This window comes from Pedobacter ghigonis (assembly GCF_903166585.1).
Taxonomy (GTDB): domain Bacteria; phylum Bacteroidota; class Bacteroidia; order Sphingobacteriales; family Sphingobacteriaceae; genus Pedobacter; species Pedobacter ghigonis.
Genome location: NZ_CAESCM010000004.1, coordinates 173,015 through 288,357, shown reverse-complemented (window position 1 = coordinate 288,357; position 115,343 = coordinate 173,015). Strand labels below are relative to the sequence as shown.

The window sequence follows — 115,343 nt, the reverse complement described above, 5'->3', positions numbered from 1 at the left end:
AATGGCTCATGGTTAATAGCCAATAGTTCAAGTCCATCATCCATCCCCCCATCCTCTAGTACACCGCGTTCTCTCCGCTTAAATTATGCCATACGCCATCGTCGCCTTTAAAATCCAGTTTGAGGCTAGTATTGGTGCCTTTTAAGGCATAAATACTTAGCGGATGATAACCTGCTTCAAGGCTAACTGTTTTTTCAATTTCCTTACCGCTGGTATAACCAAAATCGGCATCAAGCAGGTTAATCTGGTGCAGCTTTACAAAAGCTTTGCCTTGTGTACTCAGCCTAAAGGTATAAGTGCCTTTTTTATCGATCTTTAACAGGCTTTGATATTGAACCAGTCCCTTATTTTTAGCCGTAATGGTAGCTAAAGATTGAACTATTCCGCTTGCTGCGGGCTTCGATTGGTTTGAAACCGACACATAATGGAAGATGCCCGGGAAGAACGACCATTTTAAGCCTGGTTTAGTACTTTTAGGCATTTGTATGCCTGGAATGGCGATGCTATCATAAGGGCGTTTCGCTTCCTGATCCATCATGCGCGATTGTAGTGCCCTGTTACGGAGCTGGTTCTGTAGCCCGCTTAAATCTGCGTGTTTAGCCAGGTTATTGGTCTGTTTAGGGTCTTTAACCACATTGTAGATTTCAAAATCGTCGGCTGCCGATTTAATGTTGTAGCGCACACCAACTAAATCGCCAATTCTCACCATCTGCATCTGGTTTCGTTTGCGGCTGGCATGGTTAGCTTCGAACTGACTAAAAGCGGGGGTACTGCCCGATTCGAAATACTCTACATATACATTGCCTGCTATTTGTTTGCCCGCATTGGTTAAAGCCGGCACCAGCGATACGCCGGTAACCCGCGCCGGAATGGGCGCGCCTGCAGCATCTGCAAAAGTGGGTAACCAATCTGATAGCATAGAGGGGGTATTCACCACTTTGCCAGCAGGGATGCGTTTAGGCCAGGCAATTACCGAAGGCATACGCAAACCACCTTCCCAGCAATCGCGTTTTATGCCATCAAAAGGACCATAGCTCTCAAAAAAGGTAGGGTGGTTAGGCACATATTGCTTAGGCAGGTACGATTCTATCGATGGCCCATTATCAGAGGTAAACACGATAATGGTATTGTCGGCAATTTTAAGGTCTGATAGTAAGGCACGGATATCACCTATTGCATCGTCCAATCGCCTTACAGCCGTTGCGTATCTTTTATAGGTATCTGGCCAGGGCTTATTTGGGGTAGCCGGATCGCGGTCATCATCGTAAGTGGCATTTGCATAATCGGGATGGGTATAGCTATCTACCGTGCCCGAAGCCGAATTAATCATGTTTCCTTTCTGGTTAAGCCATTGCAAACCGCCGTTCAGGCCGCCTCCTTTGGGGTAACTTTGTGTGGGTAGCTCCAATACGGCATGTGGTGCATCGTATGCCAGGTACATAAAGAAAGGTTGTTTAGCCTGATGCTGCTTTTCAAAGCCAATAATATAATCTTTGGCTTTTGCGGTCCAAAGGTCGGTGGTGTAGCATTTCTGCAAATCTGCCGATACCTCACTGTAATTGTCCCAAACTTCTTTTTTACCGCGGTAAACGCCTTCAACGGGGTAGTGCTCGTGGCCATCGGCATGGCGCATATAACCATAGTACTGATCGAAACCTCTTTTTAATGGGTGGGCAGGCCAGTTGGGACGCTGCTTTTCGTCAGTTCCCTGCAAGCCCCATTTCCCAATGGCTACAGTGGCATAACCGGCATCTTTGAGTACAGTGGCCATGGTGTGGTTGTTTTCGAGGGCCTTATCAAACTGATTATCCCTGATGTGGGCATTGCCCTGGTTTACTCCTGTAAGCAATGAGGCCCGCGAAGGTGCACAAACCGGTGCATTGGCATATTGTTGACTAAGCACTGCTCCTGCCCTTGCCATGGCATCGAGGTTAGGCGTAACTAAAGCCGGCAGGTTTTTATCTTTCTGGTTCTGGAAAAGGACACCGAGGTCGCCATAGCCCAAATCATCAACCAATACATAGATGATGTTTGGCTTTTGCTGGGCTTTTACTGCCGAAAGTGATAGTGTGCACCCCAAGATCAGGAAGGTGTATCTGAGGACGTTTCTTTTGCTGCTTTTCATAAGGTAGGATCGGGATTATATTGGTTTGAGGTATTCGAACAACAGGAGCCTTTAGCAAGCTCCTGTTGTTGGGTAATTATATCTGAGGCTGTTATTTCCAGCCCGGGTTCTGTACAATTTTAGGGTTAAGCACGATTTGATTAGATGGAATAGGATAAAGGTAATAATAATCGGGAAAAGTGCCCGGAGGTACTCCTAAATAAGAAATATAGCCTGCCGATGCTCCGTTCTGGATGGGTATAATGCTATTGGCTGGTACATCCACACCTTTGGTGAGGTAACGGCCTAGTTTTTCTTTCATGGCATATTCCATTTTTTTCCACCTGCGCAGGTCATCAAACCTGAAACCTTCACCTACCAGTTCTACCGCCCTTTCGCGTCTGATCTCCCACAAAACAGGGTTTATGCTTTGGTCGCGGGTAGGGTCGGCTACTATTGCGCTTAAATTTAAGGCGGCTACGGCCCCTCTGGCCCTCAGTTTATTGATGGTTGCATCTGCTACGGCCTGACTAAACGTGCCCAGTTCGTAAGTAGCCTCTGCATGGTTGGCCAAAATCTCGCCCATTCTAAACAGCGGACAATCGCTAATGTCTTGTCCTTGCGCATCCTGTACTTGCTGGTTGTAATATTTATAAAACCTGTAACCTGTATAGGTAACCGAGTAAGGCTGTCCGTTCGGAAAATCTACGTAGTGTGGTTCTTGTCTTACCACAAAACCATTCCAGTTGCGGGTTGGCAATGTTTTATGTGTGCCATCCGAAATGGCCTGCATTAAACCGAAGTACGAAGTATCAACCGGGTTAGTGGTATAGGTAAAAGTAAGGCTGGGTGGATTGGTATTTACATTAAAGGGCGGCGGTACGCAGTAGTACAAACGCCTGTCTCTGTTCCTGAATTCGGTAAAAGGCGATTTATCTCCCTGAAACAGTGGGCTTGTAAAACGGGTTTCGCCATCTTTCATTAAAAACATATCTGCAGCGGCTTTAGTCAGATCGTAACGGCCCGATGAATTGCGGGTTTGGGTAGACTGGCTGTGGGTAATCTGATTGGCTACATAGGCTTTGTACAGGATAATTCCAGGCGCTCCTGCTAACGATACGCTGTTAAAATCGAGGTCGTAGTTGGTGTTCAGTGTGGGGTAAGTGACCATTAGTTTGGTAGAAGCATCTACACTGGCCTGTAAATAGGTGTTGGCACCACCTAAACCGTGGTATTTACGCCAGGTACCTTCCCTTAAGCCAAAGCGCGAAAGGAGTGCCCTAACTGCATGCACGTTAATGGTGTTATCGCCATCACCGTTTTTTAAGTTTGCTTCGGCGTATTGCAGGTCTTTTAAAATGTTGGTCGCTACCACATCTCTTGCACTGCGTGGCAGGGTCAGTTCTTCCGATTTATCGTTTAAAGCATGTTCGGTGTAAGGCACATCGCCATACAGGTTAAGGAGGGTAATGTAATTGTAAGCCCTGAAAAAATAGCCTATGCAACGCCAGTGATCTTTGTCGGCAGCATTTAATGTAGACTGATCGATATTATCCAGCATCAGGTTAATGGTGCGGATATTGGCATAAGGCCTCGAGTACGAATCGGAAGAGGAGGGAATGGTAACCTGTTGCCAGATCCATTGCGACTGCCCGTTCGGATTTGCACGTGCAAACATATCGCTGTTTAGCTCATCTTCCAGCATATCGTTGGTGTAGCCATTAAAAGCATTGTAAAACTGCCACGAATAGGTTAAAAAGCCATTGTAATCAGAAAGGGTATTCTCGAGGGTTAGCTGGCCCTCGGGTTTAAGCGCTAACTTATTGCAACCCATTATTGCGACTAAAATGCCGCATAACATCAGGTGCTTAATATGGGTTAGTGATATGATAGGAGTTTTCATAATTTTTTCTTTAAGTTTTGTACCTTGTTTATTCGTTTTCACCGGCATTAAAAGCTAATGTTGGCACCAAAACTATATTTCTTAATAAAGGGATAAATACCACCGCTGCCCAGGTTCGTTGCTTCTGCATCCAGTCCTTCTGGCAGATGATCGAAGGTAAACAGGTTCTCGCCCGAGAAGAAGATTCTGGCCTTCATCTTATCCTTTAACCATTTGGCTGGGAGTGTATATCCTAACGAAACATTTTTTAATCGGATATAAGCGCCGTTCGATAAGTATTTGGTTTGTACCATCCGGCTGGTGCCGGTATTGCCCGATGCATTCGAATATGATCTCGGATAAAAAGCATTGGTGTTGGTGGGTGTCCAGTAATCGAGTTGATGGGCATAAATACCGCTAAACTGATCAAGGTAAGGGAAATAAACCTGGTTGCTGATCCAGATGTCGCGCTTGCCTACTCCGTTAATGAAGAAAGAGAAATCGAAATTTTTATAGGCGGCATTTCCATTAAAGCCAAACTGGAACCTGCGGTTGTTGTTACCAATAATGCTGCGGTCGCCGGGGTTGGCCAGGGTATTGTTGCCTGTAAAAATGGTACCATCGTTATTTAAATCAACAAAGCGAATGTCGCCCGGGTTTTGATTCACCCCACGGTAAGGCGCTATGCCTGGTAGCAGTGTTCCGTTTTGCAGGTTGGCATTAAGCGTTCCGGCGGCAAAATCGCCTGTTCCGAAGTAGCCCTGGGTAACGTAGCCCCATATGTCGCCAATTTTCTGCCCAATAAAATAATTGGAGATGGTTCCGTCGGCATTAAAATTCAGTAGGCCGCTCGGGTTATTGTAATTGGTAATATAAGCCTGATTATTAGAAACATTAAAGTTAACCGAGTATTTGAATTCGTTTATCTTATCGTTCCAGCCCAGATTAAGTTCCCAGCCTTTCACCTTTAAATCGGCCACGTTTTGTAAAGGGGCAGCAGTACCCAATATGGCCGGTAGCTCATTGCTCGGTGCCAGCATGCCCAGTGTTTTACGGATATAGGCATCGAACGATCCGGTTAAGCGGTTGTTGAAGAAACCAAAATCGAGCCCGATGTTTGAGGTTTGTACGCGCTCCCAGGTAAAGCTGGCACTTACCAGCGCAGGTGGCGGTACGGTTACGCGCAATACACCGGTTACGGGATCTATCCAGGTAGAGTTGGCTGGCGAAGAAGCCGGGATGTATGGGTAATAATTCTGATCTCCATTGGATTTTAACACCACCTGGTTACCAATCTCTCCGTAAGAAGCCCTTAGTTTTAGCGCTGTAACCGTTGTTTTGATGTTTTTCATAAACGATTCGCCCATGATATTCCAGCCGGCAGAGAAGGAAGGGAAAAATCCAAAGCGGCTACCTGAGGGGAAGCGTGAGGAACCATCGTAACGCCCTGTGGCTTCGAACAAATAACGGCCATCGTAATTGTAGTTTATACGGCCAAAGTAACCCGAAACCGCAAACGAAGAAAAAGCATCGGCACTTGTAATGTTGCCCGTACTGCCCGAAATGGATGGCGAGCTTTGGCTGATTACCCCTAACCTGGTTACCTCAAAGTTGTTTTCGGTGTTTTTCTCCTGGTTGGTACCCAGTACTGCATCGAAGTTATGTTTTTGCCCAAATACGGTACTGTAATTGGCATAAACGTTTACTGCATTGTAGTTTACGCCATTGTTGTAGCGGTTATAGCTCGAGTTTACACTAATGGGCGATACGGTAAAGTTTAGCGGATTAATGTACTGGTTTACAGTAGTTTGTATCGTGCGGTTGGTGTTAATCTGGTTAAAAGTGTATTCGGCGTTCAGTTTAAGGCCGGTAGTAATGTTGTATTGTAATTTACCAAATAACCTTAAGTTGTTGTCTTTATTAATGTTATAAGGTTCTTTCTCTAAAATATTATTGGGGGTATTGTAGGGTAGAGACGAGCCGTTTGGCGCAATGCCGTAGCCTGTTGGTGCATAAGGACCAAATGTAATGGCATTATAAAAAAGGCCGTTGTAATCTCTGGGTGTGTTTCTAACCGAGTTGTGATAGAGCACGTTAATGCTGGCAATTAATTTCGAGGTTAGGTTGGTATTCAGGTAGGCGTTCAGGTTATAACGGGTAAAAGCATCAGATTTGGTGGCTATAATCCCATCCTGGTTGGTATAACCGGTTGATACCCTGAAATTCGATTTTTCAGAGCCTCCGCTAAACGAGAGGTTGTGCAGCTGCTCAAATCCGCCCGGCATAAAAGACTGGTACAGGTCGCTCTGCGCCAAAGGATACTGAATACCGCCCTGGGTGGCAATGCCTGATGCCGGAAACTGACCGGGGTTTTGTTCGTACTGTTGCAATAAGCCCTGCCAGGTGCTAACATTTTGCCCTGCCCAGTAAGAGGTGGTACCAAAATCGCTCAAGGCCTGCACAAATTCGCTTACCGTTGTTTTTTGTGGCAAAGTACTTGGAGTGGTAGTGGCCAGGTTACCCGAATATTCGAATTTAATGGGTTGGTTGCGGCCGCCTTGCTTGGTGGTAATTAATATTACTCCAAATGCTGCACGGGCACCATAAATAGACGATGCCGATGCATCTTTGAGCACCGTTACCGAAGCAATGTCTTTGGGGTTAATATCATCCATATCCATGGCCACATTATCAACCAATACCAGCGGCGAGCCACCGTTAATGGAGGTAAAGCCCCTGATGTTTAAATTGCTTCGTACGCCCGGCTGACCACTGTTGGTAGTAACCTGTAAGCCTGGCGATGCACCTTGTAAAATCTGCGAAGTGCTGGTTACCGGCCGGTCGCCCAGTATTTCGTCCATTTTAACTGTAGCTACTGCACCGGTTAAATTTACTTTTTTCTGTGTACCAAAGCCCACTACCACTACATCTTGCAGGATACTGTTTTCTTCTTTCAGCTTAGCAGTAATGGTAATCTGCTCTCCGGCTTTAAGGCTGTATCCACTCATGGTTTGGGTTTCGTAACCTATCGAGCGGATAATGAAGCTGTAGGAGCCAGCAGGTAATGCTTTAAACTGAAAAATACCATCCGGATCGGTCTGTGTATTGAGTAATGCCCCTCCGTTCAGGTTTTTGGCCGAAACCGATACACCGGGTAGCGGGAGGTTCTTTTCGTCGGTAACGAGGCCTTTCACGGTAGTGGTTTGCTGCGCAAAAACGGGGTGACCTGTTAGCAAACAGAGCAGTAAAATGGCCCCTGCAATGAGCGGATGTTTAATTTTGGAATAGTTGATTTTCATGTTTTTGTTATTTGGTTTTTTTGGCAATACAAATCCTGCACAGTATTGCTGCGGGATGGTGATTCGGCATTTCGGGCATGGCCTGATCTTCAGTCAGGACGATAAGCCCCTTGCCCGGTTTAAAGCATGGTGGAGTGCTGTTGGCCTGTAGGGCAGTTTGTGGTTAGTAAGTGTAACAGTTTCTCATAATCTTTTTGGTTGGTTATTGTACTTAACAGTGGGGCAGATCAACCGTGCACAGTCTCTCTGCTATTTTTATCACCGGGTAATAATATATTCGTTATCATTTGGCCTGATCAGTTTAAGCCCGTTCACTTTCACAATATTCTCCAGAATATGCTGTATCGAATCAGACTGATCAAAACTGCCAATGTAATACATCTTTTCAAAATCGTCGTTGGCGTACTGTATGTGTACGTTATAGGTACTGGCCAGCTGATCAAAAACATCCGAAAGGTTCACTTTATCAAATACAAGCAGGTGCTGTTGTTGCTTAGCCATCTTTGCCTGTTGCCGGCTTAAATCAAATGAAGCCTTTAATTTGTTATAAGTAAGCTTATCGCCCGGATACAAATAATAACTCCGTTTGCCTGTTTGGTCCTTTCCATGTTGTTTTACTACCACTTTCCCTTCAAACAGTTCAACCATCGTTTCGGGAGCGTTTGGTAGGGCAGTTACTTTAAACTCTGTGCCCAGTGCTGTGGTGGCCAATTCACCGCTGTAAACAGTAAAAGGCTTGGTTTTATCCTTCGCCACTTTAAATACTGCCACCCCTTCCAGTAAAATATCGCGCCTGCTGTGCTGAAAAGGTTCATCGTATTCCAGTTTAGCTCCGGGTGCTAAGGCCACGATAGAGCCATCGGCAAGCCTCAGCTCCTTAACCCTGCCGGTGCTGTTTTGCAGCATTATGTGCCTAAAGGTACTGGCCACTTGCTGCTGAGGCGGCGTAACCGGCTCGTGGCGGGTAAAAAATACCGACGCAAAAAAAACCAGGCCCGCTACAATGGCTGCGGCAATACCGTATTTTATAAAAGCATAACTGCGCAGGGGCTTTAAGGCAGGCGGTTTAATGGCCAGCCATATCTCCTCCCAAAATGCGGCAGTTTTATCGTCGTGCTCAATTTCCCTGTTCCATTCGCTTTCGCTTAAATACTCATCCAGTATAGCCGGATTGGCATTTAGGTAATCGGCAACCGCCTGCGCTTCTGCGGGGCTGCATTGTTTCAGGAAAAATTGCTCAATCAGTTCTGCTGTTACGGGCATCATATCAATTTGTTATCAGGTAATACGCGGTAAAAGGAGAAAGTCCTCCACCTGGTCGATTTTTTTTGAAAAAAAATTAACGCAGCATCAAAATCACAAGGAATAGCGGTAAAGGGAAGTCGCTGCGGAGCTTTTTAAGGGCTTTGGCCAAATGGTTATCTACGGCTTTTTCGGTAATCCCCAGTTGGGCTGCCACCTCCTTGTAGCTGTATCCTTCCAGTTTATGCAGCTCGAATACTTTTTTGCGCAGCTGTGGCATTTCATTCAGGATTTGCTGCATGCGGCGCTTCGTATCAAACTCCATCGACTGGTAATTCGGTTCGCCTGGTGCCTCGCCTGTACTCTCGATACTCACTTGATTGGCCTTTTGCTTGTTGGCTTTTCTAATGTAATCAATCAGTACGGTACGGGCGATGTGAAACAATTGCTGATCGAGCGAATAAGCAGCGTTTAAGGTGTGGCGGTATTGCCATAGTTTTAAAAAGGTGGTTTGCAGTAAATCTTTCGCATCTTCTTCTGAGGCAGTACGGCGAAGGAAATAATAGTAGCCCTTGCTCCGCCATTTCAGGTAAGCTTGCTCAAAGGCATCTTCATCCCCGCGTTTTATATCTGCAATCAGGCTTAGAGGGTTCACTGGGTTATTGGTTCACTGGTTCATTCGTCATTGGTTCATTAGGAGGGTATGGTTTATTGGTTCAGTAGTTCATTTGTCATTCGTTCATTAGGGAGCATAGTTCAATAGTTCATTTTTCTATCCTCCATTTCCCATTTTCCCTATTCCACCATGCTTCCTCCATTTTCCCTCCTCTCCCGACCTGATTTAAAGGTACAATTTATATCTTATTTATTACAAAGGCCTGTTGTTATTGGTTTTTAACGGACTGCCGTGGCGAACAATTTGCCGGCTTCAACTGTCTGAATAATATCCAAAAACATAAAATTAGGACCACACAAGAAGTTGCTAACCTATTGGTAAAGCTATGCCGTGAAGGCAAAAACGATCAGGCCATCGACGAACTGTATGCCGATGATATTGTAAGCCACGAGCCCAAAGGTTCGCCGATGGAACTTACCGAAGGTAAAGCCGCCGTAAAGGATAAAACCCTGGGTTGGGAAGAAAGCGTACAGGAAATCCACAGCGCCACCTGCTGCGACCCTATTGTTGCCGAACATCATTTTTCGTTAGTAATGGATATCGATGCTACCTATAAAGAACATGGCCGCATTAAAATGAGTGAAATAGCTGTTTACGAAGTTAAAGATGGTAAAATTGTAGCCGACGAATTCTTTTACCGAATGGGGTAAATGGGGAAAGTGTTTACGAATTGGTGCACTTTAAGAGCGGAAGGAAACATTGGAGGTGTTTCCTTTTTTTATAGGGTCGCCAAATATTGCTTGACGATTTTCACCTAACTACGCAACCAATAGTCACGTTCAATATATTGTAATTCACTAATGGAAGATCTGACAATTAATTCTGTTTGGGATGCTCATGTTTTCAAAAAATGAAACGTTTAAATAGTTAATATGCTTAGAGGAATACGGCTTTTAATGTTGAATAGCTAAAGAGATGAATGTATGAATAAATTGGCTTAGGAGAACCTGAGTTAAGATATGATTTTTGGGATATTGTTTATACTTGACGATTGCTTGCATTGGCTAAAAGGAGACGCTGAAACACCCGTCCGACCGACCGGGTGTTTTAGGCTGGCGTCGATTTGAAGGGCAACAATTGAGAGCCTGAACTAAACAAAAAAAGGTTAGTTCTTCCCATAAAAGGATGAACTAACCTCATTGCAATTGCTAGTATACTTTAATAATCTACATGATAATCTTTCGGGAAGGGTTTTGCAGCCCAGGCCTTTTTTGCGGTCCAGTCGGCAGCGGGTGCAGCCCAAAACTCATCGCTGGCGGGTAATCCCAGAGGCAGGAATGAGAGTGTAGCCATATACAAACTACCTGTAGAGGTATAATAATCGGCTATCTCGGGGTCGTGACCACAAAAACCAAGCTGTAACCAGCCTTTGGCATCGAAAGTACCGGGCACATCGTATAAATTCTGTTTTACTTTGGTCAGGGCCGAACGTACCTGTGCCGGTGTAATGGTATCTGGCAGTTTATGCATCAACGCCGCCTGACTTAATGCCTGAAAAGCACCTGTGCGGTATGTAATGGACCGGCCAATAGGCGGATAGGTGCCTTCTGGCGAAATCATCCGCTCCTGACCTACCACATAACGTTGCATGCGTTTTAAAGCCAGGTCGTAACGCTCTTGTTTTACCAGTTTCTTGTCCAGCATAATGGACAAAGTATCAACCATCATCGGGTGAATCACGAATGAGTTATAGTAATCGAAAGCCAGGTTAGGTCCGTCGCCATACCAGCCATCTCCTTTGTACCAGCCGGTAAGCGCATCTACGCCTTCATTGAGGCGGGCCTCATCGTGCTGCTCGCCAATGGAAAGTAAAAAGGCTTCGGTAATAGAACCAAACAGCAACCAGTTATTTTTAAAAGGCTTACGGTTGCGCAACGATTTAAAAGCGGCCACAATGGCCTGTTTGGTTTCGGCTTTTAATGGTTCCCACAGGGCTTTAGGTGCCCTTAAAAAGGTTTGGGCCAGATAGGCTGCATCTACAATGGGCTGGTAATCTTTACTGAAATTCAGTTTATCCGGACTGTTGGCTGCAAAGCAATTATCTAAACCCTGAACAGCCTGTAAACGTACTTTTTTCCTTAAGGTACCTTCTGCAGTCTCATCGTCGGGCAGGGCAAGCCAGGGTGCGATACCCGCGTAAGTACGGCCTACTGCCTCCAAGTACGATACTGTTGGTGAGCGCGAATCGAATTTGGGCGCGGTAATTAAAGGCATGTTTTTAACCAGGGTTCCACTGGCCAGATTGGAAACCACCGGACTGGCAATTTTATATAAAAGTTTGTACCAGTATTCGCGGTCGTTTTTTAAGCGTGCAGACATTTCGCTGCTTGTAGCCGAGAGTACCGTTTTCGGATTCACTATTCCGAATACTCCGGTTAAGGATAAAGCTCCTATAAATTTTCTTCTTTCCATATTGTGGGTTATAAATACCAGTTTTTATAGCGCATCAGCGCCTCAAGATAGTAATAATCGGCGTAGCTTAAGGGCACATCGATTTCCGATTTAAGCGGCAGGGCCCCGGTGCTGTGCATCAGCAGGAATCCTCCGTTTTGGCCTGGTTTGGCACTATAAGCTTCGGAAGAAAGCGAAATGATCATTTTCCTTGCTTCGCCCACAAATAATTTTTGCTCGCTTTTGCTGCTGTACTGCCCCAGTTCTAATAAGGCCGAGGCAATAACGGCTGCGGCAGAAGCATCGCGGTAGGTATTCGGGATTCCGGGAGCGTTAAAATCCCAGTAAGGTACCTGATCGGCAGGCATATTGGGGTTATCGATGATAAAACGGGCAATGTTTTTGGCCTGTTCTAAATAGCGTTTGTTTTTGGTGAAACGGTACATCATGGCATAACCATACAGGGCCCAACCCTGACCACGGCTCCAGGCCGATTCGTCGGATGCCCCCTGAGCAGTTCCTTTTTTCAATACTTTACCGGTGGTCATATCGTAATCTACCACGTGGTACGAACTGTAATCGGAGCGGAAATGGTTTTTCAATGAAGTATCGGCATGGTTAATGGCGATTTCCTTGTATTTCGGGTCGCCACCATGATCGCTTACCCAGGCCAATAGCTCGAGGTTCATAAGGTTATCGATAATTACAGGGCCTTTCCACAGTTTGTTGCTGTTCCACGATTGGATCACCTTTGCGCCCGGGCGGTAACGCGTAACCAGCGAAGCGGCTGCTGTATCGATAGTGGGTTTGTACTCGGGCTTGCCGGTAATGCGGTATGCGTTGCCAAAACTGCAGAACATCATAAAACCTAAATCGTGGTTTCCGGTGTAATGCTTTTCTTTTTCGAGTATGGCGAGGCGTTTTTCGGCTTCTTTGAGGGTTGCCTGGTCGTTGGTGTATTCGTAAATGTAAAGGAGTGAGCCGGGATAAAATCCACTGCACCACCATTGCGTATCGCTGGTTTCGAGCCGGTTACTTTTGGCATAAAAAGTTTTCGGCATGCGGTTGTCGGGTGTGTTTTTAGCCAGAAGCTGATATTGTTTTTGAGCAAATTTAAACTGCTTATCAATCAGGCTTTTCATCGCTTCCTTCTCATCAGCAGCCTGCTGGGCAGGGGCCATTGCCACCGAAGCCAGTAAACAGATGCTGAACAGTAGTCTCTTCATAGTTTAGGTATTTTTTAATTAGGGTTAAGCCCGGTTGCGGGCTTTTTATATTGGTTTTGGCAAAATTGTGCTTTTGCAGGTTCAAAAAAGACGAAAATCCTAAGGGATCGGGTAGAAAATTCTAAAGGGAAGGGTGCTTTGGTAACGTTTTGGATATACCCTGAGATTGTGATTCTTTTCTCGCTTTGTCATGCTGAGCGTAGCGAAGCATCTCTACTATCGAGAGGTGATCCCCCCTCCCAGATCGTCATTGCGAAGCCGGGCTGTGTGAGCTGAAGCAATCTTATTATTAGCGATCGCATTAAGATTGCTTTCCGGATTAAGCGGGACAGGCTGTCGCTCCTCCTCGCAATGACGTGTATTCCGATAAGGAGTCCTTTTTCCGATCGTCCTTCACGCGTATGCGGGAACCCTAATTCTTTGGCTACTGTTTGCATAACCCTTTTTCGACTCGCCGCCGTCGAAGCGCTCTTATCTTGTTTGCGTTATTTATGGAGAGACCCTGAAACAAGTTCAGGGTGACGATGAAGGTTGTGGAGTAAGGTCGCGTTAATAGATTCCTCGGTTCCGCTGCGCTTCTCTTGGAATGACGGATTTTCTTATACCTAATGCCGAAATTAAAAAATCACTTTAATCACACTATTCCCATTCCCTTCAACAGCTTTCAATTCACCATCAAATACAATCTTCAGGCATTCTTTATTCTGTTTCCAGTTTAAAGGCTCGTTGGTATCGGCCATTAATACGGCTTTAATTTCGAGCATCGCCGTATTTAACGATCTAATAATCAGTTCGCCACTGAGCGATTCTTTTAAATGGATCTGCAGCTCATCGGCCTTGCCCGAATAGAAAATAATGGGCTCGAGCATCCTGATGTCGACAGCGTTTTTTAAAGGGTTTGAAAGGCGGTTATGGGTGTTTTGGGACGGCATATGCTGAGGCTTATTTAGAATGGGAAATGGTCACCGATTAAATGGTAACGTAAAGGGCTTCAATTGTGGGCTTTGCCGGCCTATAAGTGAGCACAACGGTTGGCCCACTTATCCCGGCTATTGATCAACTAACTCTTTTCTTGTTTGGTATGGCTGTGCTGTTTTGCCGGGCTAAGCCACTGGCCAATAAATTACAACCATTTGTATTGATCAAATTTGGTGTATTATCCACGAAAAAAAGACGAAGATTCTAAAAGAAAGGGTAGAAAAATCCGTAATATCGTGGTAAAATCCTTCGATAACACTCAGGAAAGCAATCATCTTCCTATATTTATTGGATAGCTAACTAACTTGAACCTACAAAATTGAATATGAGATGTGATAAGCCTGTTAGGCTGTTGCTTGGCCTGTTAATTTCCCTGACTTTTTTTTCGGCGAAGGGCCAGCTTAAGGTTTCTTTTTCAAGCCTCACGGTCGAAAATGGCCTGTCGCAAAACTCGGTAATTTCTATTGCCCAGGATAGCACAGGGTTTATGTGGTTTGGCACACGCCAGGGGCTTAACCGCTATGATGGCTATCGCTTTAAAATTTACAAAAGCGAAGTTAAAAACCCTGCCAGCATTTCGGGTGTAGAGGTAAATTCGCTGTTAACCGATGCTAAAGGGACCTTGTGGGCCGGCACTTCGAGCGGGTTAAACCTGTACCATGCACCAAGCGATTCGTTTGTGCGGATAAAGGGACTTAGCAGCAACAATGTGGAGTCTATTTATCAGGATCGAGATAAGAACCTGTGGGTAGGTACCTTAAACGGATTAAATTTACTGGTAAACCGGGCAGAAAATAAGTTCAGGATTTTTCGTTTCAGCACCAGGACCAGCGATCCGATCAACAGTATTTATAGCCTCAGCGAAGATAAACACGGTAATTTATGGGTAGGTACCGGCAATGGGGTGGTATTATTAACCCATGATAAGAGAGGTTACCACTACAAGAAGCTGAACTTTCCATCAGCCATGCCTTCTAATTACATTACTGCCATTACAGCCGATGCCAGTGGCAACATGTGGATGGGTACAAGCAATGGCCTCTGCCGCTTTGATGTCGTGCACAATAGCCTCCGGGTTTTTCAGCACGACAATCAAAATCCCAATTCGCTTATTCACAACGATATCAGGGAAATTACACTTCAAAAAGGTCTTTTGTGGGTTGGCACACAGGATGGATTGAGCATTTTTAATCCCAATCTGGTCACTTTTATCAACTACCAGCACGACCCCGAAATTGGGAGTACCATTAGCCATAACTCTATCCACAATATATTTGCCGATAAAAACCACAACATCTGGCTGGGCACTTATTTTGGCGGGGTTAACATGGTTTCGCCGGTGGCTACACGCTTTAAAGTTTACCGCAACAGCAGGTTTTTGCCCAGCATTAGCGGCAATGTGCTGAGCTCCGTACTGGAAGATGCCCGGCACAACCTCTGGATTGCTACCGAGGGTGGCGGACTAAATTATTACGACCGTAAAACCTATACTTTTAAGAGTTATAAAAGCAATTCTACCGATTCATCAAGCATCAGCTCCAACCTGATTAAAATCATGAAGATGGAAGGCCCGAACAGCGATAAAATTATTATCGGTACGCACCGCGGCGGCTTAAATATCTTCGATCCGAAAACAGGCAAAGCACAGCACATTAAAAATGTACGCGATTCGTTAGGGGCAGTAGGTACGGCCGAAATCCTGGCGCTCGAAGTAGACCGGCGCGGTACCATTTGGATTGGCTCACTGAACGGGCTTTCTACCCTTACCAAAAAAGATGGGAAGTACCCCGCACACACTACCAAAAGCATTTTAGACCGTTATCTGCGTAAAAAAAATATTCAGAATATTTATGAAGACAGTCGTGGCGACCTCTGGATTTGTACCAACACCGGCCTGTACCAGTACAATTTTAAAACGGGGGTACTGGCGGTTTTCCATAAAAATGAGGGCAAAAGCAATCGACTTCAATCTGATTACATTAACTGCATTACCGAAAACAGCGCGGGCGAAATGCTGATTGGAACTTACTTTGGCGGTTTAAGTATCTACAACCCTAAAACCAAAACATTTAAAACCTTTCAGGAAAAGAACGGGCTGATTAACAACAATGTACTGGGGATAGTTGAAGATGCCAGCCACAATTTATGGCTTAGCACGGCCAATGGTTTATCGGAACTTAACCCTGCAACGGGCAGGTTCAGGAATTATACCAAAAGCGACGGGCTGGCGGGTAATGAGTTTAATGCACGGTCTTATTTTATCGATAGCCGGGGCGAGATATTTATGGGGGGCATAAACGGTCTCACCTCTTTTTATCCGCGCGAAATTGAGCTGAACAACTATGCTTCGCCGCTGATTTTTACGGGACTGAAATTGTTTAACCAATATGTAAATGATAAGGATGGAAAGCTGGCCGAAGAAATCAATACAGGCCAAACGCTTACTTTTAACCACGACCAGAATAATTTTACCATCGAGTTTGCCCTGCTCAATTTTGTAAAACCCGATAAGAACAAATACACTTATTTTTTAGAGGGTTTTGATCGTGGCTGGAACGACATGGCTACGCCAAGTGCCAGCTACACCAATTTACCTGCCGGCAGTTACCGCTTTATGGTAAAAGGCACCAATAACGATGGCATTCCGGGGGCTAAGGTGGCTACCATCAAAATCAGGGTGCAGCCGGCTTTCTGGGCCAGTTGGTGGGCTTATGGCGTTTATTTGCTGCTGTTTTCAGCAATGCTTTTCCTTATTGTGCGCTACCTGTTTGTACGGGCGCTGTTAAAACGGACGGAGGATGTGCAGCAGGTTAAACTGCGGTTTTTTACGCATGTTTCGCACGAAATCAGAACGCCGCTTACGCTGATATTAGGCCCTTTGGAAAACCTGCTTAAAAGCACCAAAGACCTGCCGGTAATTAACAATCAGATTTTACCTATAAAACGCAATGCCGACCGTTTAATGCAGCTGGTAACCGAACTGATGGATTTCAGGAAAACTGAAACAGGCAACCTGAAACTGCATCCTCAACAGCAGGATGTGGTGTTGTTTTTACGCGAAATTTTTAATGCCTTCGAACAACTGGCCGAAAGCCGCAATATTGCTTATCATTTCGAATACAAAGGCGAACCGATACTGATCTGGTTCGATAAATTGCAAATGGAAAAGGTTTGGTTTAACCTGCTTTCGAATGCCTTTAAATTTACCCGCGATAACGGATCTATTAGCCTAAGCATTAAAGAAAGCAGGCAGGAGGTACAGATTGAAGTGCGCGATAATGGCATCGGGATTCCGGAAAGCAGTACCAGTAAGCTTTTTAGCGATTTTTTCCAGGTAAATAGTCCGGGTTTTGTGCACATTGGTTCAGGTATTGGCCTGGCCCTTTCTAAAAGCATTGTAACCGCCCATAACGGTGAGCTTTTAATGGCCAGTGTTCCCGAAACCGAGGCACAGGCGGGCGATACCTGCTTTACGGTAATTTTGAAAAAAGACGGTAGCTGGGTAGAGCAGCTGGAGCCTTTTGAACCGGCTGCCGACGGACAGGAAAGCAGCGCCTATGTAGTGCCTATGCCGGTGCCCGATGTTGCTGTGGGTAACCTGAGTCCGAAACAGACTTTTAAGGAAACGGTTTTACTGGTGGAAGATAATCCTGAAATCAGACAGTTGCTGCGCAATACTGTTGGCCAGAACTACCAGATTTTAGAAGCCGAAAACGGACAGGTAGGCTGGGAGATGGCCAGTGAGCAGTTGCCGGATCTGGTGATCTGCGATGTAATGATGCCGGTAATGAACGGACTGGATTTATGCCGCAAGCTTAAAACCGACGAGCGTACGGCACATATCCCGGTGATTTTGTTAACCGCCCGGGTTTCGCAATCGCAGCAGGTAGATGGGCTCGAAACCGGAGCCGACAGCTACATTACCAAACCTTTCAGTATCGAACTGATGTTGCTGAATGTGCGCAATTTGCTGCAATCGCGGGCTAACATGCGCCGCAAGTTTGGCGAGCAGGCTAACCTGAACCCGCAGGATGTAACGATTAATACGGTTGATCATAAGTTTATGCTGAAGATTACCAAATGCATTGAAGAGCGCTTAAGCGATCAGCATTTTGGTGTGCAGGAACTGGCCCGCGAAATTGGGATGAGCCAGCCGGTGCTGTATAAGAAAATCAGGGCGATTACCGATTTATCGGTTAACGATTTTGTGAAATCAATCCGCTTAAAAAAGGCCGCAGTTTTATTGGAAGGGAGGGTTTACAATGTTTCCGAAGTAGCGCATTTGGTAGGCTTTAATGATCCGAAGTATTTTAGCCGCGAGTACAAGAAACAGTTTGGTTATACGCCAAAGGTTTATTTGAGTAATCAGAAGGGGAAGGAATAGGATAGCTAACTTTACTTAATCTGTCATTCCCTGCCCGTTTGTCAATGCTGAGCGTAGCAGCTCTCTAAAAGATCTCTTCACATTTTTCACCACCTAAGACACCTAAGTGTATCTTAGCTACACGTATCCCCTCTTTAACGCTTACCTTCGTTTTAACAAAATAGGCTGCTCCCTTGTCGAGAACAGCCTACTTTACTGCAATTTTATCCACGATCCCTTAGCTGATCGTTACGGATCGCTTTTAATTGATCGTACTGGATTTCATTATCCGGATTTTGTTGTTTCCCTGATCGGCGATGAGGAAACTACCAGCATGTGCATTGTATTTTATAGCCCAGGGTAGGTTAAATCTGGCACTGGCAGATGGGCCATCAACATTTCCTGCAGTACCTGTAACTGCATTAACACCTGTTATACTATCATCTGTGCCTGATCCGGCTAATAAACCAAATGTCGAATTTGTAGTTACTTCGCTGGTTACTCTTGCTATAGAATGTGCTTTCTCACTACAAACAAAAATTACTCCAGCAGGACTAATAAATATTCCGGAAGGGTCATTAAAATTGGTGGTTTTTGTTTGTTTTAATACGGTTCTTGCACCTGATGAAACCGTAACCCTGAAGAGATAACTTTCAGTAGATCCAAAGGTATTTCCGAAAGAACCTAAGTAAATTGATGTTTTGTTAGGATTCAGGGCAATTGCGTTTGGTGCATATATCGTTGTTGTACCAAGTGTGCTAACGGCATTGGTACTTAGTACTATTTTACGAATCCTACCGGCCGATGTGCTGGCCGATAAATCTGAGAGGTATAATGCACCACCTGCCTCATCCAAATCAATCCCGCTAGGATTAGTAAATGTAGCCGCTGTTCCAACGGCATCTGCAGTACCCGCTGTCCCGCTACCTGCTATGGTAGTTACAGTAGCTACCATATTGGTTGGATTAATGGTTATTTTTCTTACTTTATTGCCTGAATATTCGGTTACATACAATTCTGTTCCGGCCTGGTTAATTACCATACCTTTTGGTTTGTTAAATGTTGCCGCTGTTCCGGTCCCGTCAACACTACTTGCTGTACCACTTCCGGCTAAAGCGGTAGTATTGCCGTTTCTGCTTACCCGTATAATGCGGTTGTTGTTTTGATCGCAAATGTAAATGTTGCCGCGCTTATCGTTGGCTACATCAGTTGGGGCATTTAAAGTAATCCCGTTATTCAAGGTAAGCGAGCTCACCATCAAAGTTGTAAGTACCGGCTCCGGGTAGGCGGCGGTTTTAACTGTTAATGGTAAACTAACCTGTTTCGCTGCCGAACCGGTGTTTGTTACGGTAACAGATTTGGAAGTGAAGTAAGTATCATTAAGTACTTCAAATTTCATTTCACCAGAGAAACGTACACGAACATTCAATTTTCCATTCTCGTCGGTAACTGCAGTAGTATCTAATTTAAATGCTGTTTCGCCAGTAATTTTTGAGCTTACACTAACGGTTACTCCTGGTAAAATCTGATTATTTGCCTGGTCATAAACTGAAACATCAACAGGGGCTTTAGGTACAAGTTTTTTTGATTGTAATATTACTTTTCTGTTTTGCACATAGGCCATGCGCGTAATGGCAGAATCGGGATAAAAGAATGCCGGATCGGTGGTTTTAATTTTGACTTCACCTTCAAAAGGGACATTCAAAATTAATTTTCCGTTGCTGCCCGTTGTACCAGCTAGTCCAATATCTTTAAAATCACTTTCGCCAGTTAATTTTTGGAGTACTACGATATCAATACCGGGTAGCAAGGCACTATTGTCTTTATCTAATACAGTTACCTCTAAAGGTACAGTTTTAGGTTTAAGCCTTGCTGTTAAATTAACGGTCTCCCCTCTTACATTCTTTAGCGTTGCTTTTACTGTATCGGGGAAATATTTCATGGTATCGCCTACTATTACCCTTACCGCGTTTGGATAGGGCAATGATACCACTAGCTGCCCGTTGGTTCCGGCATGCTCCAGGCCACCTGTAGAGGTGTAAATATCAGCCCCTGGAGCTTTAGTGTCTATTAGAAGTGGAAAATCGGCAACACCAGTATTAGCCTCATCCTTAACCGCTATATTCAAAGGGGACATACCATACTTAGGTGTAGTATGTAAAACCACGCTTGCGGCACTGTTAAAATAAAGCGTCTGCTCGCCTTTGTGATAATAGGTGGTGTCTACTTCAACTTTTATATTATTAGGGTAGGGTAATTTGGTACTTATCTGGCCATTTTTATCCGTCCGGATGGTATCTACCTGCGTATAAATCCCCGATGCCTCTGTTTGGCGACTAATAATAACTTTAACTCCTGCCACTGGCAACTGGTCATCATCATTAATAACTTTAACAGCTAAAGTTTCCTTTTGGGTAGTGGTATCGTTAAAAGCTTCGTTTGCAAATTTTTTGCAGGCAGCCAAGCATAAGGCAATACCCAGGATTATAATAAAGTATTTGTGTTTCATCTGTATAATCTTTTAGTGATGGTGAACCGGTTTACCTAAAGAAAAGGACGGTTCACCACTTAATTTTTGATTTGAAATCTATTTCTAATCGTTGTTCGCTTAGTTTATTTATAAAACTCTACTTCATACAGTTTGAGCCACGATTTTCCGTTTAGTTTCCAGGCATCATCTACATTTACCCCAAACCAGTAAATAATCTGCGAGGCGATATCTGAATTGGATACGGCCATGATGGTATTGCCTGATGGAGCTGTAGCATTACAAACCTTCCTTTCAAACGAATTCCATAAACCACCTTTTCCTGCTATGGTTAGGTCTTTTCCTACAGCTGTTGGTGCCTGGTTAAGCATTTTGTCGCCATCTACCTGCTTGCACGGCCAATAGCCAATTAAATTGGGGTTAGATAGGGTAACATTGTTACTGCAGGTAAAATCACTAATTTCGGTATCGGAAAGTGCTTTGTTGTAAATGGCAATGTCGTTTACAGCAAAAGATCCCGAAGCTACCGCTGCACTTGTGGAAATACTTAAATTGCCCAGAAACAAATCGTTCGCACCGCTGCCGATGGTTCTGCCGGAGATATCAACTGCATCGCCAGCCACACCATCTACATACAATACAGCCATTCTTTTACCAGCATTGGTATAAATCTTTAAAGTAAGCGCATACCATTTGTTTAAATCGAAATTGGCGGGGGCATAGATGAAGAAAAAGCTGGAAGTGTTATAACCCATTGTTACCCTGAATTTCCGGGTGCCATCGGCATTAACCTGTACCATGAAGTTCCAGCCGTTTACGGTACCATACGAAGCATTTGATTTGGAGAGCAGTACAAAATTCTGTCCGTTTGATGAAGAACTGGATTTAACGAAGGCCTTGAACTGGAAGGTTTTATCGCCTGATGCACCTATTTCATAAATGCCTGAATTTGCTGCTGCTAATGTCGCTTTTGCATCGGTAACGGTTTTTGCCGCCGGAAATAAAAAGCCATCGGTTAAAGGCACATTATCAATTTCTACTTTCTTAAAAGCGGGGTTATAATAAATGTTAAACGAGTTGCGCTCGCGTTCGGTTTGGCTGGTAAAGCCTTTGTTATACCCCCCATGGTTAGAAGTAATAACCACCAGCCACTCTTCATTGTTATAGGTTTTACGGGCTTTAACAGCTTCGAGCAGTTTACCTATGTAGGTATCTACCTGTGTTACGGCAGTTTTGTACTCAGGTACATCGGCTGAGTAGCCGTATTTCAATCCAGCCTGGTTTACCTGGTTAAAATTTACCACCACTAAATCGGCTTTGCTAATGCCAATTTTCTTTACGGCGGTATCGGCTGCGGCAGCATCGTTGTTTACGGCAATGGGCTCGTCGGCATACAGCAGCAAACGATCAACCAGGGTTTTCCAGGGTGAAATGGCTACCGAATAACGCATTTTTGGGGTGGCTTGCAGGCGCTCAATAAACGAAGGATACTCTACCAGGGGATCGTGCTCACTGGCGCTTTCCGGAACGATAAAGGTACTGTCTTGTATTTTGTGGATAGTAGCAATACCTGTCATGATGTTTTTCCAGGTACCGGCATCGCTCACAGGAGCATCGCTCCTGCTCTGCCACGAATACTTACTGTTTGGCAGTATGGAACTGATAACAGGGGGCATAATTTTTTTCATGTCTTCGCCGGTTGCACCATCGATACCGATCAGTAAAACCTTTCTTTTCTTTACCGAAACAATTTCCTGTTTTTCGAAAACTGCCGGTGGATCGTAATATTTTTTACAACCAAAAATAACGGCACACAGCAGTAGTATGGCCAGCGTGCTGTATTTTTTTAAACTAAACTGATAATTCTTCATTGTTGGTTTATTTTATGTTTTTTGGATGAACTAACTTGGATCTGACAACCAAACGGCTTCGGTTAACAAAGGGTATTTGGCTGAAATTTTGGTTTTGGAAACGATACTTACCGTAATGCCCCACTTGGTTAAAAAGGGCTCCATGTCGGTTTTGGTAAACTCGGATAAACGTTCGTAAAAGAAATCGATCTTGTCCTGGTTGCTGGATGAGGTAAACCGGGCATGCCGTGCTTCGGTGGTTAAGTAGGTAATAAACTCAAAACCATAGCGCTCCATTAACTGGATAAACATGCCCAATTTGGCATCTTCTGATGCATTGGCGTAAGATTTGGTACCTGTAGGTGTAACAAAAGCCAGCGCTGCACTCATTAAGCGCTTATAGTTGCTGTGTTTGTAGCCATGGTATTTGGTTACTTTGAGCGAGAAAATGTTGTTCGATACTTCTCCATTGCCATCAAAGTTCCAGGTATTGTTCATTTGCATGTTGTGGCCTAGCTCGTGGTAAGTACCCCAGTTTTGGCCAATAACGCCACTCAGGGTTACCGCCTGCTGAAAATAGTTATCGTTGGCCATGGCTACTACAGGGTAGCCGCTATGTTGTGCACCTACTGATGGCTGTATATCGTGTACAATGCGCCATGGTAACATCGGGTTTAAATCGCGGCCATCGGCTGCATTTTCTGATAAGCCATACCATTCCCAGTAGCAGTGCAGAATCTGCTCATCCCAGGTTTGCATTAAAGCGGTTGGGCTGGCAATCGGAAATTTGGCTAAACGCGATATAGGTAAAGTAAAGATGATCCGCTTGCCACGCAGCTCGAAAAAGGGTACGGTTGTTTTGGCAATCATGGCTTTCCATTCTTCGTCGGTGGTTTGGCCCAGTACAAAATCGGGCGATTTAACCGTTCCGGAAAAAGTGAATTCTACCTTGCGGCCCAGTGCCCTTGGCGGGATAATGTAAACCTGACCGCCGTAAAGGTTGCGGATGAGATTTTTGCCTGGTGCCAGGGTATGGCGACTGTAAATAACCGGTGCCCTGAGTTTGGTGGCCAGGCTGGTCAGGTCATCGTCCCAGGCGCCAATCTGGGCGGTCATGCCGTACTCGTTGGCCGGTACATTAACCTCAATAAGCTCGCCGGCGGGTGCATACATGCCCGTACTGAACCAGCCTTGCGGCGGTACTGAAATTCTTAAATTGGCATTGTTGGCGTACACAAAATCGAAATCGAGTGTTACTTTGCTGTTTTTAAGCCGTGGTTCGGTAATGGATACCAAACCTGGGAAAACCCTGGCCAGGTTAAACTGTGAGCGGTCTACCTTGTACCTGGAGGTATCGAGTTCCTGGTTGCCAAAGGTATCTACTACCTCGGTTTTGCTGTAGCCATCTTCGAAAGCGTAGCCGTAATCTTTTTTACAGGCCTGTGTAAGCAGCAAAAGTGCAGCACAAGCAGAAGTTAAAACTTTTATATGTTTACTTTTCATGGCCTCGGTTATTTTAAAATATTGTTGTAAATAGGTGTCCAGACTTTACCATCGAGGTTAAAGCCTGTTGCATTGATGTTTAGCCAACCCAGAATAAACCTTGGTACATCAATACCTCTAGGAACTTTTTGATATAGTTCGGGGGTTGGTTTAATGCAAAATTTACTGTCGTAATCTTCGAAGCTGAGCCACTGGGTACTCTTCTGTAAAACAAAATCGGTTTTCGATTTGCTGCTATCTTTAATCAATGTACCGGCACCATTGAGTGAAGGCCAATAACCAATTAGATTATTGTAGTTTGGATGGCGGGCATCTAAATCTACCTGACAGGCAAAATCTTTAATGATGGCATCGGGAACAGCCACATTAAAAATCCGGATATCGGTTATAAATTGGGTTGCGCTATTGCCGAAACCAGAACGGTAGCCTGCCACTAAAGGTTCGCTGTTGTTCGCATTTCTACCGGTTATTACTATTGGTGAGCCTATCGGATCGCCATCCTGATAGATTTGAACGTACCTTACTGTACCCACGAAATAGACCTTAAACCCAATGTTGTACCAGATGTTAGTTTCCATCGCCCTGGTTGTAGGGGTAGATATTGTTGAGGAAGCGAGGCCTCCCAATCGCCATGTCCCGTTCGATCCGTTGTGGATGATCCACCAGCCGGTAGTAGCGTTGGCTGGGCTCGATGTTTTAAAGAAAATGGGGGCATTCTGTGTGCCGAAGGCCTGCACTTTTAACTTAAATTCTACCGTATATTCGCCAGTGGTGCCAAAATTGTAGATGTTCGATTTGGCAGCGTCGGTGCTGGCCAGGGTATCGCCATTCAGTTTGGCATAAGTTCCATAATAAGGAAGGGAATTTAGGTTATTTGGTTTATTGTAAATGGTCGATTTAAAGTTGGGATTATACAAAATCACAAAGCTGTTTAACAAAGGCTTACTGTATAGGGTTTGATCCATTAAAGCCGGGATTACCGGATAGTTCCCTCCCTTATTTGAGGCAATTACGATGAGCCAGTTTTCCTTGTTAAAGTTGGGGCGGGCTTTAATGGCGGTATTTAACTCGCCAATATAATTATCGATATTGCTGATCGCTGCGGCATATTCGGGCACGCTGGCATCGTAACCATATTGCGCACCGGCTTTATCTACGCCCTGAAACTCGGTTAGTACTACGGAAGCATCATTATTGGCCAGCTCGGTTAAAGTAGCCGTTTTTACCGCCTCATCGGTAGTAAAAGTGCTGTTTACATCGGCATTGCTAATGAGCTTACTGCTTAAGCTTTGCGAAATGCTAAATGCAGCAGTTCTTAACGCGGTGTTATCTTTAACACGTTTAAAAAACATGGGGTAATCAGCCAGTTTGTTGTTTGCAAAATCTTCGCTCAATACTTTATGTTTAGTTTTGTCGTAGCCTGTAAGCATATCGGCCCATGAAGTGGCATTTAAACCATTTTCGTCTGATACGGAATTGATGGTAAAAATGCCATTTTTGATCATGCGCGAGAGGTTAGGCGTAGGCGATTTGAAAATAGATTCGCCACGGGCACCATCAACAATTACGTACAATACTTTTTGCTTTTGGTCTTCGGGAATGCCGCCTCCTGTATGCTCAGAAAAATCTTTTTTATCGGCAAGCTCTTTATTGCAGGAAACAACAGCAACCATGGCAACGATCAAAAGGGCTGCCAGTGGGTAGCTAAACGCCTGCTTTTTTATTCTATTTTTCATTGTATCTGATTTAGTTAAGAACATGATTTTAGGGTTTAAGGGAGATACGGACTGCTCCTGATACCTGCTGGTTATCGAAAAGGGAAATTGTACCTGCAATAAGGGCGGTAGGGTTGCCAAAAATGTCAGTGCTTTCGTACACATCGCTTACAATGCCCTGGAATTTGCCCGTATTGTTGTATCCGGCAGCCAGGCTTCCATTTGGGTTTAATACCATAAAGCCCTGGCGGATAATGCCATCATACTTTTTAAACGAACCGAATACGAGTATTTTGCCATTTTTTAACTGGAAGGCTTTACTGATACTGCCCCCTTCGATGGTTTTAAGTGCCAGGCTTTTATCCACCGTACCATCGGTATTTAACATCACCAGGCCTTTGGTGGCAAAGCCATTGTAATTGCTAAATGCACCCGCTACTAAATATTTACCCGAGGTAGCACTGTAAGTAATGGCGGTTATGGCATCGTCGGCACCGGTACCCGAAGGGTAAGTAGCATCTACCAAACCGTTGGTGCCTATCCGGGTAATCCGGTTGCTGTTTAAACCCTGGTAGGTGGTAAATGAACCCACCAGGATAATTTTACCATCGCTCTGCATTAATGCATCGCTAATGGGCCCATTGCCTGCAACATATGGCAGATTGGTTGCCACATTGAAATTATAGCTCGAGTCCATCTTACCGTTCATGTTCATTTTTAACAAGTTGTTGAGTTTGGTATAGCCCACCACTTTATTGTCGCGGGTAGAACGCTCGTAGAAAAACTCGGCGTAATTATTAAAACTACCCACTACGTAAATGCTGTTGTTATAATTAAAAACCTTATTTACAAAGCCCAATACCCCACCGTTAAAAGTGGCTACCGTATCATAAGAGTGATCGGAAGTTTTGCCTACCACTTCTACAAATGATGAATCTAAAGATCCGTTGGTGTTTAAACGGGTTATGCTATTCATACCTGTTCGATTGTTGTAGTTGGTTAAGGTACCACCCACCATGAACTGGCCGTTAGCTAGCCTCAGAATAGAAGATATGGCTCCGTTGGCGCCTTTACCGGTAGAAAATCCCGATGTAATGAAGCCGTTCGAATTAGTTAATACAATGTTGTTAATTGGTTTTTTAGTAGTAGCAGCGGCCATATAATTGACGAAGGAACCTACCATAACCAGGTTGCCGTTGGGTAATGGTAAAACCTGTCTGATGCTGGCAAAACTGGTATTGGCTGCAAAAGTGGCATCTACTTCTACTTTGCCTTCTACGCGGTAAGCCGGGCCAAAATAAATCTGGTCACCTACAATCAGGGTGGTTCCGCCGGTACTTGCTCCTACCGGAAAAAGTACGGTAATGGTTTTATCGGTTACTTTGGTAATGCTGGCTTCGGTATCGTTAATGTAAAACTTTACCTGATCTTTAAAAGGCATGAGACCGGTTACCTCGAAGGTAATCTGCGTAGCGCCGTTTACCTGCTCTGTATCCGATACTTCGGAAGTGAATTTAATACCCAGGGCAACCTTACCGCCTGCATAGGGATCTTCGCTTATTGGGTTTTCCTTTTTACACGAAGCGAAGGAAAGGGCCAGCAGGAGCAGGCAGGCCAGGCCCATATTTTTACCTGAGATTTGTCTGTTTCTTAACATAATGCTGTTTTTATTGATTCCCAATTCCATTTTCTATCGCAATTGAGTTAAAATAGGTGCTGTTAAAGCCAAAAGAGTGCTTTTCCATTTTGAGCGCATGCACAATCCCATTGGTGGGGTTAATGTCTGATGAAGCCACAGGTGCATTGATCCAGAAAGCTTGCGGACGCGAGAGATCGGGGATATAGGAAATCATGAGTTGCCTGTAGCCGGCATATTTTACCCTTACCTCGTTGGAGGTATTGGCATTGGTTACCGCATCGTTATACACCACACCAATGTTCATGGGTGCACCATTGTAAGAAATGTAACCCTGCCCTTTGTAGGTGTTCAGTGCCAGCGTATCCACCTGGCTATAATCTTTAAGGCGGTTGGTGCCTTTAAATACATAAAGCGAAAGTGCGGTTTTCCATACTGCCGGTTTAAGATCCGAAAGTTTGGTTACGGTATCTTTTCCGGTTGAGCGGAGTTCTTTGTTAAGCGTGCGGATAGCCCTGTTGATAGTTGGATCGGTTGGGGCAAAAAAGGTAATGTTATCGCTGCTGAACGTGCTTTCCATGCCGGCCAGTTTAATTACCTGCGTTAAGGTATCGAAATGCAGGGGCTTTGCCTGGAGATACTGTAAAATGGTACCGTCAAATTTGGCCTCTTTTACACCTCCATCTAAGTAGTGCTCGTATTTTTTGCAGCTAAAGGCTAAGCCGGTTAGCACAAGGGCCAGACTGAGCAGCAGCGTATTTTTGTTAAACTTATTCATGTCGAATTTATGCTGTTAATGGGTTAAACCGTATCATCTGTTTTAGGGGCGGTTAGCGCCAGTAATTGTTCAAAGTCATGTAAGGATTGTTAATGGTTGCACTGGCATCGATAGGCCAGGTCCATGCGCCTGCCTGAAACGCGGAGAACGAAAGCGGGTTCGGCGTAAATTTGGGATCGAGGATTTTCCGGGTACGAACCAGATCATAAAAATGATGCCCTTCACCCATCAGTTCTTTGGCTCGCTCTAAAAAGATGGCATCTTTAATTTTGCCCTCGCCTGGGTTTGCCGGATAAAGATCGGCACCTGCCCGGGCCCTGATTACATTGAGTAAGGTAGCAGCCTCGCCATCCCTGCCCAGTTCGGCAAGGGCTTCGGCATGCAGTAAAATGGCATCGGCCAGGCGGAAAATAATTGGGTTATCATCGCTAAACTGTACCAGGGCCGCACGGTTATAAAATTTATAGAACTGCCATAAACCGGTTTGATCGTATATGTTCTCATCAAACCATACCGTTTTGCGTTTATCGGTACCACTTTCGGGATAAATTTTCTTCATGAAATCGGCATTGTACACCAATTCACTTACCGGCCTGTCGCTGCTGGCAAAGAAAGGGTTGTGTACCACTGAGAACGAATATTTGTAACGCAGTTTGGCGGTGTTCTCGCCGGTATTATCGCTCAGCTGGATTTCGAATAATCCTTCCTGCGATTTACCGAACATGATGAGGTAGGTTTGCTCGATAGGCAGTAAACGGTAAGCTTTTTCCTGGTCAACACCAATATCCTGCAGTTCGTTACCCAATTGATCTACCTGGTCATAATAGGTTGGGGCATTACCGGCATCGAAACCGGCACACCACATGTTCAGGTGCATCATTAAATCGATGGCGCCACCGCGCATGGCCCTGATGCCTTTATAGGTCGGGTCGTTATAAGTCCAGGGTAAATCATTTTTTACGGCGCCCATATCTTCCAAACAGCCTTTTAACACCTTAACCATATTGGTACGAGGCAGGGCTTCCTGGTTGTAGGCTTCGGTATAGTAAGGCACATCGCCAAACAAGCGTACCAAAAAGAAATAGGATACGCAACGCATAAATACGGCTTCGGCAATGTATTGTTTCTTTTTGGCAGGAGAAATTGCGCCATCGGGCATGGCTGCTACTTCTTTAACCATAATATTGGCCGATTGGATTACTTTGTAAAAAGGAGCCCATTTCTGGATCAGATCGTAACGGGAGTTAAGCTGAAACCATTCGTTAATGGCATTGGCCTCGTAACCTGGCAATGAGCGGTCGGCACGGGCGGCAATGGCCATTTTAAGGTTATTGGTAGCCATGTAGGTAAAATCGATACGTGGGGGATAGCCTTTGGTTGAGGGGATGGCCCAGCCGCAACGGGTATCGCCTATTTCGAAAAGCACACTCTGCATGGTAGCCTCCCTGAACGAGCGGTAAAGGCCCATTGCAAAGCCTTCAGCATCGCCTTCCGTTTTCCAGTAGTTATTACCCGATAGCTTACTTAGGGGCTCTACGTTTAAGAACTTTTTACAGCTAAAGTTTACACTCAACAACACCAGTGCTGATAGTAGATATATTGTTTTTTTCATCGTTATCCTGTTTATAATTGAATGTTTAAGCCCAAAGCATAGGTTCTGCGTACGGGGTAACCACCAGAGTTATCCCTGCCTAGCGAACTCACATTTTCGGGATCGGCACCCGAGTAAAAACTAAAAGTGTGGATGTTGTTGGCCGTGGCAAATACCCTTAAACTGGTAATGCCAAGGTGTTTGGTTAATTGTGGCTTAAAGGTATAACCCAGGGTTATTGTAGCCAGTTTTAAGTATGAGCCATCTTCCTGAAACAGGGTTTGGTTGTAACGGAAAGGCAAAAACTGAGTCGATTTATCGGTAGCCGAATAATTGCCATAACGTAAATAATCGTAAGGGTTCGGGTAGCTGGCCACATCGCCCGATTGGCGCCAGATGTTATACGCAGTAATGGGCACCAGGTTGTTTGCTGAAAAAGGCGAAGCAAAGTTCTGGAAGCTCGAAGCCAAAGGGTTGTTCAGGATATCGCGGTGCCAGGTATAGGCCATAATCACGTTCAGCGAAAAGCCCTGGTACGATACAAAACTGCTGATACCACCGTTGATTAAAGGTTGTGAGTTCCCTGCACCCACCATATCTTTCGAGTCGAGTACGTAATCGCCGTTAATATCGGCATAGTAAGGATCACCTGCTTTGAAATATACCGGTACGGCACCGTTAAAGGTATGGTAGCGGGTACCATTGGCCGGATTTACAGGTACATCATCATCGGTAGCAAATACCCCTTTAAAATTATAGAGGATATTGGTTAACGAATTTCGGCCCAGGCGGTACAATATGGCTTGTCCGGTAGCACCACCATCCAGTAAAAGCTGACGGGTTGCATCGGGCAGGGCAGTAATTTTTTCTTTGTTATAAGCCCCGTTTATGCTGATGCTCCAGTTTACCTTGCTGGTGGCAGGCAACGGCCTGAAACTTACAGCCAGCTCGTAACCGTAGTTTACGTTACTTACTTCGTTGGTTTTTAGCTTGGTAAAGGCATTGTGGGTAGTAATGTTCTTTTCCCAAAGCTGGTTATCAACCATTTTGTAATAGGTATCGAAATTCAGTGTAATCCGGTTTTTAAACAGGTTTAAATCTAAACCCGCATTGTACTGGGTAGTAGATGTGGGTAATAATTTAATGTTTGGCAGGTTATTAAAATCTATTGCTGTTGTAGGTATACCGTTGTAGTTGCCATAATAATCGTAGGTACCATTGGCATCAAACACACTACCTACAGGGGCAATGTTTCTACCCCACGATAAGCGGAGCATACCTACATCGAGCCATTTAGAATTGGCCAGGAAATTTTCTTTGTTGAAATTCCATTTTACGGCCAGCGATGGGTTTCGTGCCCAGGGTGCATTTAGGCCTGTACTCGAAGTCCCATCTAAACGGAAAGTAGCCTCAATAAGGTATTTGGTTTTGTAGTTGTAAGATAAACTTCCGGCCAGCGACGCTGCTCTCGAATCGGAGTAGTTATCTAACACCCCACCGCCCGAGCTTGCTGCTGCCGTACCAAAAGGTCCCTGGTACTGATCGTTAGTATATTGATCTTGTTTAATGGCGTGTGCCTGGAAATTACGCACATATACTTCAGAGAAAACATAAGCCCCCAGGTTGTGCACATCTTTCTGGAACGATTTGTTGAAACTGAGCATGGCCCTGTTGTACAAGGTGCTGCGCTTATCGTTGTACGAATAAACACCTGCCACGTTGTTGTTTAATATGGCGGGGTTAAAGGTTTCGGTGGTTCCCATCGAATAATCGTAACTGGTAATGTTAGAAAGTGCCAGTCCGGTAAGGAACTCGTAGCGGGCTTCCACACTGGTTTTAATGTTGCCGGCTTTATTGTCGTTATCAACAATTAAAGCGCCCAATGCTGCATTGCTGTTGATTAAATTCGGACCTGGAAGCAGCGATGAAGATCCGGCTCCGGAGGCCACACCGGTTTGCAGGATGCCGTTGCCACTTCCTTTCTGGCTATTGCCCAAACTGCTTGATAAAATAAGGTTTACGTTAAATTTCGAACTGGGTTTGTAACGGGTGTTCATACTGAGCGAGTAACGGGTAAAGCCGGTATTCTCCTGAATTCCCTTCTCATCGTAGTAACCCACGTTAATTTTATAGTTGAAAGAATCGTCGCCACCGCTTGCATTTACATTATGCTGCTGGTTATAGGTAGAGCGGTAAAAAATGCTTTGCCAATCGGTAGAGTTATTGTAAAAGGCATTTAAACTATCTGCCAGCATGGGGGTATTGTCGATACTTTGGCGTGCCGAATATACATTGGCACCATAGGTATAAATTTCCCAAAGCCTTAAGTTACTTTCGGCCGCACCACCAATTACCTGACGCAGTTTTGGTGGGGTATTGAAGAAAAAGTTGGTTGAGTACTGAATAATCGGGGTTTTCGATTTACCTCTGCGGGTATTGATCAAAATTACCCCATAAGCCCCCTGGGCACCGTATAGGGCAGTTGCACTGGCATCTTTTAAGAAGTTGATTTCTTCAATATCCTCGGCAGGTATTAACGATAAGGGATTAATGCCCGGGCCATTGCTCGAAAAACCGTACTGGTAATCGGTATTTAAATCAACCGGTACCCCATCAATTACGAACAAAGGCGAGGTTGGCGTTAAAAAGGCATTGTCGCCAGATCCGGTTACGCTGATACCTGATAAACCACGCATATTGATGGTTGGTGCAGCACCCGGACTACCGGTATTGATTTGAATATTTAAACCGGGTACTTTGGCCTGAAACAACTCGGCTACGTTACTTACCGGCACATCCTGGATATCTTTGCCTTTTAGCGAAGTTACCGCACCCATAACCGTTTCTTTTGTTTTTTGAGCGTAACCCACTACCACAATATCTTTTAATGAAGTAAGGTCTTCGGTCATTACGATCTTTAAATCGTTTTTGCCATTTAACTTGATTGTGAAATCTTTGTAATTGAGGTATTTAAAGGTAAGTGTTGCGTTGTTGGGGACGCTTACCGTAAATGAGCCATCATCTCTGGTCATTCCTATTGCCCGGGTTGAGGTACTGGCCATAATGGTTACAGCCGGTATGCCGTTGCCATCATTTTTATCAACCACCTTTCCTCTCAGGGTAATGAGGGTTTGGGCCGATACTGCGCCGCCCCATACCATTAGCCCTACAAAAAGCAATAAATTTAGGATGTATTTTTTAGTCATGTCTGTATTGTAAAAACTCATGTTCAACTTATTTTTTCAGGGCTAATCGTTCGTAAACCGTGGATTATCTTTATTAAACCAGAAGATGACCTCCCAGTCGCCCTTTTCGAAAATGGCGAAGTCTAAACCCAAGCTGGCCTCTACCCTGAAACCTCCGAAGCCAATGCGATCGTAAGCAAAGGCTACGCGTGCGCGGGTACCGGTAGTATTGGTATAGGGCGTTGGGAGGGCTACCAGCGGAATGGGGTAAGCCACATCGTATTTTACAGCCGTAGTGCTCATTTTCATGTTAAAGCCATGTACCAGTTTGCTCCAGTTGGTGAGTTTAAATTTGGCCGGGTCGATCGGTTTGAGCAGGGTATCTAAAAACTTAAAGGAAATGGAATTGCCCTCGCCCACTTTATTAAACAGAATGGTAATGTCGCCGCTTGCCATGGGCTGACCTGATTTATCGCCCACTATACCGTTCATTAATGTTGGGGTAATGGTGCCGCCTGTATTGGCCCCGGTTAGCGGGTTAATGCGGTTGGGTTCGTAAGACAGCTCTCTTTGCGGCTGCAATACCAGGTTGTTGAAGTATTTACGGCCGCCATTGTTCGATACTTCTACATCGAAAACATAGCCCGAATCGGGTAGCGCCTTTACAATATTGCTTTTGGCCTCTGCCCACATAATAAACTCGCCCGAGTGCTGGCCTACTTCGAACAAGGTATGCTGCTCGGTGGTACGTTTGGCTTCAATTTCCTGAATCGATTTCTCGCTTCCATCGTAGGCTTTTTTCCATACCAGTACCGGAAAAGGCTTTAACAGTTCGGGACTGGTAATGCCATCGCTATTGCGCATCGAAACGATTTTGAAAGTTAGTGGTAAGGATGAGCTTTCGATATTGAAGTTATCGCCCATTAAAGTGGTACGCCCCAGTATGGGTTTGTAAACGGTTTGTTTAAATCCGGCATCTTTATTAAAGGCATCGGAATCGCTCGGCAATAATTTTTTACAACCCAGTATGGCCAGTGCGCCAATGGCTGCAAAAAATAAGGCAATTGATTTATTTCTTGGTATCATATAACGGAATGATTTATTTATTTAATCGGATGAGGAATTCGCCGAAACCAAATTCGTGCGAGGCCGAAAGCACGTGGATAATGGCATTGTTGGTTTCGATATTTACCGCCTGGGTGGTGGCCGATTTCCATTCTTTGGTGTACTGCGAGTTTTTAACATCGCTGTAAACCACCCCTTTTGGCCCGCCAAAAACATAACCACTGGCATTCGAGTTCAGTTCTTGTGCATTCATGCCATATTTAAAACGGGTGCTCGTTAAGAAGGCCCCATCGGCAAAGTGTAGGCTATCGGTGGTTATTTTATTAGTTACGATGTACCGGTCGAGTAAAATACCCAGCTGGTCTGCATCCAGATTGGCAATGCTGAGGGCTTTTTTATTCTGGCTTAACCTGAGGTTGTTCAGGGCGTTTAGCGCTACGGAAAAATTGCGGTTGGTAAGCGAGAACAGGGTAATGGCTTTACCATTGGTTAAGGTATCTTTTGCCCAGCTTACCCGTTCGCATACTTTAAGCAGCGAATCGTATTTACCGGTTTGCGATTTGAGGTAGGCATAAGCATTGCCATCAAACACATTGGCTTCGTTTTCGTAGTTGTAGGCGCCATCGTCTTTTTTGCAGGCAAGAGCAAACAGGGCTATGGCCATACAGCAGGCTATATTTTTAATACTTTTTATCATCGTTACCTCCAATATTCGTTTTGAGTAATTTTTGCATTGGTGCTTAGCACTTCTTCATCAACAGGCCAGTAAATGCCGCCTTTTTTAATCAGGTCGGTAAATTTGGGGTCCTTGTTTTTCAGTTTGTTGTAGCGTACCAGATCGTACCAGCGCCAGCCTTCGCCCATTAGCTCCCTGCGGCGCTCGGCAAAAATGGCATCGATCAATCCGTCGTTTGTGCCTTTGTAGAGGCCAATGCCACGACTGTTGCGTACAATGTCTAAAGCATCGGTAGCATCCTCCATACTGCCTATAGCGGCCAGCGATTCGGCATAAAGCAGTGTAATTTCCTCAATGCGGGTAAATACCAGGGCCGAGCTGTAAATGGCCAAGGTGCCGTCGGTAGAGGCATTTCGGATGCATTTTACTTTACTGAATACGGTGTTTGAGGTGCCATAACCGCTGAAATAATCGGATACCGGCAAACCGGTAAGCGGATCGAACCTGAACCTGAGGTCGTTTGCTTCGTTAAATATGCCGGCAATTACATCATCAGGCATTTTAATTTGCGGTACTGCTTTTGAAATGATGGGAGCAGCCAGCGCCAGGTCTTCGATATGGCCTACAGCGCTCATTTCGGAAGTATTGTAGTTAAACGGAAAGCCTACCAGTTGCGAGGCGTTATTGCCGTAAAACAGACCATCTACTTTGGTTAGGTTTTGTGTGGTGGTATAAATGGCACCACTTAAACCGAAGTTGGTCATTACAAATTTCGAATAGGCCACAGCATCGAGGTATTTTCCCTGCCATGCAGCAATATGTGCCAGAATGGAATAGGCCGAAATGCGGTTCAGTAAAATGCCATCCCAGTAAGGGGCAACTTTACCGTAATAGGTTTGCTGGTTGAAACCGTTTTGCAATGCACCGTAGCGGTAAGGCAAAGCATTCACAACAGCCAATAATTCGGTGGTGGCAAACTGCAATACAATTGCTGATGCTACTTTAGGGCGTTCGATAAAATTACCGTCGGTAGAAGCGGTAATCAGCGGGATGTCTCCCCAGATCCTGGCCATATAAAAGTAGGTAAAGGCCCTGAGCGCCCGCATTTGGGCTACATCGATTTTGTAATTTTCTTCGGTGTATTGTTTGTCGTTTTTTAAAATTTCGCCGGCACGGTCGATAAAAACAGTACAGCTGTTAATTACGGCATAGAATTTACGCCAGTTGCTCAACGATTTTACTACCGGATAAGGTGCGTTTAAGTTGTTTTCGGTAATGGCCTTTATATCCAGGCGCGAGGTGGCTTTAAAATCGCCCATGCGTACATCGCCATACAGCCAGTGTGCATTGTTATCGGCAAGTGCAGCCCGGAGTAAGCCATACGAACCCAGCAGGGCTGAGCGGGCATCGGCTAAACTTTTCCAGTTGTTGCTTTCGTTTACCAGGTGGGTAGAATTGATATCGAGTTCTTTGTTGCAGCCCGATAGCAATACCGAACCGAACAGCATCAATATGCCTATCTTTTTGATTACGTTTCTGGATGGTTTTATTTTGTTATACATGTGGATGTGCTTATAAATCAATTTTTAAACCTAATGTGAATGTTCTCGGTATCGGCAGGCCATAACCGGTATCTTCGCCGGTATAGCTCACCAGTTCGGGATCGCCGCCGGTATAACTTTTTAGGGTGTACAGGTTAAGTGCTGAGGCATACACATAAATTTTGCGGAAGGTTTTGTTGAAATAGCTGAGCTTTGAGATATCGTAACCCAGCGAAACAGACCTTAGCTTGGCATAAGAGCCGTTTTCGATAAAAATATCCTGATCGGTACGGTACGATTGCACTGCACTCCACGGATTGTAAATCGGATAATCGGCTACACTAATGCCTTTTTGCCAGAAAGTGATTTCATTTACCGAGTTGATGTTGTTGTTACCGGTTTTGTTGATGAAATCGAGCTGGTTGGCTGCCGATTGGTTAATGATGCTTCGTTTTAGCGCGAAGTAGATGTTAAAATCGAGGTTAAAACCCTTATAGCTCAGTGTGCTGCTAAAATTGCCGACAATGCGTGGCATATAACCGCCCATGGCTACCTTATCGTTTTCATCGATGATGTAATCGCCGTTCTGGTCTTTCCATTTCGGATCGCCACCATGCAGTTTCAGGCCTTTGTAAGTCATGATCTGGAAGTTGGCTGGGTTAACAGGCACATCTACATCGGTTTGGTAAACCCCCTGGCTTTGCAATACCAGAATCTGATCTACAGGTTTACCTACAGTTAGTTTTTGAGTGCCAATGGTAATCTCGTTCAGGTTGTTGGGCAAGGCTTTTAATGTGTTTTGGTTAAAAGCAATATTGAAATCGGCATTCCAGCCCAGCGTACTGGTTTTAGGTTTAAGGATTTGGGCAGAAAGGGCCAGTTCTATGCCCTTATTGTTTACCTCCATGCCGCTTTTGTACGCTTTGGTATAACCCGATTCGGCATTTACCGGAACGCCTAAAAGCATGCGCTTATTGGTTTTTGAATAGAACGACAGGCGGGTTTGTAACCTGTTGTTTAAGAATGCGGCATCAGCTCCGAATTCAAGTGCCTGTACATAAGCCCATGGAATATCGTAACCAATCCAGCCCGAGCTGTAAGGGCGCGAAAGCGTTCCAATACCACCATAAGAACCTACTGATTTATTGGAGCTCCAGCCCAGATCGCTTACGTATTGCGGACCTGCACCATACAAATCGGTAATGTTAAGTGTACCCAGGCGACCATAAGATGCGTTTAAGCTTAAGCTGTTGATTACCTGGTTTTTGTTCTTCAGGTATTTGCTAAGGTCCCATTTGGTATTAACCGATGGCGAAAAGAACCAACGGTTATTGGCCTGCATATTCGAGGCACCATCCGTACGGGCTACCAAAGTGGCAAAAAACTCGTTATTCAGCGTATAATCGAAACTGCTGTATAGCGAGCTAACGTTAATTTTCTGTTTGTCGGTAAATTTCTTGGTGTAAAAACCTTCAGCCTGTAAATAATCGCCGTGGCTAACGTCGCCATCAACGCTGTTAATCCTGATGTAATCGCTGGTACCTTTATAACCCTGCAGGTAATTGTATTTATTTACATCGCGCGAAAGGGTATGGCCTACCATGGCTTTAAACACATGGGCTTTGTTTATTTTAAAATTATAGGCGATAGAGTTATCGATGTTTAAACGCTGGTTGTAAGCATAAAAGTTGGAGATGTAATTGTTCCCATCCATTAAAGTGGTGGGGTAGAACAAATCGCGCATGCCCTCATTGTAATCAAACGATACGCGGGTAATAAAATCGAAGTTTTTGTATTTGGCATTGGCCGAGAACGAGCCCTGTATTACATTGTTGATATTGTTATCGATGGTTTTGTTTTCGTACTCGCTTAAATAGTTGCCGTAAATACTTTTATTGGGCGCTATCGGACTAATGAGATCGGGTACGTATTGCATTTCTGCAAAGCGATCGCGCAAAGAGCGGTTGCGGTCGCGGTTAAGGCGGGTAGCATTAACCATGGTTGAGATGGTGAGCCATTTGAGTGGCAACACGTTGATGAAAAAAGCTGCATTGTAACGGTTCAGGCGGGTATCGTCGGCATTGCCTGCGTTAGAAGTGTTGCCTGCAAAGAACCTGAAATTAGAGCGCGAGGTTCCGCCGGTTATGCTGGCATTGATGGTGTGCAATGCTGCATTTTTGTAGTACAGGTCGGTCCAGTCAGAGCGGCCGTAATAGTTTTCGTTGGTGGCATCGGCCAGGTAAGCCGGGTATTTGTCGAAATCTTCGGCCGTAGCATATTTATTGTAAAAAATGTTGCGGAAGAGGCTTTCGTCGCGGCCATTTGTAGTGGTTACTTTGTTTTTACTGGCAAAACCGAAATAGCTGTTAACCGAAATTTCGCGGTTACCCTGGTGTGCATTTTTGGTGGTAATTAAGATGGCACCATTAGCGGCACGCGGGCCATAAATAGCAACGGCCGCCAGGTTGCTGATTACGTTTATGGATTGAATGTTATCGAGATCGATGGCCGATAACAGGTTGGTAGCCGGTCCTATAGGCGAAAAATCGTACTCCTGTACATTATAAACGAAGGGATTATCGCTGATTAAAGGAATACCGTTAATAAAAACAGCAGGCTGCGATTCTGCAACATTGGCTTTAGAAAGTAAAGGGCGGTTTAAGCCTCGCAACAACATCGATTGGCTGGCACTGCCTGGTTCGCCGGTAATTTCCTGCACGTATAAGCCCTTGGTATTACTTTTTAAGGCTTGTTGCAGGGAGATAAAAGGATAATTGCTTACCTGATTGAGTTTAACGGTATCTGCATTTCTTTTGGATACATAGCTTACCAGTACCACCGAATCGATAGCAACCGGCTGCTTTGCTTTTTTGGTGGTATCCTGAAAGCAGTTGCCTGCCAGGTTAGCTGCGCTATTTCCGTACGATTTAAGGTTAACGGCACAGTTAATCATGGTAGACAGCACTAAAAATAAACCCATCTTTTTGGGGATGTTCTTAAATAAACATACCGGTTGAAGCGGGTTTGGATATGAATCCAATGCTTGATTTTTTTTGTTCATTTTATATCATGTTTGTTGGCTTGTCTGTTTAAAAACAGCAATACAGATCCATCCACACCTTTCGGCAGGGCAAATAAATTCCCGGGCCACAATTGTGGCTATTACATGAACAGCAGCATGAAAAGCGCTTAAAGCGGCTCTTCATGGTGCGTTATGCGCCGGGTAAACTGTTTAACTGTTTTATCTTTAAAATTTGGGGGCTTGCTTAATTCGGTTGTAAATTTTGGCCTTGAACTGGAAACATTAGGATTTTGGCATCACTGCATAGCAGTACTGTTGCATACGTTTGGTGGTAAGGTTGCATGGGCAACTGTACCTCAGGTAACAAACAGCCGAAAGCAATTGGGATCGGAGCCTGGTAAACCTTCAGAAAGCCTTGCTTGTGAAGTAGTGGTTTTTTCATAATTAATCGTTTTGGTTAATTTGTTGTATAAGCCTGCTTTTGGGGACAGCCTGCCTATAACGTTTTCATATCTTCCCCGAAGCCGGGAAGGATATGGGTTTGGTTAAATCAAAGCTGCTATATTCTGCTTAAAAAAAAGATGAAAATCCTTAAAGAAAAGGTAGAAAATTGGGTATAATCGACTGAAAATCGCCTATTTAGTTCAAAAGCCTCTTTGGCCATTTGTTTTTCGGTTTAGCCGTAAAAAAAATACAGTCAGGGCTGGCGTTACCTTGCCTAACCTGCAGGCGAAATACCAAAATTTAATTAAAACATAACCTTCAAGTAAAATTCAGGCTACATCTTTTTCATTTCTTAGGTGTAAAAATTAATCATCTCTATGATCTGCCTGAAAGAATTTGAATACATCTATATCCGCCATTGGGAGAAACTGTATGCATTCTGTTTTCGGATGACCAGGGATGAATATCTTTCGCAGAATTTTGTGCAGGATATTTTTACCGACCTATGGGAACGCCGTACCGAAGTAAACATTCTTTCGATAGAAAATTACCTGTTCAGGGCGGCTAAAAACCAGGTTTTAAAAGAATACCGAAGGAAAAAGCTCGATACCACCATTATGGAAGATAACTTTGAAAGTTACCTGATCGATAATGTAGGTACACTCGAGGCAGAACTGACGGATCAGCTTTATGCTTTGCTGGAACGCCTGCCCGAAAAAAGAAAAGAGATTCTGGTGATGAACAAAATAAAGGAGATGGATATCGACGAGATTGCCAGAACGCTTAACCTCTCTAAACAAACCGTTAAAAATCAGCTTTCATCGGCTTTAAAGCAGTTAAGGTTTCACAGCAACGAAACCTCCGGACTGATTATTCCCTTCGGGATTTACGTGTTAATATTGCTTAACCATAACTTAACGATTTAGTAACAGCCTGCCATAGTACTTTTTTGCCCCCTTTGGTACTTATACCCGAATACAAGTACTATGAGCAAAAAAGAAATGCATTACCTGGAGCACCTGGTAGAAAAAGAAGAAAAGGGAACCATTACCGAAGCCGAAAGTAGGCTGCTGGAAAGTTTCTTTAGTGATGAATACCAGCATGCCGAATGGGATGGCGAGCAGATGGGTAAAAAAGCCGCTGTTTCGGCACAAATTTATACGCAGATAAAAAAGCAGGCCCACTTTGCCAAATCGTGGACGAGCTATATCAAATATGCTGCGGCTGCCCTGGTTGCGCTAACCGTAGGCGCGGGCATATTGCTAAATGCTAAAATTAACCCTAAAGCCATTACCCTTACCACTGCAGGTAATATCGACTCGGTAAAACTGGTTGATGGCAGTATGGTATACCTGGCCGCCCATTCCAGTTTCCAGTATCCGCAACATTTTGGCCATAACGTAAGGGCAGTAACCTTATTAAAGGGAAATGCTTTTTTTAAGGTGGCTAAAGACCATAAACATCCCTTTATCATCAGCTCGGGGGCAATTACTACCAAAGTATTGGGCACTTCCTTTCACATAGGGCTCGGTACCGATAAAACCAGCGTAACCGTAGTTACGGGACGGGTAAAAGTAGCTTCGGTCAAGCAGGTAGCTTTTCTAAAACCGAACGAAAGTGCTGTGTTTACACCTGCCACGGGACTTAGCAAGGCGAAGGTAAGCCATGCTTTTATGTACAACTGGTACCAGAAAGATCTCGAACTGAATAATGTGAGCCTGGAGCAGGTATTTACCTGCTTAAATTACAATTATGGTATCGACTTTAAAGCAAGCGACCAGGCCATCCGGGATACGCGGATAACCCTTTACCTCAATACAGCGCTACCGGTGCAAAATATTCTTGATCAAATTAAATACATCACACACTTAAAATTAGTACAGCATGGAAATATAATAACGGTAAGTAAATAAGAAACCACGGTTGCTGTAACAACCGCGGTTAATCAAATATTAAATCATTTAATAATTTAAATATGCATTTTAAATATACTTTTTTTAACCTAAAAAAAATATGTTTTCTGGTTATCCTTTTCCTGTTTGTCCAGATAGGGCAATCGGGGGCGTTTACTAACAAACATTTTACCAAATCACACAGGCTGTCCAGCCAAACCCTGGTCGATATTTTTTCGCAGCTGAGCAAGCAAACGAGTTATAAATTTAGCTACAGTGAAGCCATTATGGCCGATAAAAAGGCTTATGCGGTTTCTTATACCAGGCCATTAAAAACCATTCTGGATGAACTGGCCCGTGAAGCAGATTTTCGCTACAGCATTATGGATAAGGTTGTACTCATCAGCAAGGCTGAAAAAAACAAGACCGTTCAGCACAAAACAGTTGCAGCGCAGAAGATAAAGGGCAAAGTACTGGATGAAAACGGGCTGCCGGTTGCGGGGGCTACCGTTCGCGAATCTGACTCCAAAAATGCCGTAGTAACTAATGGCGAAGGCGCATTTGAAATTAATGTGTTAAAAGCCAAAACACTCGAAGTATCTTTTGTGGGTTATAAAAACAAAATAGTAACCATTACCGGAAATACCTTAACCATCCAGCTCGAGCCCGATGCTTCTACCCTCGATCAGGTAATGGTAGTGGGTTACGGAAAGCAAACCAAAAAAGATGTTACTGGAGCGGTTACTCAGCTGGATGAAAAGAGTTTCAGGCAAGGGGCCATTATCTCGGCCGATAACCTGCTTCAGGGTAAAATTGCCGGTGTACGGGTGGTAAACAGCAGTGGAGAGCCCGGTGGCGGTGTCGATGTTACCATTCGTGGTGTTGGTTCTATCCGTAGCGGAAGTACGCCTTTATTTGTGGTTGACGGAGTGCCTTTAACCAACGATGATGTAAGTCCGGGCGGGCAGAATGTTGGCCTTGGCGGATCGAGAGCTAAGAATCCGCTCAACTTTTTAAATACCAGCGATATCGAATCGATTTCGGTATTGAAAGATGCTTCTGCAGCAGCCATTTACGGAGCCCGTGGCTCGAATGGGGTGGTAATTGTAACCACTAAAAAAGGCAAAAAAGGCGAAGGTACCTTTGCTTTGGATTCTTATCTGGGCATATCGAATGTGGCAAAAAAACTCGACCTGCTTACGGCCGACGAATACCGCGCAGCTATAAAAGATAAAGCCTACGATCATGGAGGCAATACCGACTGGCAGGATGTAATTTACCGTCAGGCTAAAGTGCGCAACAATTCCTTGTCTTTTTCGAAAGCAACCAACACGGGTAATTACTACGTTTCGGCATCGCAGTTAGATCAGGAAGGGATTATCCAGAACAGTGAGTTTAGAAGAAATGCGGCAAGGATTAATGCTTCTGAGTCGTTTTTAGACGATCAGCGGCTGAAAGTTGGCATTAACCTTACCGCCAGCGAAACGCGCGATAAGGGCGTGCCTACCAGCGATGATGGCGGTTCAAATGGTCAGCTGGTTATCCATACGCTAATGGCCAACCCTACCTGGCCGCTTTACGATAACAACGGCAAGTACACCAACTTTAACATGAATGCACACTACAATCCGGCTTACCTGCTTGATATTTACCGCGACAATACCCGAACGCTAAGGGTTTTGGGTAATCTGGATGTGGCCTTCAGGATTGTAAAAGGACTGGAGTATAAGCTCAATCTCGGGATAGACCGCTCGGTGGCCAACAGAAACACCACCATTTTTCCTAACCTGACAGATATTACGCCGAACGGGCGCTATGTCAAATACAACCTGAACTCGAAGAGCAGTTTATTAGAGCATTACTTAAACTATAATCTGTTAATCGATAAGCATAAAATCGAAGCACTGGCCGGATTTTCGTATCAGAAATTCGAGCGTAACGGAAACGGCTACACCATTGATGGTATTGCAGCTAAAGGTCAGGGCGTACTGCCTGAAGATAATCCGGGCTTTTCGGGTAAACCCACCACGGTTAATGGCTTTGCGCAGGAAAACGAATTGCAGTCTTTCTTTTCAAGGGTTAATTATGCTTATGATAACAAATATCTCTTAACCGCTTCGGTACGTGCCGATGGTTCTACGCGTTTCGGCGCCAACAACAAATACGGTTACTTCCCTTCATTTGCCCTGGGCTGGAATATTGCGAAAGAAAGCTTCCTGCAAAACAGCATTTTGGTTAATGATCTGAAAATGCGGGTAAGCTGGGGCCAAACCGGTAACCAGGAGGTGCAGAATAAAATTACCAAAGCCAGCTATGCTTTATCGGCACCAGATGGTTACTACCTGAACAGCGACCTGGCCCTGGTTAATGGTGTATCGGTTACGCGTACCCCTAACCCCGATCTGAAATGGGAAGTGGTATCGCAGTTTAACGTAGGGCTTGATTTCGAATTGCTGAAAGGTAAGATTTACGGTACGGTTGATTATTTTAACAAAACCACTACCGATGCCATTTTGTATATCCCATCGCAGGTGTTAAGCCCAACAAGTAAAGTTTGGGTAAACATTGATGGTAAAATCGTAAATAAGGGTGTTGAGGTGATGTTGGGATCAAGATTGATCAATACCAAGAACTTCAGTTTAAATGTAGATGCCAATGCCGCTACGCTGGATAACAAGATTCAGGGTTTGCCGGTTTCTGAAATTCTGAGTGGTGGTATTTCAGGGCCGGGCCAATCGGGTGTAAATGCCAATATTTACCGGAGTGGTTATGCTGCAGGCTCTTTTTACCTGTTAGAGCACCTGGGTTTTGATAAAGACGGTAAAGATATTTTCGGCAAGAAAATTATCATCGAAAGTGCTTTGCCTAAGTTTACTTATGGCTTTAACAGCCAGATGAGCTACCACAACATCGATTTCTCTTTCTCTATTATCGGGCAAACTGGTGGCTACCTGTTAAATAATACCGGGCTGAATGCCTTGAATATTAATAACCTGGCTTCTGATCGTAATGTTTCGCAAAAGTACTTCGAATCGGGCGCTAACCCGGCCAATGCACCATTGCTGTCTACCTTATATCTGGAGAAATCAGACTTTATCCGTTTAAACTCTGCCCGCCTGGCCTATAATTTTAAAGTGCCGGCCTTAAAATGGCTACAGGGAATAGGTGTGTACATCACCGGACAAAACCTGTACACCATTACTAAGTACAGTGGCTACGATCCGTTAATTAACAGTCCGAAAGCGATTGAGGGTAACCAGTCGCAGGGTATCGATTACACGGCCTACCCTCCTGCCCGTACTTTCTTATTCGGTTTGACCCTAAAACTATAATTATTATCACCATGAAATTAAATACATTTTTAAAAGCCAAACAGATCCTGTTATTTACGGTAGCCTTAACCTTATTTGGCTGCACCAAACTGGATGAGGTTGTAATTGATGAGGTGCTGGGCGAAAACGCATCCAGTCCGGCAGGAGCATTGGCTGCGGCTTACGATAGGTTGGGTAAAGGTACCTTTGTAGATCACGGGGCGGTTTTCGCCCTTCAGGAATATACAACAGATGAAGCTGTTTTGCCTACACGGGGCAGCGACTGGGGCGATGGCGGTAAATGGCGCTCGATGCACGAATTTACCTGGGCGGCCGATAATGCCATTGTTACCGATAACTGGAACATGCTAACCAATGGCATTACCCGTTCGTTAACGGCTATACGCGAGGTGAGCAACAGCAGTGATCCACAAAAAGCACTCTACCTGGCCGAAGCTAAGGGATTATTGGCTTACTACACCTATACCACCTTAGATCTTTTTGGGCAGGCGCCTTTCCGCGATCCGATGAACGACCGTGCGCCTTTGCAGATTAAGCAGGCCGCTACTGCTATTGATGAGCTGATTACCGAAGTAGAAGGGCTGGTGCCTAACCTGGCTACATTAGGCACTCAAAATACTCACAATGGCCGTTTTACCAAAGAGGCTGCTTATGGTTTACTGGCCAATATGTACCTGAACCGCGCAGTTTACAAAGACCGTTATGCGGCTTCTTTTAACTTTAACGAAAAATCGGTAAACAGTAACGAAACCGATATGGACCGGGTAATTTATTACACTTCGTTATTGATCGGTTCGCCGAAATTTCGCCTTAACAGCAATTACTTCGACAACTTTGCCATTAAAAATGAGGGCGGATCAGAGTTGATCTGGGTGGTTACCCAAAAAATAGATAAGATCCGTAACGGCTCAAATTCTTTTGCTTACGTGTGTGTAGAGCGTAACCAACGCCCCTCGCCGGGAACGCGAGGTACTAATGCGGCCTGTATTACGCCTGAGTTCTACGATACCTGGGATGGCAATCACGACGATCCGCGTTTTTCGAGAAAATACCAGTACAACGATGGTACCTGGTTTACCAACGATGCCCCGGGAAGTGTACCTGCAACTGATTTTATAACCGGAAGCACCACGCAATTGTGGTTTCACTTTAACCGCGGTATCATGATTGGACAGCAATACGGACCGAAATTAACTTCAACAGGCGCTTACGAAATGACTTCAGATGGCCGGATTAAAGTATCGGAACTGGTAATGGAGAAAAGTACCACCACCAAAATGAACTTTACGCGCGAATTAAACTTCGATAACCCTGCACAGGCTGTATTTGCACAAAACCAGATTAACCGTGGTGCCAGGGTGTTTAAGTTTGAATACGATCCGGGCGATGGAAATGGCGCTAGCAACGTAGATATCCCGCTTTTCCGTTTAGGGGTAATGTACACTTTAAGGGCCGAAGCCTATTTCCGCAAGGGGCAAATGGCTTTGGCCATGGCTGATATTAATTTATTACGCACTTCGAGAACTCGTGAAGCTTATCATAACAACGCTCCCGGCGTAGCGATTAGCACTTTGGATGAAGCGAAGCTTTACAAAGAAATTGCTTTCGAAACCTATTGGGAAATGTATCGCCGTCCGCAAATGATCAGGTTTGGTAAATACGAGCAGGCTTTTAGTGCCAAGCCGGTTTCGCAACCTATCCGCAGGATATTTCCGATCCCGCAAACTACGCTGGATGTGAGTAAGGATTTTGTGCAGAATAAGGGGTATTAGATTTTATTATTTGTTTCACCGGAAGCGGGTATCTTTTCAGGTACCCGCTTTTTTGGGAAGAAGGGATGGGTATAGAGTGGGGTCGGTGTGTGGATTAAGTTACTCTGAACTAAGTTCGTCACCCTCAACTCGTTTCAGGGTCTCTTATTGATCGACGTAAACAAAGTAGAGATGCTTCGCTGCGCTCAGCATGACAGAGAGATTAACGTATGGGAATAGTGAGAGTCCTTCGACAGGCTCAGGATGATAAGCTTTTACATCGAGATCAGGGGCTCTCCTTAACTAACCTGCGCAATGTAGAGGTGCTGAAACAAGTTCAGCATGACGGCAAGAAGGAAACCTGTCTCCTCCAGATCGGCATCGCGATTTAACTTAAATCCCTCCCTTCAAACTATGCACTTCACCGTTATAATGTGGCTGAAGCACTTTAACCGCCATTTTACTCTTTTGCCCGCTTTGGCAATAAAATACCACTTGCTTGCCAGCCGGAATACGGTCTACAGCGCTGTTTAAATCGTATAAAGAAATGTGCATCCCTCCAATGTTGTGTTCTTCATGTTCGTAGGCTTCGCGCACATCGATTAAGCAAATCTCTTCGGGTTTTGTTTCCAGCCATGCCGTTAAGGTTTTGCGGTCTATTTCTTTTATGGGCAGTTCCTTTTTTATTTGAACGGGCTTATTGTTTGTTGCGTTTGTATCGGCTTTAATGCTAAACACGTAGCTGGTATTGTTCAACAGATCAACGCTCATGAGTTTACCTGCGAGGGTTTGGCCTACTCCGCAAATGAGTTTGATGGTTTCGTTGGCCATGTATAAACCAATGAGGCCGGGTAAGGTGCCTATTACACCTCCATCGATACAGCTAATGTCTTCGCTGGGCGGTTCAGGGTACAAATCCCTGTAATTTACTCCGCCATTGTGGTTAAAAACAGCAATCTGTCCCTCAAATCTTAATATTGAGCCAAATACCAGGGTTTTGCCCATGGCCACGCAGGTATCGTTAACAAGGTAACGGGTGTCGAAATTGTCAGAACAATCTACAACAAGGTTGTAGTGGCTGCAAATAGCTGTTGCGCAGGTATCGTCGAATCTTTGTATGTAGCTCTTTATGCTAAGATGAGGATTAAGCAGACGAAGTTTTTCGCGGGCCACAGTAGCTTTTGGCAGGCCAATATCGGTAGCATTGAAGAGGATCTGCCTTTGCAGGTTACTCAACTCTACCACATCATCATCTACAATACCTATTTCGCCCACGCCGGCAGCTGCAAGGTATTGCAGCACAGGGCAACCCAATCCGCCGGCACCAATAACCAGTACTTTGGCGGCTTTCAGTTTTTCCTGCCCTTCAGGCCCAAGCTCGGGCAATAGCATTTGCCGCTGATAGCGTTTTTGTTCTGCTTTTATTAACATGATTTGTGAATCAAACTCATATCCCAGTCTTTCCAAATGGGTTCGTAACCCTGTTTTCTGATCATGGCCGCAATTTCCTGTGGAGAACGTTCGTCTGATATTTCAAACTGCTCTAACGACTGCGGCTCTACCTGATAACCGCCCGGATTGGTTTTTGAACCTGCGCTGATGGCGGTGATGCCGAGTTTAATTACCTGGTTTCTAAAAGCGATGGTTTCGCGGGTAGAAATAGAAAGTTCTACTTCGCTGTTAAATAAACGGTAGGCACAAATCAGTTGAACCAGTTCCTTATCGTTCATGGCTACTTTCGGTTCTAAACCTCCGCTAAATGGACGCAAACGGGGGAAAGAAATGCTGAATTTGCTCTGCCAGTATTGTTTTTCGAGGTAAGAGAGGTGCAATGCCGTAAAAAAAGAATCGGTACGCCAGTCTTCCAGACCGATTAAAACCCCTAGTCCCATTTTATGGATACCCGCCTGGCCCAAACGATCGGGTGTTTCCAAACGGTATAGAAAGTTCGATTTTTTACCCTTGGGGTGGTGTTTGCGGTAGTCGTCCTGATGATAGGTTTCCTGATAAACCAGTACGGTATTTAAGCCGTGCGGAATAAGCGTTTCGTAATCGGCCACGTCAAGGGGCTGCACTTCCATCGAAATGTGCGAGAAATGGGGGCTAATCAGATCGAGCACTTTTTTAAAGTAATCGGTATGCACACTTTGGTTGGCTTCGCCGGTAACCAGCAGCACATGATCGTAACCCATGCCTTTAATTACGGCAACCTCCTGCATAATCTCCATCGGGTTCAGCGTTCTGCGCCTTACTTTATTGTCGTAACTGAAACCACAATAGGTACAAATGTTGTTGCATTCGTTCGATAGGTACAGCGGAATGTACATTTGTATGGTGCGTCCAAAACGATCTAAGGTTAGCCGCTGACTAATCTGCGCCATATCTTCGAGGTAGGGCAAAGCAGCAGGCGAAATAAGTGCCTTAAAGTCTTCAAGGCTTCTTTGTTGTGTGCCAAGGGCATTTTCAACGTCGGCCGCTGTTTTATCGTAAATACTGGCTTTGGTATCGTCCCAGTTGTACGATTCGAATAGGGGATTAAAACTCATCATCTAAAAATGCGGTTAGTGGACTGCTGGCTGCGGCATAATGTTGCTGCGCGCCAAGTTTAGCTTCAAAGGCCATTCTTCCGGCTTCAACAGCCAGTTTAAAGGCGATGGCCATATCAGTTGGGTTTTTAGAAATGGCTATGGCGGTATTCACGAGTACGGCATCGGCACCAATTTCCATGGCTTTGGCGGCATCAGATGGGGCTCCTATTCCGGCATCAACAATTACCGGTACGCGGCTCTGGCTAATGATGATTTCTAAAAAATCGATGGTTTTTAATCCTTTGTTACTGCCAATTGGCGATCCGAGCGGCATTACCGCTGCCGTACCCACATCTTCCAAACGTTTACATAAAACCGGATCGGCGTGGATATAAGGCAGCACCACAAAACCCAATTTAACCAGCTCTTCCGTGGCTTTCAGCGTTTCAATCGGATCGGGCATTAAGTATTTGGGATCGGGATGAATTTCGAGTTTAATCCAGTTGGTTTCCAAAGCTTCGCGCGCCAGCTGTGCAGCAAAAACGGCCTCTTTGGCATTGCGTACCCCCGAGGTGTTGGGCAGTAAATTAATGTGTGGGTATTTTAGATGATGCAAGATGTCATCATCCTTGGTTTTTAAATCAACGCGTTTAAGTGCTACGGTAACCAGTTCGGAAGCCGAAGCAATTAAGGCGCTTTCCATTTCTTTTGCCGAACTGAATTTTCCGGTTCCGGTAAAAAGACGCGAGCTAAAGGTTTGATCTGCTATTTTTAACATAATTTTTTAAAAAGAGTTCAAGGCTAATTTGCTGTTCATATCAGCTAATACAGCCGATGTTTGGGTTTGGTTGGTCAATACTGCCGATACTGCAATACCATATACACCTGTTTCGAGAATGGCCTCAATATCATCGGCTTCAATTCCGCCAATGGCAATAATTGGGGTAGTAATGCCTGCATTTTTTACCTGCTCCATTAGTTTCCGGTAACCTTCGAGGCCAACTATCGGGCTAAGGTTTTCTTTGGTGCGGGTAAACCTGAAGGGGCCAAGGCCAATGTAATCGACCCCTTCGGCCACGCGTTGCAGAATATGTTCGAAAGTGTTGGCGGTGCCGCCAATAATCTGATCGGGGTTGATAATTTGCCGGGCCTGGGGTATAGGCATATCCTGCAGGCCTAAATGAACACCAAAGGCACTCGCGGCTTTGGCCAGGTGCGGATAATCATTCACAATTAATTTTGCGGCGTAACGCTTGCATAATTCCTGAGCCGATAGTGCAAAAGGCAGTATTTCAGCTTCGGGTAGGTTTTTAATGCGAAGCTGGATCCATTTCCCGCCTGCCTGGAGCACCTGCTCAATGGCATCCAAATGGGTGCCGGTTTTGGGTGCTTGTGAGATGTATTGTAAAGGGTAGATCATTGTTGTAAGGTTAAAAGGTGCTGGCATTTTTCCTGTATTTTTTTAAAGTTGTTTAAAGCCTGAGCCGGGGCGTTCCAGATACTGCCTAAAAGGGCAATTCCATCAAAGTTCATGGCTGTTACCTGGTCTATGTTGTTTATCTCAATACCGCCAAGTGCAATCAGTTTTGTGGTTTTGGACCTGTTTATGCTAAATCCGTTGTTGGCAATACCCATATAACCCGGTTTGGAGAGGCTGTTGAAAACAGGGCCAAAGAAACTGTAATGGTATTGACTGATCTGATCAATTTCTCCCATTTGGTGTATCGAAGTGCTGAAAGTGTAAGGCTGGGTAAAATCGCCCACCGTACTGTTCTTTCTAAAGCTTTCGGTATGGTGTATTCTTTTGATGTTGTAATCGCCGGCCAGGGAATGGAAATGATGTAAGGCAATACGGTTATGGTATTCGGGTAAAATACCATCTATAAATTTCCGGTGCGCGGCTTCATCTGCTTCTGGTTTACGCAAATGAAAAATGGGTAAACCAGCCTCAAAAAGCTGATTTACCAATAAAGCTTCGTCTTTTAAAATCTTTGGATGTGCAATTACAATCAGTTCCATCGTGTTTTATGAATAGATTTCGCTTCCTTTTTGGGTAAATTCTTTCGATTTTTCCTCCATCCCTTTGGCAAGCGCATCTGTAGTCTCCAGCCCTTGTTGTGCGGCGTATTCACGCACATCCTGCGTAATTTTCATCGAGCAGAAATTTGGCCCGCACATAGAACAGAAATGGGCAATCTTAGCGCCTTCAGCTGGCAGGGTTTCATCGTGAAATTCCTTAGCGGTATCGGGATCGAGCGAAAGGTTAAACTGGTCTTCCCATCTGAATTCGAACCGTGCTTTACTCAAGGCGTTATCGCGGTATTGTGCGCCCGGGTGACCTTTGGCCAGATCAGCCGCATGGGCAGCAATTTTATAGGTAATTACTCCATCTTTCACATCTTTTTTGTTCGGTAAACCCAAATGTTCTTTTGGCGTTACATAACACAACATAGCGGTACCAAACCAACCAATCATGGCAGCACCAATAGCCGAAGTTATGTGGTCGTAACCCGGAGCAATATCAGTAGTTAATGGGCCTAAGGTATAAAAAGGTGCTTCCGAGCAGTGTTCGAGTTGTTTTTCCATGTTGGCCTTAATCAGGTGCATGGGTACGTGCCCGGGGCCCTCAATAATGGTTTGTACATCGTGTTTCCAGGCAATTTTGGTCAGCTCGCCTAAAGTTTCTAACTCCGAAAACTGTGCTTCGTCATTGGCATCGGCAATACAGCCGGGTCTTAAACCATCTCCTAACGAGAATGCCACATCGTAAGCCTTCATAATTTCGCAGATTTCTTCGAAATGGGTGTAAAGGAAGTTTTCCTTGTGGTGTGCCAAACACCATTTTGCCATAATCGATCCGCCACGCGAAACAATACCGGTAATCCTTTTGGCCGTTAATGGCACATAACGAAGCAATACGCCAGCATGGATGGTAAAATAATCTACGCCTTGCTCTGCCTGCTCAATAAGCGTGTCGCGGAAGATTTCCCAGGTAAGGTCTTCTGCTTTTCCGTTTACTTTTTCCAGCGCCTGGTAAATCGGAACCGTACCAATCGGCACCGGCGAATTGCGGATAATCCATTCGCGGGTTTCGTGGATATTTTTTCCGGTGGATAAATCCATAATCGTGTCAGCGCCCCATCTACAGGCCCAAACGGCTTTTTCTACCTCTTCTTCAATGGTCGAAGTAACTGCAGAGTTACCGATATTGGCATTTATTTTTACCAGGAAATTCCGGCCGATGATCATCGGTTCTAGCTCGGGGTGATTAATGTTACATGGAATTACCGCACGGCCTGCAGCTACTTCTGCCCGTACAAATTCGGGGGTAATGTAGCCTTTTGGGGTATTGGCACCAAAGCTGTTACCCTGGTGCTGGTGGTTCATTACCTCATGCTGTTTGCCCAGCTGTTCGTTTAAAAGATCGATTTGCTGGTTTTCGCGGATGGCGATATATTCCATTTCGGCAGTTATGATGCCTTTTTTGGCATAATGCATTTGCGATACATTGGCTCCTGCATTTGCCTGATAAGGTTTATTGATATGGTTAAACCTTAAAACATCGAGTTTACTATCGGCCAGGCGCTGCTGTCCGTATGCTGATGAGAGCTGATCGAGCTGCGTTACATCTAAGCGGTCTTTTATCCACTGTTCGCGCAGACGCGGTAAGCCTTTCCTTACATCAATAACCGCGTTAGGATCGGTGTAAGGACCACTGGTGTCATATACGGTTACCGATGGGTTAGGTTCTGTTAAACCAAATCCATTATGGATTTTGGTGTCGGTTAAACGGATTTCGCGCATGGCCACCTGAATATTGTGGATTTTTCCGGGGACAAATATTTTGGTAGATGCCGGAAAGGGGCTGCGGCTGATTACTTCGGCGTTAGGCGTTTTTTCTTGTTTCATATTAGAAGAGTGATTGAATGCTGGAATAATTGAATAATTCAATAATTGAGTGATTGAGGGATTGAATGGCAGAATTGGTGAATGACTGAAGGATTAATTGGCCTGCATCTTCCACTCACCCATTTAAAATTCAAACATTCATTTTATCCGCCCTGGGTGGCTTTAATGAGTATAATCTGGTCGCCTGGTTGTAAAGTATGCAGGGGCCAGCTCGATTTCGGGACGATGGTTTGGTTTACGGCAATGGCCAGGCCATTGGTTGTTGGAACGGCCAGATAGTTAAGCATGCGTTCGATAGAACAGGCTTCGCCAAGAAAATGGTTTTGGTTGTTTATAGTTACTTCCATGTTTAAAAAATTTGGAAAAACTATAGAGATTGCCCCTAACAGGGTACGAAAAGACGGCAACAGATGTTGCACTCACTTTTCCCTTCGGCAGTACTAACTGCATCAGGTTCAAAGGGTATTTCTCAGCACTAGGCACCCCTAAAGTTTTTTGTAAATATAGCGCATTAATTTACTTATGCAAATAAAAAATAAATCCGGGTAGCCACGATGAAACACATGTGCCGCTTCTTTTGATTGGATGGGTCAGTGTAATTTTATTGCCTGAAGAAATTAATCATAGATAAAATCTATTTTCTTTTATTTTAATATAGTTTTCGTTATGTGATGTTCATTTCCTTATATAGCGGTATCTTCGTGCGTAATTAAAATCGAAGTATATCATGGGGCAAACCTTATTACAACTGCAAAACGGCGAACTTAAAGGATCGGTATCATTGAAATTAACCGAAAACCTGAGCCACTTCCCTTTGGCCATATTCGACCTGGCCGATACATTGGAGGTGCTGGATCTTTCCTTTAATAGGCTGTCTGCATTGCCCGATGATTTTGGTCGCTTAAAGAAATTACGGATTTTCTTCTGTTCAGAAAATCATTTTAAAGTAGTGCCTGAGGTGCTGGCAGATTGCCCCGAGCTCGAAATTGTAGGTTTTAAATCGAATCAGATCGAAACGGTACCTGCCAGAGCATTAAACCCGAACCTCCGCTGGCTGATTTTAACGAATAACAACATCGGCACCTTACCAGATGAAATTGGCCTTTGCCCACGCATGGAAAAACTGATGCTGGCAGGAAACCGGTTGGTGGCATTGCCTGAAACGCTTAGCCAATGTAAAAACCTGGGCTTATTGCGCATTGCAGCAAATAAGCTGCACGAGTTACCACAATGGATCGCTACCATGCCTAAGTTAGCCTGGATTGCCTTTTCGGGGAATAATTTTAGCAAAACCCCTGCAGTTGAAAAGCTTTCGGCCATCAACTGGCATGATCTGGAAATTAGTCACGTATTGGGCGAAGGCGCATCGGGTGTAATTTCAAAAGCCAACCGTACCATTAGCGATGAAATACAGGAGGTAGCGGTTAAGATCTTTAAAGGCGATGTAACCAGTGATGGACTGCCGGAGGATGAGATGATGGCTTACATTGCTGCAGGTTTTCATCCCGGCCTGGTTAACCTGATTGGGCAGATTGCCTTGCACCCTGAAGATAAAAAAGGTCTGGTGATGGAGCTTATTCCGCATCATTTTTATAACCTGGGCAATCCGCCAAGTTTGGAGAGCTGTACACGCGATGTTTTTCCTGCCGACCGGGTACTGACTGAAAAACAGATTTTAGGCATTGCCAGAATAATCGCTTCGCTGGCTGCCCAGTTACATGGTGCAGGGATTATGCATGGCGATTTATATGCACACAACACCTTGATCGATGATGAAGGGAGTGCTTTATTTGGCGATTTTGGAGCAGCCAGTTTTTATAATCAGCTTAATGCCGAACTGGTTTTTGCATTAGAACGGATCGAAGTGCTGGCTTATGGCTACCTGCTTGATGATTTACTGACTCTACACCGGCAATCTGTTACAGGAAAAGTTTTAGGAAGTATAGCAGGCCTGAGGGATGCCTGTTTGGTGCCAGACCCACAAAAACGCCCCGGTTTTGAAGATTTGGCGAATGCGCTGGCTGAGATTTAAATCAGCAGATTTTGCCGGATTAACCTGCAAAATCTGCCTGCCATTAAATTATGGGTAAAAGCTATTTTAGTTTTGCTGTTTTTTTGCCCAGTCCAGCCTGCGCTGGTCGGGAGTTTGGGTAACTTTAAAGTTTTCGAAAACGGCATTAAAACCTTTGCCATCCGGACAAGCGCCTACCAACCCAACCATTACCGGACAGTTATCTTTAAAGTAACAGGTACGGATCATGGTATATTTTTTATCATCGAGCGAATAGAAAATCTCTACTGCATCTAGTTTTCTAACGGCTTTCATCCAGATCGATGCCGGCGCTTTTTCGAGTTCAACCACGCTCCAGTCGCTGGTTTTATGGGTTACTACCGCACTAACATTTTGTTTGCCATTAACAAATTCTACCCCGGCTTTGATCCAGTTTTCGTGGTCGATGCGGAGCATAATACCCATCTGATCGAAAGTAGTAACATAGTTGCCTGTTATTTTTACCTTGGCTTCGAACTCGCCTCCATAAGTAGCATAATAAAAAGGGGCATCATCAACCGTAAAGCCATAATGCGAAATGCGCCAGTAATCGGTTCTGGCAGGTACAAAAAAGCTGAAAGTGTTTTTGTCTTTAATTTCCCATTGTTCGGGTTCGTTAAACCAGTTCATTTTGGCCAGGCTTTGTGCATTTAATTTCTGGTTTGCTAACAGGCCCAATGCAGCTAAAACGGTCAGTAATTTAAGTTTCATTTGTGTGTTGACTTAGGTTTTGTGTGTTTGTGTGCTGCAAACTTAATGCAATGCCCGGCTGCTTTAAAAGGACATATATCACTATTTTAATGTGATGATTGTCACACTGCGGTAGAATCGGAAGACTTGGAACTGCTATAAATCTTGAATAAATATTACATTTGGGGCAGGGTATAAAAAATATGGAAACAAATTTTTTCAGGGCGCACATTCACCAAATCGTTTGTTTAACCGACGAAGAATTTAAACACGCAGAATCTTTTTTTACAAAGCGGAAGTATAAAAAACACCAGTACATTATTCAAGCTGGCGATACCGCCAGTCAGGAACATTTTGTGCTGAAAGGAATTGTTAAATCTTCTTATACCGACGATGAAGGCAAGGAGTATATTTTGCAGTTGGCGATGGAAGAATGGTGGTTCTCGGATCCGAATGCATTTAATACCGGAATGCCCGCAACCTTAAATGTAGATTGTATCGAAGATACCGAAACCCTTTCCATCACTTTCGAGAATAAGGAAAAGCTTTGTGCATCATCGCGAAAGATGGAGTACTTTTTCCGCAAGAAATATACTACTGGTAACATGGCATTGCAAAAACGGGTATTGGCCCTGTTGAGTAATAATGCTGGTGAGCGCTATAAACAGTGGAGTAACCAATATCCGTCCTTACAAAAAAGAATTTCGAAAAGCCTGATTGCTTCTTATCTGGGGGTAACCCGCGAAACGCTAAGCCGGTTAACGCTATAAACGCGCTGGTTTTGGTTTACCTTGGGTTGGTAAAGTTAACCATCCATTGTATGCCGAACCTGTCTTTAAAGCTGCCAAAATAATCGCCCCAGAACATATCGGCCATTGGCATTTCAATGGTTCCACCAGCCGAAAGGCCATTGAACAACCTATCGGCATCCTCGCGGCTTTCGGCCTGTAAATTAATGTACATGTTGTTTCCTTCTGTAAGTACGTGGCCTGCAGAAGGCACGCAATCGGAAGCCATTAAAATGGTATGCTCATTAATCGGGAGTGCCACGTGCATTACGCGGTTTTTTTCTGCCTCAGCCAGTTTATCGCTTTCAGGAGCATCGCCCATCCTTGCAAAAAAGGTAAATTCGCCACCAAAAACAGATTTGTAGTGGTTAAAAGCTTCTTCGGCCTTGCCATCGAAGTTTAAATAAGGGTGCATTGCTGCCATAATGTTTTTCGTTTTGTTGATACTAAATTACAGACTTTGGCTAGGTAAAAACGGGGGCAGTTGAGACAAATTTAAGGGTGGTTCTTGACCGGGCGATTTACCATGCAATATCCCAGAAACTCATTTATTCATTAAAACCTGTTTTATTCAGTTTATTGGCTGATTTTTTGTAAATGGCTATTTTTCAGATGAATAAAACTGAATGGAAATTGCTCGTTTATCTTTTTGATATTTGTGTGAGGGTATTAAAAAGCATTTAAATTACTTCTCAATCGTTCCACAAAATAACATTAAATGAACACGCTCTCAGGAGCGTGTTTTTTTAAATAAAAAAGTCTTCCATTGCTGAAAGACTTTTGTTGTTTTAATCTAAATCGTCCCGTTGATTTAATTTTAACGATATAAATATAGTTATCAACATGTTACGAACAAACTAAAAGGTAAAAATACCCTTTTAGGTGTAAGGGTTTTTACTACACAGGAGGGTTTATATATATCAAGAAAATAAATGTTTAAGCGTTATTTTTCCTGTATAGCAGGACCTGGAGAAGAATAAACGAAGAATTTAGGACATAGTATTTTTTAAAAGGTTATAAATCATTAATTTGCATCAATCTAATCAACGTTTATGCAAAAGACACTCTTATTTATCTGCGTTATTTCCCTTTTTCTTGTTCAAAATGCTGTATCACAATTTAAGTTTAATGGCGATTTTGAAGATATTAATTCTGGTACCCAAAAACCTATTTCATGGTTGCTTTCATTTAATAAAGAACAAGAAAAATCCTATGCAGTAGGGATAGATAGTAGCATAAAACAATCTGGAAAATATAGTTTATTGATTAGGAAGGTTGACAGTGGAGCAGAATTCGGAGTGTTTGATTTTCCTGTTAATGAACTTTTGGTGGGCAAGGAAATAGAACTAAAAGGCTATATTAAAACGGAAAATGTAGCAACAGGATATGCCGGTTTATGGATGAGATTGGATGGAGAGGATAAAAAAAACATGGGTTTTGATAACATGCAAGACAGGGGCATTAAAGGAAACACAGATTGGAAAGTTTACAGCATTAAGCTACCCTATAAAGGTGATGATGTTAAGGCTATACATGTTGGCGGTTTATTGATTGGTGATGGTAAAGCCTGGTTTGATCATTTAGAACTTTTGATCGATGGACAACCTGTAACACAAGCTAAAATAAAGAAAAGAGAAGTATTAAAAGGAGAATTAGACACTGCGTTTCAAACAGGATCGCAAATTAGTAAGATTGAACTCAATGCCCAGAAAACAATAAACCTAACGTTGGCAGGTCAGTTCTGGGCTTTTTTGAAATACCATCATCCGGCTGTAGCTAAAGGTGATTACAATTGGGATGTCGAGCTTTTCAGGCTTTTGCCTCCGGTAATAGCAGCGAAAAATAACCGTGAGCTAAGTGCTGCTTTGGAGCAATATTTAGATCGTTTGCCTAAACCAGCAATTTGTAAAAGTTGTGCCAAATCTGACGCTGATAAATATGAAATTGTTCCTGATTACGGTTCCCTTCTGAATAGTTCTGTGTTACAAAAATCGCTTGGCGATAAACTGAAATATATCAGAGATAACCGCAATATAGATAAGAACTATTACGTGGAGATGGAGCAGCAGGTAGGAAACCCAAAGTTTAAGCATGAAAAGGCATATAGCACAATGGCTTATCCTGATGCTGGTTACCGTTTGCTCTCGCTTTATCGTTATTGGGGAATGATCAACTACTTTTTCCCTTACAGGGATATTATAGGTGAAGACTGGAACAAAGTAATTGCATCGGCATTACCAGACTTTGTTGGAGCCAGGGATGAAAAAGATTATGCTTTGGCTGTTTTGAGTTTAATTGCCCGTGTGCATGATACGCATGCTAATTTATGGTCGGGAAGCACAGCCTTAAATCAATTTAAAGGAAAATTCGCTGTACCTTTTCAGACAAAATTTATTGAAAATGCACTTACCATAACGGCGCTACATACCGATACATTAGATGTAAAGAGCAAGCTTGCATTGGGAGATGTGATTGTTAAAATTGATGATAAAGATGTTGCTGAAATGGTAAAAACCTATCTCCCTTTAACTCCGGCATCCAATTATGATACTCAATTACGCGATTTACCAGTTAATTATTTACTTAGGAGTAATAATCCTTCTATTAAGATTAGCGTAAAAAGAGGTAATGAAATTTTTGATTATGCCGTACCCTTGGGAAAACTGATGTTAGCTTATAAAAATCCAGCTGCTGAACAGGCCCAGGCTTTCAAGTTATTAAACGATAGTATCGGCTATGTTTATCCTGGTAAGTATAAAAATGCACAACTACCAGAAATAAAGAAACTTTTTGCTAATACTAAAGGAATTATAGTTGATATGCGCTGTTATCCATCAGAGTTTATGCCCTTCACTTTTGGAAATTACATTAAAAACAAAAAAAGTGCTTTCGTAAAGTTTAGTGTTGGAAATGTTGCATATCCCGGTTCTTTTAGCTTTGGGCCTGAATTGCAAAATGGTCAATCATCAAATGATGCCTACAAGGGCAAAGTTGTAGTAATTGTAAATGCAAGCAGTCAAAGCCAGGCAGAATATACTACCATGGCTTTTCAAAGCGCCGCCAATGTAAAAGTTATTGGAAGTACAACTGCTGGTGCTGATGGGAATGTTTCATCAATTGTACTTCCCGGAGGTTTAAATACAATGATATCAGGCATTGGCGTTTTCTATCCTGATGGCGGACAAACACAAAGAACTGGTGTAAAAATCGATCATAAGATTTATCCAACTATTAAAGGAATTACGGAAGAAAAAGATGAGCTCCTGGATAAAGCTGTTGAAGTACTGAATAAGGGGTGGTAATCATTCATCTTTACCTATTATTAGCTTCAATAGCCCATTTATAATCAGGTGTTGTGGCCAGCAGTAAGCTCGATGCGCTTACAACAAATACCGAATAATTAAACGGTGCCCTGTAATTTGCAAATATTAACATGGATAGTGCAAACATCAGGGTAAGCAGAAAGCTGCCTATTGCTGCTAGCCTTATTTTGTAGCCAATAATAAGTAAAACGCCAAAAACCAATTCGCCGGCTGTAGCAATAATCGCCATAATGTTAGCAAATGGCCTGCTTAAAAAGGGCATTAATGAGTTGGTGTAATCTAAAAATATACTCCAGTTGCCCCAGCCAACGGTTGGGTTGCCCGGTGCTCCAAGCCAGCCAAAGCGGTCCATAACGGGTAAAATAAAGCCTATGCCCAGGGCCAGACGGAGAAATAATTGAGGAAAATGTGCGCTGTTTTTCATTTTGTGGGATAATTATTTAAACAGCAAATTAATACCTGCAATTCACAATTTTCTTAAACTAGATTAAGAAATGAAAGTTTGCTTATCTACCATCATGCTGACCCGATAGCTATCGGATTTGTTTCAGCATCGCTTTTTTGTTTACATCAATTAATAAGTGGCCCCGATCCCGATGCAAAATCGGGACAGATTGACGATCACGCTCTTAAAAACACTCCACTTCCCAAAAGCGTTCCCAGTTTTTACCGGCATCCAATCTGATTATTCCCTCCTTACGCTCCAGGTCCTGATCGTGGTTTACCCCGTCGGCTACGCCACACCAGGGTTCCAGACAAATAAAAGGAGCATCAATAGCAGCCCAAATACCAAAAAACGGAAAGTCTTCGAAATGGAAATGCAGTCCGAAGTCGTTTTTAGTGTTTAATAAACTGATACAGTTACTTTGTAAGGTTTTAAAAACCAGCGCGTCGTTGTAAAACAAATCATGTTTGAGGTTTAATTTATGTCCGCCCAGTTCAATGTTTTCTGTCTCATCAGAAACCAATCCGTCTTCAAGTTTCCAGGAGGTTAACCGCTGGTCTGCATTAAAGGCAAGGTAATAATCTTCGTATGTGGTATTTGAAGTATTGGGAACTGCAAAAGCGGGATGTGCCCCAATGGAGAACAGCAGTTCTTCGGTGCCTGTATTGATTACCTCGTAGGTCAAGTTCAGTTTTCTATCTATTAATCTATATTTGAGCTTCAGCTCAAAGTTGAAAGGATAAACTTTTAAGGTTTCTTCATTTTGTGTTAAAGTAAAAACAGCCTCTGTTTCGGTGTTTTTTTCAATTTCAAAAACATAATCGCGGGCAAAACCGTGGCGCGGCAGTTCATAATTCTTCCCCTTGTAATTAAAGCTGTTGTTTTTTAACGAGCCAACAATCGGGAATAATACCGGGCTGTGTTTACCCCAATATTTTGCATCCGCATTCCACAGGTATTCGATGTTGGTTTCTTTACCGTACAAGCCCTGCAATTCAGCACCTTTGGCCGATAAGCCAACTTTTACGTATTCGTTCTCGAGAGTTATCATTTGAATCTAAATTAATAAATAAGCCGTGCTTTGAAAATATCTTTTTTATAATTTTGAATATTAACCAATGCATTCAGTGTTGATTAATAAACTGTATTCTGCTCAACCTTAAAACCATAACGCTATGTCGGTAGATTTAACAAAATTATCGAACCCAAAGGTAAAAGCTGCAATAATGGCTTTACAAAAAGGAGATGAGAAAATCTGGTTCCCTTTGTTTGCCCCTGATGTTGCTTTTTACGATGATGGCAACCAAATGAAATTTAACAATTTCTTTAAAAAAGCATTGGGCCACGAACGTTTTACCCATATTGATAAAGTTGAAAATAACGGATTAGACGTGTATGGGCATTTCCACTCCGATCAATGGGGCAATTTTACCACCTGTTTTAAGTTCGAAATCAATAAGGAGGGTAAAATAAGCAGCCTGGCTATCGGGCAAGCTGTTTATTAGTTTGGAGTTGAAGGTATGGAGTCTGTTTAAACTCCAGAACCCTACTTAATGTTATCCTTTTTCTTCCCATATACAGGCGATGTTGATGATCGTTTGTACTGCTTTTTCCATATCCTGAACGCTTACCCACTCCTGTTTGCTGTGGAAAGCATGTTCGCCGGCAAAAATATTGGGACAAGGTAAACCCATATACGAAAGCCGCGAACCATCGGTACCGCCGCGGATGCTCTGTTGTTTGGCCACCACCCCAGCCCTTTCGATAGCTTCGATACCATACTGCACAATTTTAGGGTGCTGATCTAAAACCTGTTTCATGTTGCGGTATTGGGCTTTAATTTCCAGATTGTAGGTCGAGTTTGGGTATTTTGCCATCACCTTTTCTACGGTTTGTGCTAAAAAAGTTCCATGCTGTGCGAGTTTTTCATCGGTAAAATCGCGGATAATAAACTGCGCTTCTGCCTCTTCTACCTGCCCGCTAATGCTTACCGGGTGGATAAAACCTTCTTTTTGATGTGTAGTTTCAGGTGTAAGGGTATCTTTAGGGAGGGTATCTAAAATTTCCGCCAGGATTTTTATCGCGCTTTCCATTTTTCCTTTCGCAAACCCCGGATGGGTACTTACACCATAAATGCTAAGCGTAGCTCCATCAGCCGAAAAGGTTTCATCTTCAATTGAGCCCAGCGTTTCGCCATCAATGGTATAGCCAAAATCGGCACCTAGCTTCTTCAAATCAACCTTGTCAACGCCGCGGCCTATTTCTTCATCAGGGGTGAAAAGAACCTTAATGGTACCGTGTTTTACTTCCGGGTTTTTCATTAAAAAAGCGGCTGCTTCCATAATTTCTGCCAATCCGGCTTTGTTGTCGGCACCCAATAAAGTAGTGCCACTGGCAGTAATAATATCGTTGCCAATCTGGTGTTTTAAGTCTTTATGATCAGACATTCTGATCACTATTTTGTTGTCGTCTGGTAAAACCAGATCCTGCCCTTGATATTTGTCATGAATAATCGGTTTCACGTTTTCTCCGCTGCAATCGGGCGAGGTATCCATATGCGAGCAAAAGAAAATAACAGGTAGTTTTTTATCGGTATTTGAAGGAATGGTTCCGTATACATAGCCGTTATCGTCCATTTCTGCGTCAGAAACGCCAATTTCGAGCAATTCGTTAACCAATTCCTGACCTAAGTTTTTTTGTTTTAAGGTAGATGGGCAGGTTGGCGATCCTGGATCGGATTGTGTGTCTATTTTGGCATATTTGATAAATCTCTGTTCTAAAGATTTGTTAAAGTTGTTGTAATTACTCATAATTCAAAGGTAAAAGTTATAGATATTCAATAATCATATTATTTTTGTAAAAAAACAATATGATTTCGAACCTCTTGAAAGTTACTTACTTAACCGTTCTCCTTGTTTTTATCGGAAGTTTTTCTTTTGCCCAATCCAATTATTTCAAGTTTTCATATGGTTTAGGCGCTGGTATCAACCGCTCTTACACCGACGTGTACGAAGGAAGTTATGGTTATACCACTTACGGCGTACTCGATTTTCATGTTACCCCCTTTGTAACGCTGGGTTTAGAAGCGCAATACGGCAGGGTTCAGGGCGGAGATATTGTAACCGACCCACATAACCGTCAATTTATCAATCAATATACTTCAATTTCGGCTAATGCCAAGTTAATGCTCGGCGAGATCGTTAATTACGATAGAAGCGAGTTCTTATATAATATCAGAGGTTTGTATTTAGGTACTGGTATTGGGGTAATTAACAACAAAATGACCGGCGTAGTAAGGTATAAACCAAGTTGGGCTGCTTATGATCCAGGCTACGGGCCTTTTCCGGGTGAGGATAAAAGCCTTAACCTGCTGGTTCCCATTAATTTCGGGTTTAACTATTATATCGAAGATGGTTACGGTTACATGCGCTATGTTATTAATATCAATGCGCAAAGTAACTTTACTTTTGGCGAAGGGCTTGATGGCTATAACGACCCAAGTGTTAAGTTTAAAAATTATTCGCCCGATGTTTATAACGCTTATACCATAGGCTTCAAATATTTCTTCGGGAAGATTAAGTCTTACCGTAAAACGCTTTAGTACAAGTGTTTACGTCTGAATTTACCTAAAAGACAAATTATATACTAATGAAAAAATGCTTTGTGTTTTGCTTTTTATTAATTGCAGTAAAAGCATGGGCACAAAAGACACCCTTCGAGCTTAGTGGTAAAACCGAAACCACAACTTATACTGCTGCCATTGCATACTATCAAAATCTGATTAAGGGTTGCCCTGAGGCTAAGCTGCTCAGCTATGGGAGCACCGATTTTGGAAAGCCTTTACACCTTCTTGTTTTGTCGAAAGATAAAGTTTTCGATCCTGTCGCTATCCGGAAAAGCGATAAACGAATTTTACTGATCAATAACGGTATTCACCCGGGCGAGCCAGAGGGAATAGATGCTTCTATGATGCTGGCGCGCGATCTGATTAAGGGAAAGAAGTTGCCAAAAAATGTGGTGATCTGTATCATTCCGCTTTACAACATCGACGGTAGCTTTAACCGTACAGGTACTTCGAGGGCTAACCAGAATGGGCCTGTGGCTTACGGTTTTAGGGGCAATGGCAAAAACCTTGACCTGAACAGGGATTTTATCAAAACAGACTCTAAAAATTCGGCTGCCTTTCAATTGATTTTCAATACCTGGCAGCCCGAAATTTTTGTTGATACGCATACAAGCAACGGGGCAGATTATCAATATGTAATGACCCTTATTCCAACTCAAAAGGATAAGCTGAACGGTATTTTGTCCAATTACTTAACACAAACTTTGGTGCCTGGTTTGTATGCCGCGATGGAGAAGCAAGGTTATCCGATGATTCCTTATGTAAACTCGATTGGCGAAACACCTGAAAGCGGAATTACGGGTTTTATCGAGTCGCCACGGTATTCAACCGGTTACACTACCCTGCACAATACCATTGGCTTTATGCCCGAAACACACATGCTGAAATCGTACGATTTACGCGTTGATGCTACTTATAAACTTTTGCAGGCTTATGTAGATATTGTGGAGCGTGATGCCGGAATTATTGGCGAAAACAAGCAAAAAGCCGATGCTTTTGTGGCAGACCAACAAGCGTTTCCGTTGGATTGGAAGTTGAATAAAAACGAAGTAAAAGAGCTAAGTTTTAAAGGTTTTGAATCGGGACAAAAGCCCAGTATGGTAAGTGGTGCCAACCGCTTGTATTATGATCGCAGTAAACCTTACACCAAAACTATTAAAGAATGGAATAAATTTGAGCCGGCCATTACCGTACAGAAACCAATTGCTTACATCATTCCCAAAGCCTGGGATAGGGTAATTAACCTGTTGAAGTTAAACGGCGTAAAGCTGAGGGAGATAAAAGCCGATCAGAAAATTGAGGTAGAGAGTTATTACATCGGTGATTTTAAAACCAGTACCAGGCCTTACGAAGGGCATTACCTCCATTCGGCGGTAAAACTAAACCCTGTGAAACAAAGCCTACAGTACTATGCCGGCGACTTTGTGGTTTATGTAAACCAGCCCTGCAACCGCTATATTGTAGAAACCCTCGAGCCACAAGCTATTGATTCTTATTTTAACTGGAATTTTTTCGATTCGATTCTGGATATGAAAGAGCATTACTCGGCCTATGTTTTTGAAGATACTGCTGCTGAACTATTGAAGAATAACCCGGAGTTAAAAGCAAAGCTTGAAGCGAAAAAAGCTGCTGATGCTGATTTTGCAAAGAATGGGCCTGCACAACTTGACTTTGTGTATAAAAATTCTGATTATTACGAAAAAACACATAACAGATATCCTGTAGCCCGTTTGGTTACGGCAGCTCAATTAGATTTAAAATAACCCGATGGAATATTTCAATATAGCACCTGTTGCTTCGCTAATTTTTGTTTTTACGATTATTACAAGCCTTTACGCCTTTTACGATCATAGCATTTACGGCAAGTTTATGTTGCATCCCTACAGTGTATCAAAAGGGCATAAAGTGTGGACGGTAATTACCAGCGGGCTTATACATGCCGATTGGATGCACCTGTTTTTCAACATGTTTACCTTTGTGGCATTTGCTTTTACATTAGAACAGCTACTGGGCAGCTTTAAATTTGGATTGCTGTATTTTCTGGCGTTGATTTTAAGCGATTTGCCTACCATTTTTAAACATAAAGATCATTTTAACTACAATAGCTTGGGTGCTTCTGGTGCTATCAGTTCTGTTTTATTCAGCTTTATATTGTTTAACCCGGTATCGAAAATTTATATCATGTTTATTCCTTTCGGAATCCCCGCCTGGATATTTGGCATTATATACCTCATTTATTGTGCTTATGCTTCCAGAAACTCGCGCGATGGCATTAACCACGATGCGCACTTTTTTGGGGCTCTAACCGGCTTAATTTTTACCATTATTTTTGTGCCGGGTATATTGCAGAATTTCTTTACGCTGCTGACCGGATCGAGGTAAATAGATGTTAGATAGATGATGTAAAATGGAAGATGTGAGATGGAATTGCGGAGACATTTTAACCACCGAGACCACTGAGTTTTACACCGAGAAAATGGCATTGGTTCTGCGTTTATCTGTTTAATCTGTGGGAAAATGAAAGACGGAAGATGTTAAATGTAAGATGGATGATGTAAAATGTAAGATGGATGATGTGAGATGGAATTGCGTATAAATTTTAACCACTGAGACCACTGAGTTTTACACCGAGAAAAATGACGTTGATTCTGAGCTAATCACTAAAATTATGCTTCCTACTCTGTTTGCTCTGTTTGCTCTGTGTTTTCCTTTGTGCCCTTTGTGGTAAAAGATGGGAGATGTAAGATGGATGATGTAAAATGTAAGATGGATGATGTGAGATGGAATTGCGTATAAATTTTAACCACTGAGATCACTGAGTTTTATACCGAGAAAAATGACGTTGATTCTGACCTAATCACTAAAATTATACTCCTCGCTCTGTGTTTTTTCTTTGTGCCCTTTGTGGTAAAAAATAGAAGCTCCCTACCCTGCATTCGGTAAACAAGGCTTTTCGAAAAAGCTCATCGGCTGCTCAGGGTTTTTTATAATTTCGAACACTACATAACCCCAGGGTTTCCAAAAGTTTTCTAAAACCTGCGCATAAACCTTGTGTTGCCAAACATCAAACAAAGGTTTGCTCATGTTGCCACGTAAAGGCATGGCTTCAATATAGGTGGTGCCATCAACCGGCATAAAGGTATATTCGGGCAAGCGGTTAAACAGGTAGGCCGAGTAATAAAAACGCGCTGTAACCTCTTCAAACTGTTCGGCTGTTAAGCTTTTTCCGGCTATCTCGTTCACAATTTCCTGGTGGTAACGTTTGTTGGTGCCATTATCCTGCAAGCAGGCAATAATCCCGAAATCTTTCATCTTTAACGAAAAAGTAAGGGTATTTATCTCATCGCGGAAACTGAATGGGGTTTCTCCGTTTTCGAGTTTAACCACAGTGATAGACCAGGGCGTAAAATCTTCAAATTCCAGACTGGTATACAAATTTTGCATCATGAAATTCAGGTTGGCAAATTTCATCATTAAAGATTGCGACATGTTTAAGCCATCGGAGGTCATCTCCTTACGCAGGGCAGCATGCATTTCGATGTAAACAAAGCCATATAAAAATTTACCAATCCAGTTAAATAAATCCAGCTCAGGCAGTTCCGAAACAGCAGCATAACCTTTTGCAAAGGCTGCTTCTATTTTAGCCTCAAGTGGGTTTAAAAACTGCTCGTTTACCTCACTGTTAACCGGAATAACCAATGTATTGTATGAGCGGATACTCTCATCCAAAAACTGAATTTGCTCTTCGCCGCTTAAACCTGCCTGCGCCAGTAACCATTTTGGAATTAATGGCACCTGCTCAACTGACGTGTTAAAGGTTTTACCACTTAAAAAGCAGATTTTATATAAAAAATCGAAGTTTTGGAAAGGATTGTATAAACCGGTATTCATTGCTGCAATATTAACCATTATATTTTTAGCGCCCTGTACTGATCTTTTATTTTAACGCTGCGATTACCAATTTTGGTCGCTATAATTGCCGGTAATCGCTTATTTAAGTTTTTTGGCCAGATCTAATTTTAGCTCTTTGATGCCTTTTACTACTAAACCTGCAACTTGTTTGGCCCCCTCCGGACTTAAATGTGTATTGTCTTTCTTCCCGTTTGGATAATTCACATTTCCGGAATCAACATGGTTAAATAGTTTAACAGAAGGTTCCTCCCCTAAACGGTTTAACAAGCTCTCGGTTTTAACCAGCATATCAATTAATGGCACTTGCAGCGAGTCGGCCACCTGGCGCGTGATGCGTGGGTAATCGCCGTGCGAATCGATTAACACACCATTTTTAAAACTCCTTCTCGAAATGGGAGTAAGCAATACAGGTAAAGCTTTTTTGCTCCTGGTTTCTTTTACATAGTTAATCAGGTTGGTTTTAAAATCGGCCAGCGAAACCCCTACTGTAGGTTTATCTACTTTTTCGTCGTTGTGCCCAAATTCTATAAAAACGTAATCGCCGGGGTTCAGTTGTGCTAAAATAGGGTCCCAGCGTTTCTCTGCTCGGAAAGATTTAGTGCTTCTCCCGTTCAGCGCGCGGTTATCAACGGTAACATCTGATTTAAAAAATGCTTGTAATGCCATTCCCCAACCGGTTTCTGGATAGGTTTTGGGATCTTTATTGGCTGCAGTAGAATCGCCTATTATGTACAGCGTAGTTTTCTTTTGAATGAAAGTAAATGATAAGGTAGCTGTTAATGCTGCCAGTGCAAATGCCAGGTAAAACTTATTTTTCATATTGATATTCACTAATTAACTGTGGGGTTCCATTTGTCGGCTCCGCCCAGGATATTTTTAAGGGTATAATTTTTTGCGGCTTTATCGCTAAGCTGTGTTGTCCAGTCTAAGCGTGTTTTGGGCGATGCTCCTGCACCGGTATTTTGGTATTCTGCGTAAAACACAGTTTTCTCTTTATCCGGAAACATCTTGTCGCCTTTCCATGGGTTCCAGCCAACCGGCAGAATATGTTTGCCTAAATCGCAATGCATAAAAACGGTTTTGGCATAAGGTCGCCATGGCCGGCCAAGGTAAGCTTTTGTTACAGCCGGCTCGGCAATGATTTTACAATGCATAAAAACGAAGCCAAAGGGTTGGTTTGCTGAGGTAGAAGCAGCCGTAACATAAGAATCGGTTAAACTTTTAATGGTGCAGTGCTCAAAAACAACGGTAGCCTTGCCAAAAATAAAATCGGTAGAGCCTTCTATGTAGCAGTTTTGATAGTATTGGCGGCTATTCTCGATAGCGGCATACAGCGTATCCTGGTTGCCCGAAAGCCTGCAGTTTTTGGCTACAAAACGATCGCCTTCTACGTGTAGCGCAACTGCCTGCCCAACGCGGCCTGCAGCATTTATGATGGTTAAATTTTCGAGCTTTACATCATTGCCCTGAACCAACACTGTAAATGAAGTATAAGTGCTGAATTTGGTGTTGCCAAAAGCATCTTTACCTGTGGGATAGTCTTTGCCAGAATAGTCATCGTTGGTGATGATGGTATTTTCGGCACTTTCGCCAATAATAGCAATTTTGATTTTCCAGGAGGGAATAATCAGCTTTTCTTTATAGATGCCGTTTTTGACATAAATTTTAACTTCCTGTTCGCCTAAATCGCGCACTGAGTTTACAGCTTCCTGTATGGTGCTATAATTTCCGCTGCCATCTTTCGAAACGGTAAGGGTAGCGGGATATTTGGGGTCTTGTGCATGGATTTGGGGGATTAAGCCGATGCAAAAAAGGATGGTAAAAGCTAAGTGGATCAAGGTTGGTTTCGTCATTCGATCGGTTGGTGCCATGCTATAAATTTCAATAAAAAAGGGCAGATGTAAGCCTGCCCTTTAAAAATAATTAATATGTCCAGCGCGGATCGCCAATTGGCCCGCCTGTACTTCCGGCAGTTCTTAAAACAGAACTCGCCTGAAGCGTAAAATCAGTCGTGGTTGCCGTCCAGCCGGTATTGATACTTTGGTTACTGGCCAGTGTCGCGGTACCAAAAGTTAAAGCAGTACCGCCGGTTAAGGCGCTAAATAAATTAAAGTAATTGCTGTTCGAAATTTTTAAGGTGCTGCCTGCACCCGTTCCCCTGATGGCAGCGGCATTAACGGTACCTGATTTTGGAGTATTCGCCATTATGCTGTTAAGGATTGTAAAGTTAATCGGGTTTGCGCTCGCATCTAATAAAGCGTATTTCGCATTTCCGCCAAAACCATTAAAGGTAGAGTTGGTAATGGCAACTGTTGGGATAACATCGCCGGCATAAGTTGTACTAGCTGTTACCAAACCCGGACCTGCATTGTAAAAAGTAGATTTCGATACCGTTAACGTATTAAACTGCATTTTGTTTACATGGAAGGTGTAATAGGCCGAAGAACCATTGGCTCCCATATCGTAAACAATAGAATTATTAACGGTAATCGCAGTTATTTTGAAATCGCGGGCTGCCGTTCCCCTGTCGCCACGTAAAAACGAAGTAGTAGAGCCATGCACAACACAATTATCAACAACCACGTTGGTAAAGGTTGCTGCTGCACCATTTGAAGCCTGTGAGCCAATAAAGTTGATAAAATATAGTGATGCACCGGCGGTTCCGTCAAATTCGATGCCCGAGAATGTTACCCCCGCTCCGGTACCTTCAATATCGAATTCCTTGTAATTTACTTTGGTATCTTTTGGTTCGCCCGAGGTAGATTTGAGGGTAATGGTTTTTTGGGTGATGAATGTACTGGCGGCCGATATATTGTAAGTGCCCGGGTTTAATCCGATTACTGCACCATTCGCGGCACTGGCAATGGCTGCTGCGAGGTCATCGCCAGGGTTTAATTTTACGGTATAAACTGTAGGAGCTAATGTGTTAAAGGTAACCAGCCCCTTACTTTTAGTGCCCGCAAAAAGCTCTGCAGTATATTTTGTGCCTGCCGTTAAGCCTGTTATGGCTTTAAAACCATCAACAGTGGCCTCACTGTTGCTTAACGAAGCAGTAACCGCGGCACCTGTGGCCGGGGTTAATACAATGCTGGTTAAGCCTGCTGTTTTGGTAAAATACAGTTTGGCCGTAGTTTCTTTAATTTCGTTGTCCCGTATCGCTGCAAACAATTGAATGCCGGTTAACTGAAAGGCACTGCTACGCACGTATTTCGATTCGGGCTGAGTTTCGGTGGCATTGGCCTTTACCCTTGCATAATATTTTGTTCTAACCGCCAGATTATCTTCTGTAACAGTTACGCCAGCTGTATCGGCGGTAGTGGTGTAATTTACCGTTGCGAATAATGAATCTGTTGAAAAGTCGATGCTGTATTTCAGCGCTTTCCCGGTCGACATTAGCGGTAAGGTCCAGGTTAATTTGGCCGAAGTTTCGCCGGCAGTAATTTTAACATCGCTGGGTTTAAATATCCTGGCCGGTTCAGCAGGCACATCATCTTCTTTTTTACAAGAAGAAACGGCCAGCGCCATCAGTGATAAAATAATTAGTTTAAACCCCAGTTGATCTATAATTTTTTTCATAATACCTGTATTAATAGCCAAAGTTTTGAACCATGCTTGGATTTTCAATTAAAGTAGTTTTTGGGTATGGGAAAAGTTCCTTTTTGTTTGCTTCGAAGTAAAAGGCAATACCGGTTGATGTACTGGTGATCGAGTTTTCTTCTGTTACCGCTTTTCTCCAGTTTTTGGTGGTGTAACCTGTTGGGGCTGAAGAAGTATTTAAACCCGGCGAAGCAAATACGTTGTTCGGAACGCCACCGTAAAGATCAAGCGTTGCCACTTCGTTTACACTGGTTCCCAGTAAATAATTGCCTTCTTTAGCATAAATGTAATTGGGTACGCTGGCATAATCGCCCGTGCCGGCAATTAAAGCACGGATTTTGGTGCGGGTTTCGTCAAATTTGCTGGCCAGTAAATTCCAACGGATTAAATCATACTTGCGGATGCCCTCGCCACCAAATTCAAGCAAACGTTCTTTAACAATTGCATTAAAAAAGCCCGCTTTATCGGTTGGAGTTACCGGAATTTGACTTTCGAAACCCGCATAAGCCCTTTTTTGTACTTCCTGCAATGCGTTAATTGCTGCTGCAGAAGGTGCATTGTTAATTTCGTTATCGGCTTCGGCGTACATGAGCAGTACATCTGAAAAGCGTAAAATTGGCCAGTTAATCGAAAAATTCTGTGCTGCAGATGAGCCGTTAAAGGTTGTCCAAGATTTACGGAATTTTCCATCCGTCATGTTAAACAAAGTATTGATGATTTTTTTCGAAGTTGCCGTAATTTCAAAAACGCCAATGGTAACGTCCCTGCGGCAATCTTTCGTAACATCGAACTCATAAAAATAAGTTGGAATAGCATTCATACCGCCACCGCCCGAACCGAAAGTAGAGGCAGAGTTAAAGCGGATACCGTTATAATAACCCAGCTTACTATCTGTAGCGGCATTACCACCAAAGGCAGCCACCTCGAACATCAGTTCGTGGGCATCATCGTAACGGGTAGTGGTATGCAAGGTTTTAAATACATTTTCGTAAACAGGATTGATATTATGTTCCGAACGGTGGTTCATTAAATCCAGGCACTCATCCAAAGCAATTTTATAATAAGTCAAGTAATCGGCACTGCGCTCCATGGTGTGGCTGGCCGATCTTAAAGAGTAACCTCCTCTGGCCAATGCAATACGTGCCCTTAAACCTTTAATTGCTCCTTTTGTAAAGCGGAAACTGCCATATTCGGTAATGCCACTTCTCCAGGGCACTAAATCTTCGGCCATTTTTAAATCGGCAATAATCTGATCGTAGGTTTTATTGCGGTCTACATTTGCTCCGTACAAAGTTTCTGCATCGGCCGATGGCACGAATGATACCGGTACATCACCCCAGTTGCGGATCAGTTCATAAAGAAACTGTGCTCTTAAAGCCAGGGCTTCGCCGTAGTAGCGTTTCATAGTGGCTTTTTCGTCATCAGATCCATTGGCATAAAGTTTAGATGCCGGAATAAAGTTGATGCAGATATTGGCGCGCTCTACGCCGGCATACAATTGCAAAAATGGGTTAATCAGATCCGTATTATCCGAACTTGCGCCGTACATACTAATTCCTCTCCTGTCCGAAGAGCTGTAACTTCCTGAGGTTTTAAAATCATCGGCTGTAAGGCCAAATAAGGTCGAAATACGACTGCCATAACCATTATCGCCACATAAGCGGTTATACACTGCTATAATGGCCGCATTGGTGTTTGCAGTACTTTCGAAAACTACATCAGGTGATGAAGTTGATGGCGATTGTACATCTAAATATTTTTTGCAGGAAGTGGTTATACTCAATGCTCCAACAGCAATTACCATTAAAGCCGATTTTATAAATTTATTGTTCATTTTCTTTAATGTTGAGGTTAAAATACCATGTTAATACCAGCCAGAATGTATCTGCTACGTGGGTATGCTGCATAATCAATACCCGGTGTAAGCGGATTTGAACGGCGTGTATTGGCTTCCGGATCGTAACCGGTATAACCTGTTATGGTGTATAGGTTGTTAACCGTTCCGTATACCCTTAGTTTTGAAATGAAGCCGGTTTTCTTGATCATGCTTTGGGGTAAGCTATAGCCTAGAGTTACATTGCTGATTCTTAAAAAAGAGCCACTTTCAACTGCGTAAGAGGTTAAGGCATAGTTTCCTCCGGTAGGTGTCCATAACGTTGTATTGGCATTCATGGCTGTTAATAAAGTCGGGTCGGTTACCTTTACGCCATTGGCATCAAAATTCTGCCACCTCTCGTTCATTACTGCGAGTAAATTGTTGTCTTTTACGTTGTATTGTGAAGTAAATTCTAATTTATTGGCATTGTAAACTTTGCTTCCGTAACTAAAGTTTACGAATACGGTTAAATCGAAGTTTTTATAAGCAAACTGATTGTTAAAACCACCTGTAAATTTCGGTTGTGCGGTACCCAATACAGTTCTGTCGTCGTCTCCAATCATCATGCTCGATGAAGAAGAAAGTTTTTGCACCTTCATGTCGCCGGGCTGCGGGTCGCGGTTACCCAACAATACCCTGCTATTGGCTACGGTTGGCTTAAGCGTATAGGTGTAAGCTCCGGTTGTGGCATTTTGTACATAGGTAAAGTCGTCAACGGTGTAGCGCCCATCAGATATGAAACCGTAAAACTGGCCTACTGGCTGACCTACTTCCACTTTAAAATCGCCTAGGCTGTTAACCCAACCCGATTGGGTGATGTAAGAACTTACGCCGTTTTGCAGTTCAACAATTTTATTCTTGTTAAACGAAATGTTGAAACTGGTGTTGTAGCTAAAGTTTTTGGTTTTAACGGCCTGGTAGTTTAACTGCAGCTCGAAACCTGTATTTTGGGTTTTACCCACGTTTTGTTGTTGGGTAGAATAGCCCGTAGTTTGAGGTACATTTGCATTTAAAAGCAGGTTTTTAGTACGGTTATCGTAGTAATCTAAATTAAGTGAAAGTTTGTTTTTGAATAAGTCGATATCAATACCGAGGTTTTTAGAAATATTGGTTTCCCAGGTAATGTTCGGGTTAGACAGAATATTACCTGTAGCTGTACCCGAAATCAAACCTGTTGAAACCGATCCGTCTGTTTCGGCATAGCCTCCGGTGGTAGAGCTTAGGTAGAATAAGGTTCTGAACAAATCCTGACCAATGCGGTTGTTACCAGCGGCACCATAACTCATTCTAACTTTAAAATTATCTAACCAGTTTAGGTCAAGATCTTTCACAAATTTTTCTTCTGTTACCCTCCAGGCTACCTGTGCAGATGGGAAATAACCCCATTGTTTGCCTGCTGCAAATAGCGATGAAGCATCTGTTCTGAAGTTTACGGTAGCCAGGTATTTGTTTTTGAAGCCGTAAGAAGCCCTGCTGAATATTGAAAATTGTCTGGTTCCTGAAATTAAAGAAGTAGGTCGGTCCTGAATGGTATTTGCAGGGGCTGGGCTTACAAAAGCATCTTCTGCTGAAATATCGATTGGTAAAAATTTAAGTACAGTACTTCTCGAATCGATATCAACCATGTTAATTTCCTGGCCTACCAATAAATCCAGGCTGTGATCTTTGCCCAGATTGGGTTTGTAATTAATGGTGTTGGTGTTGATGAATGATTTTTGGGCAACTGTATCAAGCTGAATAGCAGGTAAACCTGCATTGTTACGGGCCACATTACTTACAGGGCCGTTAAAAACATTTACATGCCTGTTGGTCCTGTTATAACCTACCGTACTTTTGATGGTCAGGTTTTTAAGAATCGAATACTGTACGTAACCACTGGTGATTAAATCATTGCGGTAATCGTATTTCAACTCCTGATTAGCTAAAGTAATCGGATTGGTTAATCCTGTTGTTAAATAATCAGCATCAAATAAATCTCCCGAATCAGATCCGCCCGAATAAGGCTGGTAACGTACCGAGTTTCTTAAACGGTTGGTACCTTGCGAGCCGGTAGAAGTTGTTCCCACTCCATCAACACGCTGACGGCTGTAACGGGCATTCAGGCCAACCCTGAATTTATCCGAAAATTTATGGTCTAAACGCATCGAAGCAAAAGTTCTTCTAAAGCCCGAGTTTAACATAATACCATCTTCTTTGGTATTGTTTACCGAAACATTATAGGTGGTTTTCGATGTTCCACCTGCAAGGTTTAACACTTCGGTGTTGCTCCAGGCCTGGCGACCAAAAACTTTATCCTGCCAGTCGATATTGGGAATATTTTTGTAAATATCAAGATCTTCGAAAGTGCCGTATTTTTTGGTAAAGGTGTCTTTAACATCCTGGCTGGTGTTGTTGTTATACAGTTCGTACTGGTATTTAACAAATTCGTAAGGGTTCATTACGTCCAGCTCATTTACAATCTGGCGAGCACCTGCATAAGCATCAAAAGAAACTATTGGCCGACCTTTTTTACCACTTTTGGTTGTAATGATCACCACTCCGTTAGCACCTCTGCTACCATAAATAGAGGTCGATGCCACATCTTTTAGCACATCGATCGATTGGATTTCGTTTGGCGATAAAATGGATAAGGCGTTTTCTACCTGAATTCCATCTACGATATACAACGGAGAGTTATCGCCGGTAAGTGAGCTTCCTCCACGTACTTTGATTACAATTTCAGCTCCCGGACTCCCTTCAGTAGTGGTAACCGATACGCCGGCCAGCTTTCCGGCCAATGCCTGTGCAGCTGTACTCACCGGAAACTGATCAATATCTTTTCCAGTAACCGAAGAAACCGAGCCTGTTAAAGCTTCCTTACGTACTGAACCGTAGCCAATGTTTACGGTAACCTCTTGCAAGGTGTTGGCATCTTCTTCCAGTGTAATGTCCATTTTACTTTGATCGCCTACGGTAACATTTCTGGTTTTGTAGCCTACATAAGTAAAAATCAGGGTTGCGCCTTTTCCTGGAATGGAAATTTTGTAATTACCATTGGCATCGGTGCTAGTGCCGGTTTTCGAATCTTTTACCGATACGCTCACGCCTGTTAAAGGCTGCCCGTCCGATTTATCCTTCACAGTTCCTGTTAATTGCCTGTTTTGTGCCTGGGCCACAGATAATCCAAAAAAAGAGAAAAGTGCTAAAAAGAGTAAAACTCTGCTCATAGTTATTTAATTATTTGAAATGATTTGGTTTTTTAAAGTGCTGCAATCGCTTGCATGTAGAATAAAATTCTAGTTTCGGGATGTTTTACTTTGTTTATATTTGGTTACGTTGATGTAACAATTTTACAAACTAAAAACCGTTTGAAACCGAATTTAACTAAAAATCTGTGCAAACGTTCCCAAAAACGTGTTTATGACGTTTATTAAAATGTTTGGCAGAATAGCCATCAGCGATATTTTTTGTAACTTGTACGCAAGTACATGCCATGAGATTTGAAACATCTACCATAAAAGATATTGCTAAAGCATTAGGACTGTCTACATCGACAGTTTCAAGGGCTTTAAGAGACCGTTACGAAATTAGTGAAGAGACGAAAAAACTGGTTCTGGCCTATGCCGAGAAGGTAAATTACAGGGCGAACCCTATCGCCAGGAGCCTTAAAGAACGCCGCAGTTATTCAATTGGCATTATTGTGAGCGAAATTGCCAATAATTTCTTTTCGCAGGTAATTAACGGCATCGAATCTATTGCTTACGATAAAGATTACCATGTAATTATTTCACAGAGCCACGAATCTTATAAACAAGAAAAGCTCAACGTAGAGCATTTGGCCTCGCGTTCAATCGATGGGCTTTTAATTGCGCTATCGTCTGAAACACAGGACATTGACTACCTCAGAGACTTATACAGCAAGGGCTTGCCAATTGTTTTTTTTGACCGGGTACCCGAAGATTTTGAAACCCACAAAGTAATCGCCAATAACTTTAAGGGCTCTTTCGATGCTACCGAGCATCTTATTTTATCCGGAAAAAGAACCATCGCGCATTTAACCAATTCAGAAAACCTGTCGATCACAAAAGAACGGCTGGAAGGTTATAAAGCTGCACTGGCTAAATATCATATCGAATTTAAACCCGAACTGGTTAAGTATTGCCAGCATGGCGGTATGCATAGCGCCGAGCTCGAGCAGGCTGTTAAAGAGCTTTTGCCGCTCAAACCCGATGGAATTTTTATTTCGAGCGACCGCTTAACAACAGGTTGTATTATGGCGCTGAAGAAAACCAACCCTGAAGTGGCCCATAATATTGCTATTTCAGGCTTTACCAACTCAAACCTGGTCGAACTGTTTTCGCCTTCATTAACTTCAGTAAAACAACCTGCTTTTGAAATGGGTCAGGTAGCTACCGAATTGCTGATCTCGATGATTGAGGCCAAAAGGCCGGTTACCGAATTCGAAACCAAAATTTTAGATACTGAGTTGGTTAAGATGCAGAAAACGATCGGGAACAGGTTCTTGTAATTGGTTAAAACCTTACATCTTCCACATTACATTTAACATTCGCCCGCTTTTAATTACCTTTGCAGCATGGTAGAAATCACGTTAAAAAAAGGCAAAGAAAAAGCAGCATTACAAAGGCATCCATGGGTATTTTCTGGTGCGCTTGAAAAAGTTAAGGGAAAACCCGAAGATGGTGATGTGGTAAAAGTATATGCCTTTGATCAGGAATTTCTAGCCTATGGTTATTACAACAGCAACTCGCGCGTAGCTGTTCGTTTGCTGGAATGGGATGAAAGCCAAACAATTAATTTTAGCTGGTACCAAAACCGGTTAAAACAAGCCATTGCTTCGCGCCAGTTTATTTTGGGCGACCAAACGAATACCTGTCGACTGGTTTTTAGCGAGGCTGATTTCTTGCCTGGTTTAATTGTTGATCAGTATGCCGATTTTCTCTCGCTGCAAATTTTAAGTTCAGGTATCGAAAAGGTAAAAACCGAAATTGTAGAAATCTTAAAAGCTGAACTTCAGCCCAAAGGTATATTTGATAAAAGTGATGCCACTGCCCGTACCCACGAAGGTTTGCCGGTTGAAAATGGCTTACTTTGGGGTGAAAACCCACCAGAGTTTTTAGCGGTTAAAGAAAACGGGATTACCTACCACATTAATATTGCCGAAGGACAAAAATCGGGCTTTTATTGCGATCAACGCGATAACCGAAGCATTTTAGCCAGCTATACCAAAGGTAAAAAGGTATTAGATTGCTTTAGCTACAGCGGTGGTTTTAGCTTAAATAGTTTAGCTAACGGTGCTGCAAATGTTACGAGTGTAGATAGTTCAGGGCTTGCTGTAGAAACCCTTAAACAAAACGTAGCACTTAATCAGTTCGACGAGGCCAAAGTTACGGCCATCCAGTCGGATGTAAATAAACAATTAAGAGCCTTTAAAGAATCGGGCGAGTTGTTTGATGTGATTGTGCTCGATCCGCCAAAATATGCTCCCTCTCGTTCGGCCTTAGACCGCGCGGCCAGGGCATACAAAGATTTGAACCGTTTAGGTATGTTGCTTTTAGAAAAAGGTGGCCTTTTGGCTACTTTCTCTTGCTCCGGAGCGGTTGACATCGAAACCTTTAAGCAAATTATTGCCTGGGCAGCCCTCGATGCAGGAAAAGAAGTACAGATTATTAAACAATTCTGCCAGCCGGAAGATCACCCGGTTAGGATTTCTTTCCCGGAAGGCGAATACCTGAAAGGTTTATTGCTGCGGGTACTTTAATTTTTTGGCTGTAGCTTTAATAGCCGTGGAGACACCGATTATTACAGATTTTTCTGTGTATTCCGTGCCTCCGTGACAAAATGTACTTAGTGTCGTAAAATACAACGTGTTATTTTCGCACGCGTTAGAAACGCGCGCAAGCGGTAAAAATAATACCTATATATCTTCCGAGTTCTCCGGTAATTTATCGTACTCACCTTTCCAGGCATAGAAGCCGAAAATCATTAGGCCTAAGCTTATTGGCAGGAAAATAAACAGGATAATCCCCCACTGCAAAATGGTATTAGTACGCTCAATATCGGTATGGGTTAAACCCACTTTATCTACGGCTTGTAAAAACAAAAATGTCATCGCCAATGGCCCTAAAACCATCCAGATTAAGCCTAAAAATTTCTTCAGTATATTCATTTTCTTAATTGCTAATCGTTAATGTTTTCGTCTCTTTTGTTCGATAAATAAATAGTGCCGATAACCAGACTCAATGCGGCAATACCAATTGGGTACCACAAGCCCGATAATGGTGTAGACCCCGAAAAACTGGCTATTAAAGTGGCAATAAAAGGAACAAGCCCGCCGAAAACACCATTGCCAATGTGGTATGGTAAAGACATAGAGGTGTATCTGATCTTGGTTGGGAAAAGCTCAACCAAAAATGCTGCAATAGGTCCGTAAACCATGGTAACCAATAAAATCTGGAAGAATATCAACCCCACAAACTTCCAGAATACAGGCTCGGGTAGAACCTTATCTTTAATGATTTCTTTTGCTGGTAAAATGCCATTGCTTAAAGTAACAGTATCGGTTTGCACGCGGTTAAAAGAAGCACCGTTTTTAAGCACAACTTTGGTTACCACTGTTCTTAAACTATCAGCCGAATTTTGGATTAATACAGCGCTTGCCGGGGCAGCAGTTGAAGATAAAATATCAGCCTGTTCAATTTTGGTGTAATCGGTGTCGTCCAGAAAAATCTGATAAATAGGACGATAAAAAAGAATGCCCAGCAGCATACCGGTAAGCATTATCCATTTTCGGCCCACCTTATCGCTCCAGGCTCCGAATACCACAAAAAACGGGGTGGCAAAAGCGATACCCCACAGTAAAATATATCTCGAATCATTAAAATCAAGCTTACAGGTGTTTTCTAAAAAGGATTGCGCATAAAACTGCCCGGTATACCAAATTACACCCTGGCCCATCGTAGCACCAAACAAAGCTAGCAGCACCATTTTAAAATTTGCCTTATTACTGAAACTTTCTTTTAACGGATTTTTTGAAACATTTCCTTCCGCTTTCAGTTTCGAAAACAGGGGCGATTCGTGCATTTTCATCCGGATATAAATGGATACCACTACCAGCACAATGGATAGCAGAAAAGGAATCCGCCAGCCCCAGTCGCCAAAAGTTTCGGCACCTAAAATGTTTTTGGTAATTACAATAATACCCAGCGAAAGGAATAAGCCCAATGTCGCAGTAGTTTGAATCCAGCTGGTAAAAAAGCCACGTTTATTTTCAGGAGCATGTTCTGCAACATAAGTTGCGGCACCTCCATACTCACCACCCAGAGCCAGACCCTGAATTAGCCTTAATACGAGTACCAAAATAGGCGCAGCGTAGCCAATACTTTTATAAGAGGGAATGAGGCCTATAAAAAAGGTCGATCCTCCCATTAGCACCAACGTTAAAAGAAAGGTGTATTTTCGGCCAATTAAATCGCCTAAGCGACCAAAAACCAGAGCGCCAAATGGGCGTACAATAAAGCCAGCGGCAAATATAGCAAGGGTATTAATCAGGGCCGATGCGCCGGCATCTTCAGGGAATAACTGGTGACCGATAATTACGGCAAGGCTGCCAAAAATGTAAAAATCGTACCATTCAATCAGAGTGCCCAGTGATGATGCACCAATAACTTTAAAAATGTTGTTCTTAGGTAAAGCGTCGCTCATAAAAATTCGGGAATATTTGGTTTCCCAATATAAACATTTGGTTTACAATCGGCAACCTGCACTGTCTGCCATTAAATTTCGTCGCGAATGAAACATTTTGCCTTTAGTTTTGTATTTTCATTTTCCATTTAGAATATATGCTTTTAGTACAGAATATTAGGTTAAGTCGAATTTTAAGAAATACATGGCATGTCGATCTGATTATGATCGCTTCCTGCACAGCGGCTTATTTCGTACGCGAATATCTAATCGCCCATCATTTTTCTATTCCATCCATTATTCCAACGGTTTTGGGTACGGCCATCGCTTTTTTTATTGGCTTTAACAACAATCAGGCTTACGATAGGTGGTGGGAAGCCCGGAAAGTGTGGGGCGCACTGGTTAACGATTCGCGTTCTTTTGCCAGGGCATTGATTAATTATGCTGATAACGACCCTGAAAGTGTGAAGCGGATGATTCGCAGGCACATTGCTTTTTTATATGCCTTAAAAGCCAATTTGAGGGGGACAGTTGATGAAATTTACACGAAGTATTTGCCAGAAGCCGATTTACAGGAAATGGAAAAGCATAACAATAAGCACAATGCGCTTTTGAATATCCAATCGAGAGATTTGCAGCAGCTTTCTAAATCTGGTGCTGTTGATGGTTTCAGGTTTATCGAAATTAACGAAATGTTAACCCGCTTTTCTGATTCGATGGGTATGAGCGAAAGGATTAAAAATACCATTTTCCCAACTACCTATAGTTATTTAACGAAGGTGTTTATCTGGCTGTTTGTTGTCACCTTTACCCTGGTTATTAGTCAGGATGCAGGGCCTGCAGCTATATTTTTGGGCTGGTTAATCGGTTTTGTATTTGTATCTACACAGATTAACGGTATGAGTCTGGTTAATCCTTTCGAAAATAATTCGGCAGGGGTACCACTCAATCAAATTACCCGGACAATTGAAATTAACCTTTTACAGATGTTGGAAGAAGAAGAAATTCCTGAACCCGTTAAACCCATAAACGATGAGTATGTGCTTTAAGCTTTAACTGTTTTCTTTCCTGCAAAGACAAAAATTAAAGATAGAATCCAAAATACAACCAAAATAATAGTGGTATTTAAAATCGCTTTGGGGTAACCAATTTTTACCACATTAATAAAAGGGTAAGGATATTGCCTGATCAAATAGCCCCTTATCACGATAAAAATAACATACAGCAGCGGGTAAACCAGCCAGCCAATGGTTTGTTTGTATTCGAGTTTGGCTTTATCTACAAAAGCAATCCAGTAGATTACAAAGAGCAAGGGATTAATGACATGCAGCAGTTCATTGCTGAGGCTATGCCAGCCCTGTGGCTGATCTAAACCGCGTAGCGCTACATTGTAAACCAAAGCCACTAAAAATATATATACGGCTATAGCAGTTTGTGTTGAGGATTTCGAGAAAAAGACACCTAAGGCAGTTTGCTTTAACAACAATTGGGCTGCTAAGCAGATGGCCACACCCAGGTTGGTTAAAACCGTGAAAAAAGACAACAGTATTTTAAGGGTTGGCAAAACCGCTCCATTATAAAGTGCTAAGCTTAAACTAAATTGCAGAGCAAGCGAAAACCAGACAATTAAAGTGATGATGGTGAGGTATATATTTTTGCTGTTAACAGATTTCATTGCCTGGTTTTGAGCTATTTGTTATGTGTGGCCAAAATATGCCTGATTAAAACTAAGATAAGCATATCTCTTTTATAGTTAACCTATTTCTTCGGGATATTTATGCCTGATCCTCGATTTTTTTCAATCTCTGCCTTTAATTTTTGTTCAAATAGAACCGATTTGGCTTTAAATGCCGTATCGGTGAAAGAGATGTTGGCCGTAGCATAAACTATTTTGCCATTGCTCCCAATCAGGATGTTGGAAGGGAAGCCATGGTTAATGTTCAGCTTTCTGATTTCGTCATGAGTTAACGAAACAATTTCATATTGGTAGCCATTCCGTTTTTGAAAACGCCTCGCGCGCATGGGTGTGTCATGTGTAATCCCGATAAAACGTACGCCCTTTTCCCTGTATTCGCCAACCAGTTTATTTAATTCAGGCATTTCTGCCAGACAGGGCGGACATTTTTCGAACCAGAAATTAATCACCACTATCTGGTTTTTTAAATCAGCTTTACCAAATGTTTTTTGGTTGATGGTGAGTCCTTCAAAGTCTGGTAAATCTTTACCGCTTAAATCTTCAAAAAAAGTTTCCTGTGTTGCCCATTTAACCACTGGAGTTTCCTGGGCCTGGACGAAACCTGAGATCAAAAGCAATGCAAAAATGTAAATCCTCATAGAAAGGCTAAAATATAAAAAGTCCCGGCAAAATTTACCGGGACTTAAGGGATTGATTATTTTATCTTTTTATTGAGGTAATCGATTGCAGTGTTCAGTGTAGTATCCTTATTGGCCATAAAATCTTTTACGATTGGAATCACTTCTATATCGGGTTTTACACCATAACCTACAAATTCCCGCCCGTCAGGATAGGTATCTTTTTTGGTGCATACTCTTGCACTGCCACCACCTGGAAGATCAAAAAGATAAGGCTGTCCGGTACTTCCGAAAGAGTTTCTGCCAATTTTGGTCATGTGCTTTTGGTTGTCGGCATAAATTAAAAAATCTTCAGCTGCAGAAGCTGTGTTATGACCAATTAATAGAGCTGTGGGAACAACAATCCGCTTTTCCGCAAGCTTATTCTTTAATGGATTGTAATCAAAGTGATAAAAATAGTTATCCTGGAAAGTTAACAGGGCTTTCTTATTCCACTCACTATTAGCAGTATCTTTTGCTGTGGTATAGTGGCCCCAGGCTTTAAAAGCTGAATTGAGTTGGCGGGTCGAATAACGAGAGCCGTAGAGTAAGCTGTCGTTGGTTAAATATTTCAGAATATAGCTTCCAATGCCCGTGCTCCCACCACCGTTATTCCGCAAATCAACAATTATGGCTTTGGCTTTATAAAGTTCTGGCAATTTGGCGGTAAAAAGCGAATCTATTTTCTCATCCCCAAACGAGTTAAGTGCAACGTAGGCTACATTATTGGGATACCACTTAAAGTCGAGCAAAGCCGATTCGGCTGGAAATGCAGGGAAAACCTCTTTTTCTTCAGTCCGTTTGTGGGTTAAGTTGAGGGTTAAAAGTTGTCCGTTGGGTTTTTTGATTTTAATTTCGAATTGGCTGCCTTCAACACCCTGAAGCAGTTTACTAATGCTCCAATCCATCAAAACATAATCGGTAGAAGAGGAAATATAGGGCGAAACATGTTCTGCCACGTATTGTGCTGTGGGTTTACCATTCACAGCTATCACCTCACTTCCAACCGGAATTTCATTTTTCTTGCTAAGGTTAACCCGGGTAATAATGGCTTTGTCTTCTACGTTTTCGATAAAGAAACGATAATCGCCAAACATGGTGTTCATCGGTTCAAAATCTTTACCTGCAGGCATATAGATATTGGTATGTCCGTCCTTTAGCATGGCGCAAAACCGTTGCAATTCCAGATAATATTCATAGTCGGTTTTGGTTTCAGGAATGCTTACAATCAAAGCCTTATATGTGCTGTCCCATTTTGCACGATCGACTTTATTTAGGTAAACAAAATTGTAATTTACCTCTTGCCAGAATTTTGAAAGGCCATAAATTTTATCCGCTTTGGTTAATTTGTTCGATTGCGCGAGTAGCGTTAAAGGCAATAGAAGCATTAAAAGAATTTTTTTCATAGTTTGTTTAGTTTAATCTCGATGATTTTGGCTTTCAATTTTTATACCAACTGAAAAAAGGCTATCTGGATTGACCTATTGGCAATTACAATTATAGAGGTGTTCGTAATCGAACATTTTGATATCCGTTATCGGACAGTGGTAAATAAAAAAGTCCTGCCTATAAAATAGACAGGACTATAGTTTATTTGGTCTCTAAAATTCTTATTTAAAGGTGATTGATCCGTATTCTGATTTGATGTTTACAGTAGCGCCGCCACCTGAACCAATTTTACCTGCATATTTTTTGGTTTCGTCGTCATCGCTAACTTTACTTGCCGATACGTTTGAGCCGTATTTGAAGCCGGCATACGATGTGGCGAGATTAAAGTTTGCGTTATACCGGTCGTTAAACCCAAGGGCTGTACTTACATACTCGCCGGTAAAAGTAAAGTTGTGGCAAGCCGGGGTAATGTCGGCCACGCTGAGCTTGTTGTACTCCATGTCAATTAGTGCATCGCCATTTAGAGCGCCTAATGTTACATTGGTGTACTCGGTTTTTAAATTAAGTTTACCTACGCTGGCCAGGTTTAAGCTACCGTAGCCTTGTTTAATAACTGTATTTCCTTTTACGCTATTGATATCAACCTTTGCATACTCGGTATTAAGCAATAAATTGCCACCGATGTTACCAACAGTTAAGCCTCCACCATATTCAACCTTAATATCGGCCGATTTACGGATGGTATTTACATTTACTGCTACATATTCGGCAGTTAGTTCTAAAGTACCTACGCTACCAATGCTTACCGGGCCGTTATAACTGTGTTTTACTACCGCGGCGTTTATATCCTGAACGGTACATTTACCATACTGCACATTGATGTAGTTGTTGGTGTTGCTTAAATTGCCGGCGGTTAAACTTCCGTACTGTACTTTTAACGAAGTAGGACCCGAAAAATCGTCCATATTTACGTTACCGTACTGTTGCATTACTGTAAGCGGATTAACAGCGGGCATATAAATGATGTAGGAGATTTTAAGTTCCCGGCGTTTGGTAACTCCGTTTTTGGTTATCCTGCCCATGAAATTATTGCCACCACGATCAGCAAAATTAGTTTTTATCGATACCACATCGCCTGTTTTATTGGCCTCAATACTTACGCCATCAATTAATTTTTGGGCATCACTGTCAGAGTTGCTGTAAGCTTTAATGTCGATATCAACCTTAACTTCTTTTTTGTCCCAGGTTTTAATCACGATCGATCCGTACTGATTGTTAAGGTTAACCTTGTCGTTATTATCTACACTAAAACTCTTGCTGAAAGATTTTGTGCGCTCGGCATCACTCCCATTCTGCGTGTTTTGGCGATGGCTCACCATGGCCAGTGTGGTAGATTTTTCTACATTTTCTATCACCGTTTTTTCTGACGGGCTGTTAACTGTTGCCTCCTGGGCATTGGCTTTTACGGCTATTAAAGCCATAAAGGCTAGAAGTATTTTTATTGTTTTCATGTTGTTAATTGTTAAACATTAAATGGCTTAAAACCTGCCGGCTGGCATAAGCAATTCAATGTGGTGAGCGTTTCCTCCCAAATTCTTTTCCCGAAAGCGCGTAATTTTAATGTTTTATATAGTTAACCTCTATTTTTTACCACCTCAGAAACCTTAGCGCACCTAAGCTTTTCATCTTTCTGCTTTAAGCTCTCGTCTTTCGGACCCCGGACTTCGGACTTTTTCACCCTTGGTCTTTAAGCTTTCTAAATCTGATTAACCCTTTTGTAATCGTCAACCTGATTTATAATTAACAATTGTTGTTTTAAGAGTTGTAGCTGTATTTCGCGGTTCTTCACCATAGCCTTTACCACAAAAGTTTGGTTGGGCGATGTAGGTAGTTCCGATTTTAATCTTTCGTAATCTTCATCAAGCTTTCTCAAATCAGCGGTAAATTTTTTATACAACTCGGGGTTAGCCGAAGCGAAAATGGCTAAGCTGTCTCTCTTTTCGGTAATTAAGCCTGCAAAATGAACCTCTTTTTTAGCGTACGAAGCGCTAACGTCGGCGATTTCCAAATTGCTGTTTTGCGTTTTTACGGTGTACAACAAGGCCAAACCAATTACCACTACTATAGCGGCTGCGGCGCTCATCCATAAATACAGCTTTACCGGCTTTTTTTTCTTTTTGTTGTCTAATTCCTTTTCAATTTTGGCCCAAAGTGCTGCCGATGGTTCCATTACATCGAAGGCTTTGCGGTTTTCTTTTACAAAGGTTTCTAATCTGCCATTATTCATCTCTCATCCCTTTCTGTTCTAAAATGCTTTTTAACTTCTTTTTGGCACGCATATACTGTGTGCGACTTGTATTTTCACTTATTTTTAAAATGTGTGCAATTTCTTCATGGTCGTACCCTTCTAAAAGGTACAAACTCAATACCACCCGGTAGCCATCTGGCAATTCGGTAATGGCTTTTCTAATTTCCTCAGCCTGTAATTGTACCTCGTAATCATCAAAACTCACTTCATCAGGCACCTCCGTTATTTCATCGGTACTTACAAATTCCATTTTACGCTTGCGCAGATAATTGATTGATTTGTTAATTACAATCTGTTTAAGCCAAAGCCCAAAAGTGGTTTCCTGCCTAAAATCAACAATTCTGGTAAAAGCGTCTAAAAAGGCTTCCTGTAAAACATCTTCAGCCTCTTCCTCATAATTTAAAATGCGCAGCGCCACGTTATACATCGCTTTCGCATACAGCTTGTACAATTCAAACTGCGCAGTGCGGCTTCCCTGCATGCATTCCTTTACGAGATCTAGGTTTTTATCGATGTATACGGCTTCCAAAATTTTGAATATTCTGATTATAAGACAGGAGAGATTTTAAAACGTTGCATCAAGGTATAAAAAAGTTTAGAATAGATTTCAAGATCAGGCTAAATCATTCACTTTTGATGTCACCCTGAACTCGTTTCAGGGACTCTCTACAATTAACGCAAAGAATAAAGAGATGCTGAAATAAATTCTGCATGATGGAATTGAGGAGATGAAAAATCTTCTATAGCTATAACTTATCTCATTAGAAAATGAACGTTTCTGTGCTTTTGGCATTTTCAGTCCCGCTTTTCCTCCAGCCAATTTGAAGGAAATTGGCATCCGTTCAATGGGGTTTATTTAACACAGGCTGGTGCAATAAACTAAACCTTTTAGCCAGAGATGCCGTTTTGTGGAAAAACTGTAGTCCATTCATCATTAATTTGAAAACCCTGTAACAAAGCCTTAACTTCATGCCATGGAAACCGATTTAATCATTTCAGCAATAAACGATATACATCAAACGGCCAATCAGGCTTTAATCAACAAAGATGCAGATGCTTACCTTGCCATCCTCGATCCTGCTTTTGTTTTTACGCCAGCCGGAGGTGTAAGCCTCAATAAAAGAGATTATTCCATCGATTTAAGAAAGTATTTTAAAGGGATCAAACATTTCGATACCAGTTATTACCGCATAAAATCATCCTTCGAAGAAGGTGTTTTTACCGAAAAAATTGCCCGGAAATCTGTTGTGATCAGACCTAACCTGTTGCTTTTCTCTAAAAAACAAACCATCCAAACCGAAGAAATGGTGCATTGGAAAAACGTTAGCGGCGAGTGGAAAATAATTGCTGTAGAAATTGTACTCGAAGAGAAATACTAACTTAAAAGTTGATCGTTATTTCATTGTGCGGCTGGTGTCTTTGTGGTTAAAAACAACAAATCTGCCACCACAAAATTTCCTTAAACCTTGTACTCGAAACTTTAAAACAAAATCGGTATTTTTGCCGCTCAATTTAGATTAAACATATGTTAAGAACAGTAACTTGTGGTGCATTAAACCTGAATAACTTAGGTGAAAATGTAGCCTTATGTGGTTGGGTACAGAAATCAAGAGATTTAGGCGGTATGACTTTTATCGACATCCGCGATCGTTATGGCATTACCCAATTGGTTTTTAACATGGACGATAATCGCGAGCTTTGCGAAAAAGCACGTAGCCTTGGCCGCGAGTTTGTAATTAAAGCCATCGGTACCGTTGTAGAGCGGAGCAATAAAAACCCAAAAATGCCTACCGGCGATGTGGAGATTAAAATTACTGCATTGGAGATTTTAAATGCAGCTAAGTTACCTCCTTTCTTAATTGATGATGAAACCGATGGCGGTGATGAGTTACGCATGAAATACCGTTACCTGGATTTACGCCGTAACCCGGTGCGTAATAACCTGGTTTTGCGTCATAAAATGGCACAATCAGTTCGTCGTTATTTAGATGCTTTAGATTTTATCGAAGTTGAAACCCCGGTTTTGATTAAATCGACACCAGAAGGCGCAAGAGATTTCGTAGTACCTAGCCGTATGAACGAAGGTGAGTTTTATGCTTTACCTCAATCGCCGCAAACTTTTAAGCAGTTGCTGATGGTTTCTGGTTTCGACCGTTATTTCCAGATTGTAAAATGTTTCAGAGATGAAGATTTACGGGCAGATCGTCAGCCTGAGTTTACCCAGATTGACTGCGAAATGTCGTTCATCGAACAAGAAGATATATTAAATACTTTCGAAGGCTTAATCCGTACTTTGTTTAAAGAGGTGCGTAATTACGATTTACCGGAAGTGCCACGTATGCAATATGCAGATGCTATGCGTTTATACGGATCGGATAAACCCGATACCCGTTTTGCTATGCAGTTTGTAGAATTAAATGATCTGGTAAAAGGTAAGGGATTCCCTGTTTTTGATAACGCCGAACTGGTAGTGGGTATCAATGCCAAAGGCGCTGCAAGCTATACGCGCAAGCAGTTAGATGAACTGACAGATTTTATTAAACGTCCGCAGATAGGCGCTACAGGTTTGATTTATGCCCGCCATAACGACGATGGAACCATCAAATCGTCGGTTGATAAATTCTTTAATGAAGAAGATCTTAAACAATGGAGCGGAGCTTTTGAAACTGAAAAAGGCGATTTATTGTTAATTTTAGCAGGTTCGACCGATAAAGTACGCAAGCAATTAAACGAGCTTCGTTTAGAAATGGGTAACCGTTTAGGTTTGCGCGATAAAAATACATTTTCTGCCCTTTGGGTATTGGATTTCCCGCTTTTAGAATGGGATGAAGAAACTGAACGTTACCATGCAATGCACCACCCGTTCACTTCTCCAAAACCAGAGGATATTGCTTTGTTGGATACTGATCCTAAAAATGTACGTGCCAATGCTTACGATATGGTAATTAACGGTACCGAAGTTGGCGGTGGTTCTATCCGGATCCACGACCGCGAATTGCAGGCTTTAATGTTTAAACATTTAGGTTTTAGTGCAGAAGAAGCACAAAAGCAATTTGGTTTCTTAATGGATGCTTTCGAATTTGGTGCACCTCCGCATGGTGGTATTGCTTTCGGATTTGACCGTTTAACTTCAATTTTTGCTGGTTTAGATTCAATCCGCGATGTAATCGCTTTCCCTAAAAATAATTCGGGCCGCGATGTGATGATTGACAGCCCAAGTACAATTGATGATAAACAATTGAAAGAACTTAAGATTAAAACAGATTTATAGTTCATTGGCCACTGGTTCATTAGTTGATGGCCATTAGGACAAGGGATATTAAATATAAAGAAGCCTCAGGATTTAAAATTCTGAGGCTTTTGCTTTGAAATGATATCTGCAATTTGCTAACTAATAAACAAATGGCAAATGAACCACTAAACTAATAAGTTTCGCTATCTGGCGGGATGCCATAATCGACAAACTTCTTTTCCTTTTTTTCTTTATTTTTGCTGAACCAACCTTTTACTGAATTAAAAATGGCAGAAAGGTGTTCGGCATCAAGCGATTTTCCAAGTTTTCCGGAAACCAATCCAACAGCTGCTTTAGTTAAAAAACCTGCACCTCTGAAAATGGTTTTATTCATAATCATGGGCAGAAGCAAAGACATGGCTGTACTACTGATGTTCAGCTTTTCGTCGGCTTTGAACAAATTGCTTGGGGTAGCATATTTTTTAATCAGCGCACCTAAAGTAAACTGATGAAAGTATGCTTTTGCATCTGTTTTAAGCATATTTTGCTTCAGGGTATATTCTACTTTCAACTCAAGCTTTTTAGCCTGCAGATCTTCGAGGTTTCTGATTGTTTTATAGCTTCTCATCGCCATCCTCCTTATCTGCTAGTTTATCAAAATACTTTCTGATAGCAATGTTGATGATTGCTTTTTCTATGTATTTATCTTTTGTGAAATATACAATTACAGCAATTAAAATGTAAAGCAACGATACACAGCCAAAACCGCCTGCATAACTGTTTAAAACTTCGCCCAGGTAAAGCCCAAGTGTAACAGAACCGAACAAAAAGGCCAATACAAAGCAAACGATAACGGTTGCACTCGTTACCAGATCTGCAAAAACCTTGGATATTTTTTCTAGAAGATAAAGCCTGGTGTACTCTACCCTGGCTTCTAAAAAGCCTTTGGCATCATCTACCAGATCTTCAATGCTTTTGTCTTTATTTTCCTGCATAATTCAGATGAGATTTAACTGGGGCTCATGCCCGGTTATGCCTGTTATTATTCTTTAAGCGTGTTCTACGTCGTCGCTATATTCTTCTTCTACGCTTCTTAATTTGGTTTTGATCGAGCTTACCACTTTATCTTTCAGGCTCGCCAGGTTGTTAATTTCATCTGCAGCCTTATCTTTAATAGAATCGCCTAAGTCTTTTAACGATTGGCTTAATTTGTCGCGCGTTTCTTCACCTTTATCTGGTGCGAATAAAATTCCTAGCGCTGCACCTGCAGCTAATCCTGCTAAAAGCGCAACTACAACTTTTGAGTTATCATTCATAATTAATCTATTTTAAGGGTTTAACAATTAAGTACAATATAAAACTACTACATTATTTTATTGTTAAGCTATATTTATAACTCCATATGCTCATTATTTGTTTTAATTCTTTCCAATCTCTCTGATGCGAGCGTACTGGTTTCGTAAATTTTAACAAGCAATATAAAATACGAAAGTAGCAAAGGGCCGAAAACCAGACCCAATATACCAAATAAAGGAATACCAATAATTACGCCAATTACTGTAATTATGGGGTGAATATTGCCAACTTTTTTTGCAATGATAAACCGTAGTACATTATCGATGTTAATGATCACCACAAAACCAAAAACAAGCATGGCCCAGCCTGCAAAATTATTCCCGTTTGCAATTTGTAATATAGCTGCCGGTACAAAAATTACCGGAGGTCCCAAAACCGGTACAAACGATATAAATGTGGTTATTATGCCCCAAAACAACGGATCTTTATATCCTAAAATTAAAAAAGAGAGACTAACTAATGAACCCTGAACCAGGCAGATTAAACCTTGACCCAATACATTGGCATAGGTCGTATTTCTCATTTCATCACCAAAACGAAGTGCATTTTGCTCTCTGAATGGTGCATATTTAATTAACGAAAACTCGAATTTCTTCCGTTCAATTAACATAAAGTAGAGTAAAAAGTACATTACCAGCAAGCTTAAAATAATATTTACTGCACTTGATATCAATGAGGGAAACAATTGAGTTGCCCAGTTACCCAGTCTGTTCAATCCTTCCTGGATTAAATCCTGGTTAATTTTTACCGGACTAAGGTGTTGTAATTTAACCAGCAGGTTTTTGAAAAAAATTTCATTGTTTCTTAATTCTGAAATTTTGCTGATTACCATACTACTTAAAGCATAAAATGGCAGTACAATTAGTATGATACTAATGGCAATCAAAAAAATAGCAATCAGCCTTTTGTTCCAGCCTTTACGTTCTGCAAGATAGATGTAGGCGGGGCGCATGATGGTATAAAGCACCAGGGTACTTAAAATAGCACTGAAAATACTTTGTAACGAGTAGGCAATTAATATTCCAAGGGCAATAATAATAACAAGGTTAATGTTGTTACGCTGCTTATAAGAGAATACTGACATAATTTAAATGCTTGGTATGTATTAAATGATAAACAGGCAGTTTTTGTTTTGCCTAATTTCAATTTAATTCATCAAGATTTAAGCGCAATATTTTATTGTAAAGTGTTTTCCTATCGATATTAAGAATCTTTGCTGCTTTGGTTTTATTGAAATTAACTTGTTTTAAAACGGTAATAATGGCAGCTAATTCTATATCTAACCTTGCGTTTCGCAGATTTGGCTTTTAACTGACAGTTTTAGCCTTTAAACGCGGTTTCCGTATATTTTGAAGGTACTAAAGCTTTTAGCTCCTCGGGTAGTACATCCAGTGTGATCAAATTTCCATTGGCAAGCAGGGGTTTCGATATATAATCGTAAGCGCCCAGCTTAATCAATTCTATAGCAAGCCTGATATCAGAATAGCCAGTAATAATGATTACATTGGTAGCCGGGTAATTTTCCTTTGTTTTGACCAGAATGTCTCTCCCATCAATATCTTCGAGGCGGTAATCGCACAATACCGGATCGAAAGTCTGTTCGCTTAAAACAGATAAAGCCAGGGTGCCAGTTCCAGTAATTGAGACTTCAAACCCATTTTTGGTTAAAAATTTGGAAAGTAATAGCCCTATATTTACCTCGTCATCAATTATTATATTTTCTTTTTAATTAATAGCACCTTTCTTATGCTAAAAAGAACATCAAATAATTAGGTTTTATTAACCGATGAGTTCGGATTAGCAATTTAGATGGGGTATAATTACTTAAAAAAACTAAATTGGAAAGTGTTTTGCAACATTTTGTTATGTTGAGATCGAATTAATACTACGGCGCATTATTTGCCACAAAAAATGGCTTTTCTTTTTTCTACAAATGCAGCTACGCCTTCTTTAAAATCGGCTGTTTCAAAACATTTTCCGAATGCTTCGATTTCCGTAGCATAACCATTGTTGTTATTTACAGCAGCAATTACCGATTTCAGTGCTGCAGAAACTGCCAGTGGTGCACGCTGCTTAACTGCATTGAAAATTTCTACGGCTTTAGCGATTAGCTCACTTTGCGGTACCACATAATTTACCAATCCAAACTGCAATGCATCGGCAGCTGTAACCATGTTGGCGGTAATAATCATTTCTATGGCTTTACCCTTTCCAACCAATTGCGTTAGGCGCTGTGTGCCGCCGTAACCTGGTATTAGCCCTAAGGTAACTTCTGGTAGCCCCAGTTTTGCATTTTCGGAAGCTATACGTATGTGGCATGCCATGGCCAGTTCTAATCCCCCACCCAGTGCAAAACCATTAATTGCGGCGATAAAAGGTTTAGTAGAATTTTCTATTGCATTAAAAACTGAATCTTGTCCGAGCTTTGCCAGTGCTTCACCCTGTTTGCCATTATAATCAGAAAACTCTTTGATGTCGGCCCCAGCAACAAATGCCTTTTCGCCGGCACCGGTAATAATTACTCCCCTAACTTCAGTTGTTCGATCTGCAAAAGCAACTACATCCGCCAGCTCAGCTAAAGTATCTTTGTTTAAAGCATTTAGTGCTTTTTCGCGGTTAATGGTAATGTATAAAATCTGGTCTTTTATTTCTGATATTAAATTCTGGTATGCCATAGCTTAAAAATTTCTGTTTTCTGTAACCCAATTCTGTATATATGCCACAATGCTGGCCATTGTTGTACCTGGCGGAAATAGCGAGCCCACTCCCATATCAGCCAGTTTTGCCCTGTCGCCTTCCGGAATAATGCCTCCACCTGTTAACAGCACATCGTCTAACTGTTTTTCTTTCATCAACTGAATAATTTTAGGAAAAACTGTCATATGGGCACCCGATAAGATAGAAATGCCTATGGCATCAACATCTTCCTGCAAAGCAGTATTGACCACCATTTCGGGTGTTTGGCGAAGGCCTGTATAAATCACTTCCATTCCTGCATCCCTTAAAGAGGTTGCAATCACTTTTGCGCCTCTGTCGTGGCCATCTAACCCAACTTTAGCCACCAAAACGCGAATTGGCCGGTTTAATACTTTGCTCATAATGAATATTAAGTTATTGTAAATGTATTGAATTATTAAGCAATTGTGCAATAAGCCGCTTGCAGAAAAATGTTTATTGCCTGCAGTTATCGCAATGGTTTCCAGTTGCAGGCGGGGTTGAAATAATTCACAGTTTAGCTTTTATTCTGTTAGTAACAGGTTTATGCGCCATTAACTAACAACTGTGGGCTAATAAACCTTTAATCATTGTATAAATCCGCTCAATCTTTTTACATTTGCATTCCTAATTTACAGGTTTTTATGAGTGAAGAGAAGTCATTGAACTTTATTGAAGAAATTGTTGAGAACGACTTAAATAGTGGTAAGTATGAAACCTTGGTTACGCGTTTCCCGCCAGAACCAAATGGTTATTTACACATCGGCCACGCGAAAGCAATATGCTTAAATTTCGGACTAACACAAAAATATGGCGGGTATACCAACCTGCGTTTTGATGATACCAATCCGGTTACGGAGAAAACAGAATACGTAAACAGCCAGCAGGAAGATATTAAGTGGCTGGGTTTTAACTGGAAAAACGAATTATATGCATCAGATTATTTTGATGAATTATACGGTTTTGCTGTTAAGCTGATTGAAAAAGGCTTAGCTTACGTTGATGAAAGTTCGGCTGATGAAATTGCAGCCCTGAAAGGTACACCAACTGAACCCGGACAAGATAGCCCATACCGCAACCGCAGTGTTGAAGAAAATCTGGCCATTTTTACGAAAATGAAAAATGGTGAGTTTGCTGATGGTGCCTACATTTTGCGGGCAAAAATTGATATGGCTAGCCCAAACATGTTAATGCGCGATCCGATTATTTATCGCATTAAACATGCCGAGCACCACCGTACCGGTAACAAATGGTGCATTTACCCCATGTACGATTTTGCACATGGCCAAAGCGATAGTATAGAAAATATTACGCACTCTATTTGTACTTTGGAGTACGTTTCGCATCGCGAACTGTACGATTGGTTGATCGAAAAGTTAGAGATTTTCCCTTCTAAACAGTATGAGTTTGCACGTTTAAACCTTACCTCAACAGTAATGAGTAAGCGTAAACTTTTGCAACTGGTTAACGAAAATTTGGTTAACGGTTGGGACGATCCGCGCATGCCAACCATTTCGGGTTTGCGCAGAAGAGGTTTTACGCCAAAGAGTGTTCGCGAGTTTTGCGAACGTATTGGTATTGCCAAACGCGAAAATTTAATTGAGCTGAGTTTGCTCGAATTCTGTATCCGCGAAGACTTGAACAAGAGTGCTAACCGAGTAATGGCGGTTTTAGATCCGATTAAACTGGTTATTACCAATTATGATAAAGATTCGGAAGATTTAATTGGCGAAAACAATCCGGAAGCAGAAGATGGCGGAGGTACCCGTGTAATTCCGTTCAGCAAGGAACTTTGGATAGAGCGCGAAGATTTTATGGAAGTACCGGCTAAAAAATGGTTCCGTTTGGCACCAGGGGCAATGGTGCGTTTAAAATTCGCTTACATCGTTAAATGCGAGGATTTTGTGAAAGATGAAAACGGTAATGTTACCGAAATTCGTTGTACTTATATTCCTGAATCGAAGAGCGGAAATGATACCAGCGGAATAAATGTTAAAGGAACCATACACTGGGTAAGCGCACAACATGCTAAAACTGCCGAGATCCGTTTGTACGATCGTTTATTTACTTCGGAAACACCTGATGCAGAAGAAGGCGACTTTAAAGATTATTTAAACCCAGAAAGCTTAACAGTATTGCCAAACGCCTACATTGAACCAGCTTTGGCCGATGCTAATTTAGAAAGCCGTTATCAATTTATCCGTAAAGGTTATTTCTGTCTGGATAAAGATTCGACAGCCGATAAACTGGTATTTAACCGTACAGTTACATTAAAAGATACGTTTAAGAAGCCGAATTAGTTTTAGCTATTTTAACCACACATAAGCACAGATGAACACGGATTAGCGTGGTTTGTCTGTGCTTTTTTTTTAATAGTGGTTAATTGTTTGAATTGGTTAACTGTGTACGATATGTTCCCCCTTTTACATCTTCCATCATCCGTTTTCCATCATCTAGTATTTCGTGTACACATTGTACAGCACCAAAATGTCTACAGGCGTTAAGGTTGGCGTAATATCAGTTTGAATGAAATGGATTTTGAAAGCGGTAATTGCAGCAGGCAGGTTGCTGGTATCGTAACCGATATATTTCAAGGCCATTTCAGTATTAAAATCGGCAGGTGGATTTTTCAGCACATCATCGTACCAGTAGCCAAAGCCCTTATCGGCCAGTTTTTTCCAGGGGAAATTTTTCGGATCATTTTTACGCTTTGGCGCAATATCGGCATGACCAACAAAATTAGCGGTTGGAATGCTGTAGGTCTTCTTTAAAGTAGCCAGTAGCTTCAGCAAACTATTAATTTGTGCATCGGGCCAGGGGTCGGTTAAACCATTATTATCCAGTTCGATACCAATAGAAGAAGAATTCAGATCAGTATCTTTTCCCCATTTACTTATACCAGCATGGTTGGCACGCAAATAATCGTTTACCATGTGTACCACTTTGCCATCGCGGCTAACTACATAATGTGCACTGGTGCCAGCTTTGGTTGAAAAAAATGTTTTAACTGTTTGTGCCAGACTGTCCTGAGCGGTATGGTGTATTACAACAAAATTGGGTTTACGTATCCCAAAATTTACAGAACCAATCCACTGCTGGTTTGTTGCATTTAATGAATCGTAAAGTTGCCCAGTTGGTGGTACAGTGCCAATAATTTCTGCAAAACCCTTTGCCTTATCCTTGTAGATTTTTTCGGTTGCCGCGTACTTGCTGGTAGTACATGAGCTTAAAACCATTGTTAGCGAAAAAGCAGTTATAATAGAGGTTTTGTATAAATTAGAAAACAGCATGGGCATGTTGATTAAAAGAATGAAGTTACAAAGTTAGGCTAAACTTCGCCCAATGCATCAAACTTTATACAAAGCTTTCAAAAATTACTAATTTAGCGCCGATATACTTTAATATGAAGAATTTATACAAATCGACAATACTTCTGCCTGCTTTGGCTGTTTCTGTAGCTATGCTATCTGCCTGTGGCGGCGGTTCTAAACCTACTGATGATAAAAACGGTGGTGTGCAAAAAGACAGCCTGATCAGTTATGTTGCAGATCGTTTGCCTATCTACGAAAAGGTAAAACTCACTACCAATATTAACCAGTTAAGTGTTAACGATCGTAAAATATTGCCACTCCTTATTCAGGCGGCAGAAATTATGGACGAGTTGTACTGGAAACAGGTATATCCGCAACGTGATAGCCTTTTAGCCACCATAAAAGATGAAAAAACACGCGATTTTGTAAACATTAATTACGGTCCGTGGGACAGGCTGAACAATGATAAGCCTTTTGTGCAGGGAGTTGGAGCGAAACCTGAAGGTGCAACATTCTACCCTTATGGCATGACCAAAGATGCGGTAGAAAAATCTGACCTGGCCGATAAGTTTGGAGCTTATTCTGTTATCAGGAAAGATAGTACCGGTAAATTATCAACTGTACCTTACCACATTTTATTTGCTGCTGAATTGCAGAAAGCAAGTTCGTTGTTAAAACAGGCTGCTTTAATAGCAGAAGATGCCGGCCTGAAAAAATATCTAAATCTAAGGGCTGATGCTTTGGTAACAGATAATTTTACAGCTAGTGATTACGCTTGGCTGGATATGAAAACCAATGGTTTGGACATCATCATCGGTCCGATTGAAAATTACGAAGATAAACTTTTCAATGCCCGCACCAGTTACGAGGCTTATGTTTTAATTAAGGATAAAGAGTGGAGCAAGCGTTTGGCCAAGTATGTTAAAATGCTGCCCGAACTGCAGAAAAACTTACCGGTTGAAGCAAAATACAAAGCCGAAACACCAGGAACGGATTCGGAGTTGAACGCGTATGATGTTGTATATTATGCAGGCGATTGCAATGCCGGATCGAAAACAATTGCTGTTAACTTACCTAACGACGAAAAAATACAGCAGGAAAAAGGCACCCGCCGCTCACAGCTGAAAAATGCAATGCAGGCTAAATTCGATAAAATATTAGTTCCTATTTCGAAAGAACTGATCGATGCCGAGCAGCAAAAATACATTAAGTTCGATGCCTTTTTTGCCAACGTAATGTTCCATGAAGTGGCCCATGGCTTAGGCATTAAAAAAACAATTACCGGTAAAGGTTTTGTTCGCGCCGCTTTAAAAGAGCAATACAGCTGGCTGGAAGAGGGTAAGGCTGATATTTTAGGTTTATACATGGTAACTGGTCTGCTTAAAAAAGGAGAATTACAGGGCGATATAAAAGATTATTACACCACTTTTATGGCTGGTATTTTGCGTTCGGTACGCTTTGGCGTTTCGGAAGCACATGGTAAAGCCAATATGCAATGCTTTAATTACTTTCAGGAAAAAGGCGCTTTTGAGCGTACGGCTAAAGGAACTTACAAAGTAAATTTCGACAAATTTGCATCTGCTATGAATGAATTAAGTGCATTCATCATTACGCTTCAGGGCAATGGCGATAAAGTTGCAGTAGAAAAGGCACAAAAAGAAAAAGCCATTATCCATCCGGAATTACAAACAGACCTGGATCGTTTAACCAAAAAGAATATCCCGGTTGATGTTATTTTTGAGCAAGGTGTTGATGTGCTTGGAGTAAAATAATATTTCTCATTAAGAGATCAAAAGGCCACAGAACAGCAGGTGCAAACTTGTTGATCTGTGGCTTTTTTTGTTTCATTTGTTCACTGATCACTTGTTCATTGGTCATTAGTTCATTTGGTAATTGCAAATTGGTTATTGGTCATTTGTAGTTGGATTAATTGTTTAAACTGGTTAATCGGTTAATTGTAGCCATCTTATCGTTACTACACTCCAAAACTTCGGTCTTTTTTAGATTTCCTGTAACCTTTTAAAAAAACGGTCGTCTTATCTATAACAAAATCATGGAAACCTTTCGTTTCCGAACTAAACTTTAAAATGATTTGCAATAAATGGAAAATGCCTGTACGGGCGTTATGGAAATTTTTTTGCCCGATTTTTTTAAATATTTAAACCAGACCAATGAAAAATTTATACAAAATATCATTCATCCTTAGTTTCTTTTTTACCACTACACAGCTTTTTGCCCAAACAACAGCTAAGCCCAATATTAGCGGGGTAATTTTGGATGAAAACAATAAACCGGCAGATTATGTTACCGTAGTGCTCTTCAAAGCAGCAGATTCGAGTATCGTTAAAACAGCCTTTACCGACCCTAACGGTACCTTTGGTTTTATCGTTCCAGGCAAAGGAAGCTACTTTTACAAAGCCAGTAACATGGGCTATAAAACCTTTAAAAGCAAAACCATTACCGTAGCCGAAGACAATCAGAAAATTGATTTCGGAACAGCCCAACTAGTTGCTACTGCACAGAATTTAAAGGAGGTGAACATTGCCGCTACAAAGCCATTGATTGAAAGAAAGATGGATAAAATTGTGATGAATGTTGCTAACAGTTCTATCATGACTGGCTCTTCGGCGTTAGAGGTTTTACAGAAAGCACCGGGAGTAACGGTTGATCAGAATGACAAAATTTCGATGATGGGTAAACAAGGTGTGCTGATTCAGCTTGATGGAAAACAAACTTACATGAGCAGCGCCGATGTAGCTAATTTGCTCCGTAATATGCAGAGTTCTGACATTGAAAGCATCGAACTGATTACCAACCCATCTTCTAAATATGATGCATCGGGTAATTCAGGAATTATTAACATTAAAACCAAAAAGAATAAAAACGGCGGCACGAATGGTAGTGTAAATGGTTCGTTGGGTTACGGTAAAAACCTGAGGGCAAATGCAGGTATAAACCTGAACCACCGCACGCAAAAACTGAATCTTTTTGGCAACTACAACTATGGTAAGTTTGAACGCGATAACCTGATCGCTATTGATCGTATTTCGAACGGAACACCCGATACTTACTTTATGCAGGTTGGCGAGAGTAACAGAAAACAATACAACAATAACTTTAAGGCAGGCTTAGATTATTTTATCGATAAGAAAAACACCATTGGTGTACTGGTAAACGGTTATTTTAACCATGGTACCGAAGCTGCAGGGAACAATACTTTAATCGGTCCGTCTTTTCAAAAAGTAGATTCTACATTAATTTCGAACAGCCTGCAAACCAACAAATACAACAACATTTCATATAATTTAAACTATAAATCTGTTTTAGATACAGCAGGTTCAGAAATTTCGGCTGATATAGATTATTCGAAATACAATGGAAACGATGGTTCTGATTATGCAAACGATTATTTGTTCGCCAATGGTAACCGTATTCGTCCCATCAGTTACATCAGGAACAGTACCCCTTCTATTATAGATATTAAAGCCTTTAAGATAGATTACAATGTATCGTTAAGCAAAACTGTTAAACTGGAGGCAGGTGTTAAAAGCAGTTGGGTTAAAACCGATAACGATTTGCAGGCTGAAGAATTTGTAAATAACAACTGGCAAAACGATGTACGTCGTAGTAACCAGTTCGTTTACGACGAGAATGTTAATGCCGCTTACACCAATATTAACAAACAGTTTAAAAATACCAGTGTACAGCTTGGTTTAAGGATGGAGCAAACCAACTCGAAAGGAAACTTAATTACGACCAATACTGTGGTAAAACGGAGCTATTGGGATTTTTTTCCAACCCTGTTTGTGCAACAAAACCTTTCTAAGAACAATCAGCTGGGCTTTTCTTACAGCCGGAGGATTGATCGCCCAAGTTACGATGCTTTAAATCCGTTTATTTATTATCTCGATCAATATACTTACAGCAAAGGAAATCCTTTCTTAAATCCGCAGTACACCCATAATTTTGAGCTGAGCTATACACTATTGCAGAAATACATCTTATCTATCGGCTATAGCAGGGTAAATGATGTAATTGCCGAAGTGATTTTACCTGATGCGGCTAATAAAGCACTTTACCAAACAAATGCCAACATTGCTACCAATATCAGTTACAATGCCAACTTAAATGTGCCTGTTCAAATTACCAAATGGTGGCAAACCAATAACAATTTAAATGTTTTCTATCTGAGCTTTGAGGCTCCGGATTTAGCGGGAAGCGCGCTGAAAACCGGAAAAACATCTTTCCAGTTTAAATCGCAGCAAACCTTTACCATCGTAAATGGCTTTACGGCCGAGTTAAACGGTAATTACGAATCGCCACTTGATTATGGTACGCTTAGCTTAAAGGCGCGCTATTCTATTGATGCAGGTTTGAGCAAAACGTTGTTTAAGAAAAAAGCAAGTTTAAAACTGGCGCTGTCTGATATCTTCAATATGTCGGAGAATAATTTATCAAGCGCATATCCTGGCTTAACTTATACTGTACATCAAAAAAATGAAACCCGTGTTGGACGGATCAGTTTTACTTATCGCTTTGGTAAAAACGAAATCAAGCCTGCACGCCGCCGCGCTACAGGTACTGAGGCAGAGCAGGGAAGGATGAAAAATTAAATGAAGCCAGGGGATTAGATCTTTCAGTACTGTTTGTCATGTTGAGCCTGTCGAAAGTCTTTTAGGAGCTAACGAGTCCTTCGACGGGCTCAAGGATGACATTGATATATGAAGTGCTTGGCCTTGCTGTTTTTTGTATATTTAAGCAGAAAACCTGCAGATAATGGCTTTAGTAAAAATTCCAAAGCAAACAATTAATTTAACCGCTGCTGCTTTTATCGAGCAACTTAGTGCTTTCCAATCAAATGCTGAGCTGGAAAAAATTTACCGTTATTTTAAAACCGAAGCGGGCGATTATGGTGCAGGAGATGAGTTTATGGGTGTGAGGATGGGGCAGGTTTTCGAAATGGCCAAAGCATTTATAGCCATGCCGGTTACAGAGATCGAAAGGCTGCTGGAAAGCCCAGTTCACGAACACCGGGCTGGCGCTGTAAGCATCATGGATTTTCAGGCCAGAGATAAAAAAACAAGTGAGGGTACTAAGAAAGCGCTTTTTGAGCTTTACATTAACCGGCACGACCGCATCAACAGTTGGGATCTGGTTGACCGTTCAGCCTGTTTTGTTGTAGGCAGTTACTTATTCGATAAACCCAGGGATATTTTATATGAGCTTGCCCAGTCAGAAAATATGTGGCACAGGCGCACTGCTATTGTAAGTACATCATTTTTTATCCGCAAAGGCGATTTAACTCCTACTTTTGGTATTGCAGAACTGCTTTTAAACGATACCGAAGATTTAATACACAAAGCTGCAGGTGGTTGGCTCAGGCACACCGGTACGAAAGGCAGGAGCAGGTTAATTTCTTTTTTAGAAATGCATGCCGCAACAATGCCGCGAACCATGCTGCGTTACGCTATTGAACATTTTGATAAAAGCGAACGGGAGTATTACCTGGGTTTGAAAAAATAAGCTAGAATTTATATTCCATTACATAATCATCCATAATATAGCCCTCGCCAATATCGAGTTGTACCGATTCTTTTATGGTAAAGCCACCTTTTAAGTAAAAATCTTTAGCCTTATTGTGTTTGTTAACATTAAGCTGCAATGCTGTTCCGCCGGCATCTTTTACCTGGTTAAAAACTTCATTTATGAGTATTTTACCTACGCCTTTACCATGGGCAGATGGCAGCACATATAATTTATGCAGTTTATAAATGCGTGCTTCGTGGTCGATGACAGAATAGCCTGCAAAACCATATTGTTCTTCATTTGCTTCGGCAATGAGAAAAATATGGCCTTCCATCAGTTGTTTCAGCAGTTCGCCCTGATTGTACATTTTATCCAGCATATAATCAATCTGCGCCTGACCAATAATATCGAGGTACGTAGATGGCCAGGTTGCTGCGGCAATATCCCTAATGATTTCTATATCCTGTTCTTTTGCTTTTCTAAGGGTAATCATATCGGTTCGCTTATAAAAATAGGTTGACCAGAAAAGGTAAATTCAACAAAGCCATCGTTTACTACTTCAAAAATTTCTTCTTCGGTTTGCATCAGGTTGGTTACTTCCAGATAACGGTTACCATGAATTAAAAATTCGCTGCCAGCTGGTTTCCAAACCGAAAAACCCGATTTAATGGGGTAATGCTTGGCACGTTCGGTAAATACCACCAGGTTAATTTTATCTTCAAATCCGGCAAATTTTTCCAGATCGAACTTTTTGGCAATTACATTAACTGCAGGATATTTTTCCTCAAATAAAAAGTTAATGGCCACCATCAAAGCATCAACCGGTCCCTGAATCGTTTTGGTATCTTCCTGAACATCCTGATTGGTGCCGTTTACCAGCACATCTACTTTCAGTCCCAGCGAAATAATCTTTTCATAATTATTGCCGTTAACCAAAAGTGTTGGGCTCCATTCTAAAAGCTGCCCCAAAAACTCTTCGCTAAAATTACCAAGCTCGTCGATATACAAAGCCGGTTCCTGTTTTTCTTTTACAATGTGGTGTGATGACATGTTGCGAATATAAAAAAATCGCACAAAGTATAGTGCAGGAAGAATCAGTTGGGGGTAAAATGATTAGCGATTGTACGGATGTTCGTTCACCCAATGAAAGCCCCGGTTAATTAGCCTGAAATCTTTGAGGTCCTTCTTTTTAAAGCTTACTGTAATGGAATCTTTTCCTTTCAGGCCAGAAAGAATCAGATTGTCTTTCCCGGTAATGCGGTAAGTTAAAGTATATTTAATCGATTCTTTATCTAGTGAGCCCAGTGTGAGTTCCTTCTTTTTAGTATTAAAAACTGTTGAGAAATTATACGTACTGTCGTTCATCGTTTTTACCCTTGCATAACCCGCATAACTAATAACCATTTGTTTCCACCGGATGCTATCTGTTGTTAATGGTGCCAGCGTTTTTCCCTTTAGTGTCATGTTTTCTACATTATAAATGCCGTACAAAAATGGTTTGGGTGCGGCACTGCCATAAATTTTGGTTTGCTGGAGAAAAGAATACAACAGGTAACCAACAGAAGCAGTGATGTATAAATACTTTAAGCTGTAGGCCGAAATATAAAGCCATCGCTTCTTAAAGGTTGGACGGTACATTTTATCGAGCTGCTGGTTTTCATACTTGATAAAAAAGCGATATAGTTTTAAAAAATGTGGGGCTAAAATAAATAGACTCATCACCACCAGCGCCGTAGAGAGCAATTTTACCGGCACATCGAAAAAATAATTCATAGACATTACATGGCCAGTTGCGGCAAGCGATAAAAAAGCACCAACAATTACTGTTCTGCGGAATAAGAGTAAAATGGCCGAAACTTCTACAATTCCCATAAAAATGTTGTAGCCTTTAGAAAAACCAAGAAAAGTCCAGGCCAGGCCCATTGGAGAGGCATCACCAAAGGGTTGAAGCAGTCTGGTTAAAGAAGGATCGGGAAACTGAAGCTTAATTACCTTTATTAAACCATAGAGTACCAGGGTAAAGGCCAGGTAAAACCTTACCAGCACCACGAGCCAATAATGGGCAGCATTGTAGCTTTTGCGTTTGCGGTCTAAAACCGACCATATAATGCAGCCTGCTACCGATACAATAAACATACAAAGCAGCAGTACCCAATCATATGAAGTATCGCCACTCCCATTGGTATAGATGGTGAAATCGTAATTGTAATGTATAATATGTTTAGCAAACCACGGAATAAAGTGGTGCAACACTAACCCGGGTAGCTGCAGAAAACGTGAGAGGAAAGTGAAAGCGCCGTTATTATTCAGGATGATAAAAAGGGGTAGCAGGATAAAGAAGAACCTGAAAGCTATTTTTTTATAAAGATTCCAGGGTGCGTTGGTTTGAAGAGCGTTTTCCGACATAGTAGTTAGGGTTTATCCCAAAACTAAAAAATATCCAACGGGCTTCAAACTATAAAGTGTTAATTAACAGCACTTTCTTTAATCATTGTGTAAAAATCCTGATAAGCAGCTATAAAATCATCGGCAAAGTTAATGGCTCCCGAAACGGCGATGCCATAAATACCGCTTTGCATTAGGGCTTCTACATCGTAAATTTTAATGCCGCCTACCGCTAAAACGGGTAGTTGAATATTTGCCGCCTTAAGTTCTTGCATTGCTTCGTAATATCCGTCGATTCCTAACAGGGGGAAATTGTTGGCTTTGGTTTCGGTTGTAGCAAATGGCCCAAAGCCCACATAATCTGCACCTTGCTTAGCTAAACGGATTAAGTTTTCTATCGTATTTGCCGAACCACCTAAAGTAATATCGTTGCCCACCTTGTTGCGGATAGCTGTGAAATCGGCATCCATATCCTCAATATGAAAACCCTGAATATCGGCTTTGCCATTTAAATGAACATGATCGGTAACGATTAGCGTAGTGCCCCAATCATCGCAGGTTTCGGCAATGGCATTTATATCAGCCAGAAGTGTTTCATCGGTTTTGCTCAAACAACGGTATTGTATCCACTTCGCCCCTGCTTCGCATGCAAACTGCGCCTGCTCTACGTGCGAAAGGTTTGGGATGTCGTGTGTAATGTAGTGGAGCTTTTCGATGTATTTCATATTAAACTATTGTTCTGGATCGGGATTGCAATATAAACAAAATCGCCATTGCCTAAGGAGATGTTGTTCCTTAAGCAATGGCGATCTTTCAGCTTTTAGCTTTAGTCTTTCAGCTTTCTTAAAACTTCACATTCAGGCTTAACAAAAAGTTAGTTCCTGCCTGTGGATAAAAGAAGTTTTCGGTAACCCTGCTGCCGCCTAGCTGGTAACCATAAGTATAGCCGTTGTTTTCATAACGCTTATCGAAGATATTATTAACTAATAAGCCTAAATTAATGTTCTTCACGCCGGCAAATTTGAAATCGTAACCTAAACGTGCATTGCTTACCCAATAACCATTTATGGTACGGTCGTTATTTTGGGTGTTATCTAAATACTGCTTGCTTACATATTTGCTTTGTAAGGCTACCGCAAAACCACTAACCGGCTTGTAAACCAGTTCGCCAAAAAGTACGGCACGGGGCGAGTACGAAATATCGGTAAGCTGATAGTTATTTACCACCTGACCGCCGTTGTCGTAATCATCGTAATACTCGGTAAAGTTTTTGATTTTGTTACGACTTAAAGCGGCATTGGCATTTAAGATAAACTGCTTGCTAATGGTGTAGGCACCATCCAGCTCAATACCCAGACGGTAACTCCGGTCTACATTTTGGCGGAAATTGCCACCCACATCATTTATTTTGCCCGTAACCACCAATTGGTTTTTATAGAACATTCCGTAGGCATTGGCACCGATGTTTAATTTTTCGTTTTTAAAACGGTAACCCAGTTCTAAATCGTTCAATCTTTCAGGCTTAGGAGTCGCACCCGTTGCTGCATCGGTATAGTCATCGCGGTTTGGCTCTTTGTTGGCTACGCTGAATGAAGCATACACGTTGCTTTCAGGATTGATGAAGTAAGTAGCGCCAAACTTAGGATTAAAGAAATTTAAAGTTTTGTTGATGGCCAGTGTATTCAGTTTGTTTTCAGTTCCGGCAATATCGTAATAAACGCGGCGGTATTGTAAATCAGCGAACAAGCTTAACGATTCGATCGGGCTGTAGTTAACCTTACCGTAGGTATTGAAATCAGTTTTAAAACCATCGTTATCATAGTAATGCCTGTCTATATTGCCATTTGATGCATATTGTGACCAGATAACCTGTCCGAAGTGCGCACCTTTATACTCGTTATAAGCACCACCAAGCGTAAAGTTAAGGTTCTTTTGCGGCACGTAGTTAAATGCATAGGTAACGCCATAAAAATCGTTATCTAACCAGCGGCGGCGAATCAGGTCTGTTTTGGTAATTGGTGTACCTCCGGGAATGGCAATCGGATTTAAGCCATAATCAGCCAGTTTATTCTGCACGCGGTACTCTTCATAGTAACCTGAGCCCTGGGTATAATGCAAAGCACCGTTAAACGAGAACTGATCAGAAAACTGACGGGCGTAGATTAACTGATAATGGTTTTGAACATAATTATCAGTTTGGTTATTGTACAAGAAACTGTTATATCTTCTTCCAGAGTTTAACAGGTTGGCTGCATCTTCCGCACTAAGTTCGTTCCGGGCTATATAAGCATTCATACCAGCCACATCATTTTCTAAACGCGATTGCGGAATACCATTCCATGATTGATAAGTTTTTTCGTTGCCCGAGAAAACATTTACGCGCAATAAATCTTTGTTGCCGTGGTAAGCACCTGATAAGAAATAAGATTTAAGTAAAGATGAACCCCGGTCTACATAACCATCAGAGCTGATTCTCGATAAACGGCCATCGAAACTAAAACGGTTATTAATTAAGCCCGTTCCAACTTTTACGGTGTTTTTCCAGGTATCGAAACTACCGTAAGTGCTGTTTATTTCTGCATAAGGTTCGGTTTCGCTTGCAGTAGTCTGGATATTTAAACTGGCACCAAATGCACCGGCACCATTGGTTGAAGTACCTACACCACGCTGAATCTGAACATTATCTACAGATGAAGCAAAATCGGGCATGTTTACGTAAAATGTTCCCTGGCTCTCGCTATCATTAATTGGAATGCCGTTAACCGTTACGTTTATGCGGCTATTGTCGCTACCCCGTATGCGGATTCCGGTATAACCAACGCCTGCACCTGCATCCGAATTAACCACTACGCCCGGCGTATTCTGTAAAATAAAAGGTAAATCCTGACCAAAGTTATTTTGCTGGATTTCTTCCTTGCCGATATTCTTATAGGTAGTTGCCGATTTCTCGTTGGCCCGTGTTGCCCTTACAATCACTTCATCGGCCAGGAAATTCTGTGCAGTTAAAGAGAAATCTATCGTGCTGTTTTGCGAAAGGCTTACTGTTTTCTCTTCAGTTTTATAGCCCACATAGCTCACTACAAAGGTGTATTTTCCGTTAGCAAGGTTTGATAAGGTGAAATTTCCACCTGCATCGCTCAGTACAATGGTTTTCTTGTTTTTTATTTTAACGGTGGCCCCAGGCAGGGCATTACGGTTTTGATCCGTTACCTTACCGGTAACAGCAAATTGTGCCGATGCAAAGAAAGGCAACATTGCAACAAGCGCTGCAAATAGTAAATTTTTCAATGTTCTTGTTTTTAGTTAAACCAACCGGAAAAAGGGGTTTCCCCGATTTTTAGTTAAACTTCCATAACTCCAATCCCTACGCCGGCATTACCCGGATCAGGTGCATTTGAAGCTTAAGGCTGAAAGCTAAAAGATTAAAGCTTGATGATTTATCAGCGCTTTAGGCTTTATGCTACTGGCTTTATGCTTCAAAATGGGTATGTTCTCAGCCTGTTTTTGTGTTTATTTAAACAAGGCACCCCTAATGATGGGGCAAATGTAGGGAATTATTTGGCAATTCTCATTTAAAGAGAGGTGTTGTGATGCTAAATTTAGGGAAATGACACCTTAATCGTTTAATTTATAGAATTTATTGCTCTTTTTGGCTGGAAAACTGACGGTTCTGTGTGCTTGGCATCTTTAGTCCCGCTATCCCTTCAGGTCCTCACTCGTACCTTGTTCCGTGCTTTACGTTCTACCGGGTTTAGGTGGCCAGGCAGATACAGCTATTATCTGTTGTAGGCATCACGCTAAAAAGCCTGGGTTCTTAAACCCGGCAGCAGCGGCGGACCCGAATTTTTCATGAGGGCTATAGCGGATGGCGGGGCTACTGGTTGCCAAAAGGTACTGACAATCATTTTCAAATGAATAAAAGTTGATTACCTAATGACCTAAAAAATCATCAACCGTTTTTTTAGCATTGGCCACCCGATCATCTCCCAGGCCACTAATTACTACATAATTTGCATGGAGTGCTTTTAGTTCTTTGTGCCAGACTTCCATAAAGTATTCGCGTTTATCAGGGAAATCACGCAATGGGTCGTCTTGCCAGGGCAAATCGATATCCATTAACAGGTATAAATCGTATGGTCTTTTAGGTAGAGTATCTAAAACCGGTTGCGGGGTTACGCCCAGCACTTCGTCGCTCCAGATTTTAACGGTTACAAAAGTGGTATCGCAAATAATAAAATCGCTTTCTGTTACGGCAAGGATCGCATCTTCGAGGGCCACCTGACCATAAAACATGTTTTCTTCGTCTTGTAAAGTATAATCTGTAACCAGGTTTTCGCAATAGTAGCGGGCGTATTCAGGAACCCACGAAACTTTGTAGTGCCTGGCCAATAATTGCGACAGGGTTGATTTACCTGTACTCTCGGGACCAACAACGGCGATCTTTTTAATATTTTTATTCACGTAAATGTATGCTGACAAGGTTCAAATGTAGTGGAAAATGCCCTAAAAGAAAAAATCCGGTTGAGGAGGGCTCCTCTAACCGGATAATAAACCAAACAAACTATTTATGAAGAAATCCTCATGGCGGGGAAATAATCCGCGGGGGAAGCTTTAGATCATTGTCTAAAGTATATACAAAAAGCATATATGTTGTGCTTATTACAACATTATTGCCAATAATGCGAACATCACAACTTCGTGACTTAATTCTGACTTCTGGGCGCAGTTTCTTAGTGTTATTTTAACACTTATTAACATTCAGATTACAATTGTATATTTCGGCACTACTATTGTGTATAATTATTAGTACGTTTTAAATTTCGCCTGTTCATTATTTAAAACTATTTGTACTAATTGGTGTTACTTATTTTAGACAGTTGAATATTAAAAACTAAACCAATGAAAAAGTTATGTGCAATATTAGCGCTGCTCATTGTATTTGCCCTCGGGGCAATTGCCTATACCAATACCAGGTTAGGCGGAATTATTGGTAAAATCAGTCCTGCAGATGCCGCCGCTTCTGTTTCGCTGGTAGCTGGAACAGACACCTTAAAGGCACAGTTAAGCGAGGGAGTTTTCGCCTTTTCTAACCTTAAAGAAGGCGTTTATACGGTTTGGATAAAAGCCAACGCACCGTACAAAGATGCCATTATTGAAAAGGTGGCAGTGAAAGATAGTGCTACTACAGATTTAGGCGAAATTAAATTACAGCAGTAAGTGTTTTAGCAAAAGAAAAGATTAAAAAGAGGCAGAATTAAGGCCTCTTTTTTATTTTAAAAAAATCAGCTTAAAATCGCGCTAAAGATGTATCTTTGCATCCCGACAGAACAGTTGGGATTTTTCTTCGCAATAGCACTAAATCTCGTTGCTTTCTAAGGTTCTTAAATGAACCTATACTTTAGAATTTTAATTATTGTTTAAGCTTTATCATGCCTAAAGACACTTCCATTCGCTCAGTACTAATTATCGGATCTGGACCAATTATTATTGGCCAAGCCTGTGAATTTGATTACTCGGGTTCTCAAGCGGCCCTATCTTTAAAAGAAGAAGGGATTACCGTATCAATTATCAACTCTAATCCGGCTACTATTATGACGGATAAAGTTATCGGCGACCATGTTTACCTGCGTCCGTTAACAGTTGATTCGATCGAAGCGATTTTGCAAGAGCACATTGCTGATGCAAATTTACCTAAAATTGATGCTGTACTACCAACAATGGGTGGCCAAACTGCACTAAACCTTTGTAAAGAAGCAGAAGAGCGCGGTGTTTGGGAAAAATACGGGGTTAAAGTTGTAGGGGTTGATGTTGATGCAATCGAGAAAACAGAAAACCGTGAAGCCTTCCGCCAGTTAATGGTTGATATAGGCGTAGGTGTTGCTCAATCGAAAATTGCCAACTCATTCTTAGAAGGTAAAGAAGCCGCTCAGGAAATTGGTTTTCCATTGGTAATACGCCCATCATATACCTTAGGTGGTTCTGGTGGTGGTTTTGTGCACAGAAAAGAAGAATTCGACGCTGCACTTAAACGTGGTTTAGAAGCTTCGCCAACGCACGAGGTTTTGGTAGAGAAAGCAGTTTTAGGCTGGAAAGAGTATGAGTTAGAGTTGTTAAGAGATACCAACGATAACGTAATCATTATCTGTTCGATCGAAAACTTCGACCCTATGGGTATCCACACCGGAGATTCGATTACTGTTGCACCGGCCATGACTTTATCTGACCGTTGTTACCAGGAAATGCGTAACCAGGCGATTAAAATGATGCGTGCCATCGGAAACTTTGCCGGCGGTTGTAACGTTCAGTTCTCGGTTAACCCGGCTGATGACGAAATCATCGCAATCGAAATTAACCCACGTGTATCGCGTTCATCAGCTTTGGCAAGTAAAGCAACCGGTTACCCGATTGCAAAAATTGCTGCTAAACTGGCTATCGGTTACAACCTGGATGAAATTGAAAACCAGATTACCAAAACCACTTCAGCATATTTCGAACCTACTTTAGATTACGTAATCGTAAAAGTACCACGCTGGAACTTCGATAAATTTAAAGGAGCCAACAAAGAGCTTGGTTTACAAATGAAATCGGTAGGTGAAGTAATGGCAATTGGCCGTACTTTCATCGAAGCTTTACAAAAAGCTTGTCAGAGTTTGGAAATTGGCCGCTCAGGTTTAGGGGCAGATGGCAGACAAGTACGTAACATTGAAGAAATTATGGATGGTTTGGAGCATGCTTCATGGAACCGTCTGTTCTTAATAAAAGATGCCATGGCGATGGGCGTTCCTTTGGAGTCGATCCGTAAGGTAACCAAAATCGATAAATGGTTCTTAAACCAGATTCAGGAGCTTGTAGCTTTAGAAACTGAGTTAAAAAGATATTCATTAAATAATATCCCACGCGATTTCTTCTTTACCTTAAAACAAAAAGGATTTTCGGATGTGCAGATTGCCTGGTTATTGGGTAACGTAACCGAAGATGAAGTTTATGACCGCAGAAAAGAGCTGGGTATTCGCAGGGTATATAAAATGGTTGATACCTGTGCTGCGGAATTCCCGGCGCAAACACCATATTACTACTCAACTTTCGAAGAGGAAAACGAATCTGTTTCTTCCGATCGTAAAAAAGTAATCGTATTGGGTTCAGGTCCTAACCGTATTGGTCAGGGTATTGAGTTCGATTACTCTTGTGTACACGGTTTACTGGCAGCAAAAGAATCAGGTTTCGAAGCCATCATGGTTAACTGTAACCCTGAAACGGTTTCTACCGACTTTAACATGGCCGATAAACTTTATTTCGAGCCGGTTTTCTGGGAGCATGTACGCGAAATTATCGAATTAGAAAAACCAGTAGGTGTAATTGTTCAGCTTGGTGGACAAACAGCCCTGAAAATGGCTGAAAAGTTAACTGAAAAGGGTATCAAAATTATCGGAACATCTTTCGAGAACATGGATATCGCTGAAGATCGCGGCCGTTTCTCTGATCTGTTAAAAGATTTAAATATTCCTTATCCAAAATACGGAGTTGCCGAAAATGCTGAAGAGGCTATTGTTGTAGCCAATGAGGTAGGTTATCCGGTGTTGGTTCGTCCGAGTTATGTACTGGGTGGACAAGGTATGAGTATCGTAATTAACGACGAAGACCTGGAGAAAGCAGTAGTGAAATTGCTGGGCGATTTACCGGGCAACCGCGTACTGATCGACCACTTTTTAGACAGAGCAGAAGAAGCAGAATCGGATTCAATTTCTGATGGTGAGGATGTTCACATTGTAGGTATGATGGAACACATCGAGCCTGCAGGTATTCACTCTGGCGATTCGTTTGCTGTATTGCCTACCTTTAGCTTATCAGAAACGGTAACTAAAGCAATGGAAGAATACTCGGTTAAAATTGCAAAAGCTTTAGATGTACGTGGTTTATTAAACATCCAGTTTGCCATTAAAGATGAAAAGGTATATGTAATCGAGGCGAACCCAAGGGCATCGCGTACGGTTCCGTTTATCGCGAAAGCTTATGATGTGCCTTACATCAACATCGCAGCGAAAATTATGCTGGGTGTATCGAAGCTGAAAGATTTTACCATCGAGCGTAAACTGAAAGGTTATGCCATTAAAGAGCCGGTTTTCTCTTACGAGAAGTTCCCTGAGGTAACTAAAGAGCTTGGCCCTGAAATGAAATCGACTGGTGAGGCGATCCGCTTCATTAAAGATCTGGAAGATCCTTACTTCCGCAAGCTTTACAAAGACAAATCAATGTATTTGAGCAAATAATAAAAGTAACAGAAAAAGGCTTCCGATTTACATCAGAAGCCTTTTTTGTTTTATGCAGTTACTCAACCGATCATATTTTTTATCACATCGTCATGCTGAATTTATTTCAGCATCTCTCCTGTACTATTGAGACCCTGAAATAAATTCAGGGTGACGGTCCTATAAGCTCTGAGAGGTCTGTTCAACTCGTCTTATTGCTTCAGCTTCGGTATTCTTGTCGGCGTATCAGTACCATTTACAATGCTGGTTGCACTCTTCGCAATTGCTTTAATGGTTGATAAGATATTTTCTACATCTAAAGAACTGTATTCGTCTTTAACCGAGTGGTACAATTTATCGATATCAATTTTATCGGTACTGATGGTATGTGCCGGAACGCCCAAAGCCGCTAGTGTAGCGTTGTCGCTTCGGTAAAATAAATTCTGCTCAGGATATGGATCCGGGTGGAAGGTAAATTCGGTTCCTGCCAGGTTTTTTTGTAAAATCTTGCCGAAATCTGATCTTTCGTAACCCGTAATAAACGCGGTGTTTTTACCGAATTTAGAATCTTTTCCAATCATTTCGATGTTAAACATGGCCACAACATCGTCTGGATTTAATTTCTCTGAGAAATATTTTGCACCAAAGCCGCCAATTTCTTCAGCAGTAAAGGCCACAAAAATCAAGGTACGTTCGTTGTTCTTTTGCGCTTTATAATATTTAGCCAGAGCTATCATAGCTGTTGTACCCGAAGCATCATCATCAGCTCCATTGGCAATACTATCGCCGTCTACTGGTTTTAAAAAGCCCAGGTGATCGTAATGGCCCGAGAATACTACAATTTCTTTAGCTTTAGATTTGCCAGGAATTACACCCGCAACATTAAACAATGGCATTTTATCTACTTTGCTTTTGATGGTTGCCGAAAAATCGCTTGCTGCATCTTTACCCAATACAAAAACCTGTACTGCACTGGTAGTTGCTTTTACGTCTTTTTCATCAACAGTTGCAGGTTTGCTGAAATAATTTCTGTAACGCTTAAACAAATCGGCAAACTTGCTGTCAACCAAAACAATCTGGTTCTTACCTGCTTCTGTCATTGCCCTAAGCTGAGCTACAAAAGGTTTTTCAGGATCTAATTTAACTACAGCAGTATTCGACTTATCGAGGCTAACGTTTTCCGTTACTACGCCAGAAATAATCAGGTTTTCGGGAGTAATCTCCTGTCCATCAATTTTAACACTGGTGTTTTGGTTGGTTACGCGGTATTTATTGAAAGTTTGACGGAAAGTTTTTTCGCCGGTTAAAGGCTGTAAGCCAATTTTTTTAAACTCCGATTCGATAAACGTAGCGGCCTTATCAATACCAGGGGTAAAGGTAGCCCTGCCCTGCATATCATCGGCACTTAAAGTTTTAATCAGGTGGTCGGTATATTCGCGGGTAATAATTTTATCGATGTTTTGCGCTTTA

86 protein-coding genes and 1 riboswitch (1 of these 87 cut by a window edge) are annotated in these 115,343 nt (G+C 42.3%); of the genes, 24 read left to right on the top strand and 62 right to left on the bottom strand.

Annotation, left to right across the window (positions count from 1 at the left end; genetic code table 11):
• Nucleotides 1-55: 55 nt before the first annotated feature.
• The 5 genes from HWV58_RS08875 to HWV58_RS08855 form a co-directional block, all read right to left on the bottom strand.
• Entirely contained in the window at nucleotides 56-2,125 is a 2,070-nt protein-coding gene (locus HWV58_RS08875; protein ID WP_175633758.1) for a sulfatase-like hydrolase/transferase, read from the bottom strand.
• A gap of 91 nt (nucleotides 2,126-2,216) precedes the next feature.
• The gene (locus tag HWV58_RS08870; protein WP_175633757.1) at nucleotides 2,217-4,007 is read right to left on the bottom strand and encodes a RagB/SusD family nutrient uptake outer membrane protein; all 1,791 of its coding nucleotides are present in this window, start codon (nucleotides 4,005-4,007) and stop codon (nucleotides 2,217-2,219) included.
• Between the two features lie 47 nt (nucleotides 4,008-4,054).
• Nucleotides 4,055-7,285, bottom strand: a complete 3,231-nt coding sequence (locus tag HWV58_RS08865; protein WP_175633756.1) for a SusC/RagA family TonB-linked outer membrane protein — start codon at nucleotides 7,283-7,285, stop codon at nucleotides 4,055-4,057.
• A 258-nt stretch (nucleotides 7,286-7,543) separates the two neighbouring features.
• Entirely contained in the window at nucleotides 7,544-8,551 is a 1,008-nt protein-coding gene (locus HWV58_RS08860; protein ID WP_175633755.1) for a FecR family protein, read from the bottom strand.
• A gap of 73 nt (nucleotides 8,552-8,624) precedes the next feature.
• Nucleotides 8,625-9,182: an RNA polymerase sigma factor gene (locus HWV58_RS08855; protein WP_175633754.1), complete on the bottom strand. Its 558-nt coding sequence runs from the start codon at nucleotides 9,180-9,182 to the stop codon at nucleotides 8,625-8,627.
• Nucleotides 9,183-9,379: 197 nt separating this feature from the next.
• Between HWV58_RS08855 and HWV58_RS08850 the strand changes: the two genes are divergently transcribed.
• Complete coding sequence (locus HWV58_RS08850; RefSeq protein ID WP_317174790.1) at nucleotides 9,380-9,853, top strand: nuclear transport factor 2 family protein; 474 nt, start codon at nucleotides 9,380-9,382, stop codon at nucleotides 9,851-9,853.
• 508 nt (nucleotides 9,854-10,361) lie between these two features.
• Here the strand turns inward: HWV58_RS08850 and HWV58_RS08845 are convergent.
• From HWV58_RS08845 to HWV58_RS08835, 3 genes are all read right to left on the bottom strand, one after another.
• Entirely contained in the window at nucleotides 10,362-11,615 is a 1,254-nt protein-coding gene (locus tag HWV58_RS08845) for a DUF2264 domain-containing protein (RefSeq protein ID WP_175633753.1), read from the bottom strand.
• 8 nt (nucleotides 11,616-11,623) lie between these two features.
• Nucleotides 11,624-12,820, bottom strand: a complete 1,197-nt coding sequence (locus HWV58_RS08840; protein ID WP_175633752.1) for a glycoside hydrolase family 88 protein — start codon at nucleotides 12,818-12,820, stop codon at nucleotides 11,624-11,626.
• Between the two features lie 617 nt (nucleotides 12,821-13,437).
• On the bottom strand, nucleotides 13,438-13,752 hold the full coding sequence (locus tag HWV58_RS08835) for a hypothetical protein (protein ID WP_175633751.1): 315 nt from the start codon (nucleotides 13,750-13,752) through the stop codon (nucleotides 13,438-13,440).
• A 371-nt stretch (nucleotides 13,753-14,123) separates the two neighbouring features.
• Here HWV58_RS08835 and HWV58_RS08830 point away from each other — a divergent pair, with 371 nt between their 5' ends.
• Nucleotides 14,124-18,182 carry a hybrid sensor histidine kinase/response regulator transcription factor gene (locus tag HWV58_RS08830; protein ID WP_175633750.1) on the top strand — a complete coding sequence of 1,353 codons (4,059 nt, stop codon included), beginning with the start codon at nucleotides 14,124-14,126 and terminating at the stop codon, nucleotides 18,180-18,182.
• A 241-nt stretch (nucleotides 18,183-18,423) separates the two neighbouring features.
• On the opposite strand, the gene HWV58_RS08825 is transcribed toward HWV58_RS08830, so the two are convergent.
• The 12 genes from HWV58_RS08825 to HWV58_RS08770 form a co-directional block, all read right to left on the bottom strand.
• Entirely contained in the window at nucleotides 18,424-20,670 is a 2,247-nt protein-coding gene (locus tag HWV58_RS08825) for an NHL repeat-containing protein (protein ID WP_175633749.1), read from the bottom strand.
• Between the two features lie 104 nt (nucleotides 20,671-20,774).
• On the bottom strand, nucleotides 20,775-22,520 hold the full coding sequence (locus HWV58_RS08820) for a LamG-like jellyroll fold domain-containing protein (protein ID WP_175633748.1): 1,746 nt from the start codon (nucleotides 22,518-22,520) through the stop codon (nucleotides 20,775-20,777).
• A gap of 30 nt (nucleotides 22,521-22,550) precedes the next feature.
• Complete coding sequence (locus HWV58_RS08815; RefSeq protein ID WP_175633747.1) at nucleotides 22,551-24,002, bottom strand: M60 family metallopeptidase; 1,452 nt, start codon at nucleotides 24,000-24,002, stop codon at nucleotides 22,551-22,553.
• Nucleotides 24,003-24,010: 8 nt separating this feature from the next.
• Entirely contained in the window at nucleotides 24,011-25,738 is a 1,728-nt protein-coding gene (locus tag HWV58_RS08810; RefSeq protein ID WP_175633746.1) for an alkaline phosphatase family protein, read from the bottom strand.
• 28 nt (nucleotides 25,739-25,766) lie between these two features.
• Complete coding sequence (locus HWV58_RS08805) at nucleotides 25,767-27,374, bottom strand: DUF5008 domain-containing protein (protein WP_175633745.1); 1,608 nt, start codon at nucleotides 27,372-27,374, stop codon at nucleotides 25,767-25,769.
• A gap of 10 nt (nucleotides 27,375-27,384) precedes the next feature.
• On the bottom strand, nucleotides 27,385-28,131 hold the full coding sequence (locus HWV58_RS08800) for a fasciclin domain-containing protein (RefSeq protein WP_175633744.1): 747 nt from the start codon (nucleotides 28,129-28,131) through the stop codon (nucleotides 27,385-27,387).
• Between the two features lie 52 nt (nucleotides 28,132-28,183).
• Nucleotides 28,184-29,743 (bottom strand): RagB/SusD family nutrient uptake outer membrane protein, encoded by a 1,560-nt coding sequence (locus tag HWV58_RS08795; protein WP_175633743.1) that lies wholly within the window; start codon nucleotides 29,741-29,743, stop codon nucleotides 28,184-28,186.
• A gap of 11 nt (nucleotides 29,744-29,754) precedes the next feature.
• Nucleotides 29,755-32,949 carry a SusC/RagA family TonB-linked outer membrane protein gene (locus HWV58_RS08790; protein WP_175633742.1) on the bottom strand — a complete coding sequence of 1,065 codons (3,195 nt, stop codon included), beginning with the start codon at nucleotides 32,947-32,949 and terminating at the stop codon, nucleotides 29,755-29,757.
• A 21-nt stretch (nucleotides 32,950-32,970) separates the two neighbouring features.
• Nucleotides 32,971-33,993 (bottom strand): DUF5007 domain-containing protein, encoded by a 1,023-nt coding sequence (locus HWV58_RS08785; protein ID WP_175633741.1) that lies wholly within the window; start codon nucleotides 33,991-33,993, stop codon nucleotides 32,971-32,973.
• Nucleotides 33,994-34,006: 13 nt separating this feature from the next.
• Nucleotides 34,007-34,669 carry a hypothetical protein gene (locus HWV58_RS08780; RefSeq protein WP_175633740.1) on the bottom strand — a complete coding sequence of 221 codons (663 nt, stop codon included), beginning with the start codon at nucleotides 34,667-34,669 and terminating at the stop codon, nucleotides 34,007-34,009.
• Between the two features lie 2 nt (nucleotides 34,670-34,671).
• Complete coding sequence (locus HWV58_RS08775; protein ID WP_235972687.1) at nucleotides 34,672-36,210, bottom strand: RagB/SusD family nutrient uptake outer membrane protein; 1,539 nt, start codon at nucleotides 36,208-36,210, stop codon at nucleotides 34,672-34,674.
• A gap of 10 nt (nucleotides 36,211-36,220) precedes the next feature.
• Complete coding sequence (locus HWV58_RS08770; protein WP_175633739.1) at nucleotides 36,221-39,250, bottom strand: SusC/RagA family TonB-linked outer membrane protein; 3,030 nt, start codon at nucleotides 39,248-39,250, stop codon at nucleotides 36,221-36,223.
• A 782-nt stretch (nucleotides 39,251-40,032) separates the two neighbouring features.
• Between HWV58_RS08770 and HWV58_RS08765 the strand changes: the two genes are divergently transcribed.
• The 4 genes from HWV58_RS08765 to HWV58_RS08750 all read left to right on the top strand — a co-directional run bounded on the left by HWV58_RS08765 (nucleotide 40,033) and on the right by HWV58_RS08750 (nucleotide 46,651).
• Complete coding sequence (locus tag HWV58_RS08765; RefSeq protein ID WP_175633738.1) at nucleotides 40,033-40,581, top strand: RNA polymerase sigma factor; 549 nt, start codon at nucleotides 40,033-40,035, stop codon at nucleotides 40,579-40,581.
• Between the two features lie 60 nt (nucleotides 40,582-40,641).
• Entirely contained in the window at nucleotides 40,642-41,568 is a 927-nt protein-coding gene (locus HWV58_RS08760) for a FecR family protein (RefSeq protein ID WP_175633737.1), read from the top strand.
• Nucleotides 41,569-41,630: 62 nt separating this feature from the next.
• Nucleotides 41,631-44,879 (top strand): SusC/RagA family TonB-linked outer membrane protein, encoded by a 3,249-nt coding sequence (locus HWV58_RS08755; protein WP_175633736.1) that lies wholly within the window; start codon nucleotides 41,631-41,633, stop codon nucleotides 44,877-44,879.
• A gap of 11 nt (nucleotides 44,880-44,890) precedes the next feature.
• On the top strand, nucleotides 44,891-46,651 hold the full coding sequence (locus HWV58_RS08750; RefSeq protein ID WP_175633735.1) for a RagB/SusD family nutrient uptake outer membrane protein: 1,761 nt from the start codon (nucleotides 44,891-44,893) through the stop codon (nucleotides 46,649-46,651).
• A gap of 372 nt (nucleotides 46,652-47,023) precedes the next feature.
• Here HWV58_RS08750 and moeB read toward each other — a convergent pair whose 3' ends face one another.
• The 7 genes from moeB to thiS all read right to left on the bottom strand — a co-directional run bounded on the left by moeB (nucleotide 47,024) and on the right by thiS (nucleotide 53,414).
• A complete protein-coding gene (gene moeB, locus HWV58_RS08745) occupies nucleotides 47,024-48,061 on the bottom strand; it encodes a HesA/MoeB/ThiF family protein (protein WP_175633734.1) in 1,038 nt (345 codons plus the stop codon).
• On the bottom strand, nucleotides 48,055-49,179 hold the full coding sequence (gene thiH / locus HWV58_RS08740) for a 2-iminoacetate synthase ThiH (protein ID WP_175633733.1): 1,125 nt from the start codon (nucleotides 49,177-49,179) through the stop codon (nucleotides 48,055-48,057). Before thiH ends, moeB begins: the two co-directional genes overlap by 7 nt.
• Complete coding sequence (locus HWV58_RS08735) at nucleotides 49,166-49,936, bottom strand: thiazole synthase (protein ID WP_175633732.1); 771 nt, start codon at nucleotides 49,934-49,936, stop codon at nucleotides 49,166-49,168. Before HWV58_RS08735 ends, thiH begins: the two co-directional genes overlap by 14 nt.
• 6 nt (nucleotides 49,937-49,942) lie before the next feature.
• Nucleotides 49,943-50,578: a thiamine phosphate synthase gene (locus HWV58_RS08730; RefSeq protein WP_175633731.1), complete on the bottom strand. Its 636-nt coding sequence runs from the start codon at nucleotides 50,576-50,578 to the stop codon at nucleotides 49,943-49,945.
• Entirely contained in the window at nucleotides 50,575-51,177 is a 603-nt protein-coding gene (locus HWV58_RS08725; RefSeq protein ID WP_175633730.1) for a thiamine phosphate synthase, read from the bottom strand. Before HWV58_RS08725 ends, HWV58_RS08730 begins: the two co-directional genes overlap by 4 nt.
• Nucleotides 51,178-51,183: 6 nt before the next feature.
• The gene (thiC, locus tag HWV58_RS08720; RefSeq protein ID WP_175633729.1) at nucleotides 51,184-53,067 is read right to left on the bottom strand and encodes a phosphomethylpyrimidine synthase ThiC; all 1,884 of its coding nucleotides are present in this window, start codon (nucleotides 53,065-53,067) and stop codon (nucleotides 51,184-51,186) included.
• 143 nt (nucleotides 53,068-53,210) lie between these two features.
• Nucleotides 53,211-53,414 carry a sulfur carrier protein ThiS gene (gene thiS, locus HWV58_RS08715; RefSeq protein WP_175633728.1) on the bottom strand — a complete coding sequence of 68 codons (204 nt, stop codon included), beginning with the start codon at nucleotides 53,412-53,414 and terminating at the stop codon, nucleotides 53,211-53,213.
• 62 nt (nucleotides 53,415-53,476) lie between these two features.
• Nucleotides 53,477-53,564, bottom strand: a riboswitch (TPP riboswitch).
• 230 nt (nucleotides 53,565-53,794) lie between these two features.
• On the opposite strand from thiS, the gene HWV58_RS08710 reads away from it, so the two are divergent.
• Entirely contained in the window at nucleotides 53,795-55,099 is a 1,305-nt protein-coding gene (locus HWV58_RS08710) for a leucine-rich repeat-containing protein kinase family protein (protein WP_175633727.1), read from the top strand.
• A 66-nt stretch (nucleotides 55,100-55,165) separates the two neighbouring features.
• On the opposite strand, the gene HWV58_RS08705 is transcribed toward HWV58_RS08710, so the two are convergent.
• The gene (locus HWV58_RS08705) at nucleotides 55,166-55,828 is read right to left on the bottom strand and encodes a DUF1349 domain-containing protein (RefSeq protein ID WP_175633726.1); all 663 of its coding nucleotides are present in this window, start codon (nucleotides 55,826-55,828) and stop codon (nucleotides 55,166-55,168) included.
• A gap of 182 nt (nucleotides 55,829-56,010) precedes the next feature.
• Here HWV58_RS08705 and HWV58_RS08700 point away from each other — a divergent pair, with 182 nt between their 5' ends.
• Nucleotides 56,011-56,577 (top strand): Crp/Fnr family transcriptional regulator, encoded by a 567-nt coding sequence (locus HWV58_RS08700; protein ID WP_175633725.1) that lies wholly within the window; start codon nucleotides 56,011-56,013, stop codon nucleotides 56,575-56,577.
• Nucleotides 56,578-56,593: 16 nt separating this feature from the next.
• Here HWV58_RS08700 and HWV58_RS08695 read toward each other — a convergent pair whose 3' ends face one another.
• On the bottom strand, nucleotides 56,594-57,019 hold the full coding sequence (locus HWV58_RS08695; protein ID WP_175633724.1) for a VOC family protein: 426 nt from the start codon (nucleotides 57,017-57,019) through the stop codon (nucleotides 56,594-56,596).
• A gap of 628 nt (nucleotides 57,020-57,647) precedes the next feature.
• On the opposite strand from HWV58_RS08695, the gene HWV58_RS08690 reads away from it, so the two are divergent.
• Nucleotides 57,648-59,897 (top strand): S41 family peptidase, encoded by a 2,250-nt coding sequence (locus HWV58_RS08690; RefSeq protein WP_175633723.1) that lies wholly within the window; start codon nucleotides 57,648-57,650, stop codon nucleotides 59,895-59,897.
• A gap of 10 nt (nucleotides 59,898-59,907) precedes the next feature.
• On the opposite strand, the gene HWV58_RS08685 is transcribed toward HWV58_RS08690, so the two are convergent.
• Nucleotides 59,908-60,342, bottom strand: coding sequence for a DoxX family protein (locus HWV58_RS08685; protein ID WP_175633722.1), 435 nt, complete (start codon nucleotides 60,340-60,342; stop codon nucleotides 59,908-59,910).
• Between the two features lie 205 nt (nucleotides 60,343-60,547).
• Nucleotides 60,548-61,414 carry an aldose 1-epimerase family protein gene (locus HWV58_RS08680; protein WP_175633721.1) on the bottom strand — a complete coding sequence of 289 codons (867 nt, stop codon included), beginning with the start codon at nucleotides 61,412-61,414 and terminating at the stop codon, nucleotides 60,548-60,550.
• A gap of 124 nt (nucleotides 61,415-61,538) precedes the next feature.
• Here HWV58_RS08680 and HWV58_RS08675 point away from each other — a divergent pair, with 124 nt between their 5' ends.
• Entirely contained in the window at nucleotides 61,539-61,868 is a 330-nt protein-coding gene (locus tag HWV58_RS08675; RefSeq protein ID WP_175633720.1) for a hypothetical protein, read from the top strand.
• A 51-nt stretch (nucleotides 61,869-61,919) separates the two neighbouring features.
• Here HWV58_RS08675 and pepT read toward each other — a convergent pair whose 3' ends face one another.
• Nucleotides 61,920-63,173, bottom strand: a complete 1,254-nt coding sequence (gene pepT, locus HWV58_RS08670; protein WP_175633719.1) for a peptidase T — start codon at nucleotides 63,171-63,173, stop codon at nucleotides 61,920-61,922.
• Between the two features lie 59 nt (nucleotides 63,174-63,232).
• On the opposite strand from pepT, the gene HWV58_RS08665 reads away from it, so the two are divergent.
• The 3 genes from HWV58_RS08665 to HWV58_RS08655 are packed head-to-tail and all read left to right on the top strand — an operon-like array spanning nucleotide 63,233 to nucleotide 66,370.
• Nucleotides 63,233-63,964 (top strand): hypothetical protein, encoded by a 732-nt coding sequence (locus HWV58_RS08665; RefSeq protein WP_235972686.1) that lies wholly within the window; start codon nucleotides 63,233-63,235, stop codon nucleotides 63,962-63,964.
• A 47-nt stretch (nucleotides 63,965-64,011) separates the two neighbouring features.
• Complete coding sequence (locus tag HWV58_RS08660; RefSeq protein ID WP_175633718.1) at nucleotides 64,012-65,751, top strand: M14 family metallopeptidase; 1,740 nt, start codon at nucleotides 64,012-64,014, stop codon at nucleotides 65,749-65,751.
• Between the two features lie 4 nt (nucleotides 65,752-65,755).
• Nucleotides 65,756-66,370: a rhomboid family intramembrane serine protease gene (locus tag HWV58_RS08655; RefSeq protein ID WP_175633717.1), complete on the top strand. Its 615-nt coding sequence runs from the start codon at nucleotides 65,756-65,758 to the stop codon at nucleotides 66,368-66,370.
• A gap of 543 nt (nucleotides 66,371-66,913) precedes the next feature.
• Here the strand turns inward: HWV58_RS08655 and HWV58_RS08650 are convergent.
• The 6 genes from HWV58_RS08650 to HWV58_RS08625 all read right to left on the bottom strand — a co-directional run bounded on the left by HWV58_RS08650 (nucleotide 66,914) and on the right by HWV58_RS08625 (nucleotide 76,579).
• The gene (locus HWV58_RS08650) at nucleotides 66,914-67,897 is read right to left on the bottom strand and encodes a hypothetical protein (RefSeq protein ID WP_175633716.1); all 984 of its coding nucleotides are present in this window, start codon (nucleotides 67,895-67,897) and stop codon (nucleotides 66,914-66,916) included.
• An 81-nt stretch (nucleotides 67,898-67,978) separates the two neighbouring features.
• A complete protein-coding gene (locus HWV58_RS08645) occupies nucleotides 67,979-68,719 on the bottom strand; it encodes a rhamnogalacturonan acetylesterase (RefSeq protein WP_175633715.1) in 741 nt (246 codons plus the stop codon).
• Between the two features lie 11 nt (nucleotides 68,720-68,730).
• The gene (locus tag HWV58_RS08640; protein ID WP_175633714.1) at nucleotides 68,731-69,753 is read right to left on the bottom strand and encodes a pectinesterase family protein; all 1,023 of its coding nucleotides are present in this window, start codon (nucleotides 69,751-69,753) and stop codon (nucleotides 68,731-68,733) included.
• 70 nt (nucleotides 69,754-69,823) lie between these two features.
• A complete protein-coding gene (locus HWV58_RS08635) occupies nucleotides 69,824-71,476 on the bottom strand; it encodes a DUF5123 domain-containing protein (protein WP_175633713.1) in 1,653 nt (550 codons plus the stop codon).
• Nucleotides 71,477-71,486: 10 nt separating this feature from the next.
• Complete coding sequence (locus HWV58_RS08630; protein ID WP_175633712.1) at nucleotides 71,487-73,331, bottom strand: RagB/SusD family nutrient uptake outer membrane protein; 1,845 nt, start codon at nucleotides 73,329-73,331, stop codon at nucleotides 71,487-71,489.
• Nucleotides 73,332-73,348: 17 nt separating this feature from the next.
• Complete coding sequence (locus HWV58_RS08625; protein ID WP_175633711.1) at nucleotides 73,349-76,579, bottom strand: SusC/RagA family TonB-linked outer membrane protein; 3,231 nt, start codon at nucleotides 76,577-76,579, stop codon at nucleotides 73,349-73,351.
• A gap of 266 nt (nucleotides 76,580-76,845) precedes the next feature.
• On the opposite strand from HWV58_RS08625, the gene HWV58_RS08620 reads away from it, so the two are divergent.
• The gene (locus HWV58_RS08620) at nucleotides 76,846-77,880 is read left to right on the top strand and encodes a LacI family DNA-binding transcriptional regulator (RefSeq protein WP_175633710.1); all 1,035 of its coding nucleotides are present in this window, start codon (nucleotides 76,846-76,848) and stop codon (nucleotides 77,878-77,880) included.
• Nucleotides 77,881-77,946: 66 nt separating this feature from the next.
• Nucleotides 77,947-79,131, top strand: coding sequence for a class I SAM-dependent rRNA methyltransferase (locus HWV58_RS08615; RefSeq protein WP_175633709.1), 1,185 nt, complete (start codon nucleotides 77,947-77,949; stop codon nucleotides 79,129-79,131).
• A 156-nt stretch (nucleotides 79,132-79,287) separates the two neighbouring features.
• Here the strand turns inward: HWV58_RS08615 and HWV58_RS08610 are convergent, their stop codons facing one another.
• Both HWV58_RS08610 and HWV58_RS08605 read right to left on the bottom strand, forming a co-directional pair.
• Complete coding sequence (locus HWV58_RS08610; RefSeq protein ID WP_175633708.1) at nucleotides 79,288-79,539, bottom strand: DUF6814 family protein; 252 nt, start codon at nucleotides 79,537-79,539, stop codon at nucleotides 79,288-79,290.
• An 11-nt stretch (nucleotides 79,540-79,550) separates the two neighbouring features.
• Nucleotides 79,551-81,074: an MFS transporter gene (locus HWV58_RS08605; protein ID WP_175633707.1), complete on the bottom strand. Its 1,524-nt coding sequence runs from the start codon at nucleotides 81,072-81,074 to the stop codon at nucleotides 79,551-79,553.
• A 137-nt stretch (nucleotides 81,075-81,211) separates the two neighbouring features.
• On the opposite strand from HWV58_RS08605, the gene HWV58_RS08600 reads away from it, so the two are divergent.
• Entirely contained in the window at nucleotides 81,212-82,102 is an 891-nt protein-coding gene (locus tag HWV58_RS08600; protein WP_175633706.1) for a bestrophin family protein, read from the top strand.
• Here HWV58_RS08600 and HWV58_RS08595 read toward each other — a convergent pair.
• From HWV58_RS08595 to HWV58_RS08570, 6 genes are all read right to left on the bottom strand, one after another.
• Nucleotides 82,099-82,728, bottom strand: coding sequence for a Pr6Pr family membrane protein (locus HWV58_RS08595; RefSeq protein ID WP_175633705.1), 630 nt, complete (start codon nucleotides 82,726-82,728; stop codon nucleotides 82,099-82,101). The two genes, HWV58_RS08600 and HWV58_RS08595, sit on opposite strands and share 4 nt — an antisense overlap.
• Before the next feature lie 83 nt (nucleotides 82,729-82,811).
• Nucleotides 82,812-83,387: a peroxiredoxin family protein gene (locus HWV58_RS08590; RefSeq protein WP_175633704.1), complete on the bottom strand. Its 576-nt coding sequence runs from the start codon at nucleotides 83,385-83,387 to the stop codon at nucleotides 82,812-82,814.
• 56 nt (nucleotides 83,388-83,443) lie between these two features.
• Nucleotides 83,444-84,811, bottom strand: a complete 1,368-nt coding sequence (locus HWV58_RS08585; protein WP_175633703.1) for a S41 family peptidase — start codon at nucleotides 84,809-84,811, stop codon at nucleotides 83,444-83,446.
• A gap of 204 nt (nucleotides 84,812-85,015) precedes the next feature.
• Nucleotides 85,016-86,305, bottom strand: a complete 1,290-nt coding sequence (locus tag HWV58_RS08580; RefSeq protein ID WP_235972684.1) for a hypothetical protein — start codon at nucleotides 86,303-86,305, stop codon at nucleotides 85,016-85,018.
• Between the two features lie 245 nt (nucleotides 86,306-86,550).
• Nucleotides 86,551-87,081, bottom strand: coding sequence for a hypothetical protein (locus HWV58_RS08575; protein ID WP_235972683.1), 531 nt, complete (start codon nucleotides 87,079-87,081; stop codon nucleotides 86,551-86,553).
• Nucleotides 87,074-87,631: an RNA polymerase sigma factor gene (locus HWV58_RS08570; RefSeq protein WP_175633702.1), complete on the bottom strand. Its 558-nt coding sequence runs from the start codon at nucleotides 87,629-87,631 to the stop codon at nucleotides 87,074-87,076. Before HWV58_RS08570 ends, HWV58_RS08575 begins: the two co-directional genes overlap by 8 nt.
• Before the next feature lie 445 nt (nucleotides 87,632-88,076).
• On the opposite strand from HWV58_RS08570, the gene HWV58_RS08565 reads away from it, so the two are divergent.
• Together HWV58_RS08565 and aspS are read left to right on the top strand one after the other, a co-directional pair.
• Complete coding sequence (locus HWV58_RS08565) at nucleotides 88,077-88,481, top strand: nuclear transport factor 2 family protein (RefSeq protein WP_175633701.1); 405 nt, start codon at nucleotides 88,077-88,079, stop codon at nucleotides 88,479-88,481.
• 146 nt (nucleotides 88,482-88,627) lie between these two features.
• Nucleotides 88,628-90,373: an aspartate--tRNA ligase gene (gene aspS / locus HWV58_RS08560; protein ID WP_175633700.1), complete on the top strand. Its 1,746-nt coding sequence runs from the start codon at nucleotides 88,628-88,630 to the stop codon at nucleotides 90,371-90,373.
• A gap of 151 nt (nucleotides 90,374-90,524) precedes the next feature.
• Here the strand turns inward: aspS and HWV58_RS08555 are convergent, their stop codons facing one another.
• From HWV58_RS08555 to HWV58_RS08520, 8 genes are all read right to left on the bottom strand, one after another.
• Nucleotides 90,525-90,962 carry a hypothetical protein gene (locus tag HWV58_RS08555; protein WP_175633699.1) on the bottom strand — a complete coding sequence of 146 codons (438 nt, stop codon included), beginning with the start codon at nucleotides 90,960-90,962 and terminating at the stop codon, nucleotides 90,525-90,527.
• On the bottom strand, nucleotides 90,949-91,329 hold the full coding sequence (locus HWV58_RS08550) for a phage holin family protein (protein ID WP_175633698.1): 381 nt from the start codon (nucleotides 91,327-91,329) through the stop codon (nucleotides 90,949-90,951). Before HWV58_RS08550 ends, HWV58_RS08555 begins: the two co-directional genes overlap by 14 nt.
• 54 nt (nucleotides 91,330-91,383) lie before the next feature.
• Nucleotides 91,384-91,650, bottom strand: a complete 267-nt coding sequence (locus HWV58_RS08545) for a YtxH domain-containing protein (RefSeq protein WP_039474732.1) — start codon at nucleotides 91,648-91,650, stop codon at nucleotides 91,384-91,386.
• A gap of 74 nt (nucleotides 91,651-91,724) precedes the next feature.
• Nucleotides 91,725-92,774 (bottom strand): AI-2E family transporter, encoded by a 1,050-nt coding sequence (locus HWV58_RS08540; protein ID WP_175633697.1) that lies wholly within the window; start codon nucleotides 92,772-92,774, stop codon nucleotides 91,725-91,727.
• Between the two features lie 58 nt (nucleotides 92,775-92,832).
• Nucleotides 92,833-92,967 carry a helix-turn-helix domain-containing protein gene (locus HWV58_RS08535; protein WP_262890322.1) on the bottom strand — a complete coding sequence of 45 codons (135 nt, stop codon included), beginning with the start codon at nucleotides 92,965-92,967 and terminating at the stop codon, nucleotides 92,833-92,835.
• Nucleotides 92,968-93,010: 43 nt separating this feature from the next.
• Nucleotides 93,011-93,400, bottom strand: coding sequence for a response regulator (locus tag HWV58_RS08530; protein ID WP_317174789.1), 390 nt, complete (start codon nucleotides 93,398-93,400; stop codon nucleotides 93,011-93,013).
• Nucleotides 93,401-93,585: 185 nt separating this feature from the next.
• Nucleotides 93,586-94,365 (bottom strand): enoyl-CoA hydratase/isomerase family protein, encoded by a 780-nt coding sequence (locus HWV58_RS08525; protein WP_175633696.1) that lies wholly within the window; start codon nucleotides 94,363-94,365, stop codon nucleotides 93,586-93,588.
• A gap of 3 nt (nucleotides 94,366-94,368) precedes the next feature.
• The gene (locus HWV58_RS08520; RefSeq protein ID WP_175633695.1) at nucleotides 94,369-94,788 is read right to left on the bottom strand and encodes a cobalamin B12-binding domain-containing protein; all 420 of its coding nucleotides are present in this window, start codon (nucleotides 94,786-94,788) and stop codon (nucleotides 94,369-94,371) included.
• 261 nt (nucleotides 94,789-95,049) lie between these two features.
• Between HWV58_RS08520 and HWV58_RS08515 the strand changes: the two genes are divergently transcribed.
• The gene (locus HWV58_RS08515) at nucleotides 95,050-96,705 is read left to right on the top strand and encodes a glutamine--tRNA ligase/YqeY domain fusion protein (protein WP_175633694.1); all 1,656 of its coding nucleotides are present in this window, start codon (nucleotides 95,050-95,052) and stop codon (nucleotides 96,703-96,705) included.
• Nucleotides 96,706-96,858: 153 nt separating this feature from the next.
• Here the strand turns inward: HWV58_RS08515 and HWV58_RS08510 are convergent, their stop codons facing one another.
• Nucleotides 96,859-97,641 carry an N-acetylmuramoyl-L-alanine amidase gene (locus tag HWV58_RS08510; protein ID WP_235972682.1) on the bottom strand — a complete coding sequence of 261 codons (783 nt, stop codon included), beginning with the start codon at nucleotides 97,639-97,641 and terminating at the stop codon, nucleotides 96,859-96,861.
• A gap of 167 nt (nucleotides 97,642-97,808) precedes the next feature.
• Here HWV58_RS08510 and HWV58_RS08505 point away from each other — a divergent pair, with 167 nt between their 5' ends.
• From HWV58_RS08505 to HWV58_RS08495, 3 genes are all read left to right on the top strand, one after another.
• Nucleotides 97,809-99,488 carry a dipeptidyl-peptidase 3 family protein gene (locus tag HWV58_RS08505; RefSeq protein ID WP_175633692.1) on the top strand — a complete coding sequence of 560 codons (1,680 nt, stop codon included), beginning with the start codon at nucleotides 97,809-97,811 and terminating at the stop codon, nucleotides 99,486-99,488.
• 399 nt (nucleotides 99,489-99,887) lie between these two features.
• Complete coding sequence (locus HWV58_RS08500) at nucleotides 99,888-102,329, top strand: outer membrane beta-barrel protein (protein WP_175633691.1); 2,442 nt, start codon at nucleotides 99,888-99,890, stop codon at nucleotides 102,327-102,329.
• A 163-nt stretch (nucleotides 102,330-102,492) separates the two neighbouring features.
• The gene (locus HWV58_RS08495; protein ID WP_175633690.1) at nucleotides 102,493-103,239 is read left to right on the top strand and encodes a DNA alkylation repair protein; all 747 of its coding nucleotides are present in this window, start codon (nucleotides 102,493-102,495) and stop codon (nucleotides 103,237-103,239) included.
• A 1-nt stretch (nucleotide 103,240) separates the two neighbouring features.
• On the opposite strand, the gene HWV58_RS08490 is transcribed toward HWV58_RS08495, so the two are convergent.
• The 6 genes from HWV58_RS08490 to HWV58_RS08465 all read right to left on the bottom strand — a co-directional run bounded on the left by HWV58_RS08490 (nucleotide 103,241) and on the right by HWV58_RS08465 (nucleotide 110,088).
• Complete coding sequence (locus HWV58_RS08490) at nucleotides 103,241-103,735, bottom strand: GNAT family N-acetyltransferase (protein ID WP_175633689.1); 495 nt, start codon at nucleotides 103,733-103,735, stop codon at nucleotides 103,241-103,243.
• The gene (locus HWV58_RS08485; protein WP_175633688.1) at nucleotides 103,732-104,292 is read right to left on the bottom strand and encodes a thiamine pyrophosphokinase; all 561 of its coding nucleotides are present in this window, start codon (nucleotides 104,290-104,292) and stop codon (nucleotides 103,732-103,734) included. Before HWV58_RS08485 ends, HWV58_RS08490 begins: the two co-directional genes overlap by 4 nt.
• A gap of 63 nt (nucleotides 104,293-104,355) precedes the next feature.
• The gene (locus HWV58_RS08480; RefSeq protein WP_175633687.1) at nucleotides 104,356-105,648 is read right to left on the bottom strand and encodes a hypothetical protein; all 1,293 of its coding nucleotides are present in this window, start codon (nucleotides 105,646-105,648) and stop codon (nucleotides 104,356-104,358) included.
• A 59-nt stretch (nucleotides 105,649-105,707) separates the two neighbouring features.
• The gene (locus tag HWV58_RS08475) at nucleotides 105,708-106,352 is read right to left on the bottom strand and encodes a thiamine phosphate synthase (protein ID WP_175633686.1); all 645 of its coding nucleotides are present in this window, start codon (nucleotides 106,350-106,352) and stop codon (nucleotides 105,708-105,710) included.
• 118 nt (nucleotides 106,353-106,470) lie between these two features.
• On the bottom strand, nucleotides 106,471-108,915 hold the full coding sequence (locus tag HWV58_RS08470; RefSeq protein WP_317174786.1) for a TonB-dependent receptor: 2,445 nt from the start codon (nucleotides 108,913-108,915) through the stop codon (nucleotides 106,471-106,473).
• Nucleotides 108,916-109,557: 642 nt separating this feature from the next.
• Nucleotides 109,558-110,088, bottom strand: coding sequence for an AAA family ATPase (locus HWV58_RS08465; protein ID WP_175633803.1), 531 nt, complete (start codon nucleotides 110,086-110,088; stop codon nucleotides 109,558-109,560).
• Between the two features lie 438 nt (nucleotides 110,089-110,526).
• On the opposite strand from HWV58_RS08465, the gene HWV58_RS08460 reads away from it, so the two are divergent.
• Together HWV58_RS08460 and carB are read left to right on the top strand one after the other, a co-directional pair.
• Nucleotides 110,527-110,844 carry a carboxypeptidase regulatory-like domain-containing protein gene (locus HWV58_RS08460; RefSeq protein WP_175633685.1) on the top strand — a complete coding sequence of 106 codons (318 nt, stop codon included), beginning with the start codon at nucleotides 110,527-110,529 and terminating at the stop codon, nucleotides 110,842-110,844.
• Between the two features lie 212 nt (nucleotides 110,845-111,056).
• The gene (gene carB / locus HWV58_RS08455; RefSeq protein ID WP_175633684.1) at nucleotides 111,057-113,894 is read left to right on the top strand and encodes a carbamoyl-phosphate synthase large subunit; all 2,838 of its coding nucleotides are present in this window, start codon (nucleotides 111,057-111,059) and stop codon (nucleotides 113,892-113,894) included.
• Nucleotides 113,895-114,085: 191 nt separating this feature from the next.
• On the opposite strand, the gene HWV58_RS08450 is transcribed toward carB, so the two are convergent.
• Nucleotides 114,086-115,343 carry the 3' portion of a M20/M25/M40 family metallo-hydrolase gene (locus HWV58_RS08450; protein ID WP_175633683.1) on the bottom strand. It continues 50 nt past the right edge of the window, so only the last 1,258 of its 1,308 coding nucleotides appear in the window; its start codon lies beyond the right edge, outside the window; it ends in the stop codon at nucleotides 114,086-114,088.

Bases quoted from the DNA above. Each gene is read 5' to 3' on its own strand.
- HWV58_RS08755 (WP_175633736.1), top strand. From the start codon at position 41,631: ATGCATTTTAAATATACTTTTTTTAACCTAAAAAAAATATGTTTTCTG.
- HWV58_RS08865 (WP_175633756.1), bottom strand. From the start codon at position 7,285: ATGAAAATCAACTATTCCAAAATTAAACATCCGCTCATTGCAGGGGCC.
- HWV58_RS08495 (WP_175633690.1), top strand. From the start codon at position 102,493: ATGGCTTTAGTAAAAATTCCAAAGCAAACAATTAATTTAACCGCTGCT.
- HWV58_RS08770 (WP_175633739.1), bottom strand. From the start codon at position 39,250: ATGAACAAAAAAAATCAAGCATTGGATTCATATCCAAACCCGCTTCAA.
- HWV58_RS08810 (WP_175633746.1), bottom strand. From the start codon at position 25,738: ATGAAAAATAGAATAAAAAAGCAGGCGTTTAGCTACCCACTGGCAGCC.
- HWV58_RS08700 (WP_175633725.1), top strand. From the start codon at position 56,011: ATGGAAACAAATTTTTTCAGGGCGCACATTCACCAAATCGTTTGTTTA.
- HWV58_RS08775 (WP_235972687.1), bottom strand. From the start codon at position 36,210: ATGTATAACAAAATAAAACCATCCAGAAACGTAATCAAAAAGATAGGC.
- HWV58_RS08620 (WP_175633710.1), top strand. From the start codon at position 76,846: ATGAGATTTGAAACATCTACCATAAAAGATATTGCTAAAGCATTAGGA.
- HWV58_RS08675 (WP_175633720.1), top strand. From the start codon at position 61,539: ATGTCGGTAGATTTAACAAAATTATCGAACCCAAAGGTAAAAGCTGCA.
- HWV58_RS08870 (WP_175633757.1), bottom strand. From the start codon at position 4,007: ATGAAAACTCCTATCATATCACTAACCCATATTAAGCACCTGATGTTA.
- HWV58_RS08475 (WP_175633686.1), bottom strand. From the start codon at position 106,352: ATGAAATACATCGAAAAGCTCCACTACATTACACACGACATCCCAAAC.
- HWV58_RS08725 (WP_175633730.1), bottom strand. From the start codon at position 51,177: ATGGAACTGATTGTAATTGCACATCCAAAGATTTTAAAAGACGAAGCT.
- HWV58_RS08780 (WP_175633740.1), bottom strand. From the start codon at position 34,669: ATGATAAAAAGTATTAAAAATATAGCCTGCTGTATGGCCATAGCCCTG.
- HWV58_RS08660 (WP_175633718.1), top strand. From the start codon at position 64,012: ATGAAAAAATGCTTTGTGTTTTGCTTTTTATTAATTGCAGTAAAAGCA.
- HWV58_RS08585 (WP_175633703.1), bottom strand. From the start codon at position 84,811: ATGAAAAAAATTCTTTTAATGCTTCTATTGCCTTTAACGCTACTCGCG.
- HWV58_RS08645 (WP_175633715.1), bottom strand. From the start codon at position 68,719: ATGAAAAATAAGTTTTACCTGGCATTTGCACTGGCAGCATTAACAGCT.
- HWV58_RS08685 (WP_175633722.1), bottom strand. From the start codon at position 60,342: ATGAAAAACAGCGCACATTTTCCTCAATTATTTCTCCGTCTGGCCCTG.
- HWV58_RS08615 (WP_175633709.1), top strand. From the start codon at position 77,947: ATGGTAGAAATCACGTTAAAAAAAGGCAAAGAAAAAGCAGCATTACAA.
- HWV58_RS08845 (WP_175633753.1), bottom strand. From the start codon at position 11,615: ATGGAAAGAAGAAAATTTATAGGAGCTTTATCCTTAACCGGAGTATTC.
- HWV58_RS08875 (WP_175633758.1), bottom strand. From the start codon at position 2,125: ATGAAAAGCAGCAAAAGAAACGTCCTCAGATACACCTTCCTGATCTTG.
- HWV58_RS08665 (WP_235972686.1), top strand. From the start codon at position 63,233: ATGATTTCGAACCTCTTGAAAGTTACTTACTTAACCGTTCTCCTTGTT.
- HWV58_RS08750 (WP_175633735.1), top strand. From the start codon at position 44,891: ATGAAATTAAATACATTTTTAAAAGCCAAACAGATCCTGTTATTTACG.
- thiC (WP_175633729.1), bottom strand. From the start codon at position 53,067: ATGAAACAAGAAAAAACGCCTAACGCCGAAGTAATCAGCCGCAGCCCC.
- HWV58_RS08860 (WP_175633755.1), bottom strand. From the start codon at position 8,551: ATGATGCCCGTAACAGCAGAACTGATTGAGCAATTTTTCCTGAAACAA.
- HWV58_RS08510 (WP_235972682.1), bottom strand. From the start codon at position 97,641: ATGGTTTTAAGCTCATGTACTACCAGCAAGTACGCGGCAACCGAAAAA.
- HWV58_RS08600 (WP_175633706.1), top strand. From the start codon at position 81,212: ATGCTTTTAGTACAGAATATTAGGTTAAGTCGAATTTTAAGAAATACA.
- HWV58_RS08680 (WP_175633721.1), bottom strand. From the start codon at position 61,414: ATGATAACTCTCGAGAACGAATACGTAAAAGTTGGCTTATCGGCCAAA.
- HWV58_RS08690 (WP_175633723.1), top strand. From the start codon at position 57,648: ATGCAAAAGACACTCTTATTTATCTGCGTTATTTCCCTTTTTCTTGTT.
- HWV58_RS08610 (WP_175633708.1), bottom strand. From the start codon at position 79,539: ATGAATATACTGAAGAAATTTTTAGGCTTAATCTGGATGGTTTTAGGG.
- HWV58_RS08695 (WP_175633724.1), bottom strand. From the start codon at position 57,019: ATGGCAGCAATGCACCCTTATTTAAACTTCGATGGCAAGGCCGAAGAA.
- HWV58_RS08580 (WP_235972684.1), bottom strand. From the start codon at position 86,305: ATGAAAACAATAAAAATACTTCTAGCCTTTATGGCTTTAATAGCCGTA.
- HWV58_RS08575 (WP_235972683.1), bottom strand. From the start codon at position 87,081: ATGAATAATGGCAGATTAGAAACCTTTGTAAAAGAAAACCGCAAAGCC.
- HWV58_RS08815 (WP_175633747.1), bottom strand. From the start codon at position 24,002: ATGAAAAGTAAACATATAAAAGTTTTAACTTCTGCTTGTGCTGCACTT.
- HWV58_RS08605 (WP_175633707.1), bottom strand. From the start codon at position 81,074: ATGAGCGACGCTTTACCTAAGAACAACATTTTTAAAGTTATTGGTGCA.
- HWV58_RS08820 (WP_175633748.1), bottom strand. From the start codon at position 22,520: ATGAAGAATTATCAGTTTAGTTTAAAAAAATACAGCACGCTGGCCATA.
- HWV58_RS08705 (WP_175633726.1), bottom strand. From the start codon at position 55,828: ATGAAACTTAAATTACTGACCGTTTTAGCTGCATTGGGCCTGTTAGCA.
- HWV58_RS08625 (WP_175633711.1), bottom strand. From the start codon at position 76,579: ATGAGCAGAGTTTTACTCTTTTTAGCACTTTTCTCTTTTTTTGGATTA.
- HWV58_RS08730 (WP_175633731.1), bottom strand. From the start codon at position 50,578: ATGATCTACCCTTTACAATACATCTCACAAGCACCCAAAACCGGCACC.
- HWV58_RS08760 (WP_175633737.1), top strand. From the start codon at position 40,642: ATGAGCAAAAAAGAAATGCATTACCTGGAGCACCTGGTAGAAAAAGAA.
- HWV58_RS08710 (WP_175633727.1), top strand. From the start codon at position 53,795: ATGGGGCAAACCTTATTACAACTGCAAAACGGCGAACTTAAAGGATCG.
- HWV58_RS08835 (WP_175633751.1), bottom strand. From the start codon at position 13,752: ATGCCGTCCCAAAACACCCATAACCGCCTTTCAAACCCTTTAAAAAAC.
- HWV58_RS08480 (WP_175633687.1), bottom strand. From the start codon at position 105,648: ATGTCGGAAAACGCTCTTCAAACCAACGCACCCTGGAATCTTTATAAA.
- HWV58_RS08515 (WP_175633694.1), top strand. From the start codon at position 95,050: ATGAGTGAAGAGAAGTCATTGAACTTTATTGAAGAAATTGTTGAGAAC.
- HWV58_RS08545 (WP_039474732.1), bottom strand. From the start codon at position 91,650: ATGAATGATAACTCAAAAGTTGTAGTTGCGCTTTTAGCAGGATTAGCT.
- HWV58_RS08555 (WP_175633699.1), bottom strand. From the start codon at position 90,962: ATGAGAAGCTATAAAACAATCAGAAACCTCGAAGATCTGCAGGCTAAA.
- HWV58_RS08765 (WP_175633738.1), top strand. From the start codon at position 40,033: ATGATCTGCCTGAAAGAATTTGAATACATCTATATCCGCCATTGGGAG.
- HWV58_RS08485 (WP_175633688.1), bottom strand. From the start codon at position 104,292: ATGTCATCACACCACATTGTAAAAGAAAAACAGGAACCGGCTTTGTAT.
- carB (WP_175633684.1), top strand. From the start codon at position 111,057: ATGCCTAAAGACACTTCCATTCGCTCAGTACTAATTATCGGATCTGGA.
- HWV58_RS08540 (WP_175633697.1), bottom strand. From the start codon at position 92,774: ATGTCAGTATTCTCTTATAAGCAGCGTAACAACATTAACCTTGTTATT.
- aspS (WP_175633700.1), top strand. From the start codon at position 88,628: ATGTTAAGAACAGTAACTTGTGGTGCATTAAACCTGAATAACTTAGGT.
- HWV58_RS08630 (WP_175633712.1), bottom strand. From the start codon at position 73,331: ATGAACAATAAATTTATAAAATCGGCTTTAATGGTAATTGCTGTTGGA.
- HWV58_RS08655 (WP_175633717.1), top strand. From the start codon at position 65,756: ATGGAATATTTCAATATAGCACCTGTTGCTTCGCTAATTTTTGTTTTT.
- pepT (WP_175633719.1), bottom strand. From the start codon at position 63,173: ATGAGTAATTACAACAACTTTAACAAATCTTTAGAACAGAGATTTATC.
- HWV58_RS08640 (WP_175633714.1), bottom strand. From the start codon at position 69,753: ATGACGAAACCAACCTTGATCCACTTAGCTTTTACCATCCTTTTTTGC.
- moeB (WP_175633734.1), bottom strand. From the start codon at position 48,061: ATGTTAATAAAAGCAGAACAAAAACGCTATCAGCGGCAAATGCTATTG.
- HWV58_RS08525 (WP_175633696.1), bottom strand. From the start codon at position 94,365: ATGGCATACCAGAATTTAATATCAGAAATAAAAGACCAGATTTTATAC.
- HWV58_RS08565 (WP_175633701.1), top strand. From the start codon at position 88,077: ATGGAAACCGATTTAATCATTTCAGCAATAAACGATATACATCAAACG.
- HWV58_RS08635 (WP_175633713.1), bottom strand. From the start codon at position 71,476: ATGAAAAAAATTATAGATCAACTGGGGTTTAAACTAATTATTTTATCA.
- HWV58_RS08550 (WP_175633698.1), bottom strand. From the start codon at position 91,329: ATGCAGGAAAATAAAGACAAAAGCATTGAAGATCTGGTAGATGATGCC.
- HWV58_RS08460 (WP_175633685.1), top strand. From the start codon at position 110,527: ATGAAAAAGTTATGTGCAATATTAGCGCTGCTCATTGTATTTGCCCTC.
- HWV58_RS08825 (WP_175633749.1), bottom strand. From the start codon at position 20,670: ATGAAACACAAATACTTTATTATAATCCTGGGTATTGCCTTATGCTTG.
- HWV58_RS08830 (WP_175633750.1), top strand. From the start codon at position 14,124: ATGAGATGTGATAAGCCTGTTAGGCTGTTGCTTGGCCTGTTAATTTCC.
- HWV58_RS08590 (WP_175633704.1), bottom strand. From the start codon at position 83,387: ATGAGGATTTACATTTTTGCATTGCTTTTGATCTCAGGTTTCGTCCAG.
- HWV58_RS08490 (WP_175633689.1), bottom strand. From the start codon at position 103,735: ATGATTACCCTTAGAAAAGCAAAAGAACAGGATATAGAAATCATTAGG.
- HWV58_RS08735 (WP_175633732.1), bottom strand. From the start codon at position 49,936: ATGTTAAAAATAGCAGATCAAACCTTTAGCTCGCGTCTTTTTACCGGA.
- HWV58_RS08790 (WP_175633742.1), bottom strand. From the start codon at position 32,949: ATGAGTTTTTACAATACAGACATGACTAAAAAATACATCCTAAATTTA.
- HWV58_RS08795 (WP_175633743.1), bottom strand. From the start codon at position 29,743: ATGAAAAAAACAATATATCTACTATCAGCACTGGTGTTGTTGAGTGTA.
- HWV58_RS08520 (WP_175633695.1), bottom strand. From the start codon at position 94,788: ATGAGCAAAGTATTAAACCGGCCAATTCGCGTTTTGGTGGCTAAAGTT.
- HWV58_RS08800 (WP_175633744.1), bottom strand. From the start codon at position 28,131: ATGAATAAGTTTAACAAAAATACGCTGCTGCTCAGTCTGGCCCTTGTG.
- HWV58_RS08500 (WP_175633691.1), top strand. From the start codon at position 99,888: ATGAAAAATTTATACAAAATATCATTCATCCTTAGTTTCTTTTTTACC.
- HWV58_RS08595 (WP_175633705.1), bottom strand. From the start codon at position 82,728: ATGAAATCTGTTAACAGCAAAAATATATACCTCACCATCATCACTTTA.
- HWV58_RS08650 (WP_175633716.1), bottom strand. From the start codon at position 67,897: ATGGTTAATATTGCAGCAATGAATACCGGTTTATACAATCCTTTCCAA.
- HWV58_RS08785 (WP_175633741.1), bottom strand. From the start codon at position 33,993: ATGATACCAAGAAATAAATCAATTGCCTTATTTTTTGCAGCCATTGGC.
- thiH (WP_175633733.1), bottom strand. From the start codon at position 49,179: ATGATGAGTTTTAATCCCCTATTCGAATCGTACAACTGGGACGATACC.
- thiS (WP_175633728.1), bottom strand. From the start codon at position 53,414: ATGGAAGTAACTATAAACAACCAAAACCATTTTCTTGGCGAAGCCTGT.
- HWV58_RS08505 (WP_175633692.1), top strand. From the start codon at position 97,809: ATGAAGAATTTATACAAATCGACAATACTTCTGCCTGCTTTGGCTGTT.
- HWV58_RS08840 (WP_175633752.1), bottom strand. From the start codon at position 12,820: ATGAAGAGACTACTGTTCAGCATCTGTTTACTGGCTTCGGTGGCAATG.
- HWV58_RS08805 (WP_175633745.1), bottom strand. From the start codon at position 27,374: ATGTTAAGAAACAGACAAATCTCAGGTAAAAATATGGGCCTGGCCTGC.